The sequence below is a fragment of the Hyphomicrobium sp. 2TAF46 genome, from assembly GCF_052114865.1.
Lineage (GTDB): Bacteria > Pseudomonadota > Alphaproteobacteria > Rhizobiales > Hyphomicrobiaceae > Hyphomicrobium_B.
Map to the genome: position 1 here is coordinate 56,030 of NZ_JBFRFO010000012.1, position 92,148 is coordinate 148,177.

The window sequence follows — 92,148 nt, forward strand, 5'->3', positions numbered from 1 at the left end:
CGACGTGCTTCCGCCGGAGATTGGCAAGCTGTTCCTTACTCATGTTCTGGGTCTTGTGGCCCGCGATCGTGAGCTTTCCCTGCGTCGGCGAAAGGATGCAGCCGAGGATCGAGAGCAGCGTCGTCTTGCCGGAACCGGACGGCCCCATCATGAGCGTCAGCTCGCCGGTCTGAAGCTCGAGGTCGATGCCTTTGAGAACCTTGATCTCGTTCGGCGCCGAGCCGAGCACCTTTACGATGCCTTCGGCCTCGACGATCACTTGGCTGTTGCTCGGCTCGGTCATGTTACGTCTCCTGGAAACCGGTTAGCGGCTGAACACGACGGCCGGGTCGATACGGACGACCTTGATGATGGCGCTTGTCGCAGCGAAGATGCACATGCCGATCGTGATCGCAAAAAGCTGCACAGCGAGCGGCATCGTCATGATGATTGTCAGTTTCGTATCCTGCGCGGCCTGGATGGCGATGAGGGCCAGGCTCATGCCGAGAACGTAGCCGATGAGGCCGGATAAAATGGCCTGAATGAGAATGACCTTCACGATGTATCCCGCACCGGCGCCAAGAGCGCGCAACGTGGCAAACTCGTTGATGTGGTCTTTCGTGCTCGAGTAAAGCGTCTGAGCAACGATGACAATACCGACGATCAGGCCGAGAAGCTTACCCGCATCGAGCGCAGCGCCCGCGCCGGTTTGTTTCAGCCAGTAATCCTGGCTGCGTGTGCGGAATTGCGCCTGCGTCAAAACTTCTGTGTCGGGAAGCCGCCTCTCGATTTCCTTACGCACTGTTTCGATATCGGCGCCCGGCAAGAGCGTCACACGCTGATAGCTCGCCTGATCCTGATTGGCGCCTGCCAAACGGCGGGACTCCTCGAGCGACGTGAAGACAAAAGGCAGCGTGGTGAACGAGCGCACGCGCTTGGTGATGGCGACGAGCTTGACCGTCGAGCCGTTGAGTTCTGCGCGGTCATCGAGCTGGCTGACACCGAGATCGTTGAAATAGCTCCGGTCGATCGCGACTGTATTCGGCGCTTCGAGCGCGTCGCGGCTACCGTCGGTAATATTCAAGGGCAGCGCTTTCGGGCTATCGCCGGCGGTGCCGATCAGCAGCACCGTCGTCTCGCCGCCAAGCGGCTTCCGCCACCGGGCGAATGAAACGAGCATGTCTTCTGAGTCTGCAACACCAGGGGCTGATAATGCCATGTAGCGCTCGCGGCCTGACAGGAATGACGGATCGTCGTAGCTCTTCGTCCCGAGCGGAACGACCCAAAGATCAGCAGGCGCCGCATCGATGATGGCCGCGATCTTGTTGGCGGAGCCGAGATAGATGCCGGACTGCACGGCGACGAGCACGACCGAGAACATGATGCCCACGACGGTGACGAAAAAGCTCAAGCGGTCATGGAAGAGATTGCGGTACGCAAGCTTCACCACCATGGGCAATGTGCGCTTGCCCTGCCGGGGCCGCGGCGACGGTGCGGTTCTCGTCTTCGCAAAGGTCGGCGCTGAAGCTGCAAGTTCCATGACCCTTTTCCCCTCCTTGAGGCAATGGTCGAATTTTGACGATAGCGGTTCGGTTTGAGCTTTCCCAGGGCCGGGCGTGCGGATAGCCCTGGGGCTTTAGAATTAGGCTTAGCGTTACTCGCAGGGCACATCGACGAGCCCGGCAATGGCCGGAGAGTAGCGGCGGCAGACGTGCTTGGTTTCTGCGGTGGCAGTGGTCGTTTCGGTATCCGCCTTCGCGGTGGTCTCAGTTTTGTCCGTCGTCGCCAAAGCCTGCTTGATCGATCCGGTGGTGACATTCTTGGCCGGTGTCGTCGTTTCGTTCGCAGCGCCCGGCGTCTTTTCAATCACTGTCGTCGTCGCCGGATCGGAAGAAAGCTTGTCTTCGAGCTTGGCCGTCTGAACGACCGGCGTCACGGGAGTCTTCTTCACCGGCGCATCGGCGACTTCGGTAGCCGGAGCGCGCTTGACCTTGGCCACTTTGCGAGCAGGAGCATCGTCCTGATAATCGCGACGCACATAACGGGGGCGCTCGTCGCGGCGATAATCCCTGGCGCTCATATTCTCGGCGGAGTGCGCGATGAACGTTCCGAGCGGGAAACCGAAGCCGAGGCGGACACCGGCGTTCGCGGCATTTGTCATCGTGGTGCCGGCCAGTACGGCGGCGGCGAGGGCGAAAGCGATCTTGGTCATGTGAGCCTCCAGCGGCAACTTTGTTTCTATCTCGTCGCCGGTCCTCGCCGGCTATGAGAGGAGAATGCCTCAGCGCTTCATCCGCCGCTGTTCCAGCTGGAACACCGCGATCGAATTCAGAAATTCTGGATTTGTTTAGTTAAATCAGTTGGTTGCCGGGAGCGTCCTGGTCATGCAGCGATCCGCAGACCCAAGTCGTCACCGACATCGTGTGCCACGGGGGCGGTCGACACATCGAGCGCCATCAGCAATTGCTGTGCGTTGAACCCGAAGCGGATGTTCAGTGGACGCCGCGCCGCTTCGCGCACAGCTGCAGCCCAAATCCGGAAGCCTCGGTCCAGAAACAAGGCCTTGAGACGCCGGCTTGCAAACACGTCGAGAAGCGCACGAAAGCGGAGCGCGGTCGCCAGACGGGAAGCGTCAGGAGCTTCAAACTCAGCCCAGAGATCGTCTTCAAGATCGCGGATCTCGTCCTCCCTGAGACCGCGGAGAAGCGCCAGCCCTTGGCCTCGCTCGATCAGCATCTCCATGATGACGTTAAGCTCCGACGCGTTAACCACCGGAACGTCGGCAAGATCGATATTCGCACGCATGGCACTGTCTCCCTGTACGCCAATCAGACGCCGATGCTGCCGAAAGCCGACCATGGCGAACCCGCAAGCACGATGATGTCGCGAGCCTTGAGTTCACCAAGCTGAAAATGAACCTCCTGGCCTTCGAGATCGTCGAAGCGATTGCGAATGGCGCTGCCTTCGAAACGATAGGCGCGGCCGTCTTCGGCACGGATCACGCCGACCCCGAGATCGCGCCGGAATTTTTTGATTTCTCCGTACATTTGTTCTCTCCATGAGGCTGCCAGGATGGCCGCTGTCTTCCATGGCTGCATCATGCAAAAGACCTTGATTCTCCGCTGTTCCTGACGGGACACTGCGCACACGGATAATAAATTTTGGGACGGCGTTTGCGTCGTCTTGAGGCCAATGAAGAATTCAAAATGAATGGTTAAAACGCCGGCGGGGAGGCGTGCAGGGTGGGACCGCATTCCCAATCCGCACTTGCCTCCCCGCCGCAGGACCGGCGACAGCTTCGCTAAGGAGGAAGCAAGCCGCCGCTGGCCTTTCGAAGGTTCCGTTTCAAAGTTTCAAAGGTGACTGACTGCCAACATCACGCGCCGGCGATTTCCCTCGGGAGCACTCGGCTTCCCCCTCACTTGAAAAAAGCGTCGGCCCTCATTCCGGGCAGCAACGGGGGATTGCCGTCGAGATCGACCGTGACTTCGAGAACCTCGACGTCGGTCGGACGGCGCGCGCCGCGAAGTGCGAACTGCGGCGAAGTGAGCGACGGGGCAAGCGCGGCAACCGTGCCTTGGAATTCCTTGCCGGGATACGCATTGCTCTTCACGATGACTTTGCCGCCGACCTTGATCTTCGAGACATCGGTCTCGTCGAGCTCGGCCTTGAGACGCACGACCGACATATCTCCGAGCACGGCCAGAGCCTGGTCAGGAGAGGGTGCAACCATCTCGCCGGCCTTGGCCGGAAGCTGGAGAATTCGGCCCGCGACCGGCGCGCGAATACGTGTTTTCTCGAGCAGCGCTTCTGCAACCGAAACATCCGAGCGTGCCGCTTGCAATGCCGATTCCAGCCGATTTGGCGCCGGAATATCGGCCTTCGATTGCGCGGAAGCATAATTGGCGCGTTCCTTTTGCAGCTTGGCTTTCGCTTTTGCTGCATAATTGCGCGCATCTTTCACGCGGTCGGCGCTGCCGGTGCCCTGGCGCTGCGCCTGCAATTCATATTCAAGTCCGAAGCGCGCATTCGTTAGTGCCCGTTCGGCGGTGAAGACGTTGTCTTCCGCGGTGCGAAGATCGTCGCGCGCCTTGTCGAGAGGCTGAGCGTCGCGCTCGCGTTTGCGGGACGCGGCCTCCGTCTCGGCAGCCTGCAGACGTGCGCGTGCTTCATCGTCGTCGAGGCGGATCAGAAGCTCGCCTTCCTCGACATTATCGTTGAGCTTCACGTTGACTTCGGCGATGCGGCCGAGAAGCTGCGCGCCGACGCGCACAAGTCCGGACTTCGGCTCGATCCGGCCGGGTGCTGCGGCTACCCAGTCGATTTTCGGCGCTGTTTCCTCGTTTTTGACAGTGTCGTCGTTTGCGGACTTGGCGCCCAGCAAGTCGCTGCGTGAAATGGCGATGGCCCCGAAGGCTCCAGCGCCGACCGCAACGAGCAGAAAGAGAAGCTTCGCCAGGAAGCCCCCTCTGCGTGGATGGTACGTATCGTCAGTGCTCATGTCATAGTCCTCCTTAGAGATGCAGAGCTGGCCGGAGATCGAACCTGAGATCGAAATCGGGCCAGCATCACGAACGACGCTATCGATCCTATCCCGCCTTCGCTGTTTCGGTTGGAACAGTCGGTGATTGGGTGAATATCGTCGTTTGAGTGCTGACGTTTTTTGTAATCCGGGAATTGCGATTCAAGACGAAAAAAAAAGCTCCGGAGAATTCCGGAGCTTTTTGCTGTGTCGTCTGAGAGACGTCGTCGAAAGTCGTATGGGGCGCTCTATTGGCACATCTCGCGAAGCGTCCAGCCAACTATTTTGCAGCTCTCGGAACCGTTGGCGTTCACGACGCATTTGCGATTGGGCAAGCGCTGATAGTCGCAATAGTAATTGCCCGAGTGGCCCGAATATCCGTGCATCGGCTTCGAGAAGTTATAGTCTTGGACAAAGAACTCCTTGGCGCCGCCAGCAGCGTATGCAGCCGAGGTGTTGAACGCCACAGCGGCAGCCAAAACGGCAAATGCGCCAAAAGCAAACGTGGAGCTGAATTTCGTCATTGCCTGATCCTCCTTGGGTGAGCCTTGGGAAGCTCGTGAACTTGCTGGAGGCAATCTAGACGCGGCCACCATCCGAGACTGTTACGAGCGGAACAGGACTGCGGCCACCTGCTGGCAACCCGGCCAAAGATGCTATAATCCTGCCTGCATTGAACGTCAGCAAGCGTTGGAAATTGCGAGGAAAAATTTGCGGAAACTTTTTAAGGCCGGCGCCGGTATCTTGTCGCTCTGGAGGGCGCCAAACAGCGTGGCGCCGCTGGCAGATGTGAACGGCAACGCCTACGACTTTGAATTCGTCAGTATCGATGGCGCCCCGATGAAGCTCTCGGATTGGCGCGGTCGTGTGCTGCTGATTGTGAATTCGGCGTCGCTCTGCGGTTTCACCAAGCAATATGCAGGATTGCAGGAACTGTGGACGCGCTATGAGAAGTCCGGCCTCGTCGTGATCGCCGTTCCGTCCAACGATTTCGGCGAACAGGAACCCTCGCCCGACGGTGAGATCCAATCATTCTGTCAGGGCGTGTTCGGCGTTTCTTTTCCCCTGACGTCGAAGCACTCGGTCGTTGGGCCGGAGGCGCACCCCTTCTACAAATGGGCCGCCGAAACGATGGGCCCCGCTGGGATTCCCGTGTGGAACTTCCATAAATATCTCGTTGGGCGGGATGGGCGCCTTTTGCGCTCATTTTCCACCAAGTTGGCGCCCACATCCCGTGAAATGACCTCCTGGATCGAGAAGGCTTTGGAGAAATCTTCTACTCCGCCGCACTAAATCGATCGTCGCGCGTTCTGTTCATGCCCGGTTCAAAGCGGCAAGGGACAATGACGCGTATTGATGATCATAGAGGGCGGACGATGGATAGCAGCCGCCGGTTGCTTTTGAAGTCTGGAGCAAGTTTGGGGCTGGCGTGGATGTTCGCGGCCCGCCCCCTGAAGGCGATCGCCGCAACCGGTATTCCACAAAACGAGTTCAAGGCCCCCGTGCCCTTCTCGTTCGACATCCTGGAGGAGGAGGCGCAGCGCCTCGCCCGGTATTCCTACGAGCCGCCCGTCAACCCATCGCCGGGAGTTCTTGCGGAAATCGACTACGATCAGACGCAGCGCATTCGCTACCGGGCCGACAGAACCGTTCGCGTCGGCAACGCCGACCACTATCCGGTTCAGTTTTTCCATCTGAACAAGTACGCGTCCGATCCTGTCCGCATCAGCGTGGTCGAAGGCGGCCAGGCGCGCGAGGTGATCTACAACCAGGATCTGTTCGAAATTCCCGCCGGTCATCCGGCCGAGGGCCTTCGCGCCGGCACCGGGTTCGCGGGCTTTCGCATCATGGCCGACGACATCAAGACCGATTGGTTCGCGGCCATAGGCGCGAGCTATTTCCGAAGTTCCGGCCCCTTCAACCAGTATGGGTTATCTGCGCGAGGCATTGCCATCAACACGGCAATGTCGAAGCCCGAAGAATTTCCGCGCTTCAAACATTATTGGCTCGAAGCCTCACCGGAGAGGGACGGAGGAGTAAACGTCTACGCGCTGCTCGACGGGCCGAGCATAGCCGGTGCCTACTGCATGAAAACGAAGCGGCAGACTGAGCCCGACGGTCGTTATCGCGTGGTCATGGAAATCGAGGCGCGGCTGCACATGCGAGCGGACGTCGACCGCATCGGCATTGCGCCGTTCTCGAGCATGTTCTGGTACGGCGAAGACACGCACCAGGAGCCGCGCGACTGGCGCCCGGAAATCCACGACAGCGACGGCTTGGCGGTTTTGACCGGCAGTGGCGAGCGCATCTGGCGGCCGATCATCAATCCTCCGCACGTCATGACGAACACATTTTCGGATCGCGATCCGAAGGGCTTCGGATTGCTCCAGCGCGACCGCAACTTCGATCACTATCTGGACGACGGGATTTTCTACGAGAAACGCCCGTCAGTCTGGGTCGAGCCGCTCGACCCCTGGGGCGATGGCGCCGTGCATCTCATCGAGCTTCCGACCGATACCGAGACTTGGGATAACATCGTCGCCTGTTGGGTGCCGAAGGAGAAAGCGAAGTCGGGCCAGCGGCGCGTGTTTCGCTATCGGCTCTCGTGGCTCGACGACATTCCATTTCCAAAAACCTTGGGACAGACGATCGGCACATGGTCGGGCATCGGCGGCCCGCCTGGGTTGAACTTCAACGCCCGGCCCGCCGGCACGCGCAAGTTCGTCATCGACTTCGCCGGTGAGATATTCGAAGGCCTCGGACGTGACAGCGGCGTGGAACTCGTCGTCAATTGTTCGCGCGGATCGGTCTCTGGCATCGCAACCTATCCCGTCGTCGGCCAGCCACACCGGTGGCGCGCGATGTTCGATCTGAAAGTTGCGGGGCTCGATCCGATAGATCTTCGAGCCTATCTGCGGAAAGGCGACGCCGCGCTCACCGAGACGTGGCTCTACCAGGTCTTTCCCGCGTCCGTCTGAGTGACGGCGTGTAGCGCGTCGCGCAGCTAACAGGCGCGGCGCGCTGGTGGTGCCGCCGGAGCAAGCCCCGGACCCGGAACCCGCTGGCCCGCGCTACTTCGCCGGACCTGTACCAATGGGCAATCCGTTCTCCTGGCCCCATTCGGCCCAGCTGCCATCGTAGACGGCGGCGTTCGTCTGCCCGACCACGGCCAACGCCAGCGCCAGCATCGACGCCGTGACGCCCGAGCCGCACGTCGTCACGACCGGCTTCGTAATGTCGACGCCGACAGCTTTGAAGAGCTGCGTGATTTCGGCAGGCGACTTATACGTGCCGTCGGAGTTCAGAAGCTGCTGCGAGGGAATGTTCTTCGATCCCGGAATGTGGCCCTGCCTCAAGCCCGGACGTGGCTCCGGTTCGCTGCCTTCGAACCGCCCGGCGGGACGCGCGTCTACGATCTGCGAGCCGTTCTTCTTGAGCAGCGCCTTCATGTCGTCGAGGTCACGGATGATCTCGGTATTCTGCAGGGGCGAATAGTGACGTTCCGACCGCTTCGGCGCCGGTCCGTCCTCGAGCGGCCGTCCCTCGGCCTTCCATTTGCGAAGGCCGCCGTTCAGAACGGCGACGTCGCGATGACCCATGGCACGGAAAGTCCACCACACCCGCGCTGCCGAGAATATGCCGGTCGTGTCGTACACGACGATGCGCGCGCCGTCGCCGATGCCCATCTTCTTCATGCGCGACGCGAATTTCACGGTCGACGGCAGCATATGCGGCAGCGACGATTTCTCGTCGGATAGATCGTCGATGTCGAAGAACAAAGCACCGGGAATATGCTCGGCGAGGTATTCCTTCTTGGCGTCGCGGTTGGCGGTCGGAAGGTGCCAACTGCCATCGAGGATGATCAAATCGGGCGAGGAGAGGTGATCAGCGAGCCAATCCGTCTCGACGATCCAGTTCTTGGCTGTAACAGGCAAGGAATTTCCCACTGGTTTGCTGGTCATGGCTTTGTTCGGCGGTTGGAAGCACATAGGCAAATCTGGACGGACCCGCAAGTTGAAGCGGCTAATTGGTGCAGGCAACGCGGTTGCAGCATTTTGCGGCATCTCGGTCCTTGGACAGGTCGGTTTACGCGTTGTTTTTGGCCGCGCTTTTCAGTAAGAGACGGCCTTCGCGACCGGCTGGCGGGGCAACCCGTTGACTGGAAGCACGTGCGGGCGTGGCGGAACTGGTAGACGCACTGGATTTAGGTTCCAGCGGCGCAAGTCGTGGGGGTTCAAATCCCTCCGCCCGCACCACGCTTTCCTCTAAAGCACTGAAATCGCGGTCTTTGTCCGTTCGCTTCACCCCAAAGGTTGTACGCTTGCTGTCTCTCTGCTCAAACTCTGAACGAGGCCGCCTCAGTTGGCCGATGATGCGAACGCTAAAGTTATCGCCACTTTACGCCATGCGTCAGCCCCATTCGCGAACCAACAAGCTCGGATGCTGACGCAGATGTCTCGAAAATGGCTCGTCGCCGGGGGAGGGATCTCAGGCCTTTCCGCAGCGCAATCCCTCCAGGCCAGCGGCCGTGATTACGTTCTGTTGGAGCGCTGTCCGGCCGTCGGCGGCCTGACGCGCACGACGCAAGTCGAAGACTTCTGCTTCGACTACACCGGTCACTTTCTTCACCTTCGCCGTTACCCGTCGCCGTCTCAGATCCCCTATGCCCATCTGAACGACGAAGACTGGGACACCGTAGAACGGAAATCATACTTCTTCGCCGGCGGCCGACTGATTGACGCGCCGATCCAATATCACCTCGGCGAATTGCCTGACGAGCTGCGGAAAGAGTGCGAGGCTTCCTACAATGCGAGGCCCGCGACTGGCGGCAACATCAATGGCTTTCGCGAGTTCATCGTCTCTGGCTTCGGCCAAGCTGTGGCCGATAAGTTTCTCATTCCGCAAAATGAGAAGACGATGGCGACGCCGCTCAGCCGGCTCTCGATCGGCGCCGTCAAAAGATTTTTCCCGCCGCCCGACGAACAGCGCATCCGCGCCGGCTTCGCCAACAAGGCTTTGGAAGTCGCAGAGTATAACAGCACGTTCTGGTATCCGAAGCGCGGCGGCATCGACGTTCTGACGCGCGGTCTCGCGAACGGCCTCAAGAGCGTTGCGACGAACGAAGAAATCGTCGCGATCGACCTCGATCGGCGAACCGTTTCGACGAGCGCGGGACGTAGCATCGCTTGGGAAAAGATGCTGCCCAGCATCCCGCTCAAGGCGCTGTGTAAGATGACGGGCGACCCGCAACTGTCCGCTGCCGCCGATCAGCTGAGCCACAGCTCGACAATCAGTTTCAATTTCGGCGTCCGCGGGAAATTGCCGGCCGCTCTGAAGGACGCGCACTGGGTCTATGTCCCCGACCGCGCCATCCCCTTCTATCGGTTCGGCTGCTATTCGAACATCAGCCCGGCCATGTCATCGAGCGGCTACAACGCCGTATACGTTGAGGTCGGCGTCCCGGGCGAGGATATCGATCGCACCGACATCGTCAGCAAAATCCAGCCTCAAGTCGTCGATGCGCTGGAAAAGCTCGGATGGGTGAAAAGCGACGACATCGTTTGCACGGTGGCGCACATCATCCGTTGCGCCTACGTGCATCACACGCCTAAGCGCGATCAGCTCGTCCAGGACATTCTCGCGCGGCTGAATGCTGCGGGTGTTCATCCCATCGGCCGTTATGGGCTATGGGACTATGTGGGGATGGAAGATTCGATCAGCTCGGCGCTAACGACGGTCGAGGCGCTGGCCGGATGAGGGGGGCCGCCACGTGAAAAGATTGATCGTGACCGCCGACGATTTCGGGATGTCGATCCCGGTCAATGAAGCCATCGAAGCCTCCCATAGAGACGGCATTCTCTCGGCGACCAGCCTGATGACCGGCGGCGACGCATTTGCTGATGCCGTCGAACGCGCGAAGCGTCTGCCGAGCCTCGGAGTCGGCCTGCACATTCACTTGGTCGATAGCCGCCCGGTGCTGCCGCCCGAAAAAGTTCCGTTGCTCGTCGGTCCTGACGGATGCTTCTCGAATAATCCCGAGCGCTTCGGTTTCAACCTGTTCTTCTCGCCCGAGATGCGGAAGCAGGCGGAGGCCGAAATTGCAGCGCAATTCGAACGTTTCAGTGCGACCGGCCTCGTGATGGATCACATCAACGGCCATCACCATTTCCACATGCACCCGGCCGTGACCGACGCCATCGCCAAGCTCGCCCCGCGATACGGCGCGCCGCCTGTCAGATTTCCGGTCGAACCATTTGGGCCGTCGTGGCGGGCCGGCGCCGACAAACCCGTTCAGCGGTTTTTCAATTGGGCATTCTATGCCGGCCTGACGTACCGGATGCGGCGGAAGCTCACTTCCGCGGGTTTGGCGCTTAACGATCACGTATTCGGTGTGACCGATACTGGCGCGATGACAGAAAAACGCATCCTCGCGTATCTGGACCATCTACCCGACGGCGTCACGGAGCTTTATGCCCATCCGGCAATTCGCACCGAAAACCAACCGCAAACCTACACCTCAGCCGAGGAATACCACGGGCTTGTCAGCCCGGTTGTCCGCGCCAAAGTTACCGCCCTTGGGTTGCAACCGCTGACGTTCAAAGCAGCCTTCGCCGCTTAGGTATCGAAAGCCTGAGCCATGTGGTACGCCGACCGGAATTCCTGTAGCGGCGCGTTGGCCGCCTAATATCATCGCCTGGGGGGACGTCCGCCGCATGCACTTGCCGATCCTGGTTCTCAATCCCTTTGTGATCGCCGGTATCATCCTGGGGCTTGCGGCATTGGCCTATCTGACGCTCGCCCTTTACTTCACGAGCCGCTTCCGTGAGCGTCCCGCTGTGCCGCCTGCGGGATTTCGCCCGCCCGTCTCGGTGCTGAAGCCGGTCCACGGCGCGCAGCCGTTTCTTTACGATTGTCTCCGCACGTTCTGCGATCAGGATTGGCCCGAGTACGAAATCATCTTCGGCGCGCATTCGGAAACGGATCCCGCCGTCCAAGTCGTCAAGCGCCTGATCGCCGAGTTTCCCGATCGCAATCTGCGACTGGTCGTCGACGCAAATCTCGTCGGCCCCAATCCGCGAGCGTCAAACCTCGCGAATATCTACAAGGCCGCGCGCTACGATATTCTGATCGTCGCCGATGCCGATCTGAAGGTTGATCGCAACTGCATCGCCTCGATGGCCGCGCCATTTGTCGATCCGAAGGTCGGGGCCGTGGCGTCGATCTACAAAGGCCTCCCTTACGGTGGCGCTCGCGCTGCAGATTTCGGCGCGTTCAATATCAGCGATTGGTTTGCGCCGTCGGTTCTCGTCGACGTCGGACTTCGCGGCATCGATTTCGTATTCGCGATGTGCGGCGTACGCCGGGAAGCGCTCGACTCGTTCGGCGGCTTCGATCATCTCGCCAACTTCTTTCCGGACGACTTTGCGCTCGGCAATCTCACGGCGCAGAAGGGCTACAAGGTCGTGCTCTCTTCCTATTGTTGCGACACCATCGTCGCGGAGAAGAGCTTCGGCGAGCTGTTTCGCCATGAGATCCTATGGCAGCGGATGGAGCGGTTCTGCCGCCCGGGCGACCACTTCATGTCCGTGATCACCTGGCCATTGCCGCTGCTTCTCGTACTGCTGCTGCCGTGGCCGTCCATCGTCGGATTGTCGATCATCGGCTTGGAGATCCTGCTCCGCATCGCGCTTCACTATCAGGTCCGCCAGAGCTTCCGGATGAACACGCCCGCTCAGCCTTGGCTGGTGCCGGTGCGCGAGTGCGTATGCTTCTTCGCCTGGGCCTTCGGCCTCTTCGGCAACAAAGTGCGCTGGGGGAAGAACATCTTCACCTACGAAGCCTTCCGTAAGCTCATTGCGGACGGCCGCAACGCCGCGTCCATGAGTGAGCGGCGCTTGGCTGCGCCGGCCGGAGACAACGGATGAGCGCTGAGCCGATGGCCAGTCCGTCCAACTCGCGCGTCGCGCTGTTCATTGCCGCGATGGTGGGAATAGCGGTCGCGATTTGCCTCGTCGTCTATTTCGGCATCTCGGGGGTCTGGGACGCGATCGCGACAGCAGGCTGGCGCGGCATGAGCGCGATCCTCGGCGCCTATTTGGTATCGCTGTTCTTTTGCGCCTGGAGCTGGCGCGTGCTGCTCGTCGAAAGCCATCCGACGCATCGGGGCCTGTTGTTCCTGTGGGCACGCTGGGTCCGCGATAGCATCGGCAATCTGCTCGCCATCATTCCGGGCGCCGGCGAGGCAGCGGGAGCTCGCGAATTAAGCAAGCACGGTCTGAAGGTCAGCGTCGCCGCCGCGACGACGATCACCGACATGACGACGGAAATGATGAGCCAGCTCATCTATACGTTCATGGGGCTTGCCATTCTCTTCATCTATCATCCCGCCGAGCAAGCGGCCTGGTGGGCAGCAGCCGGCCTCGGCATTGCGACCATCGCTGTTGCAGGATTCGTCATCGCCCAGAAAAATGGGTTGATCCTCTTTCTCGAAACGCTGCCGGCGAAGCTCGGCTTCACGCGCGCCTGGGATGGCCTGTCCGACAGCGAGAGTGTGCATGCCGCCATCCAATCGATCTATCGCGAAAAAGGCGCGGTCGGCGCTTCGACCTTCCTGCATCTTTTGGGTTGGCTTGCGGGCGCAGCAGAAACCTGGATCGCTCTGTGGTTCATGAACCATGCACTTTCGGTAGGCGACGTGCTGTCTCTCGAAAGTCTTGTCTTCGCGCTTCGCACGGCCGCATTCATCGTGCCCTGGGCAGCGGGCGTTCAGGAGGGCGGGTACGTGGTGATCGGCGCATTGTTCGGCTTGGGTCCAGACGTGGCGCTCGCCTTATCGCTGCTGAAACGCGCTCGCGAAATAATCTCCGGCCTGCCCGGCCTTCTCGTGTGGCATTTCTCCGAAGGCAAACGCCTTTGGCAGAGCCGCCTCGCAGCCAAATAGCGCGTAAGTCCCAACGCGCGGCCCTCCGGTCAATGGCCAAACATTAACAGGTGTCTCGGAATTGATCCGGACTCATCAATCGCCGGTTGGGCGAGGAGCTCTGTTGTCTTGCGGCGCCTAAAGCGCTTTACTGGCCTTAAGGGACGTCTACGGAATGTAGGCTATAGCGGCTTGGCGGCAGCCATTCGCTCGTGAGCCAATGAATCCCGGAGGCAGCTGATGAGCCAGCTATGGATGCCGGTTTCCGACACTGACCACATCGAAGGCCGGCGCAATGCGCCTATGACCTTGCTCGAATACGGCGATTTCGAGTGTCCGTACTGCGCTGAGACCTATCCGGTTATCAAGGCCGTACAAGACACGATCGGCTTGGACATGCGGTTCGTCTTCAGGCATTTCCCGCTTACGCGCCTTCATCCCCACGCCGAACACGCAGCGGAAATCTCGGAAGCGGCGAATACGATCGACCGCTTTTGGGAAATGCACGATATCCTTTTCGAGAACCAGACGGCGCTCGATGACACCCACCTGCTGATCGAGGCGAGAGCCGTCGGCCTGGATGACGAGACCGCGCGCATGGCCTTCGATGGCCGCTATGCCGACCACATCAAGAAAGATTTTCGCGGCGGCGTGCGCAGTGGTGTGAACGGAACGCCCTGCCTGTTCGTTAATGGGCAACGCTTCGATGGCCCGCGCGACGTGGAAGCCATCGTGGCGGCGCTAGAGGCCACCATTCCTGACCAGTCCAAGTTCGACGCCTGAACCGAAACGGCACCGTAACGACGGAACCGGCGTTGAATTCCTTCCCTTGAGGTCCAAGTGGAAATTTCAAGAGCCGCGCTCCGCGATCTGCCCTCCGTCGATGCCGTTCTGAAGAGCGCGACCGCTGTGGCGCTGTTGGAGCGCTTCGGACGTTTCGCCACGACAGAGACGATCCGCACCGTGCTTGCAGAAACGCGCGTCGCCCTGAAGACCGGAACGCAGGACATCCCGACGGTCGATCAGGTGGCAAGTCTGGCGTTGACCCGATTGGCCGACAGCGATCGTTCGGGGCTTCGTCCGGTATTCAATCTCACCGGCACCGTTCTTCATACCAATCTCGGGCGCGCTGTGCTCGCCGAAGCCGCGATCGAAGCGGCCGTCGCAGCCATGCGAGATCCGGTCGCTCTGGAATTCGACTTGGCGACCGGATCTCGCGGTGAACGCGACGAACATGTGAAAGAGCTTCTCTGTGCTTTGACGGGTGCCGAAGATGCGACGGTCGTCAACAACAATGCCGCCGCCGTTCTGCTTGCCCTCAACACGCTCGCGGCCAGACGCGAAGCCATCGTTTCCCGCGGCGAGCTGATCGAGATCGGCGGGGCGTTCCGCATGCCCGATATCATGTCCCGCGCCGGTGCGAAGCTCGTCGAGGTCGGGACGACGAACCGGACCCATCCGAAGGATTATGCGACCGCGATCAATGAAGCGACCGGCGTCATCCTCAAGGTTCACACATCGAATTATCGCATCCTGGGGTTCACGTCCGAAGTTGGCGGCGCCGAGCTCGCGCGTATCGCAGCGGCGCGAAAGGTTCCGTTGTTGAACGATCTCGGATCCGGAACGCTCGTCGATTTGTCTCGCTATGGGCTGAAGCGCGAGCCAACCGTGCGGGAAGCCGTGGCGGAAGGCGCCGATGTCGTGACCTTTTCGGGCGACAAGCTACTCGGCGGCCCACAGGCAGGCTTCATTGTCGGCAAACGCGTCATCATCGAAGCCATCAATCGCAATCCGCTGAAACGCGCGCTTCGCATCGATAAGATCCGCCTCGCCGCAATCGAAGCGACGCTGAAGCTTTATCGCGATCCCGATCGCCTTGCCGCGCGTTTGCCAACGTTTCGGTTGCTCGCGCGGCCGCGTTCCGAAATCGAAGATCAGGCAGGCCGCCTGCTGCCGCACATGCAGCACGCCGCGGGACGAGCCTTCACCGTGAGCGTCTGCGAATGCGAATGCCAGATCGGTTCCGGTGCGCTGCCGCTCGATACGATCCCGAGCGCTGGCCTCCGAATCGCGTCGAACGCCGGCGGCATCGAACTCGAACGATTGGCGGCAGCGTTGCGCGGCTTGGAGCGGCCGGTCATCGGTCGTTTGGAGGAGGGGGCTATAATTCTCGATCTGAGATGCTTGACCGATGAAGGCGCATTTCTATCGGCTCTGAGCACGCTCGATCGAGATGCCACGGCAAAATGATCATAGGCACCGCAGGCCACATCGATCACGGTAAGACGGCTCTGGTCAAAGCCTTGACCGGAGTCGACTGCGATCGCCTGAAGGAAGAGAAAGCGCGGGGCATCACGATCGATCTTGGTTTCGCATATTTGCCGACTGCACAGGGCGAAATAATCGGCTTCATCGACGTGCCGGGCCACGAGCGCTTCGTCCACACGATGCTGGCGGGCGCGAGCGGCATCGATTTTGCGTTGCTGACGGTCGCGGCCGACGACGGGGTGAAGCCGCAAACGCTGGAGCATCTCGCGATCCTCGATCTCCTCGGCATCGGCAACGGCGTCGTCGTCGTGACGAAGGCTGATCTCGTCAACGGCGAGCGCATCGGCGAAGTCACGAGACAGATCAAGGAAGCGGCCTCAGGCACCACGCTCGCGAACGCGGATATCCTGACCGTCTCCGCCATGACGGGACGGGGAATCGATGAACTCCGTGAATATCTCATTGCCGCGGCTTCGGTGATCCAAGCGCGATCAGCGGAGGGACGTTTTCGCCTCGCCATCGACCGCGTTTTCACGCTGTCCGGTGTTGGCGTCGTCGTAACAGGCACCGTTCTCTCAGGGGCCGTCCGCGTCGGTGATCGGGTCAGCCTGAGCCCGTCCGGATTGGAGGCGCGCGTTCGTTCGATACATACGCAAAATCGGCCAGCCGATGCGGGACGAGCCGGTGACCGTTGCGCGCTGAATCTTGCCGGACCCGCTATCTCCAAAGACGCGATACGCCGTGGCGATGTCGTGCTCGATCCCGCGCTTCACGCGCCGTCCGATCGCATCGACGCCGTCTTGCGGATATTACCTTCGGAACAGAAATCCATCGGTCAATGGTTTCCCGCGCGCTTGCATCATGCCTCCGCCGAAGTCGGCGCGCGCATCGTTCTGCTCGATGATAAAGCGCTTCGTCCCGGCGAGTTGGCTGACGTACAACTTGTTCTCGATCAGCCGATAGCAGCGGGTGTCCCCGATCGTTTCGTTCTGCGCGACGTCTCGGCGCAACGCACGATCGGCGGAGGCAAGTTCATCGATCTCCGTGCGCCCGCGCGAAAGCGGCGAACGCCGGAACGGCAAGCCCGGCGCGCCGCACTGGCCATCGACGATCCGCAGGCGGCGTTATGCGCCTTGCTCGATGCACCACCTTTTACCCTTGATCTGATAGCGTTTGCTCGCGACCGGACGCTCTCTGACGCACAAGTCGATGAGCTTCAGTCAGAAGCTAACCTGATGATCTTGGAAGCCCGCGACACGCGCACGGCTTTGTCGCACGAGCGATGGGCGTCCTTTGCGGCAAGCTTTCGCGAGCACGTTGCCGCGTACCATGCCGCGAACCCCGATCTACAAGGTATCGGGCGCGAGCAACTGCGCCTGATGCTCGAACCGCGTTTGACCAAGACGGCATTCGCAGCGGCCGTCCAGAAGCTATCTGACGACGGCGGCATCGCACTCGACGGTGCTTTCGTGCGCCTCGCGTCCCATCATGTGCGTTTCGCGCCTTATGACGAGGCGGCATGGAATGCGATCTCCGCGCTCCTCGCCGGAAAAGATCGCTTCCGCCCCCCGAGAGTGCGCGATATCGCCGGCGCAACCGGACGCTCCGAGCGAGATGTCCGTCGCCTGATGAAGCTCGCCGGCCGCCTGGGCTGGGTCGATGAGGTGGCGCACGACCACTTCTTTCTCCGCGAAACCGTCCGCGAGATCGTCTCTATCGCCGCCGGCATCGCGGCACAGGCGGAAACCCGAACCTTTAATGCAGCAGATCTTCGCGACCGCCTCGACAATGGCCGCAAGGTCGCAATTCAGATTCTTGAGTTTTTCGATCGCCACGGCGTTACGCTGCGCAAGGGCGATCTGCGCCGCATGAATGAGCACCGGCTGGACTTATTTGGAACCCCCGTGCTTTCGTCAGTCGATAGGTACGGAGGTGAATCGTCCCCGGTGGGACGTTCGGACTTCAAATCCGAGTGGGGCAGCGAGCCTGTCCCAGGTGGGTTCGACTCCCATTCGCCTCCGCCAACCTTACCAAAAAAGCTGGCCTGAAGCGCGTCAGAAGATATTGATCCGCGGCTCTCCGGTTCTGACGGCGCCGATGATGCGCGCATTCGGATATCCGGCTGTTTCGATGGAATTGCGCAAGTCTTCCGCGCGCTCGGGGGCGCAGGCGATGAGGAGACCGCCGGACGTCTGCGGATCGGTCAGAAGCAAACGCGCCGTGTTCGGCAGACTCTCCGGCAGGAGAACTTCGTGACGGTAGCTCGTCCAGTTGCGCCCTGATGCGCCAGTCGCAAATCCCGCTTCAGCGAGGGTGCGGGCGGACACCAGAAAAGGAATGCGGTCGTAAGCGATGTCGATGCTGACGCCGCTCCCGCGCGCCATTTCGAGAGCATGTCCGAGAAGGCCGAAGCCTGTTACGTCCGTCATGGCGTGAACGTGCGTGTTCTCACCTAACGCAAAGCCTATGTGATTGAGCAAAGTCGTCGACGCGATCATCTCGGCGTAGGCGTCCGCGGGAAGGGCGCGTTTCTTGAATGCCGCCGAATAGATGCCGACGCCGATGCCTTTGGTCAGAATAAGAGCGTCGCCGGGACGTGCGCCCGCATTCCGGCGAATGTTCTGTGGCTTCGCGAGCCCGATCACCGCCAGTCCGTAGAGCGGTTCGGGCGTGTCGATCGAGTGCCCGCCCGCAACGGGAATTCCGGCATCGGAACAAATCGACGCGCCGCCCGCAAGGATCTCCCGCACCGTCTCGACCGGAAGCTTGTCGAGCGGCATGCCGAGAATTGCCAGCGCCATGATGGGCCGCGCACCCATGGCGTAGACGTCGGAGATTGCGTTGGTCGCGGCAATGCGCCCGAAGTCGCGCGCGTCATCCACCATCGGCATGAAGAAGTCGGTTGTCGCCACGACGCATTGATCGTCGTCGATGCGCCAGACGGCGGCATCGTCTCCGGTCTCCGTGCCAACCAGAAGCTGCGCGAACGGTCCTGTGCTCGGCTGGTTAGCAAGCAATTGCTGCAGGACCGAGGGCGCGAGCTTGCACCCGCAGCCGCCCCCATGCGCCAATTCGGTCAAACGAATGACAGGTCCGAGCATTCTTGTTGCCTCTTCGGGAGCGAGGGTTCCGCACGCGGAGAGAGTAATAATAAAATTTCTTGACCTTTGATGCCAGGATATAGGTAGACGATCCGTGTACACCGTTGCAGAAATGTTTTGCCTGAAGTGCCGTTGGAGACATCGATGAACGCTAGTCGCCAATCCGATGTGACGCTGAGGTGGGCCGTCTTCTTGACGATAGCAATCGTCGGGCTTTTCTACGTAAAGTGGTTTCCATATTATAACCGCGCGTTCGTTGCGGCCGACCAGCATTCGATCGGTAATTCGATATTGATGGGCACTGCTGCGGCTCCCCCAGCAGCTTCAGGGGACGCGGCGTTCAGCTACGCCTTGGCCTACGGCAAAGCCATCTGGCAGGCGATGGTGCTCGGCTTGTTGCTGGGCTCGGGGATCCAGGCGCTTCTACCGGCCGACTGGATTGCACGCGTGCTGGGCAAGACGGGCTTCGGCACCGTAGCGGTTGCGGGCATTCTCTCCGTGCCGAGCATGATGTGTACGTGCTGTGCCGCACCTGTCGTCGTCGGGTTGCGCGAACGGAAGGCGTCTCCCGGCGCCGCCATCGCCTTCTGGCTCGGCAACACGGTGCTCAACCCGGCAACTCTCGTATTCATGGGGTTCGTCCTCGGTTGGAATTGGACAGCGCTCCGCATCCTTTTGGGAATCCCGATGGTGTTCGGCCTCGGCCACCTAATCAACCTGATGGTGACGCCAAAGGAAGCAGCAGCGGCCGAAGCCCACATCGCCGCGCTGGCGGCTGCATCAGAAATTCCCGGCTTGACCACGCCGAATGCATTCGTCCGCTGGATTGAAATTTTCGTTGGCATGTCGGTACGCCTGATCCCGGAATACATCGTCCTTGTCTTGCTGCTTGGAGCGGCGCGCGCGTTCCTATTTCCGGAAATCGGCCCTGGCATTGACAATAGCATCGGCTGGATCGTGGCGTTCGCGGTCGTCGGAATGCTGTTCGTGATCCCGACGGCGGGCGAGGTGCCGATCATTCAGGCGATGCTCGCACTCGGCATGGGAGTTGGACCTGCGGCCGCGCTATTGATGACGCTGCCGCCGGTGAGCTTACCCTCGCTGGCTATGGTCAGCGGATCGTTCCGCCTGCAGACACTTCTGACAGTTGCGGGCGGAGTCGTGATTTTTGGCATCGTCGCCGGCCTGACCGCCGTCGGCTTCAGGATATGAAATCACTCTAGCCGATGAGGAGCATGGGATTGGGAGCATGCCGCGCCCAGCCGGCTTCCCCGACCATGATGTCGAGATCGAGCGTGGCGAGATCGTCTGCGTAAGGATCGGCCTTGGTGTCCTTGGCCAGATAGATCATCTTCGCATAGGTCTGGCAGTCGTCGCAGGTCTCCGCCTTGACGATGCCCGGTCCGCCCTCGATCTCCTTCAGTGATACGTGGCGCGTGCTCTCGCATGTGATGCAAATCGCGCGCGTGTGGTTCCACGCCGTCGAACAGAGCGAACAATACAGGTAGCGTATCCCGGGCGCGTCCCCTGAAGCCGTGATCGTTCCCGAAACGGCCGTCGAGCCGCAACACGGGCAAAGGCCCCGCTGCGGCAGCAGCCGCAATGCCGAAGCGTCGAGCGATCCAGCGAGGCGTGTGAAATAAACCTGAAGCGCCGCGGCAACGTAGAGGGTCGCGCCAACGTCGCCGCTGCTGACAGGACCGCGAAGGAAATTGTCCGCGAGATCCTCGATGTCGTCCGTAGTCGCGCCGCGCAATTTCTCGACCGCCTCACGCGCAGGCGCTCGAAGCGAGGAACCCTCGAGCCCATCGAGAAGCATGACGAGACCGTCGCGCCAAGCCGAATTGCGATGATGCCCATCGGCTGCAAGCGGCGGCATCCGCCCTGCCACCGATCTATCGACAAGGGATCGATCGATCGCCGGCAACGGTGCCAACGTCGTCGCCGCTGCGTGCTGCGCGTCCGATAAGGCGGCCATGAACATCAACCATTCCGACATCGGATGGCCTGTCACCAATGCTCTCAGCCGGGCAGCGGTATCGGCAAAGCGCGTTGTGGGATTGGGCAAGATCAGCGGCTCCGGAGATTTCACGCCGCCTTGCGGATTGCCCATCCATTTGCCGCTCGGAGGTGTACCGCCTTGTTTCATTCACCCGCCTCGCGTCTTACGTCGTTCGGTCTCGGGCCTGATGAGCCCGTCGCTACGAGGGACCGGAACCATTTGCGATGGTGTCGCCAAGCCCAGCCGGGCGTCACGTACCCTTGCGTCATCGCCCGCATCGAACCGCGCACCCAGATCGCCGCATAAACATGAACGATCCAGATCAGAATTGCGCCGATTGCACACAAGGAATGAATGAGAAGGGCGGCGCGTTGGGTCGGGATGGAAGTCCAAGTGCCAAAATAATATTCCCAAATGATGAGGCCGGTGATGAAGAGAACCGGAACCAGGATTGCCATCGACCAGAAGACGAACTTCTGTCCGGCATTGAAGCGCGCGACTTCCGGAACGCCTTCCTCATCGTTGGCAAGCACCCGCCTTATCGCCATCATCCACCTGACATCGTCCATGTTCCAGAGATTGTCGCGCCAGAACTGAATGATGAGACCGCTATAGCTGATGAGCAGCACAATGCCGATCCACGGATGTGCTTGCCGTGCCCACTGGCCGCTACCGAAGAATGCCGAAAGCCAATAAAGCAACGGATCGAACATCGAAAGACCCGAGATCATCAAGAGCACGAAACAAAGCGCTGTGATCCAGTGATTGATCCGCGTCGCCGTATCGTTTCTGATCAACGTTCCGCGCGGCCGTGTCATGTCGGAAGCTCCGATGGCGATTTCGGTGCGTTCTTGCCTTCGATAATGCGATCGGCGGCCTCTTCGTCCTCAGGCTGAACTTCGTTCGGTCCGGCGATGACCCAATGCATGAAGCCCGTGACGACAGCAGCTGCAAGGCCCGCAAGCGCCACCGGCTTGATGAGCCCCTTCCAGAATTCCACTGTGGCGCTGATCTTCGGATTCTCGGGCAAACCGGAGTAGATCGACGGCGTGTCGGCGTGATGCAGAACGTACATGACATGCGTACCGCCGACGCCTGGCGGATCGTAAAGTCCGGCATTTTCAAAGCCGCGCGATTTGAGATCTTCGACGCGCTCGCCGGCCCAATCCGTCATGTTCTGTTTTGAGCCGAACAAAATTGCGCCGGTCGGACATGCCTTCACGCACGCAGGCTCCAAGTTGACGGCCACGCGGTCCGAGCACAGCGTGCATTTGTATGACTTGTGATCGACCTGGCTGATACGCGGGATGTTGAACGGGCATCCTTTCACGCAATACCCGCAGCCGATGCAGTTCTCGCTGACAAAATCGACGATGCCGTTTTCGTACTGCACGATGGCCCCCGGCGCGGGGCACGCCTTGAGGCAACCGGGATCTTCGCAATGCATGCAGCCGTCTTTTCGGATCAGCCACTCGAGATCGCCCTTGTCATTTTCATGTTCCGCGAACCTCATCAGCGTCCACGTATGCGGATCGAGGTCCATGGGATTTTCTAACGTGCCGTGAAATGTTCCGACGGGGTTCCTAAGATCGTTCCACTCCATGCACGCCGCTTGGCAGGCTTTGCAGCCGATGCACCGGGTGACGTCGATAAGCTTCGCCATCTCCGCTTCGTGATTGCGCGTCGCCGGCGGCGTCATCGTCGTTGCCGATATCCGGATGAAGTTCTGCGATTGATAATTCGTCATCGACGACTCCGTCAGACTTCGCCTTCAGGTCCGTTGCTCGGCTCGATATTCACGAGGAACGCTTTGAATTCGGGGGTCTGCGTGTTGGCATCACCGACCGACGGCGTGAGGATGTTCGCGCCGTAACCCTTCTTCGCCAGTCCCGTGAACCCCCAATGGAGGGGAACGCCGATGACGTGCGTCGGCTTCCCGGCGACGGTCATTGGCTTGATCCGCTTGGTCACGAAAGCTTTGCAGATCATGTGCCCACGTTTCGAACTCACGCGAACCCAGCTGTTGTTCGCGATGCCCTTTTCGTTCGCCAGGGTTTCTCCGATCTCGATAAATTCCTGCGGCTGCAGAATTGCGTTGATCAGGGCGTGCTTCGTCCAGAAGTGGAAATGCTCGGTCAGCCGGTAGGTGGTTCCCACATACGGGAACTGTTCTGGCGTACCGAAGTCGGCGCGATCGTCGGCGAACACACGCGCCGCCGGATTGTTCTGAACCTTCGGATGGAGCAAATTTTCAACGGGCGATTCCATCGGCTCGTAATGCTCGGGGAATGGTCCGTCTACCATCTGATCGAGCGCGAAGAAGCGGCCCGTTCCTTCCGCGTTCATGATGAAGGGGCCGACGCCGTCCGACGGCTTGATCGTCGGGCCGTAATCGGGGACGTCGATGCCGACCCATCGGCTGCCGTCCCATTGGATGATCGGCTTGGCGGGGTTCCACGGATTGCCCGCAACGTCGGCACTGGCGCGATTATAGAGAATGCGCCGGTTGGCCGGCCACGACCATGCCCAATCCGGCGTGATGCCCTGATCGCGCGGATCGTGCGTATCGCGGCGGGCCATCATGTTGCCCTTCTCGGTATAGGAACCCGTGAAGATCCAGCATCCGCTTTCGGTTGTGCCGTCGTCGCGAAGTTGCCCGAAGCTATCGAGCTGCTGGCCCGCCTTGATTGCGATCGCTCCTGAAGCGTCCTTGATGTCGGCGCGCGCTTTTCCGTTCATTTCCTTCGCCAGCTCGTCGGCGCTCGGTTCGACGGGATCGGTGTAATTCCACGTGAGCTTCAGAATGGGATCGGGGAAGGCACCGCCTTCTTTGCGATAGAGTTCGCGTATCCGGTGGAAAATGCCGGCCATGATCCAGATGTCGGATTTCGCTTTCGCCGGAGGCTCGGCGGCTTTCCAATGCCATTGTAGCCAGCGCGCGGAATTCACGAGCGTACCGTCTTCCTCGGCGAAGCACGTCGTCGGCAATTGGAAGACTTCGGTATCGATCTTTGCCGGATCGGACGGATTGAACGGTCCGACGCTTTCCCAGAAGCGCGACGTCTCCGTGTCGAGCGGGTCCATGACGACAAGGTACTTGAGCTTGCTCAATCCGCGCCGGATCTTGTTCTTTTCCGGGAACGCCTGCAGCGGATTAAAGCCCTGGCAGATGTAACCGTTGATCTCGCCGTGGACCATCATCTCGAAGGCTTTAATGATGTCGTACAGCGGAATGTCGATCTTCGGCAGATAGTCGTATGCCCAATTGTTTTCGGCGGTCGCCGCGTCGCCGAACATGGTCTTCTGGAAGCTGACGAAGAACTTGCGATAGTTCTGCCAGTAGCTCATCTGGTTCGGACGCAGCGCCTTGAACTGCCGCGTCTTCATGTAATCGTCGAACGTCTGCTCCTGATCTTTCGGCAAGGTCAAATAGCCCGGGATCTGGTTCGACAGCAGCCCGACGTCGGTCAGTCCCTGAATGTTGGAATGGCCGCGCAGAGCATTCATGCCGCCGCCGGAGACGCCGATGTTGCCAAGCAGAAGCTGCACCATCGCCATCGTGCGGATGTTCTGCGAACCGACGGAATGTTGCGTCCAGCCGAGAGCGAAAAGGCTGGTCATCGCCTTGTCGGGGAGGCTAGTCCCCGCGATCAGATTGCAAACAGCGAGGTATTTATCGATCGGCGTACCGCAGATGCGGCTGACCATCTCCGGAGTGTAGCGGTCGACGTGCTGGCGCATGAGATTGATGACGCAACGCGGGTTCTCCCACGTGTCGTCGATCTTCGCGAAGCCTTGATCATCGAGCTCGTATTGCCAATCGGTCTTGTCGTAGCTGTGGGTCTCCGCATTGTAGCCGCTGAAGAGACCGTCTTTGAAGCTGAAGCCCTCTTTGACGATCAGGCTGGCGTTGGTATAGGCGCGCACGTATTCGTGCTGAATTTGATCCTTTTCCAACAGATATCGGATAACGCCCGACAGAAACGCAATGTCCGTACCAGGCCGGATCGGCGCATAGAAATCGGCGACCGACGCCGTGCGCGTAAAGCGCGGATCGATGACGACGAGCTTGGCGCCATTATGGATCTTGGCTTCGATAACCCACTTAAAACCGCAGGGGTGCGCTTCGGCGGCGTTGCCGCCCATGACAATGACCACGTTGGCATTCTTGATGTCCTGCCAAGTGTTGGTCATTGCGCCGCGACCGAATGTTGGAGCCAGACTGGCTACCGTCGGCCCGTGTCAGACACGGGCCTGATTGTCGAAGACAAGCATGCCGAACGCGCGGGCCACCTTCCATGTCAGCAGCGCGGTTTCGTTTGACGATGCCGATGCCGCCAGCATGCCGGTCGTGAGCCACCGGTTGACGGTTCCGCCTTGCTCGTTCTTCGCGATGAAATGCGCGTCGCGATCGTCTTTCATCAGCCGGGCGATGCGGTCGAGCGCGAAATCCCAGGTCACTTCCTTGAACTCATTGGTGCCTGGTGCGCGATATTTCGGAACCTGCAGCCGCCCGGGCGAATGCACGACGTCGAGGAGGGCTGAACCTTTCGGGCAAAGCGTGCCGCGGTTCACCGGATGGTCCGGGTCGCCTTCGATGTGCATGATGTTGGCGTGTGAGTTCTTCGCACCGTCGCCCGACGTGTAGATCAGGATCCCGCACGCGACCGAGCAGTAGGTACAAGTGTTCCGGGTTTCCTTGGCCGCGGCAAGCTTAAAGGTCCGAACCGACTGGGCCAGCGCTACACCGCACCCCTGAAATCCCATCGCGCTCAAGCTCGACGATGCGAGCGTCGCACCGGACAGCTTGATGAACCCTCTGCGTGTCAGTGTCATCGGGCACTCCGTACTTTTCGCGCGAGCGAGCCGGATACGTAGAGAACTTAGTATAAGCAGCGGCGGTTGCCTAGGAAACCGGCCGTATCCTCCGAGGCTTACCTCGAAATTCGCGTAATCCTGTCGACCGTTCGAACGTCGGCCGGTTGGAACCCCGGTACGGGGCAATGGAGGCGGGCGACGAGCCTCTCGTCTCTTTTTGAAGCAATCGCGACAGCGTATTGCCAATCGAGCTGAAAGGCTGTTTAAGGCCTCCTCATAGGCTTCCAGGCGCCCGATGTTGGCATCCCACCAGGGATTGTTCCGGGTCGGCGGCACGCGGTGGTTTAAAAACGTAGCAAATTCAACGCAATAGCTGCGAGGGCAACGTCTGTCCGCGACGGTATTGCGGCAGCTGGCGGCGTTAGCGCTTTGTAGACGCGCCGGCGTCTCCCCAAATAGTTGAACGGCAAGGTGCTAAAACAGGCACCGGCAATAGGATTAAACGGCGATGCAGGTCACGGAAACGGCAAGAGACGGATTGAAGCGCACTCTCGAGGTGGTCGTCGGCAAGTCGGAGCTCAACGAGCGCTTCACCTCTCGCCTCGACGAGCTCAAGGATCGCGTGCAGATCAAAGGCTTTCGTCGTGGCAAGGTTCCGCTGGCGCATCTGAAGAAGATCTACGGCAAGTCGCTGATGCAGGAAGTGATGGAGCAGACGCTCAATGATACGAGCGCGCAGGCCATCAAGGATCGCAACGAGCGTCCGGCGCAGCAGCCGAAGGTCGAACTCGTCGATTTCAACGAGCAGACGTTCGAGAAGATTGCTAACGGCGAGGGCGATCTTGCCTACAAGATGTCGTTCGAGGTCTTGCCGCCGATTCCGCTGACAGACCTGACATCGCTGAAGCTCGAACGCCTTGTTTCCGAAGTTGACGATGGCGCCCTCGAGAAGGCCCTGACAAGCCTCGCCGAGCGCAACACGGCCTATGACCCTGAAGAGGGCCGCGTCGCAGGCGAAGGCGACCTCGTGACGATGGATTTCGTCGGCAAGATCGATGGCGAAGCTTTCGAAGGCGGTTCCGCCGAGGGCCAGAGCCTCGTGCTCGGCAAGAAGCAGTTCATTCCGGGCTTCGAAGAGGGCATTGTCGGCCTGAAGGCCGGCGACGAGAAGGTCGTCAGTGCGACGTTCCCGGAAGATTACCCGATGACGTCGCTGGCCGGAAAAACGGCACAATTCGACGTGAAGGTCACGGCAGTCGCAAAGCCCAGAACGCCGGCGATCAATGAAGACTTCGCGAAGGGTCTCGGAACCGAAAACCTCGAGCAATTGCGCGGGTTCGTCAACGAACAGATCAAGCGCGAATATGATCAGGCGTCGCGGGCGAAGCTGAAGCGTGAGATCCTGGATGCGCTCGATAAGGCGCATACGTTCGAGCTTCCGGCCTCTCTTGTCGATTTCGAATTCGACAATATATGGAAACAGCTCGAGAACAATCTCAAAGCCACGAATAAGACGTTCGCTGACGAAGGTAAGACCGAGGACGAGGCTCGCGCCGAGTACCGTGGTATCGCCGAACGCCGGGTTCGCCTTGGTCTCGTGATCGGCGAGATCGGAGAGAAGAACAATCTGCAGGTTTCGCAGGACGAGTTGCGCCGTGCGCTTGTCGAGCAAGCGCGCCGCTACCCGGGCCGGGAAAAGCAGGTGTATGAATATTACGAGAAGACCCCCGGCGCCATTGCTGAGCTTCGCGCACCCATCTTCGAGGACAAGGTCATCGACTATGTGATCGAAGAAGCAAAACCGGTGGAAAAGAAGGTCTCGCGAGACGAACTGTTGAAGGCCGTCGAAGAAGTAACCGAACGCTGATTGCCTTCATCTGCGGAGCAGTGAAAGCTAGAGACTGAAGCGTGCGAGTGAGGCCGGTCTGCGGAACGGGCCGGCCGATATGAGGAAAGACGAAGGCGATGCGCGATCCGGTAAACACACTGACAAATACATTCTGGCCGATGGTCGTCGAGCAGACGACGCGCGGCGAACGCGGCTACGATTTGCCTTCGCGCCTTTTGAAGGAGCGTATCATCTTCGTAACCGGTCCCGTCGAGGATCACATGGCCGCATCGATTTGCATGCAGCTGTTGTTCCTTGAATCCGAGAATCCGAAAAAAGAAATCTCGATGTACATCAACTCGCCGGGCGGCGTGGTGACGGCCGGCATGGCGATCTACGACACGATGCAGTTCGTGAAGCCGCAGGTCGCGACGCTGTGCATTGGCCAAGCTGCGTCGATGGGTTCGCTGCTGCTCTGCGCCGGTGCGAAGGGCATGCGCTACGCGCTCCCGAACGCGCGCATCATGGTGCATCAGCCGTCGGGCGGGTTCTCGGGGCAGGCGTCGGATATCGAACGCCATGCCGAGGACATCATCAAGATGAAGCGCCGCCTCAACGAGACCTATGTGAAGCACACGGGTCAGACATACGAGATGATCGATAAAACTCTGGATCGCGATTACTTCATGACGGCCGACCAGGCCCGCGATTTCGGCCTTATCGATAAGGTTCTCGAAAGCCGCGACGAAGTCGACGCGGGCGTATTCGAGGCCAAATCGTCCGCTTGACCGAGTGCAGGCGCAACAATAGAGCCGTTCGTCACGCGGGAGCAAAAGGTCTGCGCGCCCCCGCGCCGGCGAAACGGAACAAACGCTGCACGGTGCGGCGGTTTAGGTAAATTATCGCAATAAATTCGCGGTGTTGCCGGGTCGTTTATCAACTGTGGCAATAGCGCCGCTTGCGCCTACGGCTGGGTGAGCCCCATTAATCCAATCTTGATCTGCTGAACGTTAGCGTGCTGAGATTGGTGATGAGGTTCACGTCGCCGCAGAATCGGCTCCGCGCCGGGCGTGAACAGCGGGCCAAAGCAAGAACATCGCGTTGATGTGGCTTGCACGGAAGGTGAGAACACATGGCTCAAGAGAAGAACACTCTCTACTGCTCTTTCTGTGGCAAGAGCCAGCATGAGGTCCGCAAACTAATTGCTGGTCCGACGGTATTCATCTGCGATGAATGCGTCGAACTTTGCATGGATATTATCCGCGAAGAGAACAAGAACACTCTCGTGAAGTCTCGTGACGGCGTGCCGACGCCGCAGGAGATCTGCAACGTGCTCGACAGCTACGTGATCGGGCAGTTCCACGCGAAGCGGGTTCTCTCGGTGGCGGTCCACAACCACTACAAGCGCCTCAACCACGCTTCGAAGAACAACGACGTCGAACTCGCGAAGTCGAACATCCTGCTGGTCGGCCCGACGGGCTCCGGCAAGACGCTGCTCGCCCAGACGCTGGCGCGCATCCTCGATGTGCCCTTCACGATGGCCGATGCCACGACTCTGACGGAAGCCGGCTACGTCGGCGAAGATGTCGAGAACATCATCCTGAAGCTCCTGCAGTCGGCCGACTACAACGTCGAGCGGGCGCAGCGCGGCATCGTCTATATCGACGAAGTCGACAAGATCAGCCGCAAGTCTGACAATCCTTCGATCACCCGCGATGTATCGGGCGAGGGCGTGCAGCAGGCGCTTCTGAAGATCATGGAAGGCACGGTCGCTTCCGTTCCGCCTCAGGGTGGCCGCAAGCATCCGCAGCAGGAGTTCCTGCAGGTCGACACGACGAACATCCTGTTCATCTGCGGCGGTGCGTTTGCGGGTCTCGAAAAGATCATCTCGCGCCGTGGCAAAGGCTCGTCTATCGGCTTCTCCGCCAAGGTCACCGGACCCGACGAGCGCCGCACGGGCGAAATCCTGCGCAACGTCGAGCCGGAAGACCTGCTGAAGTTCGGCCTCATCCCCGAATTCATCGGCCGTCTGCCGGTCATCGCGACCCTGGAAGACCTCGACGAAACCGCGCTCGTCCAGATCCTGACCGAGCCGAAGAACGCCATCGTCAAGCAGTATCAGCGCCTCTTCGAAATGGAGGACGTCAAGCTCACCATTACGCTGGATGCGCTGAAGGCCATCTCGCGTAAGGCGATCGAGCGCAAGACGGGCGCTCGCGGTCTGCGGTCGATCATGGAAGGCATTCTGCTCGACACGATGTACGATCTTCCGACGCTGAAGGGCGTGGAAGAGGTCGTCATTGGGCCGGAGGTCGTGGAAGGCTCGGCGAAGCCGCTCAGAATTTACTCCGACCGGGCAGAGGAAAAGGGCTCGACGGCTTAACCCATCGCGACAATTACGGCCTTCCGGGGGCTTGGTCCCGGGACTTGCATGCGGGACGCCGGTCCCCATTTGTTCGGAGGGAGTGGCATCAAGCAGCCAGCCGAGGAAATCCGTAAAACCGGTGGTCCTGAGCTTGGGTCTCACCCCGCGCTCGCGCTCACGAGCATGTCGACCGTCGCCACAAAAAGGGACGGGAAACGTGGCTCCTAAGTGGAACGAGTGTGGAATGCGCTGGTAGGCTGTGACAAGCTTCCGGCGCACGGCGAATAGGTAGTGAAATGAGCGAAGACAAAAAGACCAAAGAGAAAGCCGGCGGCAAGGAGCTGTTCCCGGTTCTGCCGCTTCGCGACATCGTCGTTTTCCCGTACATGGTCGTTCCGCTCTTCGTAGGCCGCGAGAAGTCGATCGCGGCGCTCGAAGAAGTGATGCGCGCCGACAAGCAGATCCTGCTTGCCGCGCAGAAGAACGCCGGCGACGACGATCCGGCACCGGATGCCATTTACGAGATCGGCACGCTTGCCTCGGTGCTGCAGCTCTTGAAGCTGCCCGACGGTACCGTGAAGGTTCTCGTCGAAGGCAACGCGCGCGCCAAGATCGTCCGCTACACGACGAACGCCAATTACTTCGAGGCTGAAGTCGAGCGCATCGCCGAAGTTCCAGGCGCCAAGGACGAGCTTGAAGCGCTCGCGCGTTCGGTCGTGACGCAGTTCGAGAGCTACGTGAAGCTCAACAAGAAGGTCTCGCCCGAAGTTCTGAGCAACGTCGGCCAGATCGAAGACTATGCGAAGCTCGCCGACACGATCGCCTCGCACCTCGCGGTGAAGATTTCCGAGAAGCAGGACGTGCTGGAAACCGTCAGCATTTCCGAGCGGCTCGAGCGCGTCTACACGCTCATGGAGAGCGAGATTTCCGTTCTTCAGGTCGAAAGGAAGATCCGCTCGCGCGTGAAGCGCCAGATGGAGAAGACGCAGCGCGAGTACTATCTGAATGAGCAGATGAAGGCCATTCAGAAGGAGCTGGGCGATTCCGACGAACGCGATGACATCGCCGAGTTCGAGGAAAAGATCGAGAACACCAAGCTGTCGAAGGAAGCCAAGGACAAGGCGCTGGCTGAGCTGAAGAAGCTCAAGCAGATGTCGCCGATGTCGGCCGAAGCGACGGTTGTGCGCAACTATCTCGACTGGCTCTTGTCGATCCCGTGGGGGATCAAGGGCAAGGTCAAGAAGGACATTGCCGAAGCGCAGACGATCCTCGATCAGGAGCACTACGGCCTCGAGAAGGTCAAGGAACGCATCCTCGAGTATCTCGCCGTGCAGGCGCGCACGAACAAGCTGAAGGGGCCGATCCTCTGCCTCGTCGGACCTCCGGGCGTCGGTAAGACGTCGCTTGGAAAGTCGATCGCGAACGCGACCGGCCGTGAGTTCGTGCGCATGTCGCTCGGCGGCGTTCGGGACGAAGCGGAAATCCGCGGCCACCGCCGGACCTATATCGGCTCGATGCCGGGCAAGGTGATCCAGTCCATGAAGAAGGCGAAGCGGACAAACCCGCTCTTCCTTTTGGACGAGATCGACAAGATGGGTCAGGACTTCCGCGGCGATCCGGCAGCGGCATTGCTCGAAGTGTTGGATCCTGAGCAGAACGGCACGTTCAACGACCACTATCTGGAGGTCGACTATGACCTCTCGAACGTGATGTTCGTGACGACGGCCAACACGCTCAACATTCCGCCGGCCCTGATGGACCGTATGGAGATCATTCGTCTTGCGGGTTACACCGAAGACGAGAAACTCGAGATCGCCAAGCGCCACTTGATCCCCGAGCAGTACACTGCGCATGGGCTCGAGCAGGGCGAGTGGTCCGTCGAGGATGGCGCCCTGAAGGAGGTCATCCGCCGTTATACGCGCGAAGCCGGCGTTCGCTCTCTCGAGCGCGAAATCGCCAAGCTTGCCCGTAAGGCAGTGAAGGAGATCCTGACGTCGTCGAAGACGTCGATCGTCGTCACGGCAGAGAACGTCCACGACTTCCTCGGCGTGCCGAAGTATCGCTTCGGCGAAGCCGAGCTCGAGGACCAGGTCGGCATCGTGACGGGCCTTGCCTGGACCGAGGTCGGCGGCGAGCTGCTGACGATTGAAGGCGTCATGATGCCGGGCAAAGGCAGAATGAGCGTCACGGGCAACCTGCGCGATGTGATGAAGGAATCGATCCAGGCGGCGAACGCCTACGTGCGCTCGCACTCCATCGATTTCGGCATTCATCCCTCGCTCTTCGAGAAGCGCGACATCCACGTGCACGTGCCGGAAGGCGCGACGCCGAAGGATGGGCCTTCTGCGGGCATTGCTATGACGACGGCGATCATCTCGGTCCTGACCGGCGTTCCCGTCCGCAAGGATGTGGCGATGACGGGCGAGATCACGCTTCGCGGTCGTGTGCTTCCGATCGGCGGCCTCAAGGAAAAGCTCCTTGCGGCCCTGCGCGGTGGCATTAAGACGGTCATCATTCCGGAAGAGAACGCTAAGGATTTGGCGGAAATTCCGGCCGAGGTACAGACCAAGATGGACATCATCCCGGTTTCGCGCCTCGATGAAGTCTTGAAGATCGCACTCGTTCGCGTGCCCGAGCCCATCACCTGGGACGAAGCCGCTGAAGCCGAGGCGCTCGAGGCGAAAGAGTCCGGAAAGGGCGGTGCGCGGATAACCGCTCACTAAGCTTACTAAACGGACAAATTTAGCGAAATAAGTGCCCCTGCGCAGTAACTGTGCAGGGGCATTTTTCTTTTGCGCACGCTGAGCATTTTGCGTTGTTTTTGTCCGGAAATACGGGCTTTTCCGCTTGACGGGAGGGGCGATTGGGCGCTTCTAGCCGATCATGCGCGGCTGGCTACTCCCCGATGGCCGCCTCGGGCGTTATGCCCTGAGCTGAAACCCATCTCCCACATTAGAGGAAAGACGAGATGAGCAAGAAAGATTTGATTGATGCCGTCGCCAGAGATTGCGAGCTGACGAAAGAAAAGGCGAGCGGCGTGGTTGATGCCGTGCTCGCCCACATTCGCGCTGCGATGAAGGACGGCCATGAAGTCCGTATCCCCGATTTCGGAACCTTCAAGGTCGCTGCCCGTAAGGCGCGCGAAGGCCGCAATCCCGCTACCGGCAAAACCATCCAGATCCCGGCTTCGCGCGTGCCGAAGTTCACGCCGGCAAAGGGCCTGAAGGACGCGCTGAACCTGAACTGATCCGCTTTCACGTATTTTCTGCGCGCGTCGCGAGAGCGGCGCGCGTGTTTGTTTTGACAGCCCTTTCGAGACCGATTAGCAAGGGCGCTTCGGGCGGTTAGCTCAGTGGTAGAGCGCCTCGTTTACACCGAGGATGTCGGGAGTTCGACCCTCTCACCGCCCACCATGCCCGCTAAGAATTGCACGGCAGAGACGGGGTTGCGCCGTGCCGTCAGCATCTCGGCCTATCGAACCTTCAAGCCTCTAATGTCGCGGTTGAGCAGGCCCCCCGGCCGGTTCTGGGATATGCCTGTCGCGGATTGAAGCCGCGCATATTCTAAAATGACGGACCAATCCCACATGAACGCCCGTCCGTACTCATCCAACGAAGAAAGAACATCCCATGGCCGTTTCGATGTACGACATCGCGATCCCGACGTTTCAGAGACAGTTGGCCAACCTCGACGCGATCCTCGACAAAGCCGAGGCTTACGCTACCGCGAAAAAGATCGATATCGCGGTGCTGCTGGCCGCGCGCCTCTATCCCGATATGTTCAATCTCACGCGGCAGGTTCAACTGGCGACCGACTTCGCAAAGGCGGCTCCGGCGCGTCTGGCAGGTGTTGAAGTGCCGAGCCTACCTGACACCGAGACCACGCTCCCCGAGCTCAAGGCGCGCATCGCAACGGTTCAAGCGATGCTCGCGGCCTATAAGCCGCAGCAGTTCGAGGGTTCCGACTTGAAGCAATTGACGCTCAAGCTGGGCGGCAACGATATGACGTTGAGCGGGCGTGATTATCTGCTGCATGCGGCGCTCCCAAATTTCTATTTCCACTGCACAACGGCCTACGACATCCTGCGACACAACGGCCTTGAGATTGGCAAGCGCGATTTTGTCGGCCGACCCTGAGCGCCAACCCGGCCAGAGCGCGCGTTTTTGTTGTCTTTCCAGTGCGATCTCCGGCTTGACGTCCGGACGGCCATCACGTATTCCCAGCGTCGTGACGGCGGGCGCTTCGGCGCCCGTCACTTTCTGGATTGCGGGAGTAGCTCAGTTGGTTAGAGCGCCGCCCTGTCACGGCGGAGGCCGCGGGTTCAAGTCCCGTCTCTCGCGCCATTCCTTTTGAATGGCCGGTGATCCAGAAATGATGATTTGTTCCAAGACATGAAATCTGACCTTCGGCTGTTCGCAAATTTCTAGCGATTGCCCATAAATTTCCTCTCCTCGCTACGGCCTGCCCAGCCTCGATTCATCCCATGCATTGCTGGCGTGAATTCTCATTTGCGGCGCCGACCTGTTATCGACGATGACAATATTTGCTCGCTTGCCGAAATAAAAATTGGCGTCAGAACTCCGGTAATATCATCGTCCTTGCAGGGCGCTAGAATCGAGATTGTGAGCGTAATATTCTATCTCGTTGTCGCGCCATGCCGCTGGATGGCCGGCAAATCCCTTCTTCGTGCTCACCTCATTGTAATTGTGCTCGCCAGCTTGAATGAGGTCAGGTCCCTCAGCGGCGATCGCATCAGCACTCTTGTCGCTGGGTCGCACGATTGCGATGTGGCCAGGCTTATCGTCGTGATGATTGTGGTACGAGGCTACGACGAGCTGGCCAAGGTTGGCTGCACTCTGAGCGTCGATGGCGCCCTTGAGGCGCTGCCAACCTTGTGCAAGTCCTTCGGTCGCGAGCCATTCGTTCTGGGCATTGGCAAGAAGTTTCTGACCGTGCTCGGGCGGCCGCAAAATGTAGATGCCAAACTGCTTTGCGGCTGATGCGACGAAGGCACTGCAGTGTGTGTGCTTACCCTCGGTTTTTTCAGGTACACCGGTAGGGATGCCGGTTTCCCAGTTGATGTGCACGCCCGCGGGCCAGTGCTTTTCGACCTCGAAGCTGTCGAGCCTCTGAGCAAGTAGCTTGCCTGCGTCGGAAATCTCGCCCGCTGTGGCTGGTCCGAGCAAGCCGGCGGAGGCAAAAAGGGCGGAAAACGCGGCTCGGAAGACAATGGGCATTATGCAGCTCCAAAATCACGTCGTCTTGGCTTCTCGTTGATCAGGAATGCGCGATCATAATGCGGCGCATCATTCGCCATCAGAGATCCGCTCGGGCGGTTTCGTTTGTCTTGATCGGAAATGGCGCCAGGGTCCAAGCGCACTGCTCCGCTGATGGGCGCCACAACCCCGACCTGGCAATGCTGAAAAGGCCGCCGCGCGACCGTTGCCGGTCACCTTTCTCCGTCGCTCCAGTGCAGCCCGGCTTCAGGCGGAGGCTGCGGTGGAACCTCCACGCTGCCGCTCGTGGCCTCTGGTCCGCGTGATGCGATCACGAATGCAATGATCGCTTCGAGAAGCGACATCAGCGCCACGCTCGACGCAAAGACTTGCGGCGTGCCCATGGGCACGACGAACCGGTGACCGGCCTCCGCCATGATCGGAGACGCGGGACTATCAGAAATGCAGATGACCTTGATCCCTCGCGACACCGCCGACGCCACAGCTTCGATGACTTCACGCGGATAGGGCTTGAATGCCATGGCGAGAAGAACGTCCTTTCTCTCTGCCCGGGCAAGGCCATCTATGGGCCGCAGGCCATCGCGTGGGATGGCCGTGACCCTGCCGATCGCCAGACCCGCGACATACGCGAAATATGCGGCAATCGAATTGCCCATTCCCGTTCCCAGCACATAGGTCATCGGAGCTTGGACGATATCGTCCGCGGCGGCCTTGATGGCGAGGGATGTCGTCTCGGAAAAGAGCCGCTCAATGTTAATGATCGAGGCGGTCGCAAGATCGGTATAAAGTCCGGAGAGCCTACCGTCATTCGACAGCGATAGGAGCCAGCTGATCCTGTCTGGGAAGTCTTCGCGGCCTTTGATGACCTTTTCCCGGAATGGCCTCCGGAAATCCTCATAGCCATCGAAGCCGATGGCGCGGGCCATCCTCACAAGCGTGTTCGGTTTGACGCCGGCCTGGTGAGCCATCTCCCGAATGGAAGTCACGCTGATAAGGTTTGAATTTTCCAGAACGTGGGTGGCCGCCTTCCTGAGCTCCGGCGTCAGATCACCGAGGCTCCGGGTCAGCAGATCGAGAACTTCGGCGGCAGATTCTGCTCGAATTGAGGAATTGCTCATATGTTCTCTTGGCAAAATAAATGAGTGCAATTTAAACGCGCAGATACAAAACGGCGCGTGGAATACCGAAACAACCGGCCTGTTGGCCTATGCAATCTAGAGAAATAGCGTAGCGAAAAGCGCCCCTGAGTCTCAATTACTCAGTACACAGTCCAACATATCGGTACCCCGTCATCAAGTCCGTCTCAGGGCAACGCTCACAGCAATCGATTCGCGCCCGCGCTCGGAATTCCCCTCTGACAGCCCCGTTTTGCTGCCCTGAACGCGGCCAAAACGAACGAATTCTAGGCAAAAATGCTCATTTTGTTGCGAGTTCGTCACACAGTTCTCCGACAGAAACAAACATTCGTACTATTTGGTTGAATGGAACGACCGTACCATTACAGAAAAGTATGTCGGATCGAAGCAGCGACAAAGTCGCCTTTAGGTCCAACGAGGCGGTCGGGGTCAGAGGGGTGCGGGGACGCCGCTCTGTTAGGATAGGGGATTTAGATGTTCGGACGGAAAGTTATGGGCGGCGCCTGTGCGGCAGCCCTAGCATTGTTCGCCACGGCTAATGTTGCTTCGGCGGAAGAAAGACAGTTCGGCTACTCGCTGACGATCACGGGTTCATCGGATTATTTGTTCCGTGGCATCTCGTTCACGCAAAATGACCCGACGGCCAACATTTACAACGAATTCACGTACGGCATCGCCTACCTAGGGCTTTGGACATCGACCATCAACAATGGTGATTTGGGTCCCTGGGAGCAGGATATCTATCTCGGCATTCGGCCGGTTACCGGCCCGATCAGCTGGGATATATCGGCCCTGTATTATCTTTACGGCAATCGCGCCAATAGCTCGAGGGGCTCCAACGCGCATGGCCTGAACCCTGGGCACGGCGATGTGTTCGACACCTCCTACGCGGAATTCAAGATCGGCGCTACGACCCCGATCAGGGATGGCTTCGTTGTCGGCGCGAACGTTTATCTGACGCCGGACCAGGGCTACGCGGCTACCGACAACATCTCGATTGAAGGCACGGTTGCCTACGATCTTCCAAAGTATAGCGTGTTCGCTCCGCAATTCACCGGTTTGGTCGGCTGGTCGCATTCGGGAACGAACAGCACCTACAAGACGGGCTACTGGCTTAATCAACAGGAATACGCGTACTGGAACGCCGGCGTGAAGGTCAACGTCGACAAGTACTTCATGGACTTCCGCTACTCCGGCACGTCAATCGACACCGACAACCCGGATCGGGGAAAAGCTGACGATCGCTTCGTGTTCTCGGCAGGCGTGAGTCTGACTCCGTAATTTAGAGCTTTCGGCCGCGTCTCTCACGCGGTCGAGAACGCTGGAGTTGATCTCTCTCAAGCTCAAGTCCCAGCTGAATGGCCGCTGCACGCCCCCGTGCGGCGGCTTTCGTTTTGCGGAAGCGTCCTCGACGCAGGAACGGTTGCCGGCATTCCCCAAGTCTGCCGGAGAATAATCCGGCATGTTGAGCCGTAGCTGCTGGACGAGTCTTATCCAGCTCTCGGGTGCGTCGTCTCGAAGATCGCCAATCGCGCTAAGCCGATGCCCTCATTTCCGGATTGCGATTGAATCGTCCGTGCTCATGCATTCGGCCAACCCCTAAAGCGGGCAAGGCCAAGCGATCACTTGAACAGCGACGTCAGCGAGAACGTAGAAGCGACGACGATGGGCGGGTTCTCAGCCACCTGCGGATAGGGCTCGTCGATATAGACGCTAACGCCGGTCGCGCGATTGTCTTTGATCAACGAAGCGACATAAGCCCAGCCTTTCGGCTCGAGGCCAAGACATGCTTCCGACATCTCGCCTTTCAGCCGCTCATGAATGGCGATGTTCCCTCGCGCCAGGATCGCCGCCGTTTGCTGCGGCGTGAACCTGTCTCTGTTCCATAGCTTTCGAAGGTAAATTCCGGCGACGTTTCGCTTGGTTTTCGGACCCCAGGTGATTCGCGGGCCGCTATCCGACCCGAAGGAATACTCGCCGGGAGGCAGCGGTCCGACAGCGCGCGTGGCAAGGCAGTCGGGTTCTGGATTGTTGCGGCACACGTCCCGGCCGGAGATCGCCCAGGCAATCGTCTGCCCGCGCGCGGAAGGATCGTCGGCAAGGATGAATAGGCGCCCCGTCCGGATCGTGTAGCCGAGCCGGAAATGGGGGACGGTTGGCGGAACCTCGTGGACGACGTCGTCGAAGGGATTGCAGATTTCGCCGCCTGTCAGCTTGCGCGGATAGCCGTTGAGTTGAATGGTGACGTAATCGACGCCGGGCGCGCAGTCCCATTGCGGTAGGGTCTTCTTCGCTGCCAGAACAGTCGCCGAAGGCAAAGGCTTCGGCTGCGGCGCTGGGCCGACGGCAACGGTGGGCTTTTCGACAATCGGCGGCGGAATGTTGGTGGTCGGGGCGATGACCTTCGGCAGATGCCGGATCTGCTCGCACTTCGCAGAGACCTTCGGCGGCTGGATCTGTTTCACCGCCAGGCGCCGGGCGACCGAGCTGCTCGCCCCGGCTTTGATGTAGGCGAGAATGAGCGCCTGCTGAACTTCGATCTGCTCCTGCGATAATTCGAAGATGCAGTCTTCGTAGATCTGATCGCCGACCTGACTGAAGAAATCGGCAATCTGGCCAGCCGCCATGCCCGCGGCCGCTTTCGCGTCGGCTTTTACCGGTTGCTGCGCATGGCCGTAATTGGTCATAAGCAGCAGGGCCGCGACGGCACCGAGAAGCGCTACGTTGAATTGAGCCATAAGCCTGAAGAAATAGATCCTGCGGGAGACCCGCGCGTGCAATACGCGAATCCCCACGCGTCCGCCCCGAGGCGTCGGAAGGCACTGCCCGTGGATCATTTGGCTCGCGATAGCGCAGGAATGGTTCATGCGTCATTCCTACCCCAGAAGTCGAGGCAAGAGAGTGGCTATCTTGGAAATCCGCGCATTTCTTCAACGATTCCCGGTCCGGAGCGGGTTAAGTTCACCTCGTGACTAAGGAAGATCCCGCGCGCACCGTCGCGCGCGAGGATCCAGAGAGATGATGCGCAATGCAAATCTACGTCGACGCGGACGCTTGCCCGGTGAAAGCCGAAGTGGTGCGCGTTGCTGCACGGCACGATATTCCCGTTCTTATGGTGGCGAACAGCTGGATGCGGATCGATGCCAGTCCGCTCGTCAAGCTTGTCGTCGTCGAGGAAGGCCCTGACGCGGCAGATGACTGGATTGCCGAGCGAATCGGCGCATTCGACATCGCGATAACCGCTGACATTTTGCTCGCCGCCCGGTGTCTCAAGGCCGGCGCCCAATGCATCGGTCCGACGGGTAAGCCCTTCAGCGACGCCAACATCGGCATGGCGATTGCGATGCGCGATATGCAGCGGCATTTGCGGGAAACGGGAGAAAGCCGTGGGTTCAACCCCACATTTACACCGCGTGATCGCTCGCAGTTTTTGCAGGCGCTTGAAAACGCCGTCCAGGCAACGAAGAGAAAAGGTTAGGCGATCCCAGAAAACAACAATCTCCATGCCGCCCGCGATCGGCATGGAGAGAGCGCAGGGAGTTCATTCAGATCAGATGATCTCGCCGAAGTGGATCATCGCCAGCCCCGGTGACCGCCGAAGCGATGTCCGTAGCCGCCGTACCAGCCGCGGCCGCCGCCGTACCAACCGCGCCCACCGTACCAGCGGGGCCCACCACCCCAGCGATACGGATAATACCCGGCGTAGTAGGGATATGGCCGATAATACCGTCGACCGTAAAAGGCCGGCCCGTAATAGATGGGGCCATCATAATAATAGTCGTCGTAAGCGTACTCGCGCGTGACGGGCGGACCTTCGACGACAGCTCCTCGGCCTTCACAGCATTCGCCGCCCCCGAAATCCGCCGCTGTCGCTGCATGAGGCGCAATGCTCGTCAACGCGAAAACCGGAAGTGCATAAATCAGATTTCTCATGAAATTGCTCCCTGAAGAAACCGCATTCAAAAAACGCCCCGAGCTGTGAATGATTGCTGAACAATCGTCGTCGGCTGACGAAGTTAATCCGCATAAAGAGTAGTGCTCAAATCATTTGAAATACGGGCAGGTATATACGGAATGGTTACAAGGTTTTTTGGGCACGCAGGAGGCGGAGGGTAGTGGTGACATCGCGAATGGCACGATCGGAGGAATAATTGCGCGGCCAATCGTTCTTCGCAGTCCTTCACAACGCGAGCGAAATGAATGCGCAACGAAATGTGCACCGTCACGCGCGCGTCGCTCATGCCCCCGGTCTTCAGCTGAGGCATCTCTCGCATCCGTTTCGGGCACCGAAGAAAAAGAACAGGCGAGGCGGGTGCGATCGACGAACGAGCCGGGCCGGCGCTCCGCTACGCGACTGGCATCCGCGCAGCGGTAACGGCTGTGTGACAGATGTGACAGATTGCCGTGGCAGCTTCAGAAGGGTGGAGAAGCATGCATCGAACCGGCGGTTTCCCAGCATTGAAAAACCTGAGCGGGAGCAGGGGTGTTGCGCGTGAGAACGCCCTGCGTTAACACCGACGCAACGGCCAAAGCGCTGAGACTCGGCCGTCTTACCGGATTGACGGCGATGATTGATCTGACCTCGCATTACCTGCCGATCGCCATTTTCATCGGCGTCGCGCTGTTCATCGGCGCCGCCCTGATGATTGCGCCATTTCTCGTCGCCGTCAGGAACCCCGATCCTGAGAAGGTCTCCGCCTACGAATGCGGCTTCAGTGCCTTCGACGATGCCCGCATGAAGTTCGACGTGCGGTTCTATCTCGTGTCTATTCTCTTCATCATCTTTGATCTCGAGATCGCGTTCCTCTTTCCTTGGGCTGCGGCCTTCAAGGAAGTCGGCGTTTACGGCTTCTGGTCGATGATGGTGTTTCTTGGCGTGCTGACGGTCGGCTTCATTTACGAATGGAAGAAGGGCGCGCTGGAATGGGATTGATCATCAAGGACGAGCGTCCGGGTGGCCTTGTCTTCGATCGCGTCTTTGACCGGGCGCAGGAAGGCGCCCCAGGCGCGGTGTCGCCTGCCGCAGATCCGTTCTTCACCGAAGTTTCGAACGAGCTGGCCGACAAGGGCTTTCTCGTCACGACCGTCGATGACTTGATTAACTGGGCCCGCACCGGTTCGCTGATGTGGATGACGTTCGGCCTCGCCTGCTGCGCCGTCGAGATGATGCAGACATCGATGCCGCGGTATGACGTCGAGCGATTCGGCTTCGCGCCGCGCGCTTCGCCCAGGCAGTCCGACGTCATGATCGTTGCCGGCACGTTGACCAACAAGATGGCCCCCGCGCTCCGCAAGGTCTATGACCAGATGCCGGAGCCCCGCTACGTCATCTCGATGGGAAGCTGCGCCAACGGCGGCGGCTATTACCATTATTCCTATGCCGTCGTCCGCGGCTGCGATCGCATCGTGCCGGTCGACGTCTATGTGCCGGGCTGCCCGCCAACCGCCGAGGCGCTGCTTTACGGAATTCTGTTGCTGCAGCGGAAGATACGCCGCACCGGCACCATCGAGCGATAGGTAGATTGCCATGGGCGGCGATATCTATTGGTATGTGGTACCCTACGAACCCGACATTGGCGCTGCTTTGGAAAAGCTTCGTCTGCGTGAGCTTAATGCCGGGCGCTACAATCCCGTCACGCCCTTTCCCAAATTTCCCGTCGATCTGAACTCTCTCGTCACAGGTCAGTTGCACGCATCGTTCGAGGAGGCTCTCAATGCCTCCGATGCCGATGGCACGCGCTCTATTATCGATATCCACTTCGTTTCTGGTGTTCCGCGGGAAGGCCCGAGCGAGCCCGATGTCACGGCGTGGCCTCTGTCGGAAAATCAGTTGAGTGAGTTGTTCGGCACGACCGAGCCATCGCCCGAAGCCATAGCCAGCAACTATAAATTCTGGGAGGGTATCAGTCGGGGATCGGGCGCATATATCATTCTGAAACAGAATGGCGTTCCCCATGGGATATTCTTCGGTGGCTGCTCATTCGATTGAAACTCAGCGGATTGAGGAACCCGATGCACGAGCTACAGCAAAATGCCGAGAGTAGACTAGGTTCTTCCTTGATCTCGAGCGTGATTGCGCATGATGAACTGACCATCACCGTCGCCCGCGAAAACATCGTCGACGTGCTGACCAAGCTTCGCGACGACCCGAAGTGCCAGTTCGAAGTCCTGATCGATATCTGCGGCGTCGACTATCCCGAGCGCGCGGAGCGCTTCGACGTCGTCTATCATCTGCTGTCGCCGCGCCTCAATCAGCGGCTGCGGCTCAAGATCTCGACCGACGAGATGACGCCCATCGCAAGCGTCAACGACGTTTTTCCGGCGGCCAATTGGTACGAGCGGGAAGCCTATGACCTTTACGGCATCCGGTTCACGGGACACCCCGATCTTCGCCGCATCCTCACCGACTATGGCTTTCAGGGGTATCCCCTTCGCAAAGATTTCCCGCTCACCGGTTACGTCGAAGTTCGCTACGACGATGAAAAGAAACGCGTCGTCTATGAGCCGGTGAAGCTTACGCAGGAATTCCGCGATTTCGATTTCGAGAGCCCTTGGGAAGGGCCGAGCCACGTCCTTCCGGGCGACGAGAAAGCCAGCCCGAAGTCGTGAATCGCGCGTCTCGCCGTTTGCAGCGCCGTCTTCCCGGCGCTGTTGCCATCGACTTCGAATTCTACGCGTTCGGGCGGTCCTTTGCTTCCCATCGGGGCGGTCCGCTCCAATCGTCGTTCGGCCGGGAAACCGGAGTGATTCGTGAGGCCAAGGTCGGATGCAATTCGAGGTCAGTGTCGCGTTAGCGGCAGTTTTCATGATCGGGGCTTTCATCCTCGATTGGCCGCGCGCCCTCGCCGGGCTGCTGCTCGGCGTGATCTGCCGCTATCTGCCCTATGGAACGATCATGATTCCGGCCGGCGTCGTGTTGGTCTCGGGCGCGGCCGAATTGCTCTATCCCTGGTTCGGCCGCACGAACGGGCCGCATTTCTGGGGCTTTTTCTTCGGGCTCTTTGCGGTCGCAGGTACCGCGTCCAGCCTCTACATTACGATACGCAACCTGAAAGACCGGCTGTGAGGATTTAGGCCGTGAAAGAAACGCTTCACGTCGGAGCGAAAACCAGTTTCTCCTTTCGCGTTCCGGCCACGAAAACGGTGCCGCATCTCTATCCTGAGGCACACGAATTTCAGCTCATGCCGACCGTTTTTGCGACCGGCTTCATGGTCGGGCTGATGGAATGGACCTGTCTCAATATCATTACGCCCCATCTCGACGAGGGTGAGGGCTCGCTCGGCATTCACATCAATGTTTCACACCTCGCCGCCACGGTACCGGGACAAACGGTGATCGTTGACGCGGAGTGCACGAAAGTCGCAGGCCGCCGGCTATTCTTTCATGTGAAAGCACATGACGGGATTGATTTAATCGGCGAGGGCGAGCATCAGCGTATGGTCGTGAACTGGCAGAAGTTCGAGCAACGCGTGAACGAGAAGGCGAAGCTCGCCAGAGTAGCACCGATTACCCGCGGGACCGTTTGAACATGGCCGAGACCGAGATCCGTAATTTCAATATCAATTTCGGGCCGCAGCACCCTGCCGCGCACGGCGTGCTTCGCCTCGTGCTCGAGCTGGACGGCGAGGTCGTGGAGCGCGTCGATCCGCACATCGGTCTCCTTCATCGCGGTACCGAGAAGCTCATCGAGCATAAGACGTACATGCAGGCGATCGGCTATTTCGACCGTCTCGATTACGTCGCTCCGATGAATCAGGAGCACTCGTTCTGCCTTGCTGCCGAAAAACTCTTGGGTCTCGAGGTTCCCTACCGGGCGCAGCTCATCCGCGTGCTTTACTCCGAAATCGGCCGCCAGCTGTCGCATCTCTTGAACGTCACGACGCAAGCCATGGACGTCGGCGCGCTGACCCCGCCGCTCTGGGGCTTCGAAGAACGCGAAAAGCTGATGGTCTTCTACGAGCGCGCCTCGGGATCGCGCATGCACGCAAAATACTTCCGCATGGGCGGCGTCCATCAGGACCTGCCTGAGCAGCTGATCGACGATATTTACGCCTGGTGCGACCCGTTCCTGAAGGTCGTCGATGATATCGACGGCCTGTTGACCGAGAACCGCATCTTCAAGCAGCGCAACGTCGACATCGGCGTCGTGTCGCTGGATGACGCGTTCGCCTGGGGTTTTTCGGGCGTGATGGTGCGCGGCTCGGGCGCGGCCTGGGACCTCCGGAAGTCCCAGCCGTACGAATGCTACGCCGACCTCGATTTCGATATCCCGATCGGCAAGAATGGCGACTGCTACGACCGCTACCTGATCCGCATGCAGGAAATGCGGGAAGCAACCAAGATCATGAAGCAGTGCTGCGAGCTGTTGAAGTCGCCGCGCGGCAAGGGTCCGCACGTCGCCGAAAATAAGAAAGTCGTGCCGCCGAAGCGGGGTGAGATGAAGCGCTCGATGGAAGCGCTGATCCATCACTTCAAGCTCTACACCGAAGGCTTCCACGTTCCGCCCGGCGAGGTCTACGCCGCGGTCGAGGCGCCGAAGGGCGAATTCGGCGTCTATCTCGTGTCCGACGGCTCCAACAAGCCCTATCGCTGCAAGATCCGCGCTCCTGGATTCCCGCACCTCGCGGCCATGGATTTCCTGAACCGCGGCCATATGCTGGCGGACGTCTCCGCGATCCTCGGCTCTCTCGACATCGTCTTCGGCGAAATCGATCGCTGATCCGTCCAAATCGTTGCGGAGGATAGTTTCGTTCGATCGCACCTTGATCGATCTCACTAATCTGGCTGCCAGCCGCCCATTAAAAAAACTTATCCCCGCGCCGCCCGGGTCCGGTACGATACGCGGGCTAGTTGAGTAAACGAGGGGAAAGGAGCCGCGCATGCTTCCCGGTGGAGCGCCGATGGTCGACAACCTGTTCTTGCTGGCCGTAGCGGCCGTGGGCTGGGGCTTGAGCCTTGCAACCTATCGCCTTTTCGCCCGCTCCCGAAGCTGGCCCATGGGCGCGCTGCAAACTGATCTTCCCTTCATTCCGGTTCTGATTGGTTTAGCCGGACTGTTCGCCGGTCTGCTGTTTGCAACGGCACGCGGCGCCGACGATGGCGGGTGGATGATCATCGTGCTCGGCCTTTTGTTCGCAGCGCTTTGGACGGGCTTCCTGCGTGTCGGTTCCCAGGTCGCACTTTTTCTCGCGCCGGTCGCCACGTTCCTGTTGCTGCTTGGCTGGCTTGCGGTGCCACTCGGATTTTCTGAACGCCGATGGGCAACGGAGCGTCCCAGCGAGACGCTTCAACGTCGCGGCATTCTCGCGCCGGATGACACAACGACCGCGCCAGCGCCTTCGCCGAAATCGACTCAATAGCTGTGAGCTTTTCGTCGCACCCGAATATCGTCGAATATCGTGGCTTGCTTACCCAAATGGATAGGCAAATGCTTGCCTTGTGGCCGCATTCCTCGTACTGGACCGCTTCGGTGGCTGAGGGTTATGTCACTCAGAGAGTCGACATTGGGGCGTAACGGTCCAGATCACGCTTGTGACGTGGATACGTTGGGTATTCGGCGCCACACGACTGACGTTCGAGGAGCCATGGATGGCCGTTCGCCGACTGAATGCGGTGCAGCCTGCGCAATTCGCTTTCACGCCTGAAAATTTGGCGTGGGCGAACAAGACGATCGCCAAATATCCGGAAGGCAAGCAGGCGTCGGCGATCATCCCCCTGCTTTGGCGTGCGCAGGAGCAGGTCGGCTGGTTGCCCGAACCCGCGATCAGGCTCGTCTGCGATATGCTTGGCATGGCCCACATTCGCGGCCTAGAGGTCGCCACCTTCTACACCATGTTCCACCTTTCACCGGTGGGGACGAAGGCCCATATACAGGTATGTGGAACCACGCCTTGCATGCTCCGCGGTTCGGGTGATCTCATCGCCGTCTGCAAGAACCGTATCGACGGCCATTCGCACACACCCAACGCCGATGGCACGCTGTCGTGGGAAGAGGTCGAATGCATCGGCGTCTGCGCCAACGCGCCGGTCGTGCAGGTCGGTAAGGATACCTACGAAGACCTCACGCCCGAGCAGCTGACCAAGATCATCGACGCCTTTGTTGCCGGCAGGCAGCCGAAGCCCGGGTCGCAGATCGGCCGCGTCGCATCCTCTCCGGTCACGGGACCGACGACATTGACCGATCCCGCGCTTTACGATGGCTCTTCCATCGGCGCCTGGAAGAAGCGTTTCGAAGAAACATCCGGCGACCAGGCCGATAAGGCCCAAGAATCGCCACCGGCCTCTGCAGCCCATAAGGCCCAAGTCGACGCGGGCGCTTCGCCAGCGCCGGGTGAAGCCAAGGCCCCGCCGGTTCATCCGGCAGCGCTGACCGCGATGGCCAACGCCGGCCTCGTCAAGGAACTTGAAGGGCGCGGCAGCGGCAAGGCGCTTTCCGCGGGAGAGATCGATAAGATCAAGGCGGACATGATCCGGGACAGGGCAGCAGCGGCTGCGAGCCGGAACGTCGAGCCCGAGCTTTTGAAGGAGCCGCGCGGCGGCGAGGCCGATGACCTGTCGCTGATCCCGGGTGTTTCAGCCGACGTGGTCGATAAGCTCCACGCAATGGGCATCTGGCATTTCGATCAGATCGCCAAGTGGACGCCTCAGAACGTCGCCTGGTTTGAAGTCCAGTTGGAAGGCTTTATGGGCCGTGTAACGCGTGACAAATGGATCGAGCAGGCGCAGAAGCTCGCATCCGGTTGGCGTCCGGAAAGCAAAGCCGGTAAAAGGCCGAAAGGGTAGCGCCCATGCTGCATGATCGCGACCGCATATTCCGCAACATCTACGGCTTCCACGACGTCGGGCTGAAGGGCGCGATGCGCCGTGGCGCGTGGGACGGCACGAAGTTCTTCATCGACAAGGGCCACGACTACATCATCGACGAGGTGAAGAAGTCGGGTCTCCGCGGCCGGGGCGGCGCCGGCTTCCCGACGGGCCTCAAGTGGTCATTCATGCCGAAGGCCGATACGCGGCCGAGCTATCTCGTCATCAATGCCGACGAGTCGGAGCCCGGCTCCTGCAAGGATCGCGAGATCCTTCGGCACGACCCGCATCTCATGATCGAAGGCGCGCTGCTCGCATCCTTCGCGATGCGCGCGCATGCCTGCTACGTTTATGTGCGCGGCGAATACATCCGCGAGCGCGAGGCGCTCCAGCGCGCCATCGATGAAGCCTATGAGGCCAAGCTCGTCGGCAAGAACAACGTCCACGGCTGGGACTTCGACATTTTCGTCCACCACGGCGCCGGCGCCTACATCTGCGGCGAAGAAACCGCGATGCTCGAAAGCCTTGAAGGCAAAAAGGGCCAGCCGCGCCTGAAGCCGCCATTCCCGGCGAACGTCGGCCTCTACGGCGCGCCGACGACGATCAACAACGTGGAAAGCATCGCCGTCGCCGGCGAAATCCTGCGTCGCGGGTCGGCGTGGTTCGCAGCCCTCGGCAAACCGAACAACACCGGCACCAAGCTCTTTCAGATCTCGGGCCACGTCGAGCGTCCGTGCGTCGTCGAAGAAGAAATGGGCATCCCCCTCAAGGAGCTGATCGACCGGCATTGCGGCGGCATCCGCGGCGGCTGGGATAATCTGCTCGCCGTCATTCCGGGTGGGTCTTCCGTCCGCTGCATCACGGCGGAACAGTCCGAAGCCGTGACGATGGATTTCGACGCGCTCGGCAAGCTCGGCTCCGGTCTCGGCACCGCTGCCGTGATCGTGATGGACAAATCGACGGACATCATCGCCGCGATCCGGCGCATCGCCTACTTCTACAAGCACGAGAGCTGCGGCCAGTGCACGCCGTGCCGTGAAGGCACCGGCTGGATGTGGCGCGTGCTCGAGCGCATGGAGCGCGGCGAAGCGGAAAAACGCGAGATCGATTTGCTGTTCGATGTCACGAAGCAGGTCGAAGGCCACACGATTTGCGCGCTCGGCGACGCAGCGGCATGGCCAGTACAAGGATTGATCAAGAACTTCCGTCCGGTGATCGAGGCGCGTATCGACGATTACCAGAGGAAACACGCCCGCGTGGCGGCGGAGTGAGCGGAATGAAGATCGAGAACGAGAAACACCGGCTTGAAGTCCGACGTGCCGATATCTCGGGTTCGGTGTTTGACGACGTGAATCTGTCCGGCGGCACGTTCGAGAACGTGAACCTATCAGGCGGGCGCTATCACAACGTCAACCTTTCTGGATGCTCCTTCGACGATATCAACATGTCTGGCTGGAAAGTGCACGACGTCAATCTTTCGGGGATGCGCATCGATAAGGCCAATCTTGCGGGCGTCTCGATCAAGGACAGCCGCATGGAAGGCATGACCATCGAAGGAATTTCCGTTACGGAACTGCTCGCCTACTGGCGCGCCGGTCACGCGACGACTTGAACGCAGAGGCTCGCTGAAAAATGGCAAAGCAACTGATCGTCGACGGCATACCGATTGAGGTCGAGGACGGCACGACGCTGATGCACGCCTGCGAAATGGCGGGCTCGGTCATTCCGCGCTTCTGCTACCACGAGCGGCTGTCGATCGCCGGTAACTGCCGCATGTGTCTCGTCGAGGTGCAAGGCTCGCCGAAGCCGGTCGCCTCGTGCGCGATGCTCGTCAACGATTTGCCGCCGAACAAGGATGGTTCGCCGAAGATCGTCACCACCGGCTCGCCGATGGTGAAGAAGGCGCGCGAAGGGGTGATGGAGTTCCTGCTCATCAACCACCCGCTCGATTGCCCGATCTGCGATCAGGGCGGCGAATGCGATCTGCAAGATCAGGCGATGGCCTTCGGCATGGGCGGATCGCGCTATACCGAGAACAAGCGCGCCGTCGAAGAAAAGCACATCGGCCCGCTCATCAAGACGATGATGACGCGCTGCATCCACTGCACGCGCTGCGTCCGCTTTATGACGGAAGTCGCGGGCGTCGAAGAGCTCGGCCTTATCGGCCGTGGCGAAGACGCGGAAATCACGACCTATCTCGAACGCGGCATTCTCTCCGAAATGAGCGCCAACGCCGTCGATCTCTGCCCGGTCGGCGCGCTCACGCATCGCCCCTGGGCGTTTGCCGCCCGGCCCTGGGAGATGGAAACTTTCGAAACCATCGACGTCATGGACGCCGTCGGCTCGTCGATCAGCGCCGACGTGCGCGGCGCCGCCGTCATGCGTATTCTTCCGCGCAACAACGACGCCGTGAACGAGGAATGGATTTCCGACAAGACGCGCCACGTCGCCGACGGCCTGAAAACGCAGCGTCTCGACCAGCCGTACATCCGCAAGAATGGCCGCTTCGAACCCGCCACCTGGGACGATGCGTTGAACCTCGTGGCCGCAAAGTTGAAGGCGGCATCGGCTGAAAAGATCGGCGCCATCGCTGGCGATCTCGCGGGCGCCGAGGAAATGTTCGCGCTGAAGGATCTTTTGACCAAGCTCGGCGCGGCATCGCTCGATTGCCGTCAGGCAGGAGACAAGCTCGATCCGAAGTTGGGCCGCGCCAGCTATCTTTTCAACTCCGGCATCGAGGGCATCGAGCAGGCCGACGCGATCCTCATCGTTGGCGCCAATCCTCGCCTCGAAGCGGCAGTCCTGAACTCCCGGATCCGCAAGCGCTGGCGCACCGCGCCGACCAAAATCGGCGTCGTCGGTGCCAAGGTCGATCTCGCCTATCCATACGAATATTTGGGTGCGGGACCGGAAACCCTGGCGGAGATCGCGAACGGCAAGCACGCCTTCGCGGAAGTCTTGAAAGCGGCGGCAAAGCCGATGGTCATCGTCGGACAAGGCGCGTTCGCCCGCGGCGATGGGCTGGCGTCGCTATCGCTTGCCTCGCGTATCGTTCTTACGGCATCCGCCGGCAAGGACGCGTCGTGGAACGGCTTCAATGTCCTTCACACCGCCGCCGCGCGCGTCGCAGGTCTTGATCTCGGCTTCGTGCCGGGGAAGGGCGGCAAGGATGCCGCTGGCATTCTCGGCCCCGACATGGAATTCGTGTATCTCCTCGGCGCCGACGAATCTGATTTCGCGAAGCTCAGCCCATCCGCGTTCGTCGTCTACCAGGGTACGCACGGCGACAAGGGCACCGAACGTGCCGACGTCATCCTGCCGGGCGCCGCCTACACCGAGAAGAATGCAACCTACGTGAACACCGAAGGCCGCGCGCAGCAGACGCTCAAGGCCGTGTTCCCGCCGGGCGCCGCCAAGGAAGATTGGACCATCGTCCGCGCGCTCTCGGAGCGGGCCGGCGCCAAGCTCCCCTACGACACCATAAACGAGCTTCGCGCGGCCATGTACCGGGCGAGCCCGCAGCTCGCAGCGCTCGACACGATCGAAACCCGCGCTGTATCCGGGCTCGAAACGCTCGCGAAGCTGACAGCTCAGCCGTCATCGGAACCGTTCGCTTCGGTGATCGCAGACTTCTATATGACGAACCCGATAGCGCGAGCCTCCGCCGTCATGGCCGGCATGAGCGCGCTTCGGGCCTCGCATGAACAGAAACTCAACGCAGCGGAATAGGGAACATGCTCGACACGCTGCAGACATTCATGAACGACTACGGCTGGAACATACTGGCGCTCATCGGCTTTTCGCTGTTGCTGCTGGTTACGCTGCTGATCATCGTGGCCTTCCTGCTGCTGATGGACCGCAAGGTGTGGGCCGCCGTCCAGATGCGCCGCGGCCCGAACGTCGTCGGACCGTTCGGCCTGTTGCAGTCGTTCGCCGATCTTTTGAAGTTCGTCTTGAAAGAGCCGATCATACCGGCGGGCTCCGACAAGGCCGTCTTCCTTCTTGCGCCGCTCGCAACGGCAACGTGCGCGCTCGCATCGTGGGCCGTCATCCCGGTCAACGAAAACAGCTGGGGCAGGTGGGTGATCTCCGACATGAACGTCGGAATTCTCTACCTGCTCGCGATCTCTTCGCTCGGCGTCTACGGCATCGTCATGGGCGGCTGGGCGTCGAACTCGAAATACCCGTTCATGGGCGCGCTGCGCTCCGCTGCGCAGATGGTATCCTATGAGGTCTCGATCGGCTTCGTCATCATCAGCGTGCTGCTCTGCGTCGGCTCGCTCAACGTGACGGATGTCGTCAACGCCCAGAAGACCGGCGTCGGCACCACGCTCGGAATGACGAGTTCGCTGCTTGATTGGCACTGGCTGCCGCTCTTCCCGATGTTCGTCATTTTCTTCATTTCGGCGCTGGCCGAAACGAATCGGCCGCCATTCGACCTCGTCGAAGCCGAATCCGAACTCGTCGCCGGCTTCATGGTCGAATATTCTTCGACGCCGTATCTGCTCTACATGCTCGGCGAGTACGTCTCGATCGTTGCAATGTGCGCGATGACGACGATCCTTTTCCTTGGCGGCTGGCTGCCGCCGCTGGACATCTGGCCGCTCAATGCTGTGCCCGGGCTGTTCTGGTTCCTGATCAAAGTCGTATTCGTCTTTTTCATGTTCGCGATGGTGAAGGCGATGGTGCCGCGGTATCGCTACGATCAATTGATGCGCCTTGGCTGGAAAGTATTCCTACCGCTGTCGCTCTTCATGGTCGTCGTCACGGCCGCCGTGCTCCAATTCGGAGGCTTCCACTCATGAGCGTAGCGCGCGCAGCAAAATCGCTTTTCCTCTTGGAGTTCGTTTCGGCGTTCTTCTTGACGATGCGCTACTTCTTCTCGCCGAAGAAGACGCTGAACTATCCTTACGAGAAGGGCCCGCTTTCACCGCGCTTCCGCGGTGAGCATGCGCTCCGCCGCTATCCGAACGGCGAAGAACGCTGCATCGCTTGCAAGCTCTGCGAGGCGATCTGCCCCGCTCAGGCGATTACGATCGAAGCCGGCCCGCGCCGTAACGACGGCACCCGCCGCACGACGCGATATGACATCGACATGACGAAGTGCATCTATTGCGGCCTCTGCCAGGAAGCCTGCCCAGTCGATGCCATTGTCGAGGGCCCGAACTTCGAATTCGCGACCGAAACGCGCGAAGAACTTTTCTACGACAAGGAGCGGCTGCTCGCGAACGGCGACCGCTGGGAACGCGAAATCGCAAAGAACATCGCGCTCGACGCGAAGTATCGATAGAAGGCAACGCCATGGCATCGGTGCTCTTTTTCTATCTCTTTGCAGTGCTCGCGGTGGCGGCGGGCGCTTCCGTCATTCTGACGAAGAATCCCGTCCACGCCGTCCTGTTCCTGATCCTGGCGTTCTTCAACGCTGCAGGACTTTTCGTTTTGCTCCAGGCCGAGTTCCTGGCGATGCTGCTCGTCATCGTCTACGTCGGCGCAGTTGCCGTGCTCTTCCTGTTCGTCGTGATGATGCTCGACGTTGACTTCGCCGAGCTGAAAGCCGGCTTCATCAAGAATGCCAAGGTCGGCGCGCTCATCGGCGGCGTCGTGCTGGTGGAGCTGATTGCGCTGTTCGGTTATCGCGGGTTCACGGTGTCGCCAGTGATGAACCCGTCGGCACCTATTCCGGCCAGCGTCACGAATACCCGCGCGCTCGGTGAGATCCTCTATACCCAGTACGTCTACTACTTCCAGGGAGCCGGGCTCATCCTGCTCGTCGCAATGATCGGCGCCATCGTGCTGACGCTCAAGCACCGGCAAGGCGTCAAGCGTCAATCGATCAGCGCACAGGTCGCACGCGGACCCGCGACGGGTCTCGAAGTCGTCAAGGTCCCGAGCGGTGGTTCGGTCATCCCGCCAGCCGTCAAACATCCGGAGGCTGCCGAATGACCATAGGTCTCGGACATTATCTCGTTGTGGCCGCGTGCCTCTTCACGCTCGGCATCTTCGGAATCTTCCTGAACCGCAAGAACGTCATCGTCATCCTGCTCTCGATCGAGCTGATGCTTCTGGCGGTCAACATCAACCTCGTCGCGTTCTCTCATTTCAATGGCGACCTCGTCGGCCAGGTCTTCGCGCTCTTCGTGTTGACGGTCGCCGCGGCCGAATCCGCCATCGGTCTCGCGATCATGGTCGTCTACTTCCGCAACCGCGGCTCCATCGCGGTCGAAGACATCAACATGATGAAGGGGTGAGGCGGGCATGATCTACGCCGCCATCGTTTTTCTGCCGCTTGCGGGCGCTCTGATCGCAGGTTTGTTCGGCCGTGCCATCGGCGATCGGGCAAGCGAAGCCGTCACGACCGCGTTCCTGCTGATCGCCGCCGCACTGTCGTGGGTCGCGTTCTTCCAGGTCGCCCTGGGACACGAGACGCACGACGTCCAACTGCTGCGCTGGATCACGTCGGGCGAACTCGACGTGTCATGGGCGCTCAAGATCGACACGCTGACGTCCGTCATGCTCGTCGTCGTAACGACCGTCTCATCGCTCGTGCATCTCTATTCCATCGGCTACATGCACGAAGACCCGTCGCGGTCGCGCTTCTTTGCCTATCTCTCGCTCTTCACCTTCGCGATGCTGATGCTGGTGACGAGCGGCAATCTGGTGCAGATGTTCTTCGGCTGGGAAGGCGTCGGCCTCGCGTCGTACCTCCTCATCGGCTTCTGGTATCAGAAGCCATCTGCTAATGCGGCCGCGATAAAGGCGTTTATCGTCAACCGCGTGGGTGATTTCGGCTTCTCGCTCGGCATCTTCGGGCTTTTCTTCGTCTTCCACACCGTCAATCTCGATGCGCTGTTCGCCGCCGCGCCAAGTGCCGTCGGTAAGACGTTCAATTTCGCGGGGCACGACGTCGATATCCTGACGACGCTCTCGCTGCTGCTTTTTGTCGGCGCGATGGGCAAGTCCGCTCAGTTCCTGCTCCACACGTGGCTGCCGGACGCGATGGAAGGGCCGACGCCCGTCTCCGCGCTCATTCATGCCGCGACGATGGTGACGGCCGGTGTGTTCATGGTCGCGCGCTTGTCGCCGATCTTCGAACTGGCACCCAATGCGCTCATGTTCGTGACGTACATCGGGGCGATCACGGCATTCTTCGCCGCAACCGTCGGCCTCGTGCAGAATGACATCAAGCGCGTCATCGCCTATTCGACGTGCTCGCAGCTCGGCTACATGTTCGTTGCGTGCGGGATCGGCGCGTACGGCGCCGGCATTTTCCATCTCTTCACACACGCCTTCTTCAAGGCGTTGCTGTTCCTCGGCGCGGGCTCGGTCATTCACGCCATGCATCACGAGCAGGACATGCGCGCGATGGGCGGACTGCGGAAGAAAATCCCCTGGACGTTCGCTGCGATGCTGATCGGCACGCTCGCCTTGACCGGCGTCGGCATTCCGCATCTCGCGGGCTTTGCAGGCTTCTATTCGAAGGACGCCATTATCGAAGCTGCTTACGCGGCCAATACGCCGAACAACTTCGCGTTCTGGCTCCTGGTCATCGCGGCGCTGATGACGTCGTTCTACTCTTGGCGTCTCGTCTTCATGACCTTCTATGGCGAAACGCGCGCCGATCATCATACCTACGATCATGCGCACGAAAGCCCGCCGACGATGATGGTGCCGCTCTTGGTTCTGTCGCTCGGCGCGGTGCTGGCCGGTATCCTCTTCGCCCCGTATTTCATCGGCCACGACGAAAGCGCGTTCTGGGGCGCGGCCCTCTTCCGCGGCGAGCACAATCATATCCTGCATGAGATGCACGAAGTGCCGGAGTGGGTCTCCTATTCGTCGCTGATCGCGATGATCGCGGGCTTTGCGATTGCCTGGGTCTACTACATCGGAGCGCCCTGGCTGCCGGCGGCGACGGCGCGGGCATTCCGCCCGCTCTACCTGTTCCTGCTGAACAAGTGGTACTTCGACGAGCTCTACAATCTGATCTTCGTGCGACCCGCATTCGCTATCGGCCGCTTCCTTTGGAAGGACGGTGACGGCGCCGTCATCGACGGCGCAATCAATGGCACGGCCACCGGCGTCGTGCGCATCACCGACCGCGTCGTCAAGCTGCAGACGGGCTACATGTACCACTATGCCTTCGCGATGCTGATCGGCGTCGCGGCCATCCTGACATGGCTCACTTACAACGGGCTCTTTGGCGGGGTGCTCAAATGAGCAACATTCTTTCGGTCGTCACCTTCCTGCCGCTCGTCGGTGCGTTGCTGATCGCGACGCTCAATGCCGAAGCGAAGGGCAACGCGCGCTGGATCGCGCTGTGGACCACGCTCGTCACCTTCGCGGTGTCGCTGCTCATCTGGATCAATTTCGATACGAATACCGCAGGCTTCCAGTTCGTCGAGGAGCACGCCTGGCTCGGACCGCTGAAGTATAAAATGGGCGTCGACGGCATCTCCATGCTGTTCGTCATCCTGACCACATTCCTGATGCCGCTCTGCATTCTCGCGAGCTGGGTGTCCGTTCAGGATCGCGTCAAGGAATACATGATCGCGTTTCTCGTGCTGGAAACGCTGATGCTCGGCGTCTTCTGCGCGCTCGACATGGTTCTCTTCTACCTCTTCTTCGAGGGCGGCCTGATCCCGATGTTCATCATCATCGGCGTCTGGGGCGGCAAGCGGCGCGTCTACGCGAGCTTCAAGTTCTTCCTCTACACGTTGCTCGGCTCGGTGCTGATGCTGCTCGCCATGATGGCGATGTACTGGCACGCGGGCACGACCGACATCCCGACGTTGCTGCAAACGAAGTTCCCGCCGGACATGCAGTGGTGGCTCTGGATAGCGTTCTTCGCGTCCTTCGCAGTGAAAATGCCGATGTGGCCGGTTCACACCTGGCTTCCCGACGCGCACGTCGAAGCACCAACGGCCGGATCGGTCATCCTTGCCGGCATTCTGCTGAAGATGGGCGGCTACGGCTTCCTGCGTTTTTCGCTGCCGATGTTTCCGAACGCCTCGGCGGAACTCGCATCCTTCGTCTTCACCCTTTCGATCGTCGCGATCATCTACACCTCGCTCGTCGCGCTGGTGCAGGAAGACATCAAGAAGCTCATCGCCTATTCGTCTGTCGCCCACATGGGATACGTGACGATGGGCATATTCACGGCGTCCCAGCAGGGTATCGACGGCGCGATCTTCCAGATGCTCTCGCACGGCATCGTTTCATCTGCTCTCTTCCTTTGCGTCGGCGTCATCTATGACCGGACGCATACGCGCGAGATTGCAGCCTACGGCGGCCTTGTCGAACGGATGCCGAAATACGCCTTTGCGTTCATGGTGTTCACGATGGCGAACGTCGGCCTGCCCGGAACCAGCGGCTTCGTCGGCGAATTCCTGACGCTGCTGTCGGCGTTCAAGGCCAACACGTGGGTCGCGATTCTGGCGACGACCGGCGTCATTCTGTCGGCAGCCTACGCGCTCTATCTTTATCGTCGCGTGATTTTCGGCGTGCTGGAAAAAGCGAGCCTCAAGAAGCTTCTCGATCTCTCTCCGCGCGAGATCGCGATCCTCGCGCCGCTTGTGATCCTCACCATTTTCTACGGCCTCTATCCCGCTCCCGTGCTCGACGTGACGGCGACGTCGGTGAAGAACCTCGTGCAAAACTATCAATCCGCTCAGGGGACGGCGGCCGCATCGGCGGCGCCTCAAGGAACCCATTAAATGGATAGCTCGGTCCTATATGTCATTCTGCCGGAGCTGATACTCGCGCTCGGCGCCATCGCGCTTCTAATGATCGGCGTCTTTTCACCGAATGGCGAAACGTCGGGCCGCAACGTCACATGGCTTGCGATTGCCGTGCTCGTCGCGGCCGCCGTCGCCGTGTTCGAAGGTAGCGGATCATCCGCCATTTTCGGCGGCGCATTCGTTTCCGATAGCTTCACGCGCTTCCTGAAGATTGTCATCCTCATCGGCGCTGCGTTGACGCTGCTGATGACGTTCGACAGCTTCGGCCGCGCCAAGCTCCTGCTGTTCGAATATCCGGTGCTCGTGCTGCTCGCGACCCTCGGCATGCTGATGATGGTCTCGGCGAATGACCTCATCGCGCTTTATCTCGGCCTCGAGCTTCAATCCTTGGCGCTCTATGTCGTCGCCGCGTTCAAGCGTGACGACGTGCAATCCAGCGAAGCCGGCCTCAAGTATTTCGTCCTCGGCGCGTTGTCGTCGGGCATGCTGCTCTACGGTGCCTCGATGCTCTACGGCGTGACGGGCTCGACGAGCTACGCGACCATCGCCGCCGTGGCGAAAATGCCGGAAATGGCTGCCAACATCGGCCTGACCTTCGGGCTCGTGTTCGTCCTCGTCGGCTTAGCGTTCAAGGTTGCCGCCGTGCCGTTCCACATGTGGACGCCGGACGTCTATCAGGGCGCGCCGACGCCCGTTACCGCATTCTTTGCCGGTGCGCCGAAGATCGCCGCCATGGCGCTGCTTCTGCGCTTTACCCAGGCCGCGCTCCCGGGCGTCTCGTCGCAATGGGAACAGATCATTATCTTCGTCTCGATCGCCTCGATGGCGCTCGGCTCATTTGCGGCCATCGGCCAGACCAACATCAAGCGGCTGCTCGCCTATTCCTCGATCGGCAACGTCGGTTTCGCGTTGATCGGCCTCGCGGCGAACAACACTGAAGGCACCGCCGGTGTTCTCATTTATCTCGTGATTTACGTCGCGATGACGCTCGGCGCCTTCGCCTGCGTTCTCGCGATGCAGCGTAACGGCCGTTTCGTCGAAAGCATCTCCGATCTTTCGGGCCTCGCGAAAACCAACCTGACGTTCGCGACAATACTCGCTGCGCTGATGTTCTCGCTGGCGGGCATTCCCCCGCTCGCCGGTTTCTGGGCGAAATGGTACGTCTTCCTACCGGCGATCAAGGCGGGTCTCTATCCGCTGTCGGTCATCGGCGTCGTCACGAGCGTCGTCGGCGCCTACTACTATTTGCGGGTCGTGAAGATCATGTTCTTCGACGAGCCGGCGGAGGGCTTCTCGCCGACCGAAGGCCGAACCTTCGCAGTAATGGCGCTGTCGGCGGCTTTCGTCGTGGCGTTTGTTCTGCCCTTTGTCGGCGGAACCGTGGTAGATGCGGCGACGGCGGCAGCTTCGGTGCTGGTGCCGGCTCACTAGCCATTTATGAACGGCCATTCTGTGCCTCGCATCATCCATCTCGCTGAGACCGGATCAACGAACGCCGATGCCATGCGTCTTGCCCTCGGCGGGGAAGAACTCCCCTTGTGGGTCGTCGCCGACAGCCAGACCGGTGGCCGGGGCCGATCCGGCCGCACCTGGGTTTCACGGCCGGGTAACCTTCACGCCAGCGTCGCGTTCCGGTGCGGCGCGCCGCTCGATAAGGCGGGCCAATTGTCACTACTTGCTGGAATTGCGGTGATAGACGCCGTTCGAACAACAATGGATCTTGCGCCGGGAACCGATCTTCGCCTCAAATGGCCGAACGATATTTTGATAGGAAGTGCCAAGGCCGGAGGAATCCTGGTCGAGAGCACGTCCGCTCGCATAGGCCCCGGCTTTTTAGCGATTTTAGGTTTTGGATTGAATTTGATCACCTCACCCGACACGCTTGGCCGTGCAGTCACGGCTTTCAGCCAACATGGGAATATTCCCAAGCCGCTCGCATTCACCGAGACGCTGTCAGAAAAGATCTTCTTCTGGCTAGACCGTTGGCAGGAGGGGCAGGGCTTCCCCGCCATCCGCGAGGCGTGGATCGAACGCGCAGGCGCGATGGGTGAGCCCATCATCATCAACACCGCCGCCGGACCCTTATCTGCAACCTATCAGGGGCTTTCGGAAACGGGTGCCCTGCGCGCGGATATCGACGGCGAGATCAAGGAAATCAGCTACGGCGACGTCATGCTCGTCGGGCAGGTCGCGGGCGATGGAACTCCATGAGCGATCGCGCCTCGCCTTCGCGATCGGGAAGCGTGAAGCCCGACGAACTCGTATTTGCGGCGCTCGGCGGCCTCGGCGAGATTGGCATGAATGTCTATCTCTACGGCTTCGGGCCGCCGAGAGCGCGCACCTGGCTGATGGTCGATCTCGGCGTCACCTTTCCTCATGAGAGCGAACCCGGCGCCGATGTCGTGCTGCCCGACCTTCGTTTCATCGTTGCCGAACGAAAAAATCTCGCCGGACTCGTGCTGACTCACGCGCACGAAGATCACGTCGGCGCCGTTATCGATCTCTGGCCATCGCTCGAATGTCCGATCTTCGCGACGCCGTTCACGGCCGGAATGCTGAAGACGAAGCTCGGCGAATTCGGCGGCTCGCAAACCCTGCCGATCAAGGAGGTGCCGCTCGGCGGCCGCTTCAACGCCGGTCCTTTCGACGTTGAATTCGTGAGCCTCACGCATTCGATCCCCGAGCCGAACGGTTTGGCGATCCGCACGCCGGCCGGGCTGGTCTTCCACACCGGCGATTGGAAGCTCGATCCAACGCCCGTCGTCGGCAGACCGCACGATGCAGCGCGGCTGGAGCAACTCGGCAACGAAGGCACGCTCGCGTTGATCGGCGACTCGACGAACGCGATGCGCGAAGGCCGTTCGGCTTCGGAAACCGACGTGGCCAAGACGCTGCAAAAGCTCATCGCCGACGCACCGCGCTGTGTCGCCGTAACGCTCTTCGCGTCGAACGTCGCCCGTGTCGCCTCGATCGTGGCCGCTTGCAATGCCGCGGGCCGGACTCTTGTCGTTGCCGGGCGCGCGCTTCATCGCATCATCGAAGTCGCGATCGAGACGGGCTATCTCCCGAAAGGGTTCACCTATCTCGATCAGCAGCGCTTCTCGGATCTACCGCGAGACAAGGTCGTCGTGCTCTGCACCGGCAGTCAGGGCGAACCACGCGCGGCGATGGCGCGCGTCGCCGAAAACGAGCATCCCGATATTTCGCTCGACAAGGGCGATCTCGTCATCTTTTCCTCGCGCACCATTCCCGGAAACGAGAGAGCCGTCTCGCGCATACAGAATGGTTTGGCCCGCCTCGGCGTCGACGTCATCACCGACGCCGAAGCACTCGTGCACGTAACGGGTCATCCGCGTCGCGACGAATTGAAGGACATGTACGCCTGGATCCGCCCGAAGATCGCCGTTCCGATGCATGGCGAAGCGCGGCACCTGAAGGCGCACGCCCGGCTCGCGCGCGAATGCGGAGTGAGCGAAACATTTTCGATCGTCGATGGCGATCTCTTGAAGCTTTGGCCCGCGCCCGCGGCCGTCATCGATGAGCTGCCGGTCGGACGCCTGTTTCGCGATGGTAACCTGATCGTTCCGGACATCGAAGGGCCGGTGAAGAGCCGCCGCAAGCTGTCGTTCGTTGGCATAGCGGTCGTCTCGATGGCGCTATCGCGGCGCGGCGAAATCATCGCCGAGCCGGGCGTCGTGCTCGAAGGCATACCGGCCGCCGACCAAGACGGGGAATCGATGCGCGAAATCGTGCTCGACGCGATCGACGGCACGCTCCGCTCGATTCCGCCGAAGCGGCGCGGAGACCACGCCATGGTTCAGGATGCAGTGCAGCGTGCCGTGCGTTCCGCAATTAACGAGGCATGGGGCAAGAAGCCGGTTGTCAAAGTGCTCGTCTCCGTGGTGGATGGCCGAAACTAAATCGCCGTAACATTTCGCCCTTTGCCGTGCCGGAGACCGAAGCATGATTGGACGCCTTAACCACGTCGCCATAGCTGTCAAAGACCTCGCAAAGGCTTCCGGCGTTTATAAAAATGCCCTCGGCGCGAAGGTCGGTCCGGCGCTTGCGCAACCGGAGCACGGCGTCACCGTCGTTTTCATCGAGCTTCCGAACACCAAGATCGAGTTGCTCGAACCGCTTGGTGAAGGTTCGCCGATTGCAAAATTCCTCGAAAAATCTCCCGACGGCGGAATTCACCATGTATGCTACGAGGTGGATGATATCATCGCCGCGCGCGACCAGTTGAAGGCTCAGGGGGCTCGCGTGCTCGGCGATGGCACACCGAAGATCGGCGCACACGGCAAGCCCGTGCTGTTCCTGCATCCGAAGGACTTCTGCGGCACCCTCGTCGAGTTGGAGCAGGTCTGAAGCAGCTCCGGTGCGGTTTGGAAAATAGGGGTTAGTGTGATGCGTACGTCCGTAGCGGTCGCGACATTCTTTTGCCTGTGGTTCATCACGCTGTTCGCTGTGCTGCCCTTCTTTGCGAAGACACAGGGCGAGGCCGGTGAGGTCGTCCCCGGCACCCCCGAAAGCGCTCCTCACAAAATGAACGTCTTCAGGCTCTTCTGGGTCAATACAATCGTTGCCGCCATCACCTTCGCCGGCGTCTATGCGGTGATCGCGAATATCTGAGACCGCTCCTCCCAGGGCCCGATTGAAGCGCCAATCGAATCACCTGGCGTCCGGAATTTCTGCGCGCCAGCGCTCACCCGGCCCACGGCACCCGCTACTGCGCCACGTCTATCCATCGGGGCGGACGCGCAAATCCCTCCAGTTGAACCTGTGGCCCGGCCGCTTTGCATCGTTGCAACGCCAGCATGAAAAGGCTATTCGGCTGGGGCTCAATTCCTGACTTTCGAGAGACTAAGGCGCGGCTCGCCCGCGCGGATTTAACGAGCGAGCCCGCAATGCGCATGTCCAAGGCCTTATCCTGCTGTCCGTCCCGTTCGCGCGCTGGCGCGCCGGAGGCCGCACGATGAGCAAGCGAGCCCTTTCCGTCACCCGCGAGCAGAACTTTCCGGACTGGTATCAGGCGATCGTCCGCGACGGCGACATGGCCGAGACGAGCCCTGTCCGCGGCTGCATGATCATCAAGCCGTGGGGTTGGGGCGTCTGGGAACGCATCCAGGCCGAGCTTGACGCCCGTATCAAGGACACCGGCCACGACAACTGCTACTTCCCGCTTTTCATCCCGATGAGCTTCCTCGCGAAAGAGGCGGAGCACGTCGAAGGTTTCGCCAAGGAAATGGCGGTCGTCACGCATCACCGCCTGAAAAACGAAGGCGGCAAGCTGGTGGTCGATCCCGACGCCAAGCTCGAAGAGCCGCTGATCGTCCGCCCGACGTCCGAGACCATCATCGGCGATGCATTTCAGCGCTGGATCAAAAGCTATCGCGATCTGCCCCTGCTCATAAACCAGTGGGCGAACGTCGTCCGTTGGGAAATGCGCACGCGCCTTTTCCTGCGCACGGCGGAGTTTCTCTGGCAGGAAGGGCACACCGCCCACGCCGACCGCGAGGACGCTGTCGCCGAGACGCTGAAGATGCTCGAAGTCTATCGCACGTTTGCGGAGGACGTTCTGGCGATGCCGGTCATCGCGGGCGAAAAGCCGGCGAACGAGCGTTTCCCCGGTGCCGACAATACCTATTCGATTGAAGCGATGATGCAGGACGGCAAGGCCCTGCAGGCCGGCACGTCGCATTATCTCGGCACGCACTTCGCCGAGGCGCAGAACATCCAGTTCCAGAATGCGAAAGGTGAGCTCACCTATTGCCACACGACGAGCTGGGGCGTCTCGACACGCCTGATCGGCGGCGTGATCATGACCCACGGCGACGACGATGGTCTGCGCCTGCCGCCGATGATCGCTCCGCGCCAGATCGTCCTTGTCCCGATGCTGCGTGAGAAGCCGGAAGACGCCGAGCTCATCGCCTATTGCGCCGCTCTCGAGAAAGATCTGAAGGCCGCCGGCATCCGCACGCTTGTCGACGTAAAGCCGATCAAGTCTGCGGAGAAGCGCTGGAACTGGGTGCGCCGCGGCGCACCCGTCATCGTCGAGATCGGCGGCCGCGATGCGAGCGGTGGCAACGTCACCTTCATGCGGCGCGACCGATTGCGCGACGGCGATAAGGTCATCTCGCACACGCTGCCGCGCGCTGATTTCGTCACGGGCGCGCCCGCGCTCCTGCAGGTAATTCAGGCAAACCTCTTCAACGAGGCAAAGGCGCGCCTCGATGGCAACATCATCTCGAATATCAAGTCGTTCGAAGAGCTTGAAGCCTACTTCGGGCCCGGTGAAGGCGACGACGAGGCGGGCGCCTTCAAAGGCTGGGTGCGCGTGCCTTGGTCGCGCCCCGAAGGCGCGGCACTCGAAAGCATCGCAGATCGGTTGAAAGCCCTGAAGCTGACGATCCGCAACGCGCCGCTGGAGCAGGGGAAAGTCACGGGGGCATGCTTCTTCACCGGCGAGGCGGCGAAGGAATTCGTGCTGATAGCACGCGCATACTAAAACGGCTGCAATTCGGTCATACGGCCTTAACTGCGACACAGGGAGCTGCGATGCGGCGCGCGATTGAGGTAACGGCGGTGGGACCACGATGACTGTTTCAGGGCACAGCGAAGCCTCGGCTGGATTGGCTGGGGAACGGGCGGCATCCGGCAGCACGGCACCATTTTCGGCCTTCGAGTGGATGATCGCGGGACGCTATCTCCGCGCACGGCGCAAGGAAGGCTTCATCTCGGTCATCGCCGGTTTTTCATTTCTCGGCATCATGCTCGGCGTGGCGACGCTCATCATCGTCATGGCTGTGATGAACGGCTTCCGGCACGATCTGTTCGGCAAGATCATGGGCCTCAACGGCCACGTCATCGCGCAGAAGATCGGCGACCCGTTCACCGATTATTCCGAAGTCGCAAGCGCCATTTCGAAAGTGCCCGGCGTCGTCATCGCCATGCCCGTAATCGAAGGACAGGTGATGGTTTCCTCGAGCACGCAGGCGCTCGGCGGCCTAGTGAGAGGTGTGCGCGAGGCTGATCTGAAATCGCTGAAGCTCGTTGCGGACAACGTCCGCGCCGGCACGCTCGATGGCTTCGACAAGCAGAGCGGCATCGCGATGGGCGTGCGCCTGGCGAACCAGCTGCGCGTTGGGCTCGGCGATACGGTGACGCTCGTCTCGCCGCGCGGAGCCGCGACCCCGTTCGGAACCGCGCCCCGTTCGAAGGCCTATCAGATCACGTCGATCTTCGAGTTGGGCATGTCCGAATACGACCGCATGATGATCTTCATGCCGCTGCCCGAAGCACAGAAGTATTTCTCGAAGAACGGCGAGGTCGACGTCGTCGAAGTCGTCGTCGATCGCCCCGATGATGTCGATCGTTACAACGCACTGATCAAGGACGCGGGCGGCCCATCGATCACCGTCAACGATTGGCGCCAGCGCAACGAGACATTCTTCAACGTGCTCGCCGTCGAGCGAAACGTGATGTTCATCATCCTCTCGCTCATCGTGCTCGTCGCCGCGCTGAATATCATCTCCGGGCTGATGATGCTCGTGAAGGACAAGGGCCGCGATATCGCGATCCTGAGAACCATGGGCGCGACCAAAGGCGCCGTGATGCGGATATTCCTGATTACCGGCGCGTCCATCGGCGTCGTCGGCACGCTCGCGGGTCTCGTCCTCGGCGTCGTCTTCTGCTGGAACATCGAGAGCATCAAGAACTTCGTATCGTGGGTCTCCGGCACGACAGTCTTCGATCCGAGCGTCTACTATCTGACGAAATTGCCCGCCGAAATCGATATCCACGAAACGGGAGGCATCGTCCTGATGGCGCTTCTGCTGTCGGTCATCGCGACGATCTATCCGTCGTGGAAGGCGTCGAAGCTCGATCCGGTTGAAGCGTTGCGGTACGAGTGAGATACATGGACACCAGATCTGTCGCGCCGATTTTGCAGCTCGAAAACGTCACGCGATCTTTCCGCCAGGGCGAAAAGGAGATCGTGGTTCTGCAAGGTGTCGATGCGGTGCTTTGGCCCGGTCAGGCCGTTGCACTCGTCGGACCCTCCGGCGCCGGTAAATCGACGCTGTTGCACATCACGGGATTGCTGGAATCGCCGACCAGCGGCCGCGTGATCATCAATGGCCGCGACTGCGCGACGCTTTCCGAAGCCGAACGCACGAAGCTCCGCAGACGAGAGATCGGTTTCGTCTATCAGTTCCATCAGCTGTTGCCGGAATTCAGCGCGCTTGAAAACGTCGTCATTCCGCAGCTCATCCTAGGGACCAGCCGGAAGGCTGCCGATGCTCACGCGCGCGAGCTGCTGGCAAGCGTCGGACTTGCAGGACGGGCAGAGCATCGTCCAGCCGAGCTATCGGGCGGCGAACAGCAGCGCACCGCCATTTGCCGGGGACTTGCCAACAGCCCGCGGCTTCTGCTCGCCGACGAACCGACCGGCAATCTCGATCCGCATACGTCAGAGCATGTGTTCCGTCAGCTGATCGATGTCATTCGCCGCCAGGGGGTTGCCGCGCTGATCGCGACCCACAATCTGGAGCTTGCGAGCCGTATGGACCGCGTTTTGCAGGTCCATGAGGGGCGCCTCGTCGAGATCTCGCTGGCTCATACACGCTGAATTTCGAGCACCTAAACGGCTTATGCTCGCAGCTGTGCGGCATCGGCGCCTTTCGCTTGCGACTAGCCGTCGGGTACATAACCTAGCGCCATGGAACACGCGATTCGCCCGCCCGCACGAAACCCGAAGTTCATCCACCTCAAGGTGCATTCGGCCTACTCGCTGCTCGAAGGCGCGCTTCCGATAACGAAGCTCGCCAAGCTCGCGACGGCGATGAACCTTCCGGCACTCGGCCTGACGGATACGAACAATCTCTTCGGCGCACTCGAATTTTCCGAGAAGCTGTGGGGCGCGGGCGTGCAGCCGATTTCCGGCACGACCATCGATCTCGATTTCGGCGACAATCGTGACAGCGGTACGGCCGTTCTCAAGGCGATGAGCAATGAGCCGCGCGTGAAGCCTGCCGGCAAGCTCGCGCTGCTCGCCATGAACGCTGAGGGTTTCGCCAACCTCATGCGGCTTTCCAAAGCCCTGAATTTCGAACCGTCGCCCGACGAGCCCGCACACATCAAAGTCGCGCGCCTGGAAGAGATGTCGGCAGGGCTCATTGCGCTGACCGGCGGCCCGCAAGGCCCGATCGATGCCGCCCTTCGCGACGGCCAGCATGAGCAGGCCGTCGAGCGGCTGAAGACGCTCGAGAAGATTTTCGGCAACCGGCTCTACGTTGAGCTTCAACGGCACGGTCTTCCCGAAGAAGCGGAAGTCGAACCGCAGCTCCTCGAGCTTGCCTACGCGCGCGGCCTGCCGATCGTCGCCACGAACGAATGCTATTTCGCCGCTCGCGGCGACTACGAAGCACACGACGCCCTTCTGTGCATCGCTGATGGCCGCTACGTCGTCGAAGACAATCGCCGCCGCGCCAGCCCCGAGCATTATCTCAAAACCGAAGACGAGATGGCGGCGCTGTTCGCGGATCTGCCGGAGGCGCTGCAGAACACGGTCGAAATCGCCATTCGCTGTGCGTTCCGGCCGGAGGGAAAAAAGCCGATCCTGCCGCGCTTCGTCGCTGCCGACGATAGCCTGAGCGAGATCGAAAATTTCCGCCTAGAGGCCGCGGAACTGAAGAGCCAGGCGATCGCGGGGCTGAAAGTCCGCCTTGAAGCGCACGGCCCCGCGCAGGGCTTTACCGTCGAGGATTACGAAAAGCGCCTCGCCTACGAGGTGGACGTCATCACGCAGATGAAGTTCCCTGGCTACTTCCTGATCGTTGCCGACTTCATCAAATGGTCGAAAGCGAACGGCGTGCCTGTCGGTCCAGGCCGTGGCTCGGGCGCCGGCTCGCTCGTCGCTTATGCGTTGACGATCACCGATCTCGATCCGCTGCGTTTCGGCTTGCTCTTCGAACGCTTTCTCAATCCCGAGCGCGTCTCGATGCCGGACTTCGACATCGACTTCTGCCAGGAAAAACGCGATCGCGTCATCGACTACGTGCAGAAGAAATACGGTGACGATCGCGTCGCGCAAATCATCACGCACGGAAAGCTGCAGGCGCGCGCCGTGCTGCGCGACGTCGGCCGCGTGCTGCAGATGCCCTACGGTCAGGTCGATCGGCTCTGCAAGCTCGTACCGAACAATCCCGCAAATCCGGTAACGCTGCGCGAGGCGATCGACGGCGAGCCCAAGCTCCAGGAAGAACGCGACAGCGAACCGATCGTCGCCCGTCTGCTCGAAATCGCCGAAAAGCTCGAAGGCCTCTATCGCCACGCCTCGACCCACGCCGCCGGCATGGTGATCGGCGACAGGCCGCTCGAAGAGCTCGTGCCGCTCTATCGCGATCCGAAATCGAACTTCCCGATTACGCAATACAACTGGAAAATGGTCGAGGCGGCGGGCCTCGTGAAGTTCGACTTCTTGGGCCTCAAGACGCTGACCGTTCTTGAAAAGGCCGTGCAGCTCATCAAGCGCGTGCGTGGTATTACCGTCGACCTTCCGAGTTTGCCGCTCGACGACGTGCCCGCTTACGAGATGCTTGCCAAGGCCGATACGGCCGGCGTGTTCCAGCTCGAAAGTACGGGCATGCGCGAAAGCTTGAAGCGCCTGAAGCCCGACCGCTTCGAGGACATCATCGCCATGGTGGCGCTCTATCGGCCCGGCCCGATGGACAATATCCCGACGTACATCAACCGCAAGCACGGCGAAGAGCCGGTCGACTGCCTGCATCCGATGCTGGAAGGCATCCTGAAGGAAACCTACGGCGTCATCATCTATCAGGAGCAGGTCATTCAGATCGCTCAGGTGATGGGCGGCTATACCCTCGGACAAGCCGACCTGTTGCGGCGCGCGATGGGTAAGAAAGACAAGGCCGAGATGGCGAAGCAGCAAGCGCGCTTCGTCGAAGGCGCCCTCGCCAACGGCGTCAAAAAGGAAGACGCAATTTATATCTTCGAGCTGGTCGATAAGTTCGCCGGCTACGGCTTCAACAAATCGCACGCGGCCGCTTATGCGCTCGTCAGCTATCACACCGCCTATTTGAAGGCGAATTTCCGCGAGGAATTCTTCGCGGCATCGATGACGCTCGATATGGGCAACACTGACAAGCTCGCGATGTTTGCGTCCGAAGCGCGAAAGTCCGGTATTAAAATGCTGCCGCCGTGCGTCAATCAATCGGGCGTCGATTTCGGCGTCGAACCGCCCTCGGGCGATTCAAAATTGGGCGCTATCCGCTATTCGCTCGCGGCGTTAAAGAACATCGGTGCGGGCGCCGTCGAGGCAATTGTCAGTGAGCGCAATACCGGCGGCCCATATACGTCGCTCGGCGATTTTGCGGGGCGCGTCGACGCGAAGGCGATGAATAAGCGCGCAGTCGAAACGATGGCCAAGGCTGGCGCGTTCGACAGTCTGAATTCCAATCGCGCTCTCGTTGCCGCTAACGCCGATACGATCCTCGCTTCGGCTCAGCGGCGGACGGCCGACGCAGCGCAGGGCATCACGGATCTGTTTGGCTCGGGCGGGAAGCCTGCCGATCTGGTGTTGCGCGCGACGCCGGCGTGGACGGGCATGGAAAAGCTCTCCGCTGAATTCGAGGCGATCGGCTTTTATCTTTCCGGCCATCCGCTCGACCAATACGATCGCGTGCTTGGAAAGCTCGGCGTGAAGCGGGTCAGCGAGTTCGAGGCTTTGGTGATGCGTGGCGCAACTGCGGGACGCCTCGGAGGCATCGTCATTGCGGCGCGCGAGCGGCGCTCTCAGAAGGGCAACAAGTTCGCATTCGCCACCTTCTCTGACGCGACCGGACAGTTTGAGGCGATCATCTTTTCGGACACGCTGGCCGCGAGCCGGCATCTGCTCGAGCCGGGAACGCCGGTGATCGTCTCGGTCGAAGCCGAGCGCGACGGCGAAACGATGAAATTGCGTGTGCAATCAATAGAAGAGCTGGATAAGGCCGCTGCCGCCGTGCCGCGCAATTTGAAGCTCGTGCTTGATCGCAAGTCCGTGCTCGCGAAGGCCGCGCCTGTTTCCGACGTCGGCAAATTTCTGAAGCCGAATCCGCGCGGCGGAGAAATTCGCATTGTGCTTGCGCTCGATGATCGCAACCGCGAAATGGAATTCCTATTGCCGGGCCGATATGATGTTTCCCCGCGTGAAGCCCTTCGCATTGAAGCGCTGCCAATCGTTTCGGAAATCATCGAGGTCTGAAACCGGCGGTTGCGAATCGAAATATTTTGCGACTGTCAAAAAATATTTCTCACCATCATCGACGGCTTTTTTCTCGAATGGACGTTAAGAAGCCAGACGTGAGAGACGCGTCTGATTTCTCGATAGGAGCCTATCCAATGAAAAAGAGCTTGATTGCTGCGGCGACGCTCGCAGCCATCACCCTCGGCGCCGCAGGCGCTGCCAACGCCGGAGTGGCCGGTGCCGGTCTGAACGGCATCAGCACCCACGCCGAAAAATCCGTTGCCGAACAGGTTCACTACAACAAGCGCTATTACAAGCGCTATCACAAGCGCCCCTACTGGGGCGGCCACCGTCACGGAAAGAAGTGGGTCTGCCGCTACCGTCACGGCCACCGGCACTGCTTCTGGCGCTAAGCGTCCCTGACGTAATCGAAGGCAGCGCGCTGGCGCTGCCTTCTTCTGACACAGTTTGCGTACATAGCTCCGCTCCATTGAGCTAGCCAAATAAGAGGCAAAACATGTCCAAGTTCTACGCCGCCCTGGTCGCTGGATTGCTGCTCGCTCCGGGCGTTCACGCTGCCGACCAAAAATTGGGCGCTGCCGATATCAAGAAGAATCTCGAGGCGGCCGCATCCGACCCGGCAAAGGTCAAAGCCTATTGCGCAATGTCGAAGAAAATGGACGAGATCGGCGACGACGAGAAGAAAGCTCAAGCTGCTGGCGATGAAATCGACGGCTATTTCAAGACGCTCGGCGACGATTTCGAGAACGCATGGGACGCAGGCCAGGACGCTGCCGACGGATCGGCTGAAGCAACCGCGATGGACCAGGCTGTATCGACCCTCGACGGCAAGTGCAGTAAGTAAGTCGACGTCGACCGCCTCGCCTGCATCACTGCACCCGCCTAACCGCCGATAAAATAGCCTGAAAAATCATAGGCGCACTGCGAGCCGCGGCAATGACCGCCGGTCGCGGTGCGTTTTTTCTTCAATAAGCGGGCGAGGGGAAGATGGGCCTCGGGCCCTCCCGAATCCGGGCACGGCGATCAAACGTCACCCGTGGGTTGCGCAATCGGACGATCCCCCGTATATAGCCGCCATCTCACACGCGAGACGCTCGCGCAATGCGGATGAAAAGCCCCGCATCGTGCTCCGGTGGAGACGAGCTAAGACCCTGAAAAGGCTAGCAAATCTCTTCTCAAGTCTCGCGGAGGTCTAACCGGAAAAGGAAACGTTACGATGGCACTTCCTGCCTTCAACATGCGTCAGCTATTGGAAGCTGGCGTTCACTTCGGCCACCAGGCCCACCGCTGGAACCCAAAGATGGCACCGTTCATCTATGGGTCGCGCAACAAAATCCACATTCTCGATCTGACGCAGACGGTGCCGCTGTTGCATCAGGCGCTGCTCAAGGTCTCCGACACCGTCGCAGGCGGTGGTCGCGTGCTGTTCGTCGCGACGAAGCGCCAGGCGTCCGAGGGCATCGCTGAAGCCGCAAAGCGCAGCGCCCAGTATTTCATCAATCACCGTTGGCTCGGCGGCACGCTGACCAACTGGAAGACCGTTTCGCAGTCGATCCGCCGTCTTCGCCAGCTCGACGAGATTCTTGCCGATCCGCAGGGCCGCACGAAGAAGGAAATCCTGAACCTCACGCGCGAACGCGACAAGCTCAACCAGTCGCTCGGCGGCATCAAGGACATGGGCGGCACGCCGGATCTCCTCGTCGTCATCGACACGAACAAGGAATCGATCGCCATCCAGGAAGCACGCAAGCTTGGCATCCCGATCGTCGCGATCGTCGATACCAACTGCGATCCGGACGGCGTCGATTATCCGGTTCCGGGCAACGACGACGCTGGCCGCGCCATCACGCTGTATTGCGATCTGATGGCACGCGCCGCTCTCGATGGTCTCGAGCGCTCGCAGGGCGCCGCCGGCGTTGACGTCGGTGCATCCGAAACGCCGCCCGCTGAGGACCTGCCGAAGGTCGTCTTCAAGGGCATTGAAGCGCCGCGCGGCGAAGCTGATGACCTGAAGCGCATCACCGGCATCACACCGAAGATCGAGCAGCGCCTGAACGATACCGGCGTCTACCATTTCTGGCAGATCGCCGACCTCACTCCGGAGTACGCCGAGTCGCTCGACCGTCAGCTGAAGCTCAGGGGTCAGATCGCCAAGGAAGACTGGGTCGCTCAGGCCAAGAAGCTCGTCGAGGCAGCCACCGTCTGATCGGCGTTGGCACCTGACATCGAACTGACGTGCTTCTGAAGCACGACTGTGAATGAACTGATATGAGGCGCCCATCGTGGCGCCTCGAACCTCATAGGTGACAGAATGACGACGATCACCGCCGCAGATGTGAAAAAGCTGCGCGATATGACCGGCGCCGGCATGATGGATTGCAAAACGGCGTTGACCGAAACCAACGGCGATATCGAAGCCGCTGTCGATTGGCTCCGCAAGAAGGGCCTGTCGAAAGCCGCGAAGAAGTCCGGCCGCGTCGCCGCCGATGGCCTCATCGGCATCGTCGCGAAGGGCCGCGAAGGCGCTGTCGTCGAGGTGAACTCCGAGACCGACTTCGTTGCCCGCAACGAGCAGTTCCAGACGCTTGTCCGCGAGATCACCGCGCTGGCCCCGGCCGCGAAGGGCGATCTGAAGGCGCTTTTGGCTGCAACCTATCCCGGCAGCAAGAACACCGTCGAGACGACGATCCAGGAAGCCGTGGCAACGATCGGCGAGAACATGACCGTTCGCCGGACCGCGGCGCTCGCCGTCAAGGATGGCGTCGTCGCCGACTACGTCCACAACCGCGTGGCTGACGGCCTCGGCAAGATCGGCGTGCTCGTCGCGCTCGAAAGCGCTGGCGACGAGCCGACGCTGTTCGAACTCGCGCGCATGATCGCGATGCACGTCGCCGCGACAAGCCCCGTTGCCCTCGACATCGCCGAGGTGCCCGCCGAAGTGATCGAGCGCGAGAAGGCAATTCTCGCCGACAAGAACCAGGGCAAGAAGCCGGACGTTCTCGAGAAGATCATCTCGGGCGGCATCAAGGCTTTCGCCAAGGAGAACTGCCTGCTCGAGCAGCAGTACATCCACGACACCACCAAGACGGTCGCTCAGGCCGTCAAGGAAGCCGAGAGCAAGGCCGGTGCGCCGATCAAGGTCACGGGCTTCATCCGCTTCGCGCTCGGTGAAGGCATCGACAAGAAGGAAGAGGACTTCGGCGAGGAAGTCCGCAAGCTCGCGAGCGGCGGTTGAGCTTTTGCCCGGTCGAATGGCCGGGTAGGCTGGCCGGAATCGTCCAAGCGCGTTAGGTATCAGCCGGCCGGTCCCTGCGACCGGCCGGTTTTTCATGGCTAGTCAATTGTCGTGCCGATGGGAGTGAAGCGGATGCCTGGAGCGCAGGGTCTCAAATACAAGCGGCTGCTGGTGAAGCTCTCCGGCGAAGCTCTGATGGGCGCGCAACCCTACGGCATCGACATGTCCGTCGCCGACCGTTTGTCGAACGATGTGGCCGCCGCAGTCGCGGAAGGCGCCGAAATTGCCATTGTCGTGGGCGGGGGCAATATTTTCCGCGGACTGACCGGCGCGGCGAAGGGCATGGATCGCGCCACGGCCGATTACATGGGCATGCTGGCGACCGTGATGAACGCGCTGGCCTTGCAGAATGCGCTCGATCATCGCGGCGTCCAGGCTCGCGTCCTCTCGGCCATTCCGATGCCGACGGTGTGCGAGAGCTATATCCGTCCGAAGGCCTTGGCCTACCTCGCCCGGAGCAACGTCGTCATATTTGCGGCGGGGACGGGAAACCCCTTTTTCACGACCGACACGGCGGCCGTCCTTCGTGGCATCGAGATGAATTGCGACGCCGTCCTCAAGGCGACCCAGGTCGACGGCGTCTATTCCGCCGACCCGAAGAAGCATAAGGACGCGGTCCGCTACGATAAGCTGACCTATTCGGAAGTTTTGGCCAAGGATCTCAAAGTGATGGACGGCGCGGCCATTGCCCTTGCCCGCGATAACGGACTTCCGCTAATTGTGGTCTCGATCGAAGAACCCGGAAATCTCTTGAAAGCTCTGCGCGGGGAAGCGCGCCAGACCCTTATCGAGGGAACCGGCTGAAAGCCGCTGAAAGCCCCGTCCTCGCGCCGCCTTCTGCGGCGGCGATGGTTTTGAGCTTTCGAGCGCTTGGAGGAATAGGAAAATGGCACTCGCAGATCACGACATCAAAGAAATTGAAAAGCGCATGCGCGCCTCGATCGACGCTCTGAAGCGCGAGTTCTCGGGCCTTCGCACCGGTCGCGCCAGTGCCAACTTGCTCGATCCTGTCCAGGTGATGGTCTACGGCTCGCGCATGCCCTTGAACCAGGTCGCGACGGTTTCCGTGCCCGAGCCGCGCATGATCACCGTTCAAGTCTGGGATCGCAGCAACGTCATCGCCGTCGATAAGGCGATCCGTGAAGCGAACCTCGGCCTCAACCCCATCACCGACGGTCAGATTCTCCGCCTGCCGATCCCGGCGCTGACAGCCGACCGCAGGCAGGAACTGGTCAAACTTGCCCATAAATATGCCGAGCAGGCCAAGGTTTCGATCCGCAACGTCCGGCGCGAAGCAATGGACGTTCTGAAGAAGCTTGAGAAAGACGGCAAAATGAGCCAGGACGACCATCGGGGCAATTCCGAGAAGGTCCAGGAGCTGACGGATCGTCTCATCAAGGAGATCGACGGGACTCTCGTCACAAAGGAAGCCGAAATTCAGAAGGTTTGATCTCCTGCTCTTTTGGGAGCAGGAAGGCATGCAAGTGATACTGAGATCTTGATCCCAGGGGCCATTCGACAGTGGCGGCAGCAGCGAAGCCTACCGACGATGGGTCCGGAATTCTCGTCCCGCCGCGTCATGTCGCTATCATCATGGACGGGAACGGGCGGTGGGCGCGTGATCGCGGATTGCCGCGAGCGCTGGGACATCGCCAGGGTGTCGAAGCCGTCCGCCGCGCTGTCCGCGCCGCGATCGAGCTGAAGATCACGTATCTGACAATCTTCAGCTTTTCGTCCGAGAACTGGAAGCGCCCGATCGAAGAGGTCGACGATCTCATGGGCCTGATGAAGCGGTTCATCAGGCGCGATCTTGCCGAGCTGCATGAGGCCGGGGTTTGCATCCGGGTGATCGGACAGCGTCAGCACGTCGACAGCGAGCTGACGACGCTGATCGACGAAGCCGTCGAGCTGACCCGTGGCAACGATGTTTTGACGCTCGTCATTGCCTTCAATTACGGCTCGCGTTCCGAGATCGCAGGCGCCGCGCGCAAGCTTGCCGAGCAAGTGGCGGAAGGCAAGCTGCATCCCTCGGACATCACCGTCGAACGCATCGCCAACGCGCTCGACACATCCGGCATCCCCGATCCCGATCTCTTGATCCGGACATCGGGTGAGATGCGGCTATCGAACTTCTTGCTCTGGCAAACGGCCTATTCGGAATTCGTCTTTCTGGACTGCTACTGGCCGGACTTCGACAAGGCCGCCTTCGAAATCGCCATCGAAGAATTTCGCTCGCGTGAGCGCCGCTTTGGCGGCCTCTCCAAACGCTCGACCGCTTGAGGGCCAGGACGATGCCGGCCGAGGGTCCCGAAAATCAACGACAGTTTCCTTGGGGCGCACTCGACTTCATCCCGCAAGAGCTGAAGCTGCGCATCGTATCGGGCGTCGCCATCGCGATTATTGCCTTCGTCATGCTCTACTGGAGCCCGGAAGCTTTCATAGTGCTGACGTTCCTAGTCGCCGCGGCGATGAGCTGGGAGTGGGGCCGCATAGTCAGGGGTGACATGCCGGACCGCGCCCTTATCGCTCACATCGCTGCAGTCTTCGTAGCCGCAATCTATGTGCTCAACGATATGGCCGGTTGGGGCGTTGCCGTGGCGCTCGTGGGTGCGGCCGTGGTTGCAGCTCTTGCCATAGGAACCGGCCGGGCGCGGCTTTCGGGCGCTGGCGTGTTCTACACGGCCTTGCCGGTCGTGGCGCTCGGATGGCTCCGGTCGGATGAACCGCTCGGCTTTCTCGCAACGCTTTTCGTGGTGCTGTCCGTCGCCGTGACGGACATCGCCGCCTACGTCTCCGGACGAACCATCGGCGGCCCGAAGCTCTGGCCCGAGGTTTCGCCGAACAAGACGTGGTCAGGTCTCTTGGGCGGCATTATCACCGCAGCCGTCGCCGGTTTTCTGTTTGCATTTTTCACCGGGACTGGCAGCCCCGGATGGCTTGCGAGCCTCGGTCTTGCCATAGGATTGGTGGCCCAATGGGGCGATCTGGCAGAATCGGCATTGAAGCGGCATTTCGGATTGAAGGACGCAGGTGACTTGATACCGGGGCACGGCGGGTTCATGGATCGCATGGACGGCCTCGTCACCGCGAGCATCCTGGCGGCCTTGATCGGCTTCGGCATCGATGCTTTTGCTCCCGCACGCGCACTCCTCTACGGATCATAGGCGAATGGCAGTGACAGCTAGCGTTCCTTCTCGATTGACTGGGCTGGCGTCGGCCGCGCGTCCCGGACCTGCGGACGTATCCCGGCCGATGCGCCTCTCCGTCCTCGGCGCGACGGGCTCGATCGGCACGAGCACGCTCGATCTCGTCGCGCGCAACCCGAGCCGCTTTGAGATTGTCGCGGTGACGGCCCAATCGAACGCCGGTGAGCTTGCTTCCATCGCGCGCAAGCACAAGGCGAAGCTGGCGGTGATCGGCGACGAAAGCCGCTTGAGCGAATTGAAGGACGCGTTGGCCGGAACCGGCATCAGAGCCGCGGGCGGCGCCGAGGCGCTTGTCGAAGCGGCGCTCGAGCCCGCCGATTGCGTCATGGCGGCCATCGTCGGCGCAGCCGGATTGCGGCCGACGTTTGCTGCTGCATCGCAGGGAGCCCGCGTCGCACTCGCGAACAAGGAATGTCTCGTCTCTGCCGGACATGTCTTCACGGCCGCGGTCGCGCGCTCCGGCGCCGAGTTGTTGCCTGTGGACAGCGAGCATTCCGCGGCTTTTCAGGCGTTGGTCGGCGCCGATCCGAGCGCCATCGAGAAGATCGTATTGACGGCGTCCGGCGGCCCGTTCCGCACCTGGACGTACGAGCAGATCCAGGCCGCGACGCCCGAACAGGCGTTGAAACATCCGAACTGGTCGATGGGCGCAAAAATCACGATCGACAGCGCCAGCCTGATGAACAAAGGCCTCGAACTGATCGAGGCGTTTCACCTGTTTCCCATTTCGGTCGACGCGTTGGACTGCATCGTCCACCCGCAATCGATCGTCCATTGCTTGGTGAGCTACGTCGACGGCTCGGTGCTGGCCCAGATGGCGGCGCCCGATATGCGCACACCCATCGCCGTCGCGCTCGCCTGGCCCGACCGCATGGTCGCACCGACCGAGAAGCTCGACCTCGCCCGCCTCGCGACGCTGACGTTCGAGCCCCCTGATGAAACCCGTTTTCCGGCGTTGCGCGTTGCCAAAGCGGCGATGCAGCGAGGCGACACGGCCCCCGCGGTTTTGAATGCCGCCAACGAAATCGCGGTTAAGGCCTTCCTTGACCGCCGGCTCAAGTTTTTGGACATTGCCGCCCTCGTCGAGGAAACACTTGACGCAGCGGAGCGGCAGGGCGCGATTTGCCCCGCCGAAACCCTGGACGATATACTGGCCGTAGACGAGTTGGCTCGCTATCTGTCGGAAGACAAACTCAGTAGCTATTAGGGTTCGCGGGCGCAGGCTTTTCGACCCCGCTGTTCGAAACAGCACTCAAAGGATTTTCAAATGGAATTTTTGACGTCGGTCGCAGGTGGGATCTGGCAATACGGGATCATGTTCTTGCTCGTACTGACGCTGGTCGTGTTCATTCACGAGCTCGGCCATTTCCTCGTGGCGCGCTGGTGCGGCGTTACGGTCAAAGCCTTCTCGATCGGCTTTGGCCCTGAAATATATGGGTTTTACGATAAGCATGGCACGCGCTGGCGCTTCGCCTGGATCCCGCTGGGCGGTTACGTCAAGTTCATCGACGACGACAACGCGTCCTCCTTCGGAGGCGAGAAGAAGCTGTCTCCGGCCGAGAAGGCAGGGGCGTTCCATTCGAAGTCCGTCGGAGCGCGCGCGGCCGTGGTTGCGGCGGGACCGCTCGCCAATTTCCTCCTCGCCATTGTGCTCTATTCGGCCCTCAATGCCACTGTCGGCCTGCATATTTTGCCGCCGCTGGTCGATGCGGTCGTCGCCAACTCGCCGGCCGAGAAGGCCGGTTTCAAGCCCGGCGACATGATTCTCGCCATCGACGGCGCGAAGATCGCAAAGTTCGATGACCTGCAGCGCATCGTCGGCTCGAGCGCCGGAGAAGAGTTGAAGTTTACCATACAACGTGGCGAAGATACCCTTGTGCTCAATGCAACCCCAAGTGTTGACGAGCAGAAGGACGCCATGGGGCGTACATTCCGCCGCGGCCTTATCGGCATTCAGCGCGCGATTTCCCCAGATAAAGTGAAAACGGTTCAGGTTGGTCTGCCGGAAGCCGTAATGCTCGGCGTGTCCGAGACATACGGCAATTTAACGCAGACGCTGGCTGGCCTTCGGGACATCATCACCCACCGTCAATCGGCCGAGCAAATGGGCGGCCCGATCATGATGGCCGAGGTCACGGCCAAAGTTGCGGAACTCGGCATCGAGCCGATGTTGCGTTGGATCGCCTTCATTTCGGCGAACATTGGCTTCTTGAATTTGCTGCCGATACCGGTTCTCGATGGCGGACACCTTATGTTCTACGCCGTCGAAGCAATACGCCGGAAGCCAGCGAGCGAACGCCTTCAGCAAATGGGCTTTCAGGTCGGTTTGGCGCTGTTGATGATGTTGATGGTTTTCGTGAATTTCAACGACATTTTGAACGTTTGGCGGCGTTTGACGGGTACCGGCTGAATCCATGCGGAATCCTGAGTGAGTGGCGTAAACTTACCACTTTGCGGAGGCTTTCTGAATCGTTAAAAGCGTGATGGTGCGCAGCAGGTTAGGACTTCGAATCGGGGGGCCGAATTGAAGTCGTGAGTTGCAGCGCTGGGGAACTAAGAGCCTTAACGACCATAAGAAACTTCAAAAAAGACCAGTAAGACCTATAAAAAACGACGAACGAGAATACGCATGAGTGTGACGCTGCCGCCGACAGCTCGCATGTGAATTTGGGGGTCGGCGGCACACGGGGGCAATTCCGCGTATGCAGAAATTTAGGATCATCCTGGCGGGACTGCGCCTTATTGTGGCGCTTGCGGTTCTCTCGCCGATGGTCGCCATGAGTGACGCTGCCTGGATATCCGGTCCCGCGTCGGCTCAGGGTGTGATCAAGAACATCGAAGTCGTCGGTAACCGGCGCGTCGAACCTGAAACTGTACGCTCGTACCTGCAGTTCGGGGCGGGCGATCCCTACAATGCCTCGAAGATCGACGCGTCGATCAAAGCCCTGTTCGGAACCGGCCTCTTCGCCGACGTTTCCATGGACTACAAGGGCCAGACCGTCGTCATCACGGTCAAAGAAAATCCGGTCATCAATCAGGTTGCCTTCGAGGGCAACAGCGAGGTCGACACTGCGACCCTGACCGGTGAAGTCCAGTTGAAGCCGCGCACGGTTTTCACGCGCGCCAAGGCTCAGGCTGACGTTCAGCGCATTCTCGACGTTTATCGCAGGCAGGGCCGCTTCGCCGCCGCCGTCGAACCGAAAATCATTCAGCTCGAGCAAGACCGCGTCAACCTCGTCTTCGAAATCGACGAAGGCGCGGCGACGAAGGTCAAGGGCATCAACTTCGTCGGCAACCACGCCTTCTCAGATAGCCAGCTGCGCGACATCATTTCGACGACGCAGGCCGGCTGGTTCGACTTCCTCAAGGGCACGTCGGTCTACGACCCCGACCGTATGAACCTCGATCGCGAGCTCATCCGCCAATACTATCTCAAGAACGGCTATCCCGACGCCTCCGTCACGGCTGCAAACGCCGAGATTGATCCTGATGGTTCGGGCTTCCTCATCACGTTCGCGATCGACGAAGGCCAGCCGTATACCTTCGGCGCGATCAACGTGGAAAGCTCGCTGCCGGGCATCGATGGCAGCACGTTCACCGGTGATCTGCTGACGCAGGCTGGCACTACGTACGACGCGTCGCAAATCGACAAGACGGCGGAACGGCTGACGCTTAGCATTGCGGACCAAGGTTATGCGTTCGCCCGCGTTCGCCCACGTCCGATCCCCGATGCGGCAAGCCGCACGATCGCCATTACGTATGTCGTGGACGAGGGCCCGCGTATTTACATTGAACGTATCAACATCGTCGGCAATACGCGCACGAAGGACTTCGTGATCCGTCGCGAATTCCGCCTGGCTGAAGGCGACGCTTTCAACACGCTGATGGTTGATCGCGCGAAGAAGCGCTTGCAGGGTCTTGGACTATTCAAGAACGTCGACATCAAGCGGCGTCCCGGATCGGCGCCTGATCGTATCGTCCTCGATGTGGTCGTTGAAGAGCAGTCGACGGGTGAACTCTCGTTCGGCGCCGGCTACTCGACGAGTGAAGGCGTGATCGGCGACGTGTCGATCACCGAGCGCAACCTGTTCGGCAATGGCCAGTTCGTTCGCCTGAAACTCGCTGGCTCCTTCGAACGCATGCAGGTGGATTTCTCGTTCACCGAACCGCGCTTCCTCGACCGCAACTTGGCGGCCGGCTTCGACCTTTTCTACAAGCAGCTCGACTACACGCAGCAGTCCGGCTTCGAACAGAAGAAGTTGGGTGGCCAGGTTCGTCTCGGCTTCCCGATTGCCGAAAACCTCTGGATGCAGACGGCGTACTCGATCTCGCGTGATGAAATCTTCAACGTCTCGAACGACGCTTCGGCTGCGATCAAGGAGGCTTGCGGCGCCACCGATTTCACACTTGGTGATACTCCCAACTGCAAAAACAGCGCCTATTGGACGTCGCTCATCGGCACCACGATCAGCTACGACAAGCGCAACAACGCGCAGAATCCGAACAAGGGTTACTACATTGAAGTCGGCAATGACTTCGCGGGTCTCGGCGGCGACGCTCAGTACTGGCGCGTCAATGCCGAAGGTCGCTTCTACTACCCGATCACCGACAAGATCACCTTCGTCGGCCGCGCCGTCGGCGGCATGATCCAGGGCTGGGGTGGCCAGGACGTTCGACTGCTCGATGCCTTCTTCAAAGGCGGCGAGACGGTCCGCGGCTTCGATCGGTCGGGCTATGGCCCGCGCGACATCGGTCCAAATTCGCCGAACTCAGATGCGCTCGGCGGCCAGAAGTACTGGGCTGCGACTGCCGAAGTCCGCTTCCCGATCCCCTACGTGCCTGACGATCTGGGCATCAGCGCCGCTGTCTTCGCCGACGCCGGTTCGCTGTGGGACGCGACGGCAGGTGCAAAGCGTGCAATCGCGTCCGTTGGTACGGACACTTTGGGAGACAGCAGCTCAGTCCGCTCGTCTGTCGGTGGCAGCTTGATGTGGAACTCGCCGGTTGGCCCGCTGCGCATGGACTTCGCAAAGGTCATCACCAAGGAGAGCTACGACGAGACGCAGTTCTTCCGCTTCGGTGCACAAACGAAGTTCTAAGTCTGAGCCGAACGGCCCGAAGATTTGCTAAATTCGAGAGCGGCGCCATCAGCGCCGCTCTTTTTCCTATGGGTTTAAGCACGCTGGAATGGGCTATCGCCGTCAGGGACTTGCCAACATCCTTCCGGTCGTTCATTCAACCCCTCCAACACTGACAGAACTGTAACCACGGCGACCGGAGGCGGCGTTATGGAGCATCCCGGATTCTTTGAACGCGCCGGACCTTATTCACTCTCCGAAGTAGCAGTGGCCGCCGGCGCGGAAATTCCGAGCGGCGCGGACGCCACCGTCAAAATCGATGACGTGCGCCCGCTGCATGAGGCGGGCGCCTCCCACGTCTCATTCATCGACAACAGGAAATATCTCGCCCAGCTTGATGCGACGAAAGCCGGAGCCTGCCTCGTCGTCCCGGCGCTCGCCGAACGCGTTCCAGCCGGCACGACGCAGCTCATCACCAAGCAGCCCTATCATGGCTTCGCCCGCGCTCTGGCGCTGTTCTATCCCGGTGCGATGCAGCCTCTGGTGGCCACCGCAGGCGCTCCGCCCATCGATCCGACGGCGAAGCTCGAGCCGGGGGTCATCGTCGAGCCCGGCGCGATCATCGGTCGTGAAGCGCAAATCGGTGCAGGGACCCGTATCGCCGCGGGCGCCGTCGTCGGGGCGCGCGTAACGATCGGACGGGACAGCTTCATCGGCGCGCTGGCGACCATAACCCACGCTCTCGTCGGCGACCGGGTTATCATCCATTCCGGTGCCCGCATCGGCCAGGACGGCTTTGGATTCGCCATGGGCCGCACCGGACACCTCAAAGTGCCTCAAATCGGCCGTGTGATCGTCCAGGACGACGTCGAAATTGGAGCAAATACAACCATAGACCGCGGCGCCCTTAAGGATACGATCATTGGTGAGGGCACGAAAATTGATAATCTCGTCCAGATCGGGCACAACGTCATCATCGGTCGCCATTGCGTGATCGTTGCGATGTGCGGCATCTCAGGCTCGACCGAGCTTGGCGACTTCGTCGTCATGGGCGGTCAATCCGGAACTGTCGGTCACATCAAAATCGGCAGCGGTGCGCAGGTGGGCGGGGCTTCGCACCCGACACACGACGTGCCGCCGGGTGCCCGCTATTTCGGCACCCCAGCGAAGCCCCTGCGCGAATCCGCGCGTGAACAGGCCATGATCAAGCGGCTCGTCGCGCGCGATAAAGACAGCTATGAGGACGGGACGCCGGAGCCTGACGAAGGCTGACGCCCCGGTAGGCTCGGTCGTTCGAGCATAATTTTTTTGGAGCACACGACGATGGAAGGCAAGGCAACGGCGGTCAAAACCCTCGGCACCGCGGATATCAACCGGGTGATGAAGCTGTTGCCGCATCGCTATCCGTTCCTTCTGGTCGACCGGATGTACGACATGGACGCGGACGAGAGCTGCGTCGGCGTCAAGAACGTCACCATCAACGAGCCGTTCTTTCAGGGCCACTTCCCGCAGTTCCCCGTCATGCCGGGCGTGCTCATCATCGAAGGCCTCGCGCAGACGGCAGGCGCGCTCTGCGTCTCGAACGTCGGTCACGACTACAAGGCCGAGCTCGTCTATTTCATGGGCATCGACAACGCCAAGTTTAGGAAGCCCGTTCTGCCCGGCGACCAGCTCCATTACCACGTGCGCAAGATCCGCAATCGCGGCCGCGTCTGGCGCTTCAAGGGCGAAGCGAAGGTCAACGGCAAAACGGTGGCCGAGGCCGAAATCAGCGCCATGTTGGCGGACACCGCCGATGCGCGCGCGTTTGCGAGCCAAAATGGCTGACGTGGACGTCCATCCGACGGCCATCGTCGAAGACGGGGCGAAGTTGGCAGCCGGCGTTAAAGTCGGGCCCTTCTGTGTGGTCGGCCGCGAAGTGACGCTCGCCGAGCGCGTCGAACTCGTGAGCCACGTTGTCGTTGCCGGAACGACCGATATCGGCGCCGGCACGCGCATCTTTCCATTCGCATCGATCGGCCATCAGCCGCAGGATCTGAAATACAAGGGCGAGCCTTGCTCGCTTTCGATCGGCTCGGATTGCATCATCCGCGAAGGCGTGACGATGAACCCTGGTACTGCAGGCGGCGGTTCGGTAACGGTCGTCGGCAACGGCTGCGCCTTCCTTGCGAACAGCCACGTCGGCCACGATTGCCACGTCGGCAACGGCGTCATCTTCTCGAACAACGTCATGCTGGCCGGGCATTGCAACGTCGGTGATTTTGCGATCATCGGCGGTGGCGCCGCCATCATTCAGTATGCCCGCGTCGGCCATCACGCTTTCGTCGGCGGCATGTCGGGCCTCGAAAACGATCTCATCCCCTACGGCATGGCGCTCGGCAATCGCGCCCATCTCTCGGGGCTGAACATTGTCGGCCTGCAACGGCGCGGCTTTTCGCGGAACGACATTCACGATCTTCGCCGTGCCTACCGGCTGCTCTTCGCTGCTGAAGGCACGCTCATCGAGCGCATGGAAGATGTCGCCGAAGAGTTTGCCGGTCACGCCTCGGTGCAGGAAATTCTCGCGTTCATACGCCAGGGCGGGAAGCGATCGCTGTGCACGCCGAAGAACGGCGAAGAGAGCTGAAACCGCCAATGGACGGTCCGATGAAGCGCATCGGGATCATCGCTGGAGCCGGTTCGCTTCCTCTTGAAGTCGCCCAAAGCGTCACGCGCCGCGGCGGCGAGGTTCACGTCATCATGGTCGAGGGCGCCGCCGATCCGGCGCTCGCCGCGTTCCCGCATACCGTTGTCAATTGGGCGCAGCCCGGACGCGCGATGACGGCGTTCCGGAGTGCAGGCATCAGTCATGCGCTGCTGCTCGGCGGTTATCGGCGCCCTTCGTTTTTGACGGCGCGTCCTGACCTCGCATTCCTGCGGCTCGCTCCGGCCGTCGTGAAACTGTTGAAGGCAGGCGGCGACGACGCCGTGCTGCGCGGCGTGCTTGCGCAATTCGAAACGCTTGGCCTTCATATTGTTGGCGTCGGTGAAGTAGCGCCCGAACTTCTCATCGGCGAAGTCAATCTGACGGCAACTTTGCCATCAGCGGAGAACGCTGCAGACATCGCGCACGGTTTCGATCTCGTCGCCGCACTTGGACGCTTCGACATCGGCCAGGCAGCGGTCGTCAGCCGCGGCCACATCGAAGCGATCGAGGGTGCGGAAGGCACGGACCGCATGTTGAAACGCGTCGCCGACGCGCGCCGGGCCCGCGGCGACAGCGAACGCTATGGCGTTCTCGTCAAGCGTCCAAAGCCCGGGCAGGACCTTCGCGTCGATCTCCCCGCCATCGGTCCGAACACGGTCCTAGGCGCCGACGCTGCCGGCTTGGCTGGCATCGCTGTCATGGCTGATCATGTGCTCGCCGCCAACCGCTCCGCCATGATCGCGAATGCCGTCGTGCGGGGCCTCTTCATTGCCGGCATAAAAGCCGGTGAAGGGAAGCGCGAGACGGCGAGCTTCGCCGACGTCCGGACGGACGTGCTGGGCGATCTTCCGATCAATCCTGCGGCCGAAGCGGATGTCGCGCGCGCCGCCGGTGTTCTTTCCGCGTTGTCGTCTTTTGGCGGCGGCTCGGCGGTCGTCATCGACGGCGGACGCATCCTCGCCGTCGGCACATCGGACGAGCCCGCAGCGGTCGCAGAACGTGTGAGATCGCTGCGCGGGAAGAATACGCGCCGCCGCGGCATCCTCGTCGTCGGCGAAAAATATCGGCTCGACGAACCATTGGTGGCTGCCGCTCGGGATGCGCACCTCACAGGCATCGTGACCACCGGCAACGCCGCTGCTCTCGCGACGTCTTCCAGTGTCATTCGCTTGGCAAACAGTTCCGCAATGTTCGTCGCCTCTTCACAGTCGGAAACAGGACCGGAGCCGTTGAAAATTTTTCTCGTCGCGGGCGAGCATTCGGGCGACGCGCTGGGCGCCAAGCTGATCGCCGGGCTGAAGACGCAACATGCCGGGCCGATTTCGTTCTCGGGCGTCGGCGGCGAGGAGATGACGGAGCTGGGCTTCCGATCCCTGTTCCCAATCGAAGACGTCGCCGTCATGGGCCCGATGTCCATCCTGCCGAAGCTTCCACGCATCATCCGCCGCGTTTATCAGACCGTCGACGCGGCGATCGCGTTCGCGCCGGACGTTGTCGTCATCATCGACAGCCCCGAGTTCACCCACCCGATCGCGAAACGCATCAGGAAGCGCGCGCCGCATATCCCGATCGTCGATTATGTAAGTCCGAGCGTTTGGGCCTGGCGACCGGGACGCGCCAAGAAAATGCGACCCTACGTCGATCATATCCTGGCGCTTCTGCCGTTCGAGCCGGAAGCGCACGCGCGCCTCGGTGGCCCAAACTGCACTTACGTCGGTCATCCGCTGATCGAAAAGCTCGATGAAATTCAAAAGGCCGATGCCGACGGCCTCGCATCTCGCCTTGGTCTCGCGCCTGACCGTCCGGTCGTGCTCGTTCTCCCGGGCAGCCGCACGTCGGAAGTCGAACGCTTGATCGACGTGTTCGGCGAGGCCGTAGCACGCGTCGCGTCGTCGAAGGGGCCGATCGAAGTCGTCATTCCGGCCGTCCGGCATTTGCGCGATCGCATCGTCGCGAAAACCGTGGCATGGACGCCGAAGCCGCACATCATCGACCCTGACGACAAATACGCGGCGATGCGCCTTGCCCGCGCCGCGCTCGCGGCATCCGGCACCGTGACCCTCGAACTCGCGCTCGCCGGCACGCCGTCGGTCGTCGCCTACAAGGTCGACAAGGTGATGGCGAATCTCAGGTTCCTGCTGAAGGTGCCGAGCGTCGTGTTGGCAAACCTCGTGATCGGCCGGAACGTCTATCCCGAATATCTGCAGGAGGCGTGCACGGCCGAAAATCTGGCAAACGCCATCGAGCCGCTTCTGAGCGATACGGATGCTCGCTCGGCGCAACTCGAAGGACTAAGCCTCGCGCCGGAAAAGCTTCGCCCCGCCGCCGCGAGTCCAAGCGAGGCGGCAGCAGGTGTCGTGTTGTCGGTTGTGGCGGATCAGGCCGAGGGGAAATCGCGGCGCGGCGGTCCGATGTAGAGCTGCCTCGGACGGCCGATGCGCTGCTCCGGATCCTCGATCATTTCTTTCCACTGCGCGATCCAGCCGACCGTCCGCGCGACGGCGAACAGCACGGTGAACATATCGACCGGGAAACCCATCGCCCGAAGGGTGATGCCGGAATAGAAGTCGATGTTCGGATAGAGCTTCTTCTCGATGAAGTACTCGTCCTGAAGCGCGATGCGCTCCAGTTCCATCGCAACCTTGAGCAGCGGATCGTCGCCGTGGCCGAGGGCATCGAGCACTTCGTGGCAGGTCTTCTGCATCACCTTGGCGCGCGGATCGTAGTTCTTGTAGACGCGATGGCCGAACCCCATCAGCCGGAAGCCGGACGACTTGTCCTTGGCGCGCTTCACGAATTCAGGAACGCGATCGACGGTGCCGATTTCCTTCAGCATGTTCAGCGCAGCTTCGTTGGCGCCGCCGTGTGCGGGACCCCAAAGGCAAGCGATGCCGGCTGAGATGCACGCAAAGGGATTGGCTCCCGACGAGCCCGCCAGGCGCACCGTCGAGGTGGAGGCGTTCTGCTCGTGATCGGCATGCAGGATGAAGATGCGATCCAGCGCCCGCGAGATGATCGGATTGACGATGTAGGGCTCGCACGGAACGGCGAAGCACATCTGCAGGAAGTTGGACGTGTAGTCGAGATCGTTGCGCGGATAGATGAAGGGCTGGCCCATCGAATATTTGTAGGCCATTGCCGCCATCGTCGGCATCTTCGCGATCATGCGGTGGCTAGCGACCTCGCGCTGCGCCGGATCGTTGATGTCGGTCGAGTCGTGATAGAACGATGACAGCGCGCCGACCGTTCCGACCATGACGGCCATCGGATGCGCGTCACGCCGGTAGCCCGTGAAGAATCGCGTCATCTGCTCATGAACCATCGTGTGGTTCGTGATCGTCTTACGGAAGCCGATGAACTCGCTGTTTGTCGGCAGCTCGCCGTAAAGAAGGAGATAGCAGACCGCCAGGAAGTTCGTGTTTTCCGCGAGCTGATCAATGGGATAGCCGCGATAGAGCAGCTCGCCCTTGTCGCCATCGATATAGGTGATCGAGCTCTTACAGTTCGCGGTCGAGGTGAAGCCCGGATCGTAGGTGAAGCAGCCGGTGTCCTTATAGAGGCTCGTAACGTCAATGACGTCGGGGCCAATAGTGCCGGAACGCACCGAAAGCTGAACCTGCTTATTGTCGACCGTCAATGTTGCGCTGGGCTTCGTTCCGCCCTTGGCACCTTTGTCGTGGATGTTCATGCTCGCAACCTCACCCCGGAAGACACGACCGATGCCTGAAGTAACTATCGCATTTCCCGTGCACGGGGCTGATGTCGGCGGCCCGGTGTACGTATGGCGGCCTTCAAAAAAGCAATCGGCTAATGAAGGATTTAACGGATTTTTTGCGGTGCGGCAAGAGATCGTTAAGGTGCCGCACGTCGGGGTTAACCGGCGGCATCCGCAATCCGGCCGAGGCTCTCCTCGCGCCCGAGCACCTCAAGCACGTTGAACACGGGTGGCGAAACCGAACGCCCCGTGAGCGCCGCGCGAAGCGGCTGCGCGACGTTGCCGAGCTTCAAGCCCTTCTCTTCCGCGTAGGTTTTGACCTTGGCTTCCAAGAGCGCGGCGGACCATTCCGCCTCACCGACCTCTGACAAGAGTTTAAGCACCTCGCCATTCGAGGCGCGGCCTTCCGGTCCGAGCAGCTTCGCCGCCTTGTCCTCAAGCTTCAGCGGCCGCTCGGCAACGATGAACAACGCGCCGCCAACGAGTTCCGCGAGCGTCTTCGAGCGCTCCTTGAGCGACGGAATGGCTTGCGTGAATTTTCCCCATCCCTTGGCCCCGAAGAGATCCGCGAGTTCCTTGCCTGTCGAAACGGCGGGAAGCTGCCGCAGCACCTCGCGCGCCAAAGCAACGTCCGGACGCGCCGGAGCTTTGGGATCGGACGGCAGTTCCAGGAGCGCCTGAAAATTGAGATGCGGCAGCATTCCGCGAACGTGCTCTTCGAGTTCCTCGTCATGCGCGGCGCGGATGTAGTAGCCGTTCAAGTCGTCGAGCTTCTTGAAGTCGAGCCGCGCCGGGCTCTTGTTGATGCCGTCGATGTCGAACCAGCGGATGAGATCATCCGTTGAAATGATCTCGTCATCGCCATGGCTCCAACCGAGGCGCACGAGATAATTGCGCAGAGCAACCGGCAGGTAGCCCATGTCGCGATATTCTTCGACGCCCTGCGCACCGTGACGCTTCGAAAGCTTCGCGCCGTCCGCCCCGTGAATGAGCGGAACGTGCGCGAATTCCGGAACGTGCCAGCCCATGCCCTGATAAATCTGCGTCTGCCGCGCCGCGTTGGTCAGATGGTCGGCACCGCGGATGACGTGCGTGATTTCCATATCATGATCATCGACGACGACGGCGAGATTGTACGTCGGATTGCCATCGGACCTGAGGATGATCAGATCGTCGAGATCCTTGTTCGGGAATGCCACGCGGCCCTGCACGTGATCGTCGACGATCGTCTCGCCCTCGCGCGGCGCCTTGAGGCGAACCGCCGGCTTCACGTCTTTCGGCGCATCCTCCGGATCGCGGTCGCGCCAGGGTGAAAGGAAAATCTGCGGCCGCCCCTCGGCCTTGGCCTTCTCGCGTGCGGCTTCGATTTCGGCGGGCGACGAATAGCAGTAATAGGCGGCGCCACGGGCGAGAAGCTCGTTCGCAACCTCCCGATGCCGGTCCGCGCGCGAGAACTGCGAGACGACCTGACCGTCCCATTCGAGGCCGAGCCATTTCACGCCGTCGAGGATGGCAGCAACCGCCGCTTCGTTGTTGCGCTCGCGATCCGTATCCTCGATGCGCAGGAGAAAGCGTCCGCCACGGCCGCGCGCATAGAGCCAGTTGAAGAGCGCCGTGCGCGCGCCTCCGATGTGCAGATAGCCCGTCGGAGAGGGTGCAAATCGTACGATGGGCGCACTCGGTGTAACGGTCTCGGACATTGGACCTTTTTGCTCGCCTGCCATTGAGGGAATGAGGCTCCGCTCGTAGCATGTGAGGTGGAACAAGTTAAGAGGCCGCAAAAATCGGCCTGGCTTGCAATTGGGCGGGGCATGTCGGTCGAAACGGCGGGGCCAGAGATCGGATTTCCGGCGCAACCGGAGCGTGGCCTTAGCCGTGCCGCGCTTCTGTTCGACGCGGAACGGGAAAGCTTTTTTCTCTGGGCGCCCGTCTGTCTCGGCGCCGGCATCGCCGCCTACTTCGCACTCTCCGTCGAGCCACCGGCGCTGATGGCATTCGCGCCTGTCGTGCTGGCGCTCATCTTGCGTTCGACCGTGCGCTCCGGAACGTTGTCCGCAACCATGATGATGGCCTTCGTTTTGGCCGGAACCGGCTTTGCGCTTGCAAAGCTGCGTGTCGAAGCCGTGCGCGCGCCGGTTTTGACCAAAGCCCTCCACAGTGTCGAGGTCACGGGCACCGTATCTATGGTCGAAGCGAAGATCCCGCGCGGCCAGCGGCTCACGATACGCAAGCCCGAGATCGCAGGCTTGAGCGCCAGTCAAACCCCCGCGGTCATTCGCATCCGCACGATGTCCGCGCGCGTGCTCGCAGCGCCGGGAGACCGCATTCGCATCAAGGCGAACCTGTCGCCGCCTGCGAAACCGCAGCTGCCCGGAGGTTTCGACTACGCCCGCACCGCATGGTTCGATTCCGTCGGCGCCGTGGGATATGCCTTCGCGGCACCCATCATTGAAGGGCACGAGGAATCCGGCACGCTTACCCAGTGGTATCGCCAGGCGATTGAAACCGTTCGCCAGGGAATTGCCGTTCGCATTCGCCAGGCCTTGCCGGGAGAAACCGGCGAAATCGCGCTCGCGCTCATAACGGGCGAGCGCGGCGGCATCACAGCCGAGACGAACAACGCCTTCAAGAATTCCGGCCTCTTTCACATCCTGTCGATCTCCGGCCTGCATATGGTGATCGCAGCCGGCGCCGTGTTCTATTCCGTCCGTCTGATGCTCGCCGCCGTTCCGCTGATCGCGTTGACGTTGCCGATCAAAAAAATCGCGGCCACATTGGGAATAATCAGCGCGATCGCCTATCTCGCGATTTCCGGCGGACAGTTTGCGACCGTCCGTTCGGCGCTGATGATCCTGATCATATTCGGAGCCGTCCTTCTCGATCGTCCGGCGCTGGCATTGCGCAACGTGGCGCTCGCGGCGTTCCTGATCCTCCTCGTTTATCCGGAAAGTCTCCTCGATGCCGGCTTTCAGATGTCGTTTGCTGCCGTCACCGCGCTCATCGCGTCGCACGAGACTTTGAGCAATTTCCTCGGACGGGAGTCACGGCCGAACCCACTGTTGAAGATCGTGAAATTCTTCGGCGAAATCATCGCCTCGACTCTTGTCGCGAGCGCCGCCGTCGCGCCGTTCGCCGCCTACAATTTCCACCAGAGCCAGCAATACGCCGTGCTCGGCAACATGATCGCCATTCCGATCTGCAACATCATCGTTATGCCGTCGGCGCTGCTCGCGATGGTGCTGATGCCGTTCGGACTGGAATGGATCGGTCTGAAGCCGATGGGCTGGGGCATCGAAGGCATGGCGTGGTGCGCGAACAAGGTCGGCGCGTTGCCCGGCGCCGTCGGCCACATTCCGGAAATTCCAGCGCTGGCGTTCGTGCTGATGCTCACGGGCGGAATATGGCTTTCGCTCTGGCAGACACGCATCCGCCTTCTGGGCGTCGCTCTCGTGTTTCTCGGTCTGCTCGTCGCGCCTTGGATGCCGCGGCCCGATATTCTGATCGGCCAGAAGGGCTTGATCGCCGTGCGCGACGCCTCCGGAAAGCTTTCCGCGCTGCCGGCGAAGGGCTCGAAATACGATCTCGACCGCTGGCTCGAATACGACGGCGATGGCCGCACCGCTCGCGACGCCCAACGCGGCGACGCCTTCACATGCGACGCGGCCGGATGCATCGCCCATGTCAAAGGCGCAACTGTCGCCGTCGCTCAGCATCCCGCCGCCATCGCCGACGATTGCCTGAACGCCGACGTGCTGGTCATCAACGACCCGAAGCCGGAAGACTGCGCGGTCCCGCGAACCGTCATCGATGTTTTCGACCGCTGGCGTAACGGCGCCTATGCGCTCTATGTCGACCGGAGCGACGATAGCCCGGAACCGCGCGTGCGCCTCGAAACCGTCGCCGCCCATCGCGGCGAACGGCCCTGGAGCGTGATGCCGGAACGGAAGACGCCCGGACTGCCGAAGCCGCGTATCGTGGAGACGCCGGGGGCGGGGACACCCCCGCCAACCGCGCAGGTGCGCTCGACTGAACAGGTCGAAGCCGGGCCGCGAACCCGTGCCGAAGATGATCCGGGGGAGGGGGCCGAACTTGCGAGCGACTGGCCCGAAGTAGACCCGGCCGCCGAAATACCACCCGCCAGCGACGCTCAGTAGCGCCTGAGAAGCCCGACGAGCCGGCCCTGAATGTCGATCTGGTCCGGCCCGAAAATGCGCGTCTTGAATTCCGGATTAGCGGCTTCGAGCGCGATCGTCGAGCCCTTCTTGCGCAGCCGCTTCAGCGTCGCTTCCTCGCCCTCGACGAGCGCGACGATGATGTCGCCGTTCTCGGCGTTGTTGCAGCGCCGGATGATGACGGTATCGCCGTCATGGATGCCCGCCTCGATCATCGAATCGCCCTTCACCTCGAGCGCGAAATGCTCGCCATTCGTCAGAATGTCGGGCGGCACGGCGATGTCGTGGGTGTGGTTCTGAATGGCGCTGATCGGCGTACCGGCGGCGATCCGGCCCATGACCGGGATCGAAACCGTCCGCGCGTCGATGACGTGCGAAGGCGGTGGTGGCGCAACGCTCGCCCGCGGCCCCGAGCCCTCGATCACGCTCGGCTGGAAACCGCCGCGCTGCGGTGCGATCGAAGCGACCGACGCGCTCGCGCCTGCGCCCTGGCCAACACTCTGATTGTCCGGAAGTTTGATCACTTCGATGGCCCGCGCCCGGTGCGGCAGGCGGCGGATGAACCCGCGTTCCACGAGGGCCGTAATGAGCCGGTGAATGCCGGACTTTGACCGGAGATCCAGCGCATCCTTCATTTCATCGAAGGAAGGGGGCACGCCGCGTTCCTGCATGCGCGCGTGGATAAACAGCAGCAGGTCTTTCTGTTTCTCGGTGAGCATCGCGTTTCGTCTCAAGCCTTTTCTGGCTGTGCGAGCGCCGACGGCCGAAACGCTGACCACCGGTCGGTCACCCGCAGGATGACGGTACAAATCATGTATGTACGCTACACGTTCTCCTCTCGTTCTGCAAGCGCACGCTGCGATATGGTAATGTCTCAGTTTGAAATTCTAGCCTGTGTGGTCTTTGCGGCATCCTTCATCGGCACAATTGCCGAAGGGCATTTGGGCGTAGCCGAACGTCAAACTGGCTGGGTTCGCGCCGGGAACGAATGCGAACGGATCACCGGCTATAAAG

At 60.7% G+C, this 92,148-nt stretch carries 80 protein-coding genes, 4 tRNA genes and 1 pseudogene (1 of these 85 running past the window's edge); 65 read left to right on the top strand and 20 right to left on the bottom strand.

The genetic code is table 11. From position 1 onward, the window contains the following. From AB4Z24_RS20895 to AB4Z24_RS20925, 7 genes are all read right to left on the bottom strand, one after another. A protein-coding gene (locus tag AB4Z24_RS20895) for an ABC transporter ATP-binding protein (RefSeq protein WP_441711322.1) crosses the window boundary here: on the bottom strand, positions 1-283 show its start. It extends 458 nt beyond the left edge of the window; 283 of the gene's 741 nt are visible here — the first part of the coding sequence; its start codon is at positions 281-283; the stop codon falls past the left edge of the window. A 21-nt stretch (positions 284-304) separates the two neighbouring features. Continuing rightward, complete coding sequence (locus tag AB4Z24_RS20900) at positions 305-1,519, bottom strand: ABC transporter permease (RefSeq protein WP_441711324.1); 1,215 nt, start codon at positions 1,517-1,519, stop codon at positions 305-307. 114 nt (positions 1,520-1,633) lie between these two features. Next, positions 1,634-2,191: a hypothetical protein gene (locus tag AB4Z24_RS20905; protein WP_441711326.1), complete on the bottom strand. Its 558-nt coding sequence runs from the start codon at positions 2,189-2,191 to the stop codon at positions 1,634-1,636. Positions 2,192-2,361: 170 nt separating this feature from the next. After that, positions 2,362-2,784 (bottom strand): hypothetical protein, encoded by a 423-nt coding sequence (locus tag AB4Z24_RS20910; protein WP_441711328.1) that lies wholly within the window; start codon positions 2,782-2,784, stop codon positions 2,362-2,364. Positions 2,785-2,807: 23 nt separating this feature from the next. After that, entirely contained in the window at positions 2,808-3,026 is a 219-nt protein-coding gene (locus AB4Z24_RS20915; protein ID WP_441711330.1) for a hypothetical protein, read from the bottom strand. 371 nt (positions 3,027-3,397) lie between these two features. Beyond that, positions 3,398-4,480: an HlyD family secretion protein gene (locus AB4Z24_RS20920; protein WP_441711332.1), complete on the bottom strand. Its 1,083-nt coding sequence runs from the start codon at positions 4,478-4,480 to the stop codon at positions 3,398-3,400. Between the two features lie 269 nt (positions 4,481-4,749). Further along, complete coding sequence (locus tag AB4Z24_RS20925) at positions 4,750-5,025, bottom strand: hypothetical protein (RefSeq protein WP_441711334.1); 276 nt, start codon at positions 5,023-5,025, stop codon at positions 4,750-4,752. Positions 5,026-5,212: 187 nt separating this feature from the next. Between AB4Z24_RS20925 and AB4Z24_RS20930 the strand changes: the two genes are divergently transcribed. Both AB4Z24_RS20930 and AB4Z24_RS20935 read left to right on the top strand, forming a co-directional pair. Then, positions 5,213-5,794 carry a glutathione peroxidase gene (locus AB4Z24_RS20930; RefSeq protein WP_441711336.1) on the top strand — a complete coding sequence of 194 codons (582 nt, stop codon included), beginning with the start codon at positions 5,213-5,215 and terminating at the stop codon, positions 5,792-5,794. Between the two features lie 83 nt (positions 5,795-5,877). Beyond that, a complete protein-coding gene (locus tag AB4Z24_RS20935; RefSeq protein WP_441711338.1) occupies positions 5,878-7,479 on the top strand; it encodes a glucan biosynthesis protein in 1,602 nt (533 codons plus the stop codon). 93 nt (positions 7,480-7,572) lie between these two features. Here AB4Z24_RS20935 and sseA read toward each other — a convergent pair whose 3' ends face one another. Then, positions 7,573-8,463, bottom strand: coding sequence for a 3-mercaptopyruvate sulfurtransferase (sseA, locus tag AB4Z24_RS20940; RefSeq protein WP_441711340.1), 891 nt, complete (start codon positions 8,461-8,463; stop codon positions 7,573-7,575). Positions 8,464-8,672: 209 nt separating this feature from the next. On the opposite strand from sseA, the gene AB4Z24_RS20945 reads away from it, so the two are divergent. The 9 genes and pseudogenes from AB4Z24_RS20945 (at position 8,673) to AB4Z24_RS20985 (ending at position 17,713) form a co-directional block, all read left to right on the top strand. Then, positions 8,673-8,757 (top strand) — tRNA-Leu (locus AB4Z24_RS20945). Between the two features lie 196 nt (positions 8,758-8,953). Next, positions 8,954-10,258, top strand: a complete 1,305-nt coding sequence (locus tag AB4Z24_RS20950) for a protoporphyrinogen/coproporphyrinogen oxidase (RefSeq protein WP_441711342.1) — start codon at positions 8,954-8,956, stop codon at positions 10,256-10,258. A gap of 13 nt (positions 10,259-10,271) precedes the next feature. Further along, positions 10,272-11,120 (top strand): hopanoid biosynthesis-associated protein HpnK, encoded by an 849-nt coding sequence (gene hpnK, locus AB4Z24_RS20955; protein ID WP_441711344.1) that lies wholly within the window; start codon positions 10,272-10,274, stop codon positions 11,118-11,120. Between the two features lie 94 nt (positions 11,121-11,214). Further along, complete coding sequence (gene hpnI, locus AB4Z24_RS20960) at positions 11,215-12,426, top strand: bacteriohopanetetrol glucosamine biosynthesis glycosyltransferase HpnI (RefSeq protein WP_441711346.1); 1,212 nt, start codon at positions 11,215-11,217, stop codon at positions 12,424-12,426. Beyond that, positions 12,423-13,442: a lysylphosphatidylglycerol synthase domain-containing protein gene (locus tag AB4Z24_RS20965; RefSeq protein ID WP_441711348.1), complete on the top strand. Its 1,020-nt coding sequence runs from the start codon at positions 12,423-12,425 to the stop codon at positions 13,440-13,442. The genes hpnI and AB4Z24_RS20965 overlap by 4 nt, the downstream gene beginning before the upstream one ends. A gap of 219 nt (positions 13,443-13,661) precedes the next feature. Then, positions 13,662-14,204 (top strand): DsbA family protein, encoded by a 543-nt coding sequence (locus tag AB4Z24_RS20970; protein WP_441711350.1) that lies wholly within the window; start codon positions 13,662-13,664, stop codon positions 14,202-14,204. 57 nt (positions 14,205-14,261) lie between these two features. Beyond that, on the top strand, positions 14,262-15,671 hold the full coding sequence (gene selA, locus AB4Z24_RS20975; RefSeq protein ID WP_441711352.1) for an L-seryl-tRNA(Sec) selenium transferase: 1,410 nt from the start codon (positions 14,262-14,264) through the stop codon (positions 15,669-15,671). Next, positions 15,668-17,500: pseudogene (gene selB / locus AB4Z24_RS20980) on the top strand (selenocysteine-specific translation elongation factor); the annotation flags it as partial. The gene selA and the pseudogene selB, both read left to right, overlap by 4 nt. A gap of 117 nt (positions 17,501-17,617) precedes the next feature. After that, positions 17,618-17,713: transfer RNA gene (locus AB4Z24_RS20985), tRNA-Sec, on the top strand. Between the two features lie 30 nt (positions 17,714-17,743). Here the strand turns inward: AB4Z24_RS20985 and selD are convergent. Further along, on the bottom strand, positions 17,744-18,790 hold the full coding sequence (selD, locus tag AB4Z24_RS20990; protein ID WP_441711354.1) for a selenide, water dikinase SelD: 1,047 nt from the start codon (positions 18,788-18,790) through the stop codon (positions 17,744-17,746). 144 nt (positions 18,791-18,934) lie between these two features. Between selD and AB4Z24_RS20995 the strand changes: the two genes are divergently transcribed. Continuing rightward, positions 18,935-20,002 carry a permease gene (locus AB4Z24_RS20995; protein WP_441711356.1) on the top strand — a complete coding sequence of 356 codons (1,068 nt, stop codon included), beginning with the start codon at positions 18,935-18,937 and terminating at the stop codon, positions 20,000-20,002. Between the two features lie 7 nt (positions 20,003-20,009). Here the strand turns inward: AB4Z24_RS20995 and fdhE are convergent, their stop codons facing one another. From fdhE to fdnG, 4 genes are read right to left on the bottom strand one after another with little or no spacing between them, the layout of a single operon-like run. Continuing rightward, complete coding sequence (gene fdhE / locus AB4Z24_RS21000) at positions 20,010-20,939, bottom strand: formate dehydrogenase accessory protein FdhE (protein WP_441711357.1); 930 nt, start codon at positions 20,937-20,939, stop codon at positions 20,010-20,012. Then, the gene (locus AB4Z24_RS21005; protein ID WP_441711359.1) at positions 20,936-21,610 is read right to left on the bottom strand and encodes a formate dehydrogenase subunit gamma; all 675 of its coding nucleotides are present in this window, start codon (positions 21,608-21,610) and stop codon (positions 20,936-20,938) included. Before AB4Z24_RS21005 ends, fdhE begins: the two co-directional genes overlap by 4 nt. After that, a complete protein-coding gene (fdxH, locus tag AB4Z24_RS21010; RefSeq protein ID WP_441711361.1) occupies positions 21,607-22,539 on the bottom strand; it encodes a formate dehydrogenase subunit beta in 933 nt (310 codons plus the stop codon). The genes AB4Z24_RS21005 and fdxH overlap by 4 nt, the downstream gene beginning before the upstream one ends. Positions 22,540-22,550: 11 nt before the next feature. Then, positions 22,551-25,628 carry a formate dehydrogenase-N subunit alpha gene (gene fdnG, locus AB4Z24_RS21015; protein ID WP_441711363.1) on the bottom strand — a complete coding sequence of 1,026 codons (3,078 nt, stop codon included), beginning with the start codon at positions 25,626-25,628 and terminating at the stop codon, positions 22,551-22,553. 490 nt (positions 25,629-26,118) lie between these two features. Between fdnG and tig the strand changes: the two genes are divergently transcribed. The 8 genes from tig to AB4Z24_RS21055 all read left to right on the top strand — a co-directional run bounded on the left by tig (position 26,119) and on the right by AB4Z24_RS21055 (position 34,146). Next, complete coding sequence (gene tig, locus AB4Z24_RS21020; protein ID WP_441711365.1) at positions 26,119-27,477, top strand: trigger factor; 1,359 nt, start codon at positions 26,119-26,121, stop codon at positions 27,475-27,477. A gap of 98 nt (positions 27,478-27,575) precedes the next feature. Further along, complete coding sequence (locus AB4Z24_RS21025; protein ID WP_441711367.1) at positions 27,576-28,226, top strand: ATP-dependent Clp protease proteolytic subunit; 651 nt, start codon at positions 27,576-27,578, stop codon at positions 28,224-28,226. 344 nt (positions 28,227-28,570) lie between these two features. Beyond that, positions 28,571-29,821, top strand: coding sequence for an ATP-dependent Clp protease ATP-binding subunit ClpX (gene clpX, locus AB4Z24_RS21030; protein ID WP_441711369.1), 1,251 nt, complete (start codon positions 28,571-28,573; stop codon positions 29,819-29,821). 278 nt (positions 29,822-30,099) lie between these two features. Continuing rightward, positions 30,100-32,526, top strand: coding sequence for an endopeptidase La (gene lon / locus AB4Z24_RS21035; protein ID WP_441711371.1), 2,427 nt, complete (start codon positions 30,100-30,102; stop codon positions 32,524-32,526). Positions 32,527-32,771: 245 nt separating this feature from the next. Then, a complete protein-coding gene (locus AB4Z24_RS21040; protein WP_045835607.1) occupies positions 32,772-33,050 on the top strand; it encodes an HU family DNA-binding protein in 279 nt (92 codons plus the stop codon). Between the two features lie 91 nt (positions 33,051-33,141). Next, a tRNA-Val gene (locus AB4Z24_RS21045) sits at positions 33,142-33,216 on the top strand. Between the two features lie 216 nt (positions 33,217-33,432). Further along, on the top strand, positions 33,433-33,939 hold the full coding sequence (locus AB4Z24_RS21050; protein ID WP_441711373.1) for a DUF1993 domain-containing protein: 507 nt from the start codon (positions 33,433-33,435) through the stop codon (positions 33,937-33,939). Positions 33,940-34,069: 130 nt separating this feature from the next. Continuing rightward, positions 34,070-34,146, top strand: a tRNA-Asp gene (locus AB4Z24_RS21055). A 246-nt stretch (positions 34,147-34,392) separates the two neighbouring features. Here AB4Z24_RS21055 and AB4Z24_RS21060 read toward each other — a convergent pair. Next, complete coding sequence (locus tag AB4Z24_RS21060; protein WP_441711375.1) at positions 34,393-35,040, bottom strand: hypothetical protein; 648 nt, start codon at positions 35,038-35,040, stop codon at positions 34,393-34,395. 212 nt (positions 35,041-35,252) lie between these two features. After that, positions 35,253-36,158, bottom strand: coding sequence for a MurR/RpiR family transcriptional regulator (locus AB4Z24_RS21065; RefSeq protein ID WP_441711377.1), 906 nt, complete (start codon positions 36,156-36,158; stop codon positions 35,253-35,255). A gap of 492 nt (positions 36,159-36,650) precedes the next feature. Between AB4Z24_RS21065 and AB4Z24_RS21070 the strand changes: the two genes are divergently transcribed. After that, positions 36,651-37,457, top strand: coding sequence for a TorF family putative porin (locus AB4Z24_RS21070; protein ID WP_441711379.1), 807 nt, complete (start codon positions 36,651-36,653; stop codon positions 37,455-37,457). 341 nt (positions 37,458-37,798) lie between these two features. On the opposite strand, the gene AB4Z24_RS21075 is transcribed toward AB4Z24_RS21070, so the two are convergent. Beyond that, positions 37,799-38,971 carry a DUF2778 domain-containing protein gene (locus tag AB4Z24_RS21075; protein ID WP_441711380.1) on the bottom strand — a complete coding sequence of 391 codons (1,173 nt, stop codon included), beginning with the start codon at positions 38,969-38,971 and terminating at the stop codon, positions 37,799-37,801. Between the two features lie 233 nt (positions 38,972-39,204). Between AB4Z24_RS21075 and AB4Z24_RS21080 the strand changes: the two genes are divergently transcribed. After that, the gene (locus tag AB4Z24_RS21080) at positions 39,205-39,654 is read left to right on the top strand and encodes a YaiI/YqxD family protein (protein WP_441711382.1); all 450 of its coding nucleotides are present in this window, start codon (positions 39,205-39,207) and stop codon (positions 39,652-39,654) included. A 95-nt stretch (positions 39,655-39,749) separates the two neighbouring features. On the opposite strand, the gene AB4Z24_RS21085 is transcribed toward AB4Z24_RS21080, so the two are convergent. Further along, positions 39,750-40,109: a hypothetical protein gene (locus AB4Z24_RS21085; protein ID WP_441711384.1), complete on the bottom strand. Its 360-nt coding sequence runs from the start codon at positions 40,107-40,109 to the stop codon at positions 39,750-39,752. Between the two features lie 634 nt (positions 40,110-40,743). Between AB4Z24_RS21085 and AB4Z24_RS21090 the strand changes: the two genes are divergently transcribed. The 42 genes from AB4Z24_RS21090 (at position 40,744) to lpxB (ending at position 85,664) form a co-directional block, all read left to right on the top strand. Continuing rightward, positions 40,744-41,109 carry an NADH-quinone oxidoreductase subunit A gene (locus tag AB4Z24_RS21090; protein ID WP_441711386.1) on the top strand — a complete coding sequence of 122 codons (366 nt, stop codon included), beginning with the start codon at positions 40,744-40,746 and terminating at the stop codon, positions 41,107-41,109. Then, a complete protein-coding gene (locus AB4Z24_RS21095; RefSeq protein WP_441711388.1) occupies positions 41,100-41,693 on the top strand; it encodes a NuoB/complex I 20 kDa subunit family protein in 594 nt (197 codons plus the stop codon). The genes AB4Z24_RS21090 and AB4Z24_RS21095 overlap by 10 nt, the downstream gene beginning before the upstream one ends. Before the next feature lie 10 nt (positions 41,694-41,703). After that, complete coding sequence (locus AB4Z24_RS21100) at positions 41,704-42,165, top strand: hypothetical protein (RefSeq protein WP_441711390.1); 462 nt, start codon at positions 41,704-41,706, stop codon at positions 42,163-42,165. A gap of 23 nt (positions 42,166-42,188) precedes the next feature. After that, on the top strand, positions 42,189-42,785 hold the full coding sequence (locus tag AB4Z24_RS21105) for an NADH-quinone oxidoreductase subunit C (RefSeq protein ID WP_441711391.1): 597 nt from the start codon (positions 42,189-42,191) through the stop codon (positions 42,783-42,785). A gap of 157 nt (positions 42,786-42,942) precedes the next feature. Continuing rightward, positions 42,943-43,242: a hypothetical protein gene (locus AB4Z24_RS21110; protein WP_441711393.1), complete on the top strand. Its 300-nt coding sequence runs from the start codon at positions 42,943-42,945 to the stop codon at positions 43,240-43,242. Positions 43,243-43,253: 11 nt separating this feature from the next. Next, on the top strand, positions 43,254-43,703 hold the full coding sequence (locus AB4Z24_RS21115; protein WP_441711395.1) for a thioesterase family protein: 450 nt from the start codon (positions 43,254-43,256) through the stop codon (positions 43,701-43,703). Between the two features lie 2 nt (positions 43,704-43,705). Next, on the top strand, positions 43,706-44,896 hold the full coding sequence (locus tag AB4Z24_RS21120; protein WP_441711397.1) for an NADH-quinone oxidoreductase subunit D: 1,191 nt from the start codon (positions 43,706-43,708) through the stop codon (positions 44,894-44,896). A gap of 160 nt (positions 44,897-45,056) precedes the next feature. Then, on the top strand, positions 45,057-45,536 hold the full coding sequence (locus AB4Z24_RS21125; RefSeq protein WP_441711399.1) for a hypothetical protein: 480 nt from the start codon (positions 45,057-45,059) through the stop codon (positions 45,534-45,536). A 229-nt stretch (positions 45,537-45,765) separates the two neighbouring features. Further along, on the top strand, positions 45,766-46,959 hold the full coding sequence (nuoE, locus tag AB4Z24_RS21130; protein WP_441711401.1) for an NADH-quinone oxidoreductase subunit NuoE: 1,194 nt from the start codon (positions 45,766-45,768) through the stop codon (positions 46,957-46,959). A 5-nt stretch (positions 46,960-46,964) separates the two neighbouring features. Further along, a complete protein-coding gene (gene nuoF, locus AB4Z24_RS21135; protein ID WP_441711403.1) occupies positions 46,965-48,251 on the top strand; it encodes an NADH-quinone oxidoreductase subunit NuoF in 1,287 nt (428 codons plus the stop codon). A gap of 5 nt (positions 48,252-48,256) precedes the next feature. Then, positions 48,257-48,592 (top strand): pentapeptide repeat-containing protein, encoded by a 336-nt coding sequence (locus AB4Z24_RS21140; RefSeq protein WP_441711404.1) that lies wholly within the window; start codon positions 48,257-48,259, stop codon positions 48,590-48,592. A gap of 20 nt (positions 48,593-48,612) precedes the next feature. Beyond that, positions 48,613-50,709, top strand: coding sequence for an NADH-quinone oxidoreductase subunit NuoG (nuoG, locus tag AB4Z24_RS21145; RefSeq protein WP_441711406.1), 2,097 nt, complete (start codon positions 48,613-48,615; stop codon positions 50,707-50,709). 5 nt (positions 50,710-50,714) lie between these two features. Then, positions 50,715-51,785 (top strand): NADH-quinone oxidoreductase subunit NuoH, encoded by a 1,071-nt coding sequence (gene nuoH / locus AB4Z24_RS21150; protein WP_441711407.1) that lies wholly within the window; start codon positions 50,715-50,717, stop codon positions 51,783-51,785. Continuing rightward, a complete protein-coding gene (nuoI, locus tag AB4Z24_RS21155; protein ID WP_441711409.1) occupies positions 51,782-52,270 on the top strand; it encodes an NADH-quinone oxidoreductase subunit NuoI in 489 nt (162 codons plus the stop codon). Before nuoH ends, nuoI begins: the two co-directional genes overlap by 4 nt. A gap of 11 nt (positions 52,271-52,281) precedes the next feature. Beyond that, the gene (locus tag AB4Z24_RS21160; RefSeq protein WP_441711411.1) at positions 52,282-52,923 is read left to right on the top strand and encodes an NADH-quinone oxidoreductase subunit J; all 642 of its coding nucleotides are present in this window, start codon (positions 52,282-52,284) and stop codon (positions 52,921-52,923) included. Further along, on the top strand, positions 52,920-53,228 hold the full coding sequence (nuoK, locus tag AB4Z24_RS21165) for an NADH-quinone oxidoreductase subunit NuoK (protein ID WP_013948504.1): 309 nt from the start codon (positions 52,920-52,922) through the stop codon (positions 53,226-53,228). The genes AB4Z24_RS21160 and nuoK overlap by 4 nt, the downstream gene beginning before the upstream one ends. Before the next feature lie 7 nt (positions 53,229-53,235). Further along, positions 53,236-55,194, top strand: a complete 1,959-nt coding sequence (nuoL, locus tag AB4Z24_RS21170; protein WP_441711413.1) for an NADH-quinone oxidoreductase subunit L — start codon at positions 53,236-53,238, stop codon at positions 55,192-55,194. Then, on the top strand, positions 55,191-56,690 hold the full coding sequence (locus tag AB4Z24_RS21175; protein ID WP_441711415.1) for an NADH-quinone oxidoreductase subunit M: 1,500 nt from the start codon (positions 55,191-55,193) through the stop codon (positions 56,688-56,690). The genes nuoL and AB4Z24_RS21175 overlap by 4 nt, the downstream gene beginning before the upstream one ends. Beyond that, on the top strand, positions 56,691-58,145 hold the full coding sequence (gene nuoN / locus AB4Z24_RS21180; RefSeq protein WP_441711416.1) for an NADH-quinone oxidoreductase subunit NuoN: 1,455 nt from the start codon (positions 56,691-56,693) through the stop codon (positions 58,143-58,145). It begins immediately after the preceding gene. Between the two features lie 6 nt (positions 58,146-58,151). Next, a complete protein-coding gene (locus tag AB4Z24_RS21185; protein ID WP_441711418.1) occupies positions 58,152-58,925 on the top strand; it encodes a biotin--[acetyl-CoA-carboxylase] ligase in 774 nt (257 codons plus the stop codon). Continuing rightward, a complete protein-coding gene (locus AB4Z24_RS21190) occupies positions 58,922-60,634 on the top strand; it encodes a ribonuclease J (protein ID WP_441711420.1) in 1,713 nt (570 codons plus the stop codon). Before AB4Z24_RS21185 ends, AB4Z24_RS21190 begins: the two co-directional genes overlap by 4 nt. A 43-nt stretch (positions 60,635-60,677) precedes the next feature. Continuing rightward, on the top strand, positions 60,678-61,082 hold the full coding sequence (gene mce / locus AB4Z24_RS21195) for a methylmalonyl-CoA epimerase (RefSeq protein WP_441711421.1): 405 nt from the start codon (positions 60,678-60,680) through the stop codon (positions 61,080-61,082). A 39-nt stretch (positions 61,083-61,121) separates the two neighbouring features. Beyond that, complete coding sequence (locus tag AB4Z24_RS21200) at positions 61,122-61,346, top strand: DUF1467 family protein (protein WP_441711423.1); 225 nt, start codon at positions 61,122-61,124, stop codon at positions 61,344-61,346. Between the two features lie 343 nt (positions 61,347-61,689). Further along, on the top strand, positions 61,690-63,222 hold the full coding sequence (gene proS / locus AB4Z24_RS21205; protein WP_441711424.1) for a proline--tRNA ligase: 1,533 nt from the start codon (positions 61,690-61,692) through the stop codon (positions 63,220-63,222). A gap of 88 nt (positions 63,223-63,310) precedes the next feature. Next, positions 63,311-64,627, top strand: a complete 1,317-nt coding sequence (locus tag AB4Z24_RS21210) for a lipoprotein-releasing ABC transporter permease subunit (RefSeq protein WP_441711426.1) — start codon at positions 63,311-63,313, stop codon at positions 64,625-64,627. A 5-nt stretch (positions 64,628-64,632) separates the two neighbouring features. Then, entirely contained in the window at positions 64,633-65,343 is a 711-nt protein-coding gene (locus AB4Z24_RS21215) for an ABC transporter ATP-binding protein (protein WP_290990660.1), read from the top strand. A 90-nt stretch (positions 65,344-65,433) separates the two neighbouring features. Next, positions 65,434-68,979 carry a DNA polymerase III subunit alpha gene (gene dnaE, locus AB4Z24_RS21220; RefSeq protein WP_441711429.1) on the top strand — a complete coding sequence of 1,182 codons (3,546 nt, stop codon included), beginning with the start codon at positions 65,434-65,436 and terminating at the stop codon, positions 68,977-68,979. 137 nt (positions 68,980-69,116) lie between these two features. After that, on the top strand, positions 69,117-69,374 hold the full coding sequence (locus AB4Z24_RS21225; protein ID WP_441711431.1) for a hypothetical protein: 258 nt from the start codon (positions 69,117-69,119) through the stop codon (positions 69,372-69,374). 104 nt (positions 69,375-69,478) lie between these two features. Continuing rightward, positions 69,479-69,826, top strand: a complete 348-nt coding sequence (locus AB4Z24_RS21230) for a hypothetical protein (RefSeq protein ID WP_441711433.1) — start codon at positions 69,479-69,481, stop codon at positions 69,824-69,826. A 372-nt stretch (positions 69,827-70,198) separates the two neighbouring features. Continuing rightward, a complete protein-coding gene (locus AB4Z24_RS21235; protein ID WP_441711434.1) occupies positions 70,199-71,188 on the top strand; it encodes a 30S ribosomal protein S2 in 990 nt (329 codons plus the stop codon). Between the two features lie 105 nt (positions 71,189-71,293). Then, positions 71,294-72,217 carry a translation elongation factor Ts gene (gene tsf / locus AB4Z24_RS21240; RefSeq protein WP_441711436.1) on the top strand — a complete coding sequence of 308 codons (924 nt, stop codon included), beginning with the start codon at positions 71,294-71,296 and terminating at the stop codon, positions 72,215-72,217. A 132-nt stretch (positions 72,218-72,349) separates the two neighbouring features. Further along, on the top strand, positions 72,350-73,081 hold the full coding sequence (gene pyrH, locus AB4Z24_RS21245) for a UMP kinase (RefSeq protein WP_441711438.1): 732 nt from the start codon (positions 72,350-72,352) through the stop codon (positions 73,079-73,081). Between the two features lie 82 nt (positions 73,082-73,163). Then, positions 73,164-73,727: a ribosome recycling factor gene (gene frr / locus AB4Z24_RS21250; protein ID WP_441711440.1), complete on the top strand. Its 564-nt coding sequence runs from the start codon at positions 73,164-73,166 to the stop codon at positions 73,725-73,727. A gap of 71 nt (positions 73,728-73,798) precedes the next feature. Then, complete coding sequence (locus AB4Z24_RS21255) at positions 73,799-74,557, top strand: isoprenyl transferase (RefSeq protein ID WP_441711442.1); 759 nt, start codon at positions 73,799-73,801, stop codon at positions 74,555-74,557. An 11-nt stretch (positions 74,558-74,568) separates the two neighbouring features. Beyond that, a complete protein-coding gene (locus tag AB4Z24_RS21260) occupies positions 74,569-75,441 on the top strand; it encodes a phosphatidate cytidylyltransferase (protein WP_441711443.1) in 873 nt (290 codons plus the stop codon). A gap of 4 nt (positions 75,442-75,445) precedes the next feature. Then, complete coding sequence (gene dxr, locus AB4Z24_RS21265) at positions 75,446-76,690, top strand: 1-deoxy-D-xylulose-5-phosphate reductoisomerase (RefSeq protein ID WP_441711445.1); 1,245 nt, start codon at positions 75,446-75,448, stop codon at positions 76,688-76,690. A 60-nt stretch (positions 76,691-76,750) separates the two neighbouring features. Further along, positions 76,751-77,893 carry an RIP metalloprotease RseP gene (gene rseP / locus AB4Z24_RS21270; RefSeq protein WP_441711447.1) on the top strand — a complete coding sequence of 381 codons (1,143 nt, stop codon included), beginning with the start codon at positions 76,751-76,753 and terminating at the stop codon, positions 77,891-77,893. Between the two features lie 292 nt (positions 77,894-78,185). After that, entirely contained in the window at positions 78,186-80,582 is a 2,397-nt protein-coding gene (gene bamA / locus AB4Z24_RS21275) for an outer membrane protein assembly factor BamA (RefSeq protein WP_441711449.1), read from the top strand. A gap of 189 nt (positions 80,583-80,771) precedes the next feature. Next, the gene (gene lpxD / locus AB4Z24_RS21280) at positions 80,772-81,833 is read left to right on the top strand and encodes a UDP-3-O-(3-hydroxymyristoyl)glucosamine N-acyltransferase (RefSeq protein ID WP_441711451.1); all 1,062 of its coding nucleotides are present in this window, start codon (positions 80,772-80,774) and stop codon (positions 81,831-81,833) included. Positions 81,834-81,884: 51 nt separating this feature from the next. Next, positions 81,885-82,388 carry a 3-hydroxyacyl-ACP dehydratase FabZ gene (gene fabZ / locus AB4Z24_RS21285; protein WP_441711453.1) on the top strand — a complete coding sequence of 168 codons (504 nt, stop codon included), beginning with the start codon at positions 81,885-81,887 and terminating at the stop codon, positions 82,386-82,388. Continuing rightward, the gene (lpxA, locus tag AB4Z24_RS21290; protein ID WP_441711455.1) at positions 82,381-83,187 is read left to right on the top strand and encodes an acyl-ACP--UDP-N-acetylglucosamine O-acyltransferase; all 807 of its coding nucleotides are present in this window, start codon (positions 82,381-82,383) and stop codon (positions 83,185-83,187) included. Before fabZ ends, lpxA begins: the two co-directional genes overlap by 8 nt. Positions 83,188-83,207: 20 nt before the next feature. Beyond that, positions 83,208-85,664, top strand: coding sequence for a lipid-A-disaccharide synthase (lpxB, locus tag AB4Z24_RS21295; RefSeq protein WP_441711457.1), 2,457 nt, complete (start codon positions 83,208-83,210; stop codon positions 85,662-85,664). Here the strand turns inward: lpxB and gltA are convergent. Then, positions 85,625-86,935 carry a citrate synthase gene (gene gltA, locus AB4Z24_RS21300; protein ID WP_441711459.1) on the bottom strand — a complete coding sequence of 437 codons (1,311 nt, stop codon included), beginning with the start codon at positions 86,933-86,935 and terminating at the stop codon, positions 85,625-85,627. The two genes, lpxB and gltA, sit on opposite strands and share 40 nt — an antisense overlap. Before the next feature lie 185 nt (positions 86,936-87,120). Next, positions 87,121-88,662, bottom strand: a complete 1,542-nt coding sequence (gltX, locus tag AB4Z24_RS21305; RefSeq protein WP_441711461.1) for a glutamate--tRNA ligase — start codon at positions 88,660-88,662, stop codon at positions 87,121-87,123. 111 nt (positions 88,663-88,773) lie between these two features. On the opposite strand from gltX, the gene AB4Z24_RS21310 reads away from it, so the two are divergent. Continuing rightward, on the top strand, positions 88,774-91,116 hold the full coding sequence (locus AB4Z24_RS21310; protein WP_441711463.1) for a ComEC/Rec2 family competence protein: 2,343 nt from the start codon (positions 88,774-88,776) through the stop codon (positions 91,114-91,116). Here the strand turns inward: AB4Z24_RS21310 and lexA are convergent. Further along, the gene (gene lexA, locus AB4Z24_RS21315) at positions 91,110-91,853 is read right to left on the bottom strand and encodes a transcriptional repressor LexA (RefSeq protein ID WP_441711465.1); all 744 of its coding nucleotides are present in this window, start codon (positions 91,851-91,853) and stop codon (positions 91,110-91,112) included. The genes AB4Z24_RS21310 and lexA overlap by 7 nt on opposite strands. Between the last annotated feature and the right edge of the window lie 295 nt (positions 91,854-92,148).

Coding starts and splice junctions, on each gene's coding strand:
- lpxB (WP_441711457.1), top strand. CDS start 83,208: ATGAAGCGCATCGGGATCATCGCTGGAGCCGGTTCGCTTCCTCTTGAA.
- AB4Z24_RS21120 (WP_441711397.1), top strand. CDS start 43,706: ATGGCCGAGACCGAGATCCGTAATTTCAATATCAATTTCGGGCCGCAG.
- nuoK (WP_013948504.1), top strand. CDS start 52,920: ATGACCATAGGTCTCGGACATTATCTCGTTGTGGCCGCGTGCCTCTTC.
- AB4Z24_RS21070 (WP_441711379.1), top strand. CDS start 36,651: ATGTTCGGACGGAAAGTTATGGGCGGCGCCTGTGCGGCAGCCCTAGCA.
- lon (WP_441711371.1), top strand. CDS start 30,100: ATGAGCGAAGACAAAAAGACCAAAGAGAAAGCCGGCGGCAAGGAGCTG.
- AB4Z24_RS20970 (WP_441711350.1), top strand. CDS start 13,662: ATGAGCCAGCTATGGATGCCGGTTTCCGACACTGACCACATCGAAGGC.
- AB4Z24_RS21095 (WP_441711388.1), top strand. CDS start 41,100: ATGGGATTGATCATCAAGGACGAGCGTCCGGGTGGCCTTGTCTTCGAT.
- AB4Z24_RS20905 (WP_441711326.1), bottom strand. CDS start 2,191: ATGACCAAGATCGCTTTCGCCCTCGCCGCCGCCGTACTGGCCGGCACC.
- fdhE (WP_441711357.1), bottom strand. CDS start 20,939: ATGAAACAAGGCGGTACACCTCCGAGCGGCAAATGGATGGGCAATCCG.
- nuoL (WP_441711413.1), top strand. CDS start 53,236: ATGATCTACGCCGCCATCGTTTTTCTGCCGCTTGCGGGCGCTCTGATC.
- AB4Z24_RS21105 (WP_441711391.1), top strand. CDS start 42,189: ATGCACGAGCTACAGCAAAATGCCGAGAGTAGACTAGGTTCTTCCTTG.
- rseP (WP_441711447.1), top strand. CDS start 76,751: ATGGAATTTTTGACGTCGGTCGCAGGTGGGATCTGGCAATACGGGATC.
- nuoF (WP_441711403.1), top strand. CDS start 46,965: ATGCTGCATGATCGCGACCGCATATTCCGCAACATCTACGGCTTCCAC.
- AB4Z24_RS20965 (WP_441711348.1), top strand. CDS start 12,423: ATGAGCGCTGAGCCGATGGCCAGTCCGTCCAACTCGCGCGTCGCGCTG.
- AB4Z24_RS20935 (WP_441711338.1), top strand. CDS start 5,878: ATGGATAGCAGCCGCCGGTTGCTTTTGAAGTCTGGAGCAAGTTTGGGG.
- AB4Z24_RS21050 (WP_441711373.1), top strand. CDS start 33,433: ATGGCCGTTTCGATGTACGACATCGCGATCCCGACGTTTCAGAGACAG.
- sseA (WP_441711340.1), bottom strand. CDS start 8,463: ATGACCAGCAAACCAGTGGGAAATTCCTTGCCTGTTACAGCCAAGAAC.
- lpxA (WP_441711455.1), top strand. CDS start 82,381: ATGGCTGACGTGGACGTCCATCCGACGGCCATCGTCGAAGACGGGGCG.
- bamA (WP_441711449.1), top strand. CDS start 78,186: ATGCAGAAATTTAGGATCATCCTGGCGGGACTGCGCCTTATTGTGGCG.
- hpnI (WP_441711346.1), top strand. CDS start 11,215: ATGCACTTGCCGATCCTGGTTCTCAATCCCTTTGTGATCGCCGGTATC.
- AB4Z24_RS21190 (WP_441711420.1), top strand. CDS start 58,922: ATGAGCGATCGCGCCTCGCCTTCGCGATCGGGAAGCGTGAAGCCCGAC.
- AB4Z24_RS20915 (WP_441711330.1), bottom strand. CDS start 3,026: ATGTACGGAGAAATCAAAAAATTCCGGCGCGATCTCGGGGTCGGCGTG.
- nuoI (WP_441711409.1), top strand. CDS start 51,782: ATGAGCGTAGCGCGCGCAGCAAAATCGCTTTTCCTCTTGGAGTTCGTT.
- AB4Z24_RS20950 (WP_441711342.1), top strand. CDS start 8,954: ATGTCTCGAAAATGGCTCGTCGCCGGGGGAGGGATCTCAGGCCTTTCC.
- tig (WP_441711365.1), top strand. CDS start 26,119: ATGCAGGTCACGGAAACGGCAAGAGACGGATTGAAGCGCACTCTCGAG.
- AB4Z24_RS21140 (WP_441711404.1), top strand. CDS start 48,257: ATGAAGATCGAGAACGAGAAACACCGGCTTGAAGTCCGACGTGCCGAT.
- gltA (WP_441711459.1), bottom strand. CDS start 86,935: ATGAACATCCACGACAAAGGTGCCAAGGGCGGAACGAAGCCCAGCGCA.
- AB4Z24_RS21160 (WP_441711411.1), top strand. CDS start 52,282: ATGGCATCGGTGCTCTTTTTCTATCTCTTTGCAGTGCTCGCGGTGGCG.
- AB4Z24_RS21200 (WP_441711423.1), top strand. CDS start 61,122: ATGCGTACGTCCGTAGCGGTCGCGACATTCTTTTGCCTGTGGTTCATC.
- AB4Z24_RS21100 (WP_441711390.1), top strand. CDS start 41,704: ATGGGCGGCGATATCTATTGGTATGTGGTACCCTACGAACCCGACATT.
- fabZ (WP_441711453.1), top strand. CDS start 81,885: ATGGAAGGCAAGGCAACGGCGGTCAAAACCCTCGGCACCGCGGATATC.
- AB4Z24_RS21215 (WP_290990660.1), top strand. CDS start 64,633: ATGGACACCAGATCTGTCGCGCCGATTTTGCAGCTCGAAAACGTCACG.
- gltX (WP_441711461.1), bottom strand. CDS start 88,662: ATGTCCGAGACCGTTACACCGAGTGCGCCCATCGTACGATTTGCACCC.
- nuoH (WP_441711407.1), top strand. CDS start 50,715: ATGCTCGACACGCTGCAGACATTCATGAACGACTACGGCTGGAACATA.
- AB4Z24_RS21225 (WP_441711431.1), top strand. CDS start 69,117: ATGAAAAAGAGCTTGATTGCTGCGGCGACGCTCGCAGCCATCACCCTC.
- lpxD (WP_441711451.1), top strand. CDS start 80,772: ATGGAGCATCCCGGATTCTTTGAACGCGCCGGACCTTATTCACTCTCC.
- AB4Z24_RS21085 (WP_441711384.1), bottom strand. CDS start 40,109: ATGAGAAATCTGATTTATGCACTTCCGGTTTTCGCGTTGACGAGCATT.
- pyrH (WP_441711438.1), top strand. CDS start 72,350: ATGCCTGGAGCGCAGGGTCTCAAATACAAGCGGCTGCTGGTGAAGCTC.
- AB4Z24_RS21025 (WP_441711367.1), top strand. CDS start 27,576: ATGCGCGATCCGGTAAACACACTGACAAATACATTCTGGCCGATGGTC.
- nuoE (WP_441711401.1), top strand. CDS start 45,766: ATGGCCGTTCGCCGACTGAATGCGGTGCAGCCTGCGCAATTCGCTTTC.
- mce (WP_441711421.1), top strand. CDS start 60,678: ATGATTGGACGCCTTAACCACGTCGCCATAGCTGTCAAAGACCTCGCA.
- AB4Z24_RS21175 (WP_441711415.1), top strand. CDS start 55,191: ATGAGCAACATTCTTTCGGTCGTCACCTTCCTGCCGCTCGTCGGTGCG.
- AB4Z24_RS21210 (WP_441711426.1), top strand. CDS start 63,311: ATGACTGTTTCAGGGCACAGCGAAGCCTCGGCTGGATTGGCTGGGGAA.
- AB4Z24_RS21005 (WP_441711359.1), bottom strand. CDS start 21,610: ATGACACGGCCGCGCGGAACGTTGATCAGAAACGATACGGCGACGCGG.
- AB4Z24_RS20910 (WP_441711328.1), bottom strand. CDS start 2,784: ATGCGTGCGAATATCGATCTTGCCGACGTTCCGGTGGTTAACGCGTCG.
- AB4Z24_RS21310 (WP_441711463.1), top strand. CDS start 88,774: ATGTCGGTCGAAACGGCGGGGCCAGAGATCGGATTTCCGGCGCAACCG.
- proS (WP_441711424.1), top strand. CDS start 61,690: ATGAGCAAGCGAGCCCTTTCCGTCACCCGCGAGCAGAACTTTCCGGAC.
- AB4Z24_RS21060 (WP_441711375.1), bottom strand. CDS start 35,040: ATGCCCATTGTCTTCCGAGCCGCGTTTTCCGCCCTTTTTGCCTCCGCC.
- selD (WP_441711354.1), bottom strand. CDS start 18,790: ATGCTCGGACCTGTCATTCGTTTGACCGAATTGGCGCATGGGGGCGGC.
- lexA (WP_441711465.1), bottom strand. CDS start 91,853: ATGCTCACCGAGAAACAGAAAGACCTGCTGCTGTTTATCCACGCGCGC.
- AB4Z24_RS21040 (WP_045835607.1), top strand. CDS start 32,772: ATGAGCAAGAAAGATTTGATTGATGCCGTCGCCAGAGATTGCGAGCTG.
- AB4Z24_RS21235 (WP_441711434.1), top strand. CDS start 70,199: ATGGCACTTCCTGCCTTCAACATGCGTCAGCTATTGGAAGCTGGCGTT.
- nuoN (WP_441711416.1), top strand. CDS start 56,691: ATGGATAGCTCGGTCCTATATGTCATTCTGCCGGAGCTGATACTCGCG.
- AB4Z24_RS20900 (WP_441711324.1), bottom strand. CDS start 1,519: ATGGAACTTGCAGCTTCAGCGCCGACCTTTGCGAAGACGAGAACCGCA.
- AB4Z24_RS21065 (WP_441711377.1), bottom strand. CDS start 36,158: ATGAGCAATTCCTCAATTCGAGCAGAATCTGCCGCCGAAGTTCTCGAT.
- fdxH (WP_441711361.1), bottom strand. CDS start 22,539: ATGACGAATTATCAATCGCAGAACTTCATCCGGATATCGGCAACGACG.
- AB4Z24_RS21125 (WP_441711399.1), top strand. CDS start 45,057: ATGCTTCCCGGTGGAGCGCCGATGGTCGACAACCTGTTCTTGCTGGCC.
- dnaE (WP_441711429.1), top strand. CDS start 65,434: ATGGAACACGCGATTCGCCCGCCCGCACGAAACCCGAAGTTCATCCAC.
- nuoG (WP_441711406.1), top strand. CDS start 48,613: ATGGCAAAGCAACTGATCGTCGACGGCATACCGATTGAGGTCGAGGAC.
- AB4Z24_RS21230 (WP_441711433.1), top strand. CDS start 69,479: ATGTCCAAGTTCTACGCCGCCCTGGTCGCTGGATTGCTGCTCGCTCCG.
- AB4Z24_RS21260 (WP_441711443.1), top strand. CDS start 74,569: ATGCCGGCCGAGGGTCCCGAAAATCAACGACAGTTTCCTTGGGGCGCA.
- frr (WP_441711440.1), top strand. CDS start 73,164: ATGGCACTCGCAGATCACGACATCAAAGAAATTGAAAAGCGCATGCGC.
- AB4Z24_RS21110 (WP_441711393.1), top strand. CDS start 42,943: ATGCAATTCGAGGTCAGTGTCGCGTTAGCGGCAGTTTTCATGATCGGG.
- AB4Z24_RS20995 (WP_441711356.1), top strand. CDS start 18,935: ATGAACGCTAGTCGCCAATCCGATGTGACGCTGAGGTGGGCCGTCTTC.
- clpX (WP_441711369.1), top strand. CDS start 28,571: ATGGCTCAAGAGAAGAACACTCTCTACTGCTCTTTCTGTGGCAAGAGC.
- AB4Z24_RS21090 (WP_441711386.1), top strand. CDS start 40,744: ATGATTGATCTGACCTCGCATTACCTGCCGATCGCCATTTTCATCGGC.
- AB4Z24_RS21185 (WP_441711418.1), top strand. CDS start 58,152: ATGAACGGCCATTCTGTGCCTCGCATCATCCATCTCGCTGAGACCGGA.
- dxr (WP_441711445.1), top strand. CDS start 75,446: ATGGCAGTGACAGCTAGCGTTCCTTCTCGATTGACTGGGCTGGCGTCG.
- AB4Z24_RS20925 (WP_441711334.1), bottom strand. CDS start 5,025: ATGACGAAATTCAGCTCCACGTTTGCTTTTGGCGCATTTGCCGTTTTG.
- AB4Z24_RS20920 (WP_441711332.1), bottom strand. CDS start 4,480: ATGAGCACTGACGATACGTACCATCCACGCAGAGGGGGCTTCCTGGCG.
- AB4Z24_RS21080 (WP_441711382.1), top strand. CDS start 39,205: ATGCAAATCTACGTCGACGCGGACGCTTGCCCGGTGAAAGCCGAAGTG.
- tsf (WP_441711436.1), top strand. CDS start 71,294: ATGACGACGATCACCGCCGCAGATGTGAAAAAGCTGCGCGATATGACC.